Source organism: Chitinophaga rhizophila (assembly GCF_019492185.1).
In the GTDB taxonomy this organism is placed as follows: Bacteria; Bacteroidota; Bacteroidia; order Chitinophagales; family Chitinophagaceae; genus Chitinophaga; species Chitinophaga rhizophila.
The window spans coordinates 1,095,758-1,211,100 of record NZ_JAICCF010000002.1 but is presented as its reverse complement, the minus strand read 5'-3'; the positions used below and the strand labels follow the sequence as shown (position 1 = coordinate 1,211,100).

General features: G+C 45.4%; 91 protein-coding genes (2 of these 91 running past the window's edge). 59 read left to right on the top strand and 32 right to left on the bottom strand.

What is annotated here, in order from left to right; genetic code table 11:
• The 10 genes from recG to K1Y79_RS13815 all read left to right on the top strand — a co-directional run.
• Positions 1 to 617, top strand: the 3' portion of a protein-coding gene (gene recG / locus K1Y79_RS13860) for an ATP-dependent DNA helicase RecG (protein ID WP_220250679.1). Its footprint begins 1,495 nt before the window's first position; the window shows 617 of its 2,112 coding nt (coding positions 1,496-2,112); its start codon lies off the left edge, out of view; the stop codon is at positions 615 to 617.
• A 227-nt stretch (positions 618 to 844) separates the two neighbouring features.
• Complete coding sequence (locus K1Y79_RS13855; RefSeq protein ID WP_220250677.1) at positions 845 to 4,549, top strand: DUF7948 domain-containing protein; 3,705 nt, start codon at positions 845 to 847, stop codon at positions 4,547 to 4,549.
• 4 nt (positions 4,550 to 4,553) lie between these two features.
• Positions 4,554 to 5,576 (top strand): PorP/SprF family type IX secretion system membrane protein, encoded by a 1,023-nt coding sequence (locus tag K1Y79_RS13850; RefSeq protein ID WP_220250675.1) that lies wholly within the window; start codon positions 4,554 to 4,556, stop codon positions 5,574 to 5,576.
• A gap of 27 nt (positions 5,577 to 5,603) precedes the next feature.
• Positions 5,604 to 7,010 carry an FAD-binding oxidoreductase gene (locus K1Y79_RS13845; protein ID WP_220250674.1) on the top strand — a complete coding sequence of 469 codons (1,407 nt, stop codon included), beginning with the start codon at positions 5,604 to 5,606 and terminating at the stop codon, positions 7,008 to 7,010.
• 30 nt (positions 7,011 to 7,040) lie between these two features.
• Positions 7,041 to 7,622, top strand: coding sequence for a hypothetical protein (locus K1Y79_RS13840; RefSeq protein ID WP_220250673.1), 582 nt, complete (start codon positions 7,041 to 7,043; stop codon positions 7,620 to 7,622).
• 766 nt (positions 7,623 to 8,388) lie between these two features.
• The gene (locus K1Y79_RS13835; RefSeq protein WP_220250672.1) at positions 8,389 to 9,087 is read left to right on the top strand and encodes an LOG family protein; all 699 of its coding nucleotides are present in this window, start codon (positions 8,389 to 8,391) and stop codon (positions 9,085 to 9,087) included.
• A gap of 35 nt (positions 9,088 to 9,122) precedes the next feature.
• Positions 9,123 to 9,767 carry an O-methyltransferase gene (locus tag K1Y79_RS13830; protein WP_220250671.1) on the top strand — a complete coding sequence of 215 codons (645 nt, stop codon included), beginning with the start codon at positions 9,123 to 9,125 and terminating at the stop codon, positions 9,765 to 9,767.
• A 37-nt stretch (positions 9,768 to 9,804) separates the two neighbouring features.
• On the top strand, positions 9,805 to 11,556 hold the full coding sequence (locus K1Y79_RS13825; RefSeq protein WP_220250670.1) for a glucosaminidase domain-containing protein: 1,752 nt from the start codon (positions 9,805 to 9,807) through the stop codon (positions 11,554 to 11,556).
• A gap of 22 nt (positions 11,557 to 11,578) precedes the next feature.
• The gene (gene hpt / locus K1Y79_RS13820; protein WP_220250669.1) at positions 11,579 to 12,127 is read left to right on the top strand and encodes a hypoxanthine phosphoribosyltransferase; all 549 of its coding nucleotides are present in this window, start codon (positions 11,579 to 11,581) and stop codon (positions 12,125 to 12,127) included.
• Positions 12,128 to 12,643: 516 nt separating this feature from the next.
• Complete coding sequence (locus K1Y79_RS13815; RefSeq protein WP_220250668.1) at positions 12,644 to 14,419, top strand: YfbK domain-containing protein; 1,776 nt, start codon at positions 12,644 to 12,646, stop codon at positions 14,417 to 14,419.
• Positions 14,420 to 14,422: 3 nt separating this feature from the next.
• Here the strand turns inward: K1Y79_RS13815 and K1Y79_RS13810 are convergent, their stop codons facing one another.
• The 3 genes from K1Y79_RS13810 to K1Y79_RS13800 all read right to left on the bottom strand — a co-directional run bounded on the left by K1Y79_RS13810 (position 14,423) and on the right by K1Y79_RS13800 (position 17,292).
• On the bottom strand, positions 14,423 to 15,397 hold the full coding sequence (locus tag K1Y79_RS13810) for a class I SAM-dependent methyltransferase (RefSeq protein WP_236059595.1): 975 nt from the start codon (positions 15,395 to 15,397) through the stop codon (positions 14,423 to 14,425).
• 110 nt (positions 15,398 to 15,507) lie between these two features.
• Positions 15,508 to 16,668 carry a molecular chaperone DnaJ gene (dnaJ, locus tag K1Y79_RS13805; RefSeq protein ID WP_220250666.1) on the bottom strand — a complete coding sequence of 387 codons (1,161 nt, stop codon included), beginning with the start codon at positions 16,666 to 16,668 and terminating at the stop codon, positions 15,508 to 15,510.
• 66 nt (positions 16,669 to 16,734) lie between these two features.
• Positions 16,735 to 17,292, bottom strand: a complete 558-nt coding sequence (locus K1Y79_RS13800) for a nucleotide exchange factor GrpE (RefSeq protein WP_220250665.1) — start codon at positions 17,290 to 17,292, stop codon at positions 16,735 to 16,737.
• A gap of 167 nt (positions 17,293 to 17,459) precedes the next feature.
• Between K1Y79_RS13800 and K1Y79_RS13795 the strand changes: the two genes are divergently transcribed.
• Positions 17,460 to 18,632 carry a class I SAM-dependent rRNA methyltransferase gene (locus tag K1Y79_RS13795; protein WP_220250663.1) on the top strand — a complete coding sequence of 391 codons (1,173 nt, stop codon included), beginning with the start codon at positions 17,460 to 17,462 and terminating at the stop codon, positions 18,630 to 18,632.
• Positions 18,633 to 18,717: 85 nt separating this feature from the next.
• Here K1Y79_RS13795 and K1Y79_RS13790 read toward each other — a convergent pair whose 3' ends face one another.
• The 4 genes from K1Y79_RS13790 to K1Y79_RS13775 all read right to left on the bottom strand — a co-directional run bounded on the left by K1Y79_RS13790 (position 18,718) and on the right by K1Y79_RS13775 (position 25,707).
• Positions 18,718 to 19,068 (bottom strand): T9SS type A sorting domain-containing protein, encoded by a 351-nt coding sequence (locus K1Y79_RS13790; protein WP_220250662.1) that lies wholly within the window; start codon positions 19,066 to 19,068, stop codon positions 18,718 to 18,720.
• A gap of 139 nt (positions 19,069 to 19,207) precedes the next feature.
• The gene (locus K1Y79_RS13785) at positions 19,208 to 19,678 is read right to left on the bottom strand and encodes a redoxin domain-containing protein (RefSeq protein ID WP_220250661.1); all 471 of its coding nucleotides are present in this window, start codon (positions 19,676 to 19,678) and stop codon (positions 19,208 to 19,210) included.
• A gap of 66 nt (positions 19,679 to 19,744) precedes the next feature.
• Positions 19,745 to 20,776, bottom strand: a complete 1,032-nt coding sequence (locus tag K1Y79_RS13780; protein WP_220250659.1) for a PorP/SprF family type IX secretion system membrane protein — start codon at positions 20,774 to 20,776, stop codon at positions 19,745 to 19,747.
• Positions 20,777 to 20,835: 59 nt separating this feature from the next.
• The gene (locus K1Y79_RS13775; protein WP_220250658.1) at positions 20,836 to 25,707 is read right to left on the bottom strand and encodes a PKD domain-containing protein; all 4,872 of its coding nucleotides are present in this window, start codon (positions 25,705 to 25,707) and stop codon (positions 20,836 to 20,838) included.
• A 381-nt stretch (positions 25,708 to 26,088) separates the two neighbouring features.
• Here K1Y79_RS13775 and K1Y79_RS13770 point away from each other — a divergent pair, with 381 nt between their 5' ends.
• Positions 26,089 to 26,757, top strand: a complete 669-nt coding sequence (locus K1Y79_RS13770) for a rhodanese-like domain-containing protein (protein ID WP_220250657.1) — start codon at positions 26,089 to 26,091, stop codon at positions 26,755 to 26,757.
• On the opposite strand, the gene K1Y79_RS13765 is transcribed toward K1Y79_RS13770, so the two are convergent.
• The gene (locus K1Y79_RS13765) at positions 26,752 to 28,269 is read right to left on the bottom strand and encodes a carboxypeptidase M32 (protein WP_220250656.1); all 1,518 of its coding nucleotides are present in this window, start codon (positions 28,267 to 28,269) and stop codon (positions 26,752 to 26,754) included. The genes K1Y79_RS13770 and K1Y79_RS13765 overlap by 6 nt on opposite strands.
• A 43-nt stretch (positions 28,270 to 28,312) precedes the next feature.
• Between K1Y79_RS13765 and K1Y79_RS13760 the strand changes: the two genes are divergently transcribed.
• The 5 genes from K1Y79_RS13760 to K1Y79_RS13740 all read left to right on the top strand — a co-directional run bounded on the left by K1Y79_RS13760 (position 28,313) and on the right by K1Y79_RS13740 (position 34,436).
• Entirely contained in the window at positions 28,313 to 29,407 is a 1,095-nt protein-coding gene (locus tag K1Y79_RS13760) for a Nif3-like dinuclear metal center hexameric protein (protein ID WP_220250655.1), read from the top strand.
• Positions 29,408 to 29,415: 8 nt separating this feature from the next.
• On the top strand, positions 29,416 to 30,168 hold the full coding sequence (locus K1Y79_RS13755; RefSeq protein ID WP_220250654.1) for a zinc ribbon domain-containing protein: 753 nt from the start codon (positions 29,416 to 29,418) through the stop codon (positions 30,166 to 30,168).
• 148 nt (positions 30,169 to 30,316) lie between these two features.
• On the top strand, positions 30,317 to 31,804 hold the full coding sequence (locus tag K1Y79_RS13750) for a tetratricopeptide repeat protein (protein ID WP_220250653.1): 1,488 nt from the start codon (positions 30,317 to 30,319) through the stop codon (positions 31,802 to 31,804).
• Positions 31,805 to 31,892: 88 nt separating this feature from the next.
• Positions 31,893 to 33,542 (top strand): DNA repair protein RecN, encoded by a 1,650-nt coding sequence (gene recN, locus K1Y79_RS13745; protein WP_220250652.1) that lies wholly within the window; start codon positions 31,893 to 31,895, stop codon positions 33,540 to 33,542.
• Between the two features lie 81 nt (positions 33,543 to 33,623).
• Positions 33,624 to 34,436: an enoyl-ACP reductase FabI gene (locus K1Y79_RS13740; protein ID WP_220250651.1), complete on the top strand. Its 813-nt coding sequence runs from the start codon at positions 33,624 to 33,626 to the stop codon at positions 34,434 to 34,436.
• A gap of 411 nt (positions 34,437 to 34,847) precedes the next feature.
• On the opposite strand, the gene K1Y79_RS13735 is transcribed toward K1Y79_RS13740, so the two are convergent.
• On the bottom strand, positions 34,848 to 35,069 hold the full coding sequence (locus K1Y79_RS13735; protein ID WP_012794455.1) for a DUF2795 domain-containing protein: 222 nt from the start codon (positions 35,067 to 35,069) through the stop codon (positions 34,848 to 34,850).
• Positions 35,070 to 35,208: 139 nt separating this feature from the next.
• Here K1Y79_RS13735 and K1Y79_RS13730 point away from each other — a divergent pair, with 139 nt between their 5' ends.
• Positions 35,209 to 35,853 carry an ABC transporter ATP-binding protein gene (locus K1Y79_RS13730; RefSeq protein ID WP_236059594.1) on the top strand — a complete coding sequence of 215 codons (645 nt, stop codon included), beginning with the start codon at positions 35,209 to 35,211 and terminating at the stop codon, positions 35,851 to 35,853.
• An 8-nt stretch (positions 35,854 to 35,861) separates the two neighbouring features.
• Here the strand turns inward: K1Y79_RS13730 and K1Y79_RS13725 are convergent, their stop codons facing one another.
• Genes K1Y79_RS13725 through gatC form a run of 3 tightly spaced genes read right to left on the bottom strand, consistent with a single transcriptional unit; the run spans position 35,862 to position 37,470 of the window.
• Positions 35,862 to 36,425, bottom strand: a complete 564-nt coding sequence (locus tag K1Y79_RS13725; protein WP_220250650.1) for a cob(I)yrinic acid a,c-diamide adenosyltransferase — start codon at positions 36,423 to 36,425, stop codon at positions 35,862 to 35,864.
• Between the two features lie 10 nt (positions 36,426 to 36,435).
• Positions 36,436 to 37,155: an ABC transporter ATP-binding protein gene (locus K1Y79_RS13720; protein WP_220250649.1), complete on the bottom strand. Its 720-nt coding sequence runs from the start codon at positions 37,153 to 37,155 to the stop codon at positions 36,436 to 36,438.
• Positions 37,156 to 37,179: 24 nt separating this feature from the next.
• The gene (gene gatC / locus K1Y79_RS13715; RefSeq protein WP_220250648.1) at positions 37,180 to 37,470 is read right to left on the bottom strand and encodes an Asp-tRNA(Asn)/Glu-tRNA(Gln) amidotransferase subunit GatC; all 291 of its coding nucleotides are present in this window, start codon (positions 37,468 to 37,470) and stop codon (positions 37,180 to 37,182) included.
• A 108-nt stretch (positions 37,471 to 37,578) separates the two neighbouring features.
• Between gatC and trpS the strand changes: the two genes are divergently transcribed.
• From trpS to K1Y79_RS13660, 11 genes are all read left to right on the top strand, one after another.
• Positions 37,579 to 38,583, top strand: coding sequence for a tryptophan--tRNA ligase (trpS, locus tag K1Y79_RS13710; protein WP_220250647.1), 1,005 nt, complete (start codon positions 37,579 to 37,581; stop codon positions 38,581 to 38,583).
• Between the two features lie 141 nt (positions 38,584 to 38,724).
• Positions 38,725 to 39,360, top strand: a complete 636-nt coding sequence (locus tag K1Y79_RS13705; RefSeq protein WP_220250646.1) for a deoxynucleoside kinase — start codon at positions 38,725 to 38,727, stop codon at positions 39,358 to 39,360.
• Between the two features lie 149 nt (positions 39,361 to 39,509).
• Positions 39,510 to 40,331, top strand: a complete 822-nt coding sequence (locus K1Y79_RS13700; RefSeq protein ID WP_220250644.1) for a hypothetical protein — start codon at positions 39,510 to 39,512, stop codon at positions 40,329 to 40,331.
• Positions 40,332 to 40,344: 13 nt separating this feature from the next.
• Complete coding sequence (locus K1Y79_RS13695) at positions 40,345 to 42,354, top strand: ComEA family DNA-binding protein (RefSeq protein ID WP_220250642.1); 2,010 nt, start codon at positions 40,345 to 40,347, stop codon at positions 42,352 to 42,354.
• 503 nt (positions 42,355 to 42,857) lie between these two features.
• A complete protein-coding gene (locus K1Y79_RS13690; RefSeq protein ID WP_220250641.1) occupies positions 42,858 to 46,103 on the top strand; it encodes a SusC/RagA family TonB-linked outer membrane protein in 3,246 nt (1,081 codons plus the stop codon).
• An 18-nt stretch (positions 46,104 to 46,121) separates the two neighbouring features.
• The gene (locus K1Y79_RS13685) at positions 46,122 to 47,561 is read left to right on the top strand and encodes a SusD/RagB family nutrient-binding outer membrane lipoprotein (RefSeq protein ID WP_220250639.1); all 1,440 of its coding nucleotides are present in this window, start codon (positions 46,122 to 46,124) and stop codon (positions 47,559 to 47,561) included.
• Positions 47,562 to 47,864: 303 nt separating this feature from the next.
• Entirely contained in the window at positions 47,865 to 51,059 is a 3,195-nt protein-coding gene (locus K1Y79_RS13680; protein WP_220250637.1) for a SusC/RagA family TonB-linked outer membrane protein, read from the top strand.
• A 19-nt stretch (positions 51,060 to 51,078) separates the two neighbouring features.
• Complete coding sequence (locus K1Y79_RS13675) at positions 51,079 to 52,419, top strand: SusD/RagB family nutrient-binding outer membrane lipoprotein (RefSeq protein ID WP_220250636.1); 1,341 nt, start codon at positions 51,079 to 51,081, stop codon at positions 52,417 to 52,419.
• A gap of 90 nt (positions 52,420 to 52,509) precedes the next feature.
• Positions 52,510 to 52,824, top strand: coding sequence for a DUF3467 domain-containing protein (locus tag K1Y79_RS13670; protein WP_220250635.1), 315 nt, complete (start codon positions 52,510 to 52,512; stop codon positions 52,822 to 52,824).
• A gap of 56 nt (positions 52,825 to 52,880) precedes the next feature.
• Positions 52,881 to 53,954 (top strand): Ldh family oxidoreductase, encoded by a 1,074-nt coding sequence (locus K1Y79_RS13665; RefSeq protein WP_220250634.1) that lies wholly within the window; start codon positions 52,881 to 52,883, stop codon positions 53,952 to 53,954.
• Positions 53,955 to 54,031: 77 nt separating this feature from the next.
• Positions 54,032 to 55,354 carry an aspartate kinase gene (locus tag K1Y79_RS13660; RefSeq protein WP_220250633.1) on the top strand — a complete coding sequence of 441 codons (1,323 nt, stop codon included), beginning with the start codon at positions 54,032 to 54,034 and terminating at the stop codon, positions 55,352 to 55,354.
• A 60-nt stretch (positions 55,355 to 55,414) separates the two neighbouring features.
• Here the strand turns inward: K1Y79_RS13660 and K1Y79_RS13655 are convergent, their stop codons facing one another.
• Together K1Y79_RS13655 and dinB are read right to left on the bottom strand one after the other, a co-directional pair.
• Positions 55,415 to 58,372, bottom strand: a complete 2,958-nt coding sequence (locus K1Y79_RS13655) for a DNA polymerase III subunit alpha (protein ID WP_220250632.1) — start codon at positions 58,370 to 58,372, stop codon at positions 55,415 to 55,417.
• A 10-nt stretch (positions 58,373 to 58,382) separates the two neighbouring features.
• Entirely contained in the window at positions 58,383 to 59,567 is a 1,185-nt protein-coding gene (gene dinB / locus K1Y79_RS13650) for a DNA polymerase IV (protein ID WP_220250631.1), read from the bottom strand.
• A 170-nt stretch (positions 59,568 to 59,737) separates the two neighbouring features.
• Here dinB and K1Y79_RS13645 point away from each other — a divergent pair, with 170 nt between their 5' ends.
• Entirely contained in the window at positions 59,738 to 60,412 is a 675-nt protein-coding gene (locus K1Y79_RS13645) for an SdpI family protein (protein WP_220250630.1), read from the top strand.
• 102 nt (positions 60,413 to 60,514) lie between these two features.
• On the opposite strand, the gene K1Y79_RS13640 is transcribed toward K1Y79_RS13645, so the two are convergent.
• A complete protein-coding gene (locus tag K1Y79_RS13640) occupies positions 60,515 to 60,976 on the bottom strand; it encodes a hypothetical protein (protein WP_220250629.1) in 462 nt (153 codons plus the stop codon).
• 113 nt (positions 60,977 to 61,089) lie between these two features.
• Here K1Y79_RS13640 and K1Y79_RS13635 point away from each other — a divergent pair, with 113 nt between their 5' ends.
• On the top strand, positions 61,090 to 61,842 hold the full coding sequence (locus K1Y79_RS13635) for an XRE family transcriptional regulator (protein ID WP_220250628.1): 753 nt from the start codon (positions 61,090 to 61,092) through the stop codon (positions 61,840 to 61,842).
• 637 nt (positions 61,843 to 62,479) lie between these two features.
• On the opposite strand, the gene K1Y79_RS13630 is transcribed toward K1Y79_RS13635, so the two are convergent.
• The 4 genes from K1Y79_RS13630 to K1Y79_RS13615 form a co-directional block, all read right to left on the bottom strand.
• Positions 62,480 to 63,379 (bottom strand): histone deacetylase family protein, encoded by a 900-nt coding sequence (locus tag K1Y79_RS13630; RefSeq protein ID WP_220250627.1) that lies wholly within the window; start codon positions 63,377 to 63,379, stop codon positions 62,480 to 62,482.
• Positions 63,379 to 64,026, bottom strand: a complete 648-nt coding sequence (pdeM, locus tag K1Y79_RS13625; protein WP_220250625.1) for a ligase-associated DNA damage response endonuclease PdeM — start codon at positions 64,024 to 64,026, stop codon at positions 63,379 to 63,381. Before pdeM ends, K1Y79_RS13630 begins: the two co-directional genes overlap by 1 nt.
• Positions 64,027 to 64,058: 32 nt before the next feature.
• Positions 64,059 to 66,521 carry a ligase-associated DNA damage response DEXH box helicase gene (locus K1Y79_RS13620; protein ID WP_220250624.1) on the bottom strand — a complete coding sequence of 821 codons (2,463 nt, stop codon included), beginning with the start codon at positions 66,519 to 66,521 and terminating at the stop codon, positions 64,059 to 64,061.
• 77 nt (positions 66,522 to 66,598) lie between these two features.
• On the bottom strand, positions 66,599 to 67,645 hold the full coding sequence (locus tag K1Y79_RS13615) for a S66 peptidase family protein (RefSeq protein WP_220250623.1): 1,047 nt from the start codon (positions 67,643 to 67,645) through the stop codon (positions 66,599 to 66,601).
• A 73-nt stretch (positions 67,646 to 67,718) separates the two neighbouring features.
• On the opposite strand from K1Y79_RS13615, the gene K1Y79_RS13610 reads away from it, so the two are divergent.
• Positions 67,719 to 68,306, top strand: coding sequence for a hypothetical protein (locus K1Y79_RS13610; RefSeq protein ID WP_220250622.1), 588 nt, complete (start codon positions 67,719 to 67,721; stop codon positions 68,304 to 68,306).
• 5 nt (positions 68,307 to 68,311) lie between these two features.
• Here the strand turns inward: K1Y79_RS13610 and K1Y79_RS13605 are convergent, their stop codons facing one another.
• From K1Y79_RS13605 to guaA, 5 genes are all read right to left on the bottom strand, one after another.
• Entirely contained in the window at positions 68,312 to 68,815 is a 504-nt protein-coding gene (locus tag K1Y79_RS13605; RefSeq protein WP_220250621.1) for an Lrp/AsnC family transcriptional regulator, read from the bottom strand.
• Between the two features lie 81 nt (positions 68,816 to 68,896).
• Positions 68,897 to 70,489 (bottom strand): ATP-dependent DNA ligase, encoded by a 1,593-nt coding sequence (locus tag K1Y79_RS13600; RefSeq protein WP_220250620.1) that lies wholly within the window; start codon positions 70,487 to 70,489, stop codon positions 68,897 to 68,899.
• A 12-nt stretch (positions 70,490 to 70,501) separates the two neighbouring features.
• Positions 70,502 to 71,524: a ligase-associated DNA damage response exonuclease gene (locus K1Y79_RS13595; RefSeq protein WP_220250619.1), complete on the bottom strand. Its 1,023-nt coding sequence runs from the start codon at positions 71,522 to 71,524 to the stop codon at positions 70,502 to 70,504.
• A 168-nt stretch (positions 71,525 to 71,692) separates the two neighbouring features.
• Complete coding sequence (locus K1Y79_RS13590; RefSeq protein WP_220250617.1) at positions 71,693 to 73,015, bottom strand: ABC transporter substrate-binding protein; 1,323 nt, start codon at positions 73,013 to 73,015, stop codon at positions 71,693 to 71,695.
• Positions 73,016 to 73,131: 116 nt separating this feature from the next.
• Positions 73,132 to 74,670 (bottom strand): glutamine-hydrolyzing GMP synthase, encoded by a 1,539-nt coding sequence (guaA, locus tag K1Y79_RS13585; protein WP_220250615.1) that lies wholly within the window; start codon positions 74,668 to 74,670, stop codon positions 73,132 to 73,134.
• A 132-nt stretch (positions 74,671 to 74,802) separates the two neighbouring features.
• Between guaA and K1Y79_RS13580 the strand changes: the two genes are divergently transcribed.
• From K1Y79_RS13580 to K1Y79_RS13530, 11 genes are all read left to right on the top strand, one after another.
• On the top strand, positions 74,803 to 75,519 hold the full coding sequence (locus K1Y79_RS13580; RefSeq protein ID WP_220250614.1) for a head GIN domain-containing protein: 717 nt from the start codon (positions 74,803 to 74,805) through the stop codon (positions 75,517 to 75,519).
• Between the two features lie 114 nt (positions 75,520 to 75,633).
• Positions 75,634 to 76,302, top strand: a complete 669-nt coding sequence (locus tag K1Y79_RS13575) for a class I SAM-dependent methyltransferase (RefSeq protein WP_220250613.1) — start codon at positions 75,634 to 75,636, stop codon at positions 76,300 to 76,302.
• A gap of 387 nt (positions 76,303 to 76,689) precedes the next feature.
• A complete protein-coding gene (locus K1Y79_RS13570) occupies positions 76,690 to 77,610 on the top strand; it encodes a hypothetical protein (protein ID WP_220250612.1) in 921 nt (306 codons plus the stop codon).
• A 250-nt stretch (positions 77,611 to 77,860) separates the two neighbouring features.
• Complete coding sequence (locus tag K1Y79_RS13565) at positions 77,861 to 78,997, top strand: beta-ketoacyl-ACP synthase III (RefSeq protein WP_220250611.1); 1,137 nt, start codon at positions 77,861 to 77,863, stop codon at positions 78,995 to 78,997.
• A 182-nt stretch (positions 78,998 to 79,179) separates the two neighbouring features.
• Positions 79,180 to 79,578 carry a hypothetical protein gene (locus K1Y79_RS13560; RefSeq protein ID WP_220250610.1) on the top strand — a complete coding sequence of 133 codons (399 nt, stop codon included), beginning with the start codon at positions 79,180 to 79,182 and terminating at the stop codon, positions 79,576 to 79,578.
• A 45-nt stretch (positions 79,579 to 79,623) separates the two neighbouring features.
• A complete protein-coding gene (locus tag K1Y79_RS13555; RefSeq protein ID WP_220250609.1) occupies positions 79,624 to 80,649 on the top strand; it encodes a BtrH N-terminal domain-containing protein in 1,026 nt (341 codons plus the stop codon).
• The gene (locus K1Y79_RS13550; protein WP_236059593.1) at positions 80,649 to 81,395 is read left to right on the top strand and encodes an ABC transporter ATP-binding protein; all 747 of its coding nucleotides are present in this window, start codon (positions 80,649 to 80,651) and stop codon (positions 81,393 to 81,395) included. The genes K1Y79_RS13555 and K1Y79_RS13550 overlap by 1 nt, the downstream gene beginning before the upstream one ends.
• A 10-nt stretch (positions 81,396 to 81,405) precedes the next feature.
• Positions 81,406 to 82,692 carry an ABC transporter permease gene (locus K1Y79_RS13545; protein ID WP_220250608.1) on the top strand — a complete coding sequence of 429 codons (1,287 nt, stop codon included), beginning with the start codon at positions 81,406 to 81,408 and terminating at the stop codon, positions 82,690 to 82,692.
• 136 nt (positions 82,693 to 82,828) lie between these two features.
• Positions 82,829 to 83,086 carry a phosphopantetheine-binding protein gene (locus K1Y79_RS13540; RefSeq protein WP_220250606.1) on the top strand — a complete coding sequence of 86 codons (258 nt, stop codon included), beginning with the start codon at positions 82,829 to 82,831 and terminating at the stop codon, positions 83,084 to 83,086.
• 13 nt (positions 83,087 to 83,099) lie between these two features.
• On the top strand, positions 83,100 to 84,314 hold the full coding sequence (locus K1Y79_RS13535; protein WP_220250604.1) for a beta-ketoacyl-[acyl-carrier-protein] synthase family protein: 1,215 nt from the start codon (positions 83,100 to 83,102) through the stop codon (positions 84,312 to 84,314).
• A gap of 16 nt (positions 84,315 to 84,330) precedes the next feature.
• The gene (locus K1Y79_RS13530) at positions 84,331 to 85,368 is read left to right on the top strand and encodes a beta-ketoacyl synthase chain length factor (RefSeq protein WP_220250602.1); all 1,038 of its coding nucleotides are present in this window, start codon (positions 84,331 to 84,333) and stop codon (positions 85,366 to 85,368) included.
• A gap of 138 nt (positions 85,369 to 85,506) precedes the next feature.
• Here K1Y79_RS13530 and K1Y79_RS13525 read toward each other — a convergent pair whose 3' ends face one another.
• Both K1Y79_RS13525 and rpsT read right to left on the bottom strand, forming a co-directional pair.
• A complete protein-coding gene (locus K1Y79_RS13525; protein WP_220250601.1) occupies positions 85,507 to 87,237 on the bottom strand; it encodes a M14 family metallopeptidase in 1,731 nt (576 codons plus the stop codon).
• A gap of 454 nt (positions 87,238 to 87,691) precedes the next feature.
• On the bottom strand, positions 87,692 to 87,946 hold the full coding sequence (rpsT, locus tag K1Y79_RS13520) for a 30S ribosomal protein S20 (protein WP_220250600.1): 255 nt from the start codon (positions 87,944 to 87,946) through the stop codon (positions 87,692 to 87,694).
• Positions 87,947 to 88,214: 268 nt separating this feature from the next.
• On the opposite strand from rpsT, the gene K1Y79_RS13515 reads away from it, so the two are divergent.
• The 4 genes from K1Y79_RS13515 to K1Y79_RS13500 all read left to right on the top strand — a co-directional run bounded on the left by K1Y79_RS13515 (position 88,215) and on the right by K1Y79_RS13500 (position 94,735).
• Positions 88,215 to 90,965, top strand: coding sequence for a 2-oxoglutarate dehydrogenase E1 component (locus tag K1Y79_RS13515; RefSeq protein WP_220250599.1), 2,751 nt, complete (start codon positions 88,215 to 88,217; stop codon positions 90,963 to 90,965).
• Positions 90,966 to 91,024: 59 nt separating this feature from the next.
• Positions 91,025 to 92,593 carry a 2-oxoglutarate dehydrogenase complex dihydrolipoyllysine-residue succinyltransferase gene (gene odhB / locus K1Y79_RS13510; RefSeq protein WP_220250598.1) on the top strand — a complete coding sequence of 523 codons (1,569 nt, stop codon included), beginning with the start codon at positions 91,025 to 91,027 and terminating at the stop codon, positions 92,591 to 92,593.
• A gap of 109 nt (positions 92,594 to 92,702) precedes the next feature.
• Positions 92,703 to 93,863 (top strand): RsmB/NOP family class I SAM-dependent RNA methyltransferase, encoded by a 1,161-nt coding sequence (locus K1Y79_RS13505; RefSeq protein ID WP_220250597.1) that lies wholly within the window; start codon positions 92,703 to 92,705, stop codon positions 93,861 to 93,863.
• Positions 93,864 to 93,880: 17 nt separating this feature from the next.
• Positions 93,881 to 94,735: a hypothetical protein gene (locus K1Y79_RS13500; RefSeq protein WP_220250596.1), complete on the top strand. Its 855-nt coding sequence runs from the start codon at positions 93,881 to 93,883 to the stop codon at positions 94,733 to 94,735.
• A 111-nt stretch (positions 94,736 to 94,846) separates the two neighbouring features.
• Here K1Y79_RS13500 and mnmA read toward each other — a convergent pair whose 3' ends face one another.
• Positions 94,847 to 95,947 (bottom strand): tRNA 2-thiouridine(34) synthase MnmA, encoded by a 1,101-nt coding sequence (gene mnmA / locus K1Y79_RS13495; protein ID WP_220250595.1) that lies wholly within the window; start codon positions 95,945 to 95,947, stop codon positions 94,847 to 94,849.
• 179 nt (positions 95,948 to 96,126) lie between these two features.
• Here mnmA and K1Y79_RS13490 point away from each other — a divergent pair, with 179 nt between their 5' ends.
• From K1Y79_RS13490 to K1Y79_RS13470, 5 genes are all read left to right on the top strand, one after another.
• On the top strand, positions 96,127 to 97,632 hold the full coding sequence (locus K1Y79_RS13490) for a tagaturonate reductase (protein WP_220250594.1): 1,506 nt from the start codon (positions 96,127 to 96,129) through the stop codon (positions 97,630 to 97,632).
• Between the two features lie 15 nt (positions 97,633 to 97,647).
• Positions 97,648 to 99,042, top strand: a complete 1,395-nt coding sequence (gene uxaC / locus K1Y79_RS13485; protein ID WP_220250593.1) for a glucuronate isomerase — start codon at positions 97,648 to 97,650, stop codon at positions 99,040 to 99,042.
• Between the two features lie 15 nt (positions 99,043 to 99,057).
• Complete coding sequence (locus K1Y79_RS13480; RefSeq protein ID WP_220250592.1) at positions 99,058 to 100,056, top strand: sugar kinase; 999 nt, start codon at positions 99,058 to 99,060, stop codon at positions 100,054 to 100,056.
• A gap of 2 nt (positions 100,057 to 100,058) precedes the next feature.
• Positions 100,059 to 100,721 (top strand): beta/alpha barrel domain-containing protein, encoded by a 663-nt coding sequence (locus tag K1Y79_RS13475; protein WP_220250591.1) that lies wholly within the window; start codon positions 100,059 to 100,061, stop codon positions 100,719 to 100,721.
• Between the two features lie 164 nt (positions 100,722 to 100,885).
• Positions 100,886 to 102,241, top strand: a complete 1,356-nt coding sequence (locus K1Y79_RS13470) for an MFS transporter (RefSeq protein ID WP_236059592.1) — start codon at positions 100,886 to 100,888, stop codon at positions 102,239 to 102,241.
• Positions 102,242 to 102,385: 144 nt separating this feature from the next.
• Here the strand turns inward: K1Y79_RS13470 and K1Y79_RS13465 are convergent, their stop codons facing one another.
• Positions 102,386 to 104,032 (bottom strand): UxaA family hydrolase, encoded by a 1,647-nt coding sequence (locus K1Y79_RS13465; RefSeq protein WP_220250589.1) that lies wholly within the window; start codon positions 104,030 to 104,032, stop codon positions 102,386 to 102,388.
• A gap of 273 nt (positions 104,033 to 104,305) precedes the next feature.
• Between K1Y79_RS13465 and kduI the strand changes: the two genes are divergently transcribed.
• From kduI to K1Y79_RS13435, 6 genes are all read left to right on the top strand, one after another.
• A complete protein-coding gene (gene kduI / locus K1Y79_RS13460) occupies positions 104,306 to 105,142 on the top strand; it encodes a 5-dehydro-4-deoxy-D-glucuronate isomerase (protein ID WP_220250588.1) in 837 nt (278 codons plus the stop codon).
• A gap of 5 nt (positions 105,143 to 105,147) precedes the next feature.
• Positions 105,148 to 106,311, top strand: coding sequence for a DUF4861 family protein (locus K1Y79_RS13455; protein ID WP_220250587.1), 1,164 nt, complete (start codon positions 105,148 to 105,150; stop codon positions 106,309 to 106,311).
• Complete coding sequence (gene kduD / locus K1Y79_RS13450; RefSeq protein ID WP_317197487.1) at positions 106,311 to 107,075, top strand: 2-dehydro-3-deoxy-D-gluconate 5-dehydrogenase KduD; 765 nt, start codon at positions 106,311 to 106,313, stop codon at positions 107,073 to 107,075. Before K1Y79_RS13455 ends, kduD begins: the two co-directional genes overlap by 1 nt.
• A 22-nt stretch (positions 107,076 to 107,097) precedes the next feature.
• Positions 107,098 to 108,165 carry a LacI family DNA-binding transcriptional regulator gene (locus tag K1Y79_RS13445; RefSeq protein ID WP_220250584.1) on the top strand — a complete coding sequence of 356 codons (1,068 nt, stop codon included), beginning with the start codon at positions 107,098 to 107,100 and terminating at the stop codon, positions 108,163 to 108,165.
• A 121-nt stretch (positions 108,166 to 108,286) separates the two neighbouring features.
• On the top strand, positions 108,287 to 109,480 hold the full coding sequence (locus tag K1Y79_RS13440) for a glycoside hydrolase family 88 protein (protein WP_220250583.1): 1,194 nt from the start codon (positions 108,287 to 108,289) through the stop codon (positions 109,478 to 109,480).
• The gene (locus K1Y79_RS13435) at positions 109,480 to 110,736 is read left to right on the top strand and encodes a DUF2264 domain-containing protein (RefSeq protein ID WP_220250582.1); all 1,257 of its coding nucleotides are present in this window, start codon (positions 109,480 to 109,482) and stop codon (positions 110,734 to 110,736) included. The genes K1Y79_RS13440 and K1Y79_RS13435 overlap by 1 nt, the downstream gene beginning before the upstream one ends.
• Here K1Y79_RS13435 and K1Y79_RS13430 read toward each other — a convergent pair.
• Positions 110,733 to 111,410 (bottom strand): response regulator transcription factor, encoded by a 678-nt coding sequence (locus K1Y79_RS13430; protein WP_220250581.1) that lies wholly within the window; start codon positions 111,408 to 111,410, stop codon positions 110,733 to 110,735. The genes K1Y79_RS13435 and K1Y79_RS13430 overlap by 4 nt on opposite strands.
• The gene (locus K1Y79_RS13425; RefSeq protein ID WP_220250579.1) at positions 111,382 to 112,218 is read right to left on the bottom strand and encodes a sensor histidine kinase; all 837 of its coding nucleotides are present in this window, start codon (positions 112,216 to 112,218) and stop codon (positions 111,382 to 111,384) included. Before K1Y79_RS13425 ends, K1Y79_RS13430 begins: the two co-directional genes overlap by 29 nt.
• 626 nt (positions 112,219 to 112,844) lie before the next feature.
• On the opposite strand from K1Y79_RS13425, the gene K1Y79_RS13420 reads away from it, so the two are divergent.
• Positions 112,845 to 113,039 (top strand): hypothetical protein, encoded by a 195-nt coding sequence (locus K1Y79_RS13420; protein WP_220250578.1) that lies wholly within the window; start codon positions 112,845 to 112,847, stop codon positions 113,037 to 113,039.
• Positions 113,040 to 113,042: 3 nt separating this feature from the next.
• Here the strand turns inward: K1Y79_RS13420 and K1Y79_RS13415 are convergent, their stop codons facing one another.
• Both K1Y79_RS13415 and K1Y79_RS13410 read right to left on the bottom strand, forming a co-directional pair.
• Positions 113,043 to 113,504 carry a hypothetical protein gene (locus K1Y79_RS13415; RefSeq protein ID WP_220250576.1) on the bottom strand — a complete coding sequence of 154 codons (462 nt, stop codon included), beginning with the start codon at positions 113,502 to 113,504 and terminating at the stop codon, positions 113,043 to 113,045.
• A 1,362-nt stretch (positions 113,505 to 114,866) separates the two neighbouring features.
• On the bottom strand, positions 114,867 to 115,343 hold the final stretch of the coding sequence (locus tag K1Y79_RS13410; RefSeq protein WP_220250575.1) for a GH92 family glycosyl hydrolase. Its footprint extends 1,833 nt past the window's final position; 477 of the gene's 2,310 nt are visible here — the last part of the coding sequence; its start codon lies beyond the right edge, outside the window — the gene reads right to left on this strand; it ends in the stop codon at positions 114,867 to 114,869.

Below are 115,343 nucleotides of genomic sequence, written 5' to 3'. Positions count from 1 at the left end.
CGCTTGATTATGAAAACCTGATGAAAGGTTATGAGGAAGTGAAGGCTTTTTTCCCTGAACCTCAGTACTATATCAGTATGGTACATGGGAGACAGCCGGTAGATATGAAGGAAACAAATATGCAGCGTTTCGTTAATGGTGATACACAGATCATGGTAGCCACCACGGTGATAGAGGTAGGTGTAAATGTGCCTAATGCTTCTGTCATGGTCATCGAGAGCACCGAGCGCTTCGGTCTATCACAGTTGCACCAGCTGCGTGGACGTGTAGGCCGTGGTGCAGAACAGTCATTTTGTATTCTGATGACCGGCAATAAAGTCGGCGCTGATTCAAAAGAAAGAATCCAGGTAATGGTCCAGACAAATGATGGTTTTGTCATATCCGAAAAAGATATGGAATTGCGTGGTCCTGGAGATATTGAGGGTACCCGCCAGAGCGGGTTACTTGACCTGAAACTGGCAGACATTGTAGAGGACCGGCCCATTCTGGAAGCAGCCCGTGCCAGTGCGGAGAAATTACTACAGGAAGACCCGGACCTGTCAATGCCTGAGAATCAAGCCTTACAGCAGTTTCTGGCTGCTCAGCAAGGAAAATCTCAGTGGAGTAAAATTTCCTGAGCCACTTTTACGTTTATTATCTATATGCGCCCCGGCTAATCGGTATAAGGACTTTCATTAAACTCCGGCATGCTTCCGCCATCTTAATATTATTGCCGCCGGTGTTTTGGGGATGATACTACAAAGTGATTTGGCGCTGTTATTGCGGTAACAAATGTACCGTCGTCTGCGTTATTACAATACAATAGTGATAAAGAACTAGGAATAAACATTTTAAATCTACTCCGTTGAATTTTACTTTCCCTATAGGCTGCTTAGCTTTCCTTTTTTCGCTTTTCGCAAGCGTAACAGCTGGTGCACAGGCGCAGGTACAGGAATTTTACGATAATAAACCGCTGCAGTTCACAGAGAATAAAGGACAGTGGGACGGTGACTTCCTTTACAAAACAGATATGGGAGGAGGCGCTGCATTCCTCAAACGTACTGGTTTCAGATTTTTGCTGCAGGATAAAAAGCAACGTGACCAATTGGCAGAGAGGATTCATGGTCATTCCCATGGAGGTGGCGATACTACCTGGCATCCGGAACCAAATCCTGTTCGCAATAGTAACGTACGTACTACTGCGACAGCTACTACCAATACGTCTACCACTGATGGTAACAGCGATTTGCCCCTGCCGGTAGTACGCGGACATGCTTATGAAGTAACTTTTCTCAATGCCGGTAATCCGGTAATATCTGCAGAAAAGGCATCTGAAAGCTATGTTAATTACCTTGTTGGTAATGATCCTTCCAAATGGAAATCAAATATCAAATCCTATCAGCTGATAAACTATAAAGATCTGTACCCTGGTATAGATATGCAGGTGTATTCTGAAGCTTCAGTACTGAAATATGACCTGATCGTACAGCCAGGAGCTGATCCTGCTGTTGTTCAATTGGAATATACCGGCGCTGATAAACTGGAGATTAAAAAAGAACAGCTTTATATTACAACCTCCGTTGGTACTGTCATTGAACAAATGCCTTTTGCATACCAGTTTATTGACAACGAGCGTGTGCCCGTCAAAGTGTCTTATGCATTAAGTGGTAAGAAGCTGCGTTTTAAAGTATCCGGAAAATATGACAATGATTATCCGTTGATTATTGATCCTTCGTATATCTTTTCTACCGTTTCCGGTTCAGTTGCTGACAACTGGGGCTTTACTGCTACCTATGACGGAGCTGGTAATTTTTATGGTGGCGGCGTTGTTTTCAATGTTGGTTATCCGGTTACTCCAGGCGCTGTTCAAAGCACTTACGGCGATGGTGGTTTTGATATTGGTATTAGCAAATTTTCCTCTAATGGCCGTAACCTGATTTATGCTACTTACCTGGGTGGTGGCGGAAAAGAGCAGCCACATAGCCTGTTCGTAGATCCTAATGGTAATCTGGTAATTTCTGGTAGAACAAACTCGGGTAACTTCCCTGGTCCAAATAACGGACAGCCAACAGTTGTTGGCACCCGCGGCGGCTGGGATATCTCTGTAACTAAACTGAATGCCACGGGTACAGGTATTATTGGTTCCATGATTGTAGCCAGTCCGGGAGATGACGGTATGAATATCCGCGAAGACCGAACACTGGGACCTTCTGTATTACTGCGCAACTATGGTGATGATGCACGCAGCGAAGTAGTAATAGATGATGCAGGAAGTGTGTATGTAGCCAGTTGTACCCGGTCAGATAGATTTCCGGTTACTCCCGGAGTATTTCAGTCTTCATTTGGTGGTGTACAGGATGGTGTACTCCTAAAATTTAATAATGACTGTACTAATCTTCTATGGGCGAGTTACCTTGGCGGTAGCAGAGAAGATGCCGCCTATGTCCTTGCACTGAATGGTACTAACTCGTTATACGTTGCCGGCGGTACTGCCAGTAACAATTTCCCTATCAGAGGTAATGCACTATATAGCACCTATCGTGGTGGTATCTGTGACGGTTTCATTGCACATATCAGTACTGATGGTACCAGTATCCTGCAGAGTACTTATCTGGGCGCTAATACAGTAGCAGCAGATCAGGTATATGGTATACAGCTGGATGCGCGTGGCTTTGTGTATGTAATGGGTACCACTGAAGGCACCTGGCCTATTGTTCAACCTACAGGGACTTCAAATTTCTATAACGACAACTCTAAACAGTTCATTGCTAAGTTGCAGCCCGATCTGTCAGCATTTGTATATTCAACCACCTTTGGTAAATCAGCTTCTACGCCAAGTATTTCGCCGGTAGCGTTCCTGGTAGACCGTTGTGAGAACGTGTATGTTTCCGGATGGGGCGGTGGCATTGACGTGGAGCTGAATTATCCGAACTCTAATACGAACGGACTGCCGTTGAAAAGTCCCTTACAGCGTACGACAGACGGTCAGGACTTTTACTTCTTTGTATTACAGCGCGATGCAACTGACATACTATTTGGTAGTTATTTCGGTGGTAATGGTACCTACGAGCACGTTGACGGAGGTACCAGCCGTTTTGACCGTAATGGCGTAATCTATCAGGGTATTTGTGCATGGTGCCCTGTTGGAGGGCAGACCGGTGGTTTTAGACCTCGTTATCCTACTACTCCGGGTGCTTATGCTACCAGTGCTCCGCCAAATTGTAATCTGGGTGCCTTAAAGATTGCATTTAATCTTGACGGTGTAAGAGCAGGGATCAAAACATTGGAAAGAAGAACAAACTATTGCGTGCCGGCTACAATTACTTTCATTGATACTACCGGAACGCCTGCACAGACCTGGACCTGGAACTTTGGTGATGGTTCTGCTCCTGTAGTTGGAACGAACGATACTATTCAACACACTTACAGCGATCCTGGTAATTACAGGGTGAGATTGGTAAAATGCGATCCTGCCAGCTGTAATAGCTGCGATACTGCCGTAATGGATCTACGTATCCGTACAGACAGAGCTATATTCGATATGGAAGCAGTTCGTCAGCCGCCATGTGAAGCATTAACTTATCAGTTCTCATTCACAGCGCCTACACCTGCACGTCCATTTACAGATACATCTTTTGTACTGAACTTTGGGGATAATAGCCCGGCAGTAAGGGTAGGGCCTAATTCTTTCCCGATCTCACATCGGTACCAGGCTGAAGGTGTATATAATGCAACGCTGACATTGGTAGATAGCAACTATTGTAATGCACCTCAGGTTGATACTGTGCTATTACGTGTAGCTGCCAATGTAAGAGCATCGTTCGTTGCACCTGATAGTACCTGTGTACCTGCAACAATTGAGTTTCAGAATACAACCAGTGGTGGTGAAACTTTCACCTGGAACTTCGGAGATGGCAGCGCTGTTTCTACAGATGTAAATCCTGTGCATACTTACAACAATCCCGGAGTATATACTGTAACCATGCAAGCTGTGGATAATAACACCTGCAACAGAACGGATGATACTTCAATGGTGATCACTGTGTTCCCGCCGCCAACAGCTGACTTTGCCTACACGCCTAACACGCCAACTGAGAATACGCCAACAACGTTCAGTAATCAGTCTTCTCCTGACGCCATTAGTTTCTCATGGGAATTTGGTGATGGTCTGGGTTCAACAGAAGTAAATCCTGTGCATCAGTACAACAGGACAGGCGTATATGATGTATATCTGGTATCCACAAACAGTGCGGGTTGTACGGATACGGCCCACAAGCAGGTGAGTGCTATCGTAATACCGCTGTTTGATATTCCGTCCGCCTTCTCGCCAAACAGAGACGGAGTGAACGATGTATTCCTGGTAAGAGGGTTTGGTATTGCCAGGTTCAATATGAAGATTTATAACCGTTGGGGGCAGATGGTATTTGAAACAAATGATGCCTTAATAGGATGGGATGGTTCTTTCAAAGGTTCCATTCAACCTATGGATGCCTATGCATTTGTAATCAACGTAGAGTTTAGTGATGGTACTTCAGCAACTAAGAACGGAAGCGTAACCTTGTTAAGATGATGATATGAAGCATATTTTAAGACATATCGCCGGTTGTTTGATGTTGTTAACCGCAGCATTGGAAAGTCATGCGCAGGATCTGCATTTTTCGCAGTATTTCAATTCACCGCTGACAACCAACCCTGCCAATACCGGATTTATTCCTGACGGGAATTACCGTATTGGCGTCAATTATCGTAATCAGTGGGCAAGTATCCCCGTACCTTATAAAACTATGTCAGCATTTGGCGACTTCCAGTTGTTTCGTGACCGGCTGGAGTATGGTTGGTTAGGGGTAGGTGGGGTGATACTAAGAGACGTGGCAGGTAGCGGTAACCTCACCTCTACAAAGGTTTATGGTTCCATTGCTTATCACCAGCTATTGGGAAATAGTAGCTTGCTGTCACTCGGTTTTAATGTAGGATCTGCAAACAAGAGAGTAGATGTTGCCAAACTCACCTTCGGGGATCAGTGGAATGGGAAATTCTTTGATTCACAGGTGCCCACAGCCGAGCCATTCAGCCAGACCAGCATTTCCTATTTTGATATGCAGGTCGGTATGAACTATGCCTACTTTCCTACGGATGATATCTATATCAATGCAGGATTTTCTGCGCAACATGTTAATACGCCGAGGGAAACCTTCTATAATGGCAATAATCAGATACCTCGCCGCTATATCGCCTTCCTGAATGCCAGTTTGAAGCTTAGCGATATGGTAATTGTTAACCCTTCTGCTTATTACGGCAGGCAAGCAGGCGCTTCTGAGACAGTATTCGGTGGTAACCTGGCTTATAACCTGTCAGGGGATGGACAGACGCAATTATACGGAGGCGCATATTACCGTATGAGTGATGCTGCTATATTCCTGGTGGGCTATCAGCTGAAAGGCGCGAAGATCATGTTCAGTTACGATGTGACCACCTCTTCTATGGCACAGTTTAATAATCGCCGTGGTGCATATGAACTGGGTATTGTATTTACCGGTCTGTATCCTAACCGTAGTTTTTCAGGAGCCAGAAGATCAGTTATCTGCCCTTCTTTTTAACAGGGCGCTTTTTCCTATTTTTGTTACATGATCGAATTTGCGAAAGTCAATACCCGTCATCTCGAAGCATTTCGGGAGATTGTTGGGGCAACATACGTAGTAGCTGATACAGAAGGTCTGGATAGCTACGCACACGACGAAACAGAAGATTTACATTACCTTCCTGAGGTTGTGCTAAAGCCCGATACTACTGAACAGCTGAGCCGTATTATGCGGCTATGTCAGCAGGAAAAGCTGCCAGTCACACCCCGTGGCGGTGGTACCGGTCTAAGCGGTGGTGCCTTACCACAGTTCGGTGGTGTGCTCATATCAATGGAAAGGTTCAACAGAATACTTGACCTGGACGATAGAAATCTGCAGGTCACTACTGAACCAGGCGTTATCACAGAGGTACTCCAGGATGCTGTAAAAGAAAGAGGACTATTTTACCCACCCGACCCTAGTAGCCGGGGTTCCTGTTTTATCGGTGGTAATATCGCTGAAAACTCTGGCGGCCCTAAAGCTGTTAAGTATGGAGTGGTAAAAGATTACGTACTGAACCTGGAATTAGTACTGCCCTCTGGGGATGTTATCTGGACAGGTGCAAATGTGCTTAAAAACGCTACAGGCTACAATCTGACCCAACTTGTAGTGGGCAGCGAGGGTACACTAGGTATTGTTACTAAAATAGTGCTCCGCCTGATTCCCCTACCCAAATTCAATTTGCTTATGCTGGCTCCCTTTCAGTCAGCTGAAAATGCATGTGCGGCAGTAAGCGCTATCTTCCGGGCTGGTTTTACACCTTCAGCAATGGAGTTCATGGAAAGAGATGCGCTGGATTGGGTAAGCCGCTATGTAGATAGCAGTATCGTGAAGATCGAAGACGATGTGAAGGCGCATCTGCTCATAGAAGTAGATGGTAATTATCCGGAGGTATTGATGCAGGAGATGGAAGGAATAGCAGGCGTGGTTACGGAATTTGACTGCGGAGAGATCCTTTTCGCAGAAGATCATCAGCAAAAGGAAGAACTCTGGAAGCTACGTCGCCGTGTGGCTGAAGCAGTAAAAGCTAACTCGGTATATAAGGAGGAAGATACTGTAGTACCGAGAGCTGAACTGCCAATATTGCTAAAGGGCGTCAAAGATATCGGACGTAAATACGGATTTCATTCAGTGTGTTACGGGCATGCCGGCGACGGCAACCTGCATGTTAATATCATCCGGGGAGAACTGACAGAAGAACAATGGAACGGTACATTAAAGGAAGGTATCCGCGAAATCTTCCTGCTGGTGAAACAGTTAGGAGGTACTATCAGTGGAGAACATGGAATAGGCCTGGTACAGAAAAGCTATATGGATATTATATTCGATAATACCTCTATGCAGCTGATGCGGCAAATAAAACAGGTATTCGATCCAAACCATATACTGAACAGGGGAAAGATATTTGATTGATGATATAAACCATTTAAAAGGAACAGTACTATGAAACGTTTACTGCTTTGTTTTTTACTGTTATCTGCCGTGCAACTGACGCAGGCACAGTACTATAAAACAGACACCGTTCAGAGAAGAGGCTTTGATCCTTCCCGCCTGATTATAGGCGGTAACCTCGGACTAGCATTCGGAGATTTTACTAATATCAATATATCCCCAATGGTTGGGTACCGTATATCCCAACTGTTTGGCGCTGGTCTATCCATCAACGCCCAATATGGTTCGGAGCGTTTTCGTGATTTCTACGGTAATACCGGTCAGCGTAATCAGTATTCTATATTTGGCGGTGGGGTTTGGGGCCGTGTCTATCCTTTAGACTTTCTTTTTATTCATATTCAGCCTGAATATAATAAAGTAAGCCTGAAAAGCACTTATTACGATACTGATCCAAAGACAATTGTCAAAGATAACTATGGAGTTCCCAGTCTGCTGATGGGTGGTGGTTACACACAACCCGTTGGTGGCCGTGCGGCGTTCAGTGTCATGGCACTATACGATGTATTGCAGGATAACAGGTCTCCCTATCAAAATGGCTTAATCCTGCGCATGGGCGCTTCTCTGGGCTTCTAACACGAGGATTTTATTACTTCTAGGGACATGGGCGTACAACCACTGTTATCCAATATTCGTAGGTAGCATAACTTTTTACCGTTTACTTAGTTATTTTCTAAATCTTAGCATGGGACGTTCCAATTATAGGAATGCCCCATGCTTTTTTTGTTGCCTAAGGCTATCAGCAGGAATACAGGCAGATTTATCCAATAACGAATTACCAATTCTTTATTCCTAATCTCAAAGATTATCTGTATTTTAAGTAAAAATTCCCCCTTCCCTCCAATCAAAGGGGAGCTCGTTGTGAAAACTAAACCACGTTATATGAAAACACTGTACTGTGTAAAGTCCTGCTATTGCAGGCTACTAATATTACATCACTAAACTTGGAAGTAACAAAAGCATTAAACGTTATACGTTATGGCCAGCTATGGATAAAAATTATGTGGTATGTCAAACAACGGCAACTACATGTTCATAACGTGTTAAATGTTAAGCGGGTTTCTTTCAAGTTACCTGCTTCTTTTTAACTGTCACACTGAAAGTTTGAGGCAATGTATAGCCATTGCCAGCCTTCCTATGTTATTTAGTACGATGACGCCACACACAATGTTAACGTAAATATCGGTAAACTGGTACAGAAAAACACGGTCTCCTCCCTACGTCTCCATAGGTAATTTAGCCTTATTTACACGCTCCACTCATATAGTTATCTACCTCACCAGCATGTCGCTAGGCAGTTTTTCAGTATTTTAGCCCAATTAATGAACAAATACTCTCAGTAATGAACGATCGTTTAATGCATTTGAAAGAGAGAGACTGGACAGAAACCAAAGCCCACTCCAGTTGGCAGATATTTAAGATCATGGCCGAATTTGTAGATGGCTTTGAGTCTCTCGCTAAAATAGGCCCCTGCATCTCTATATTCGGATCAGCACGGACTAAGCCCGGCAGCAAATATTACGAACTGGCACATGATGTCGCAAAACGGCTGGCAGAAGAAGGCTTCGGTATTATCACAGGCGGTGGTCCCGGCGTTATGGAAGCTGCTAACAAAGGCGCTCAGGAAGCAAAGGGTAAGTCCGTTGGTGTGAATATCACACTGCCACATGAACAATACCCCAACCCCTATATTGACCACGATAAAAACATGCACTTCGACTATTTCTTTATCCGTAAAGTGATGTTTACCAAATATTCCCAAGGCTTTATCATGATGCCCGGCGGCTTTGGTACTATGGATGAGTTTTTCGAGGTCGCTACCCTGATACAGACCAAAAAGATGACCGAGACTCCAATGGTACTGGTAGGCCGCGAATACTGGAGCGGACTGCTGGAATGGATCCGCAGCACCATGATGGAAAAGGAAAGCAATATCTCCCCCGAAGATCTCGGCCTGCTCAAACTGTTTGATACTGTTGACGAAGTAGTCGAATACTTCAGGGTATTCTATACTACCAACAAGTTGCGCCCTAACTTCTAGGATTTATTGACATATTTTTGCAAAAATTATACAACATGGATATAATTCCTGCTGCTGTAGAAGCGTTTGCAGAAAGATATACTACTCCTGAGACGGGATTGCTTAAGCGCCTGAACCGGGAAACTAACCTGAAGGTGGACCAGCCACATATGCTGAGCGGACACCTTCAGGGACAGTTCCTGAGTCTGGTTAGTCATATGTTACAGCCACAACGCATACTCGAGCTGGGAACATATACTGGCTATTCTGCCATTTGTCTTGCGCAGGGACTTCGGGAAGGCGGTATACTGCATACCATCGACATCAACGAGGAAAGAGAAGACATGTGCCTGCGGTATTTTCAGGAAGCAGGACTATCGCAGAAAATCAAAATGCACATCGGCAAGGCTGCCGAGATTATCGACAGCCTCAATGACACCTTCGACCTGGTATTCATAGATGCAGATAAAGCAGGGTATGAACGATACTATGACCAGGTATGGAATAAAATAAGGCCAGGGGGATTTATACTTGCAGATAACGTACTCTTTCACGGAGAAACGCTTGCTGAACCATCTAAGCAAAGTAATAATGCTAAGGCAATGATCAGTTTTTGTGAAAAAGTAGCTGCTGATGGCAGGGCGGAACAGTTATTGCTAACGCTGAGAGACGGTTTGCTGATCATCAGAAAGATAAACTGATCACAGCAACTAACCACACCCATTAAACTCACCATTCATGCAACTAAGGAGATCCATTTTAGTGTGTAGCTTTTTGTTTGGCTCCATATCATTGCTGAAGGCACAGTCCCAGACACCGCAACAATATATTGCGAAGTTCAAGGATATTGCTATCAGCGAGATGCAACGTAGCGGAGTTCCCGCATCCATTAAGCTGGCGCAGGGCATCCTCGAAACACAGTCCGGCAATGGCTGGCTGGTACAAAACTCTAATAATCACTTCGGTATCAAATGTAAAAATAACTGGACGGGAGAAAGTGTACGCTATGACGACGATGCCCGCCAGGAATGCTTTCGCAAATACAATAGTGCTGCCGATTCCTACAAGGACCATTCTGACTTCCTCCGGAATAATCCAAGATATGCCTTCCTCTTTCAGTTTCAGGAAGAGGATTACAAGTCCTGGGCCTACGGATTGAAACAAGCTGGATATGCAACCAGCTCAACTTATCCACAACAGCTTATCAAACTTATTGAAGATTATAACCTCCAGCAATATACCCTTGAAGGCGAAGGTGTTGCTAAAACTGGTAGCAACGGTTCAAAGACCGGTGAGGAAATGGTAGGTTACAAACCTGTTAAACCAGCTACTCCTGCTCCGGTTACAACCAAGCCAGCCGGAATATCTGTAACAACAGCTCCTAAAGGTATCTTCCAGATCAATAACCGTAAGGTAATCGCTGTACCTGCTGGAACCTCCCTGATCCAGCTGGCGAATGAGCGTGATATCAAACTCAGAAACCTGGTACACTACAATGACCTGGACAACGATAACCCGCTTAGAAAAGACAGTTACATCTTCCTGCAAAAGAAAGCTAAATCAGGCAAGAATGATTATCATACAGTAGCGCCGGGTGAAACAATGTATGATATCGCCCAGGCAGAAGGTATTCAGCTTCGTTGGTTACGTCGCCGTAATAAAATGAAAGAAGGGCAGGAGCCTGAAGTAGGTGAACGACTCGCCCTGGCCGGCTATGCCAGTAAGGTACCCAGGCTGGCCAAGAATCCTCCACCGGAGGATCCGACAATTGGTGACCTTGATCCTGGAAAAATTATGGATGATGTAAGGGCAGAAATTGAAAGAGAGAGACAGGAAGAAATGGCAATGCAACAGGCTGATGAAGAACGCCGGCAGAAAGAAGCTGCTGCTAAAAGCAACCTGCCTGCTGGTATGATGGACGATCTGAAAAAACTAGGTGAAGTAAAGACTCAGGGAGGTACAACTCCAGCTACGCCTGTTGCCACTAAACCGGCAACAAGCCAGCCGGCTACTCCGGCGCCAACTACACAGCCGCCGGCACAGCCTGTATCTTCTGCCAGTCCACAGCCTACCGGTACTACACCTGCTGTTCCTTCTCAGACAACGCCTGCAACGTCACCTTCGCAGCCTGTTTATACCTCCCGTCCTGATAATACCACTTCCACGGGGGAAGAACCAGCCAGTCCGGTGACAACAAATCCTGCTCCTGCTGCTGGCACACCCGCTGCAGCACCTGCAAGACCTGTAACAACACCGGCACAACCAATAGCGTCCCAGCCGGGTTCGTCTACAGGTACTCCGGCAGATTCTCCCTCGAAAGCAGGACCGATCAGGGAAGGTAACTCACTGTATCACGAAGTGCAGACAAAAGAAACACTGTATAGCATTTCAAAGAAATATAATGTGTCCATTGAGCAGCTGCGTCAGTGGAACAACCTTGAAACATTTGATATTAAAATAGGACAACGGCTTTTAGTCGGTAAAATCTAAAACAATCGTAAATCGGAATCGCATGTCTGTAATCCAGGTACATGATAAACAGTTTGAACCATACATCACCGCTGAACAATTACAACAGCGCATACAGGAACTGGCTACTGCAATGAATAATGATCTGAAAGGTGAAAAGCCTTTATTCATTGCTATCCTTAACGGCTCGTTCATGTTTGCAGCAGATGTATTCAAGTATCTTACTATCGATGCAGAAATCTCTTTTATTAAACTGGCCTCCTATAAAGGAATGAAATCAACAGGTAATGTAGTACAGGCAATAGGACTTGATGAAGACCTGTATGGCCGTACAGTAGTTATCCTGGAAGATATTGTTGATACAGGTAAAACACTGAGTCAGTTCCTCCCGCAACTGGAACATCAGCAGCCTAAAAAGCTGATAGTGGCAGCCCTGCTCACTAAACCTGACGCCATGGTGCATCCTATCAAGATTGATTATCTCGGTTTTTCTGTACCTAATAAGTTTCTGTTAGGCTATGGATTGGATTACGATGGACTGGGAAGGAACTTGCCGGAAATATATAAACTGGTAGAGAATAATCAGGGATAAGTGATTAGTAATCAATAATAATACTTGCGGCACATACCAATATCTGGTAGTCGTTGCAACAGGTAGTATTAAATTGACCATAAGTATTAACATGAAAGGCGGCCTACTGGTCGCCTTTCATGCTTTTAGCTACCCGGATCTTCTCTTCGTCTGCTCAGGTCTTTGGCTGTTTTCAACAGGGTAGGCTGAATTATCGTTACGTCTTCGATGAGTGTCTTATTCCATCCCGTTACCAATAGGTCACCAAAAGGGCACTTCAATATCCCCCCGATATCGAAGTGCCCTTTTGGTGACCTATTAGTGTCGCAGCTGTATGAAGATGAAAGGGAAGATTGACCGAATCTGAAGCCATTTCCCGAACGGATTTCTCATAATGATCCATTAACAAAAATGGTCAGTTACTTCCCAGGTAAAGCCCTGTTTTCCGGAAGCGCGCTACTGCGTGCAGAAATCCTGATGGCTAATTCCCCATTCCTGATTCTTTTCCCTTAAATTTATATCACTGATACAATTACGATGAAAAGCCCCATCTTCATCCCCTGTCTGTTTATCCTTCTGCCGGTAACTGCGCAGAAGATATGGATTTCGGGTGCCGTAGAAGATAGCATTTCGCATAATCCGGTGGCAGGGGTAAGCATCGCCATCGCTAATGATACCACCAATTGTACTACCAATCAATATGGGCTATTCCGGATAGAAGTACCTTCTAAAGAAACTGTATTATGCTTCCGGCATGGTCAGTATAACCCTAAACAGATAGCTGCAGGCGCTTATAGCCGTATGCTCATTCAACTGAGTCCTCGTGAAGGAGCAGTAGATGATCCTGTTAAGAAGGCGAAAGCTATTGCCCGCGAGCGCTCTTCCAATGGTTCCAATCCCAATTACGGCAATGTGCTGATGGGTACCAGGGCTTTCTTCGATGAGACCTATGGTACGCTCTATGAGAATAAGTTCCTGCCCGCTGCAGACAGGTTGCCTTCCATGTTTGCTGTTGATGTAGATAGAGCAGCCTATAGTAACATCCGCCGGTTTGTAAAGTTGAAGGAACGCATCCCTGCCAATGCAGTGCGTATTGAAGAAATGGTCAATTACTTTCATTATCATTATCCACTGCCTCCCGCCGGACAAACACTTGCTATTTACAGCAACTACGCTACCTGCCCATGGGCAGAAGACCATCGTTTATTACAGATTGCGGTGAGAGGTACAGCGATGAACAATGACAGCCTGCCTCCCAGTAATCTTGTGTTCCTCATAGATGTTTCCGGTTCTATGGCTATGCCCAATAAACTACCGCTGTTACAGGCGGCTTTCCGCATCCTGGTCAATAACCTGAGAAGTACCGACCATGTTGCTATTGTAGCCTATGCAGGTGTACCAGGCGTCATCCTTCCCAGTACCCCCGGAAGTGAGAAAAACAAGATCATGAATGCCATAGATTATCTCAGCGCCGGCGGAGCTACAGCAGGTGAAGCCGGCATTAAACTGGCTTACCAGATAGCAGAGGAAAACTTTATAGAAGGAGGTAATAACCGGGTGATTATGGCTACGGATGGAGACTTCAACGTCGGACAAACCAGCGATCATGATATGGAGCAACTCATATTAGGAAAAAAGAAGAGTGGGGTGATGCTTACCTGTCTAGGATTTGGAATGGGAAATTATAAAGATTCCAAATTGGAGACCTTGTCCAGTAAAGGAAATGGCAATTTTGCCTATATAGATAATCTGGAGGAGGCCAACAAGATCTTTGCCCGGGAATTTGGCAGTACTTTGTTCACTATAGCAAGAGATGTTCAGGCGAATATCGTGTTCAACCCGCAGACAGTAAAATCCTATCGCCTGATAGGATATGAAAATAAAGTTATTAATGACAAAGACACTGTAGACAGCCGGATATCCGGTGGTATTATGGGGGCCGGACACTGTGCCGTTGCCTTATATGAGATTGAGCCACATGAAGGGGGACGGAGAGGTATGGAGGGAGAGGGCTTACTGGCAACCGTGCAGCTGACATACAGGGAGGCGGCCGATACTTCACTCAGGACGCTGACGCGTAATATTCCTGACAGGATGACGACTTTCCAGCATGCAAGTGATGATTTCCGGTTTTCCAGTGCTGTTGCCCTGACGGGCATGTTACTGCGGAAGTCGGCCTACAAGGGTACAGGCTCCTGTCACATGGTAATGGACATCGCTAAAAAAGCGTTAGGTGATGATCCCGGAGGATACCGCCGGGAGTTCATCACCTTATTAAAAGAGCTTAAAAAGTCAGGCAATCTGGCGCAATAGCCTTTACCGGACGATCCGGTAACACTTTCTGATCAGCTTCTGCTGAAAGTCAAACGGAATAGTCTGAGCAGTAATATCCTTGATGTCAGATGCCAGGATACGGTCTGCTTCCAGCGCAAAGCGGCGGTAGTTATTACTGAAGTATATTACACCGCCAGGTTTGGTGGCAGCCAATACCTTATTAAGTATCACGACATGATCCCGCTGGATATCCAGAAACTCTTTCATTCTCTTACTATTGGAGAATGTAGGAGGATCCAGTACTACGAGGTCGAACGTTTCTGCTGGCAGGGTATCGAGATATTGGAGCACATCGGCATGTACAAATTTATGCTTGCTGACGTCAAAGTTATTGATCCGCATATTCTCTTCTGCCCAGGCCAGGTAAGTTTTAGACAAGTCTACAGAAGTTACTTCTGCCGCGCCGCCTGCTGCCGCATAGACGGAGAAGGAGCCAGTATAACAGAAGAGATTCAGTATTTTTTTTCCGGCAGATTGTTCTCTGACCATACCTCGGGTAATACGGTGATCGAGGAAAAGGCCGGTATCCAGGTAGTCTGACAGGTTGACTTTGAAGTTCAGGCCAGCTTCCTGTACAATCATCTCGTGGCTCTCAAAAGATAGCTTTTCATACTGTTCCTGCCTGCTGGCTTTACGTTGGCGTTGCTTCACAAACACTTTCTCCAATGGAACTTCCAGTACTTTAGCGATTACTTCGAGGCAAAGGTCCAGCCATTCCTCATGTGCTTCTTCTTCCATACCATGTGCCCGGTGGTATTCTGCTACGTAGATATGATCTTCATACAGTTCTATACTGAAAGGAAATTCTGGAATATCATCATCGTATACCCGGAAGCAGGTAATATTCTGCCGGCGAGCTGTCTTGCGAAGATGTCGGAACACCTTTACCAGCCGGTTTTCTAGCATCTGTAATTTGGAAGGATCGAACATGTTACCTGTAAAAAGTAAAAAATGCAAAGGTAAGGTTAGCGGGGCAAAAGCGGGCAAACATCCGTATAAACTGATATAAAGTAAAAAGGCTGTTCCATACAGGATGGAACAGCCTTTTTAGCCAGATAGCTAATTGCTTAGCTGAAAATATCTCTAACCTTCTCAAAGAAGCCTTTTTCAGACTTCTCCGGATTAGGCTTGAAGTTGTCGGAAGACTGGATCTTCTCCAGGAATGCTTTCTCTTCGCTGTTTACCTGCTGTGGTGTCCATACGTTTACATGGATTAGCTGGTCACCTTTTTCGTAAGAGTTGACGGAAGGGAAGCCTTTACCTTTCAGGCGGAAGATCTTTCCGCTCTGGGTGCCTGCTGGTATTTTAATCTTTGCTTTACCGTCGATGGTAGGCACTTCCAGGGAGGTACCAAATACAGCATCCGGGAAGGAGATATACAGATCGTAGGCCACGTTCAGGCCATCACGCTGCAGTTCCGGATGTGGTTCTTCTTCGATAAGGATCAGCAGATCACCGGGAGCGCCGCCTCTTTCGCCGGCGTTACCCTTTCCACTCAGGCTCAGTTGCATACCTTCCTGTACGCCTGCCGGGATGTCGATGTTTACCATTTCCTCGCCATACATGCGGCCTTCACCTTTACAGTGACCACATTTGCTGGTAATGGTCTGGCCTTCTCCGTGACAGGTAGGACAGGTAGTTACTGTCTGCATCTGACCCAGGAAGGTCTGTGTTACTTTTCTTACCTGACCGGAACCTCCGCAAGTACCACATGTCTGGAAGGCGTTTTTATCTTTTGCACCAAGGCCACTGCAGTGGCTGCACGGTACATGCTTCTTAACCTTGATCTTTTTATTAGCGCCTTTCGCAATCTCTTCATAGGTCATTTTGATTTTCACCCGCAGGTTGGAACCTCGTGTACCTCTGCCACGTCTGCCTCCACCGCCACCGCCGCGGTTACCACCGAAGAAGCTACCGAAGATATCATCTCCGAAGATGTCCCCGAAGTTGGAGAAGATATCATCCATGTTCATGTTACCACCGCCGAAACCGCCACGGTTACCCATTCCTGCATGTCCGAATCTGTCGTACTGCGCACGCTTGTCTGTGTCGCTTAATACTTCATAGGCCTCAGCAGCCTCCTTGAATTTCTCTTCCGCCTCTTTGTTATCGGGGTTCCTGTCAGGATGGTACTGCATGGCTACCTTACGGTAAGCCTTTTTGATCTCATCCTGGGAAGCGGACTTGGCAACACCCAGTATTTCGTAGTAATCTCTTTTGGTAGACATATATCACACTAAAGCCGGCAATATGCCGGCATGGTTAATGAAAAGCAATTTCTGTCAGAACGTCACCTATTTCCCCACTATTACCTTGGCATGACGTATCAATTTGTCATTCAGGTAGTATCCTTTCTGCATATCATCAATTACCTTTCCTTTCAGTTCTTCAGAAGGTGCGGGTATTTCTGTAATGGCGTCATGGAGGTCGGGATTAAATTCGGTATGCAAACTTTCCATAGGTTTAAGGCCTTTCGCTTGCAGTGTCGATTTTAATTTATTGAAAACCAATGCAACACCATCTTTAACGGCATTTACATCAGCGGCATTTTCTATCTGTTTAGTAGCACGCTCACTGTCATCGAGCACGTCCAGTAAGGAGATGATCACTTCCTTATTGGCAGTCTGCATCAGCTCTATACGCTCTTTGGCTGTACGTTTCTTGAAGTTGTCAAATTCAGCCACCAGACGAAGGTATTTATCCCTCATTTCATTCAGCTCCTGCTGCTTCTTATCCAGTTCGCTTTCATCCGCCAAGGCATCGTTGAGGTGTGTGGTGCCGCTCATGTTCTCATCAGCATTAATATCCGGCATGCCTTTACCATTTTCGGTGTCCTGTCCGTTTGTCTGCATATCGTTTTTATTTTCTGTTATGAAGTAATATTGTCTGCAAAGGTACACCAGACAATTAACTTGCCAAGCCAGAAGAAAAGACAAATTGGCACAACTGTCCCCTGATTTGTAATTACATCCTTCGTAATTCTTAATTGTCCTACCTTTGCAGCCTGGAAAAAAATGTAATGACCAAAGTTTTTTTAAAGAAAAAGATACAAAACCGTGTGCTGCAAGGCCACCCATGGATATTCGGTAATGAAGTGGGACAAATAGAAGGACCTGTTACAGCCGGTGATACGGTCGATGTATTTACCCATCAGGGGTTCTTTGTCGGTAGAGGATATATCAATCCCCAGTCACAGATCCTGGTACGACTGCTGACCCGTGACAAAGACGAGCAGATCGACGCAGAGTTCTTTTACCGCCGCCTGCTGAAAGCATGGAAATACCGCCAGCAGCTGGGCTATGTTGAAAACTGCCGCCTCGTTTTTGGCGAAGCCGATGAAATGCCGGCCCTGGTGATCGATAAATTCAATGATCACTTTGTGCTGCAGACCCTTGCGCTCGGTATGGACCGATGGAAAGGCGCTATTGTAGATGCCCTCAACAGGATATTCTCCCCTAAAGGCATTTATGAGCGTAATGATGTGCCGGTACGCGAACTGGAAGGTCTTGAACAACAGAAAGGCTTCCTGAGCGCTCCGTTTGATACCAACGTGATTATCAATGAGAACGGTCTGAAGTTCCATGTCGATATCGAAAATGGCCAGAAAACAGGTTATTTCCTAGATCAACAGGATAACCGCCGTGCTATTCAGCATATAGTTAAAGGCGCTGATGTACTGGAAGCATTCTGCTATACTGGTACCTTCTCCTGTCATGCCGGTCACTATGGCGCTAAAAGTGTACTAGGTCTGGATATCTCTGAACATGCTGTCAATACCGCCCGTAGAAATGCAGAACTCAATAACCTGCAGGATATCTGTAAGTTCCAGGCTGTCAATGCATTTGACGTGCTGAAGCAATGGACCCGGGAAGAGAAGAAGTTTGATGTTGTAATCCTAGATCCTCCGGCTTTCACTAAAAGCCGCGAAAACATCCAAAAGGCAATTACAGGTTACAAAGAGATCAACCTCCGTGGTATGAAACTCCTGAAACCAGGTGGCTTCCTGGTAACGGCTTCCTGTACTAACCTGGTACCGCCGTCCCTGTTCCTGGAAATAATAGATATGGCCGCTAAAGATGCAAAGAAGAAACTGCGTCAGGTCACTTTCCAGACACAGGCACAGGATCACCCGATTCTATGGAATATAGAAAATACAACCTACCTGAAATTCCTTGTTGTAGAGGTGCAGTAGACAGGTTTAAGCGCATAAAGAAAGGACTCGCCATAAACGAGTCCTTTCTTTTTTTATATTCCTGAAGGAAAACTAATTAGTATCATTACTTGACGACATTGAACTTGCCAGACTCCACCAGATTACCCTGCCTGTCACGTAACTGAAAGATATATACACCACTATAATATTTATCCAGTTCAACTGTAGTACGTGCGTTCAGGTTTTTAATCTGATCAATTCTCTTTCCCAGAAAATTGAATACAATAAGATCGTAACCTTGGTCGTTATTGTTCTGTAATTCAAAATTGATCCTGCTAGTAGCCGGGTTGGGATATAACTTCACGATCTTACTACCTCCATCGGAAAATGGAGAAGTCTTCGTGTTCTGCGCTTTACCTACGAGGGAAAATAGGCAAATTAAGCAAGTAAATAAGAGTGTAGAGGTTTTCCACATACCCGTAAAGATAAAGATTTTTTCAAATATCAGATCAGTTTATTTCACAATATCGGTCTACGTAAAAATAACAAATGGCAAGCCAAAAAGAAAGGCTTGCCATCACTTTTTTAAAAAATTTAACGCTTTAGGCTAGTTTTTATTGCAGACCGTTAAGCGTATTCTTAACTGCTTCAAAATCAGGCAGATCTCCTGCTGACTCTAACACCTGCGCATATCTTACCACTCCTTCCTTGTCTACCACAAACGCCGCTCTCTTGGATACTCCCTTCAGATCCAGCACGAAATTCTCATAAAAAGCACCGTACGCCTGAGACGCTTCCTTGTTAAAATCTGACAACAGCGGGAAATTCAGGTTCTGCTCCGTACGGAACTTACCCAGCGTAAACGGAGAATCCACAGAAATACCAACAACGGCTGTATTCAGGTCATTATAAGTATTAATACTGTCCCTGATACTGCACAGTTCTGCTGTACATACACTTGTGAAAGCCAAAGGGAAAAATAAAATTACCAGGTTCTGTCCTTTATAATCTTCCAGGGAAACTTTCTGTTTTTCAGTGTTCAGCAGGGAAAATGAAGGAGCTTTAGCGCCTACAGTGATATCCATCTTTTATTCTTTATGAAGGTGATAATTTGTGATGTCCGGTGTAAAGATAACAATTGGTGCATAAGTTTAGAACCTCGGACAGTGAACGGCATCCAAGGTACTGTTACGCCCGTTCAGGAAACCTTTGAAAACAAGCGACAACTCAAATCCTCCTACACCATTTGTTGCTGTCTTCAGCCCTGAAATGTTCGCATCATAGGTAATACCTACCTCATACTTCTCCATATCCAGTCGGAAAGACGGTATGATGGCGTCCTGGTAGCGCATGTAAGCGCCTATGTAAAATGCCTTCGTACTTTCCAGACCGTCATCATACAGGCTGTACCCCAGTAACGCACCCCCCAGGTATTCTGAGTAGTTGCCCATATGTATCTGATTATACTGGGCAATCAGCTTCAGGCGCTCCTGTAAAGGGAATGTGATACCGGCATTGACGGTAAACTTAGGATCCAGCGCTACAGTACCATCCTTATAAAAGGACAACTTTGGCCGGTTGAAGTGGAAAATAGCCGCTCCCAGGTAATAGGTAATTTCCTCGTCTTCCCCCAGAGAGCTGTTAAAGCTGATACCTGCGCCGGCATCCATATAAGAATACCCACGTAATGCCAGCCTGCCTTCCTCTCCTGTAGGTGCAGTAGGATCGTACTGACCGCCGGTATACTGATTATTAAAGGTCATTTTCGTCTGGTCAAACTGACGCTGAACGATTCCGCCCGTAAAACCTACTGACAAAAACATACTCCTGTCCTGGCTCAGCGACTTATGATAGTTCACCGCTGGTAAAAACTGTACGGATTGCAGCCGGGCAGTTCCCGCTCTGTCATAAGTAAACTGAACCCCTGCGGTAACAAAGTCATCGCTCGATCCTACGGGGAACTTCAACTCTCCACTTAATGTGCCGGTCTGATAAGGAATAGTGACACTGTTCCACTGATTCCTGTATACCGCCTGCACCCGGTAGTCGCCATGGAATAACCCGATCAGTGCCGGATTACGTAATATCGGTGTCTCGTAAAACTGGGACAGGTGAATATCCTGTGCTATCAGGGTATGTGTGCAGCAAAGGCATAGCGCCACTAACAAATTTCTACAATTCATTCGCATGCTGGCAAGTTTTATGGTCATATGTTTCGGTGAGATGCTGACAGGTAATTACCTTACCTGATCAGCATTACGTTTCCTTTAATAGTGAAGTCTTCGTTTGAATCGCAGAGTAATTCTGCTACATATACAAATACGTCCGGGTTGGCGGCCAGACCATTCACGCGGCCATCCCAGCCAAATGAAGGGTCTTCGATGTTAAAGTTGGTCCTCTCAAATATCAGCTGTCCCCAGCGGTTATATATCTTGAAGGACTTAGCCTGTTTGATGCCCTTACCCCTGATATAGAAGAGATCATTCTGGCCGTCATTGTTAGGCGAGAACGTATTAGGCAGGAATACTGTTCCGGATGAACATACCAGGTTGATAGTTACATCGTCCATTGCAGTACAGCCATAAGCATTCCGGACAGTTACATGATAGGTAGTATTCTCTCTCGGTGTTGCCAGTGGCGACAAACAATCTGCACAGTTCAGGGAGTAAGCAGGGGTCCACTCAATAGCACTGATGTCGGTGCTGCCTGTTACCGGCAACTGTATGGTAGTACCTGTCGGTATTGTCATATCATCGCCTGCATTCACTGTCGGTGCATCATGTATAGTAACGGTCACAATGGCGGTGTCTGTAAAACAGTTATCATTGCCATAACCCACCACCTGGTATGTCATATTGGTCTCCGGTGTTGCCATCGGATTGCTGATATCTGTATTATTCAGTCCTGTAGCCGGCGACCACTTATAAGTGACTGCTCCTGTTGCATTTAACTGCACTGCTCCTCCGGTACATACATCTGCATTGTTTGCCTGCAACGAGAATGGCTGAGATACAGTAATCCGTACATCCCCTTCAGCGGCACAACCTGTTGCATTAACTGCTGTGACATGATAGGTGAAGTCCCGGTCGGGCGTTACTACCGGTGATGGACTGGTTGGATCTGAAATGTTATAATCTGTCCAGTTGATAGTCACTCCTGCTTCTGTACTCGCCTGCAGATTCACAGACTCGCCACGACAGATGCTCGCTGCTGCTGGTGTAAGATTCAAGGTCGGATATGGCGCTACCTGTACATCAATAGTTGCTGTATCCATACACCTGCCACTGGCACTGGTAATAATCAGCTGTACGGGATAAATACCAGGCTGTGTGTAAGTAATCAGGCCTGGCGTCTGCATCGGATACTGTATGCCATTACTGCTCCAGTTCCAGCTGGTATTAGCCAGATTCATGGTATCAATACCTGCCAGCTGTACTGGTGTGCCCAGACATACTGGTGCTACTGGTATGATTCCGGCCATCGGACTCTCTTCAATGATCAGCTGCATGGTTGTATCTGACACACAGCCATAACGGCTGGTTGCGGTAAGCCTTACTGTATAAGTACCCGGTGTGTCAAACAGGAAACTAGGGTTAGGCCCTGTGGCCACATCGTCTGTACGGTTAGGAATGCCAAAGTCCCACAGGAATGTTGCCGGACTACCATCCTCTATCGATACACCTCTTGTTGAATCAGAAAAGTATACAATACCTCCGTCGCACGCATGGGTGATGTCCATTCCGAAGGCTGCCGTGATCTTATCTACCACTACTTTAGGATTACCGGCTGCCGGTACGGTACAGCCTCTCTCATCTTCCAACAGTACTACCGGGAAATAAACGCCCTCTTTCAGATAGGTATAAGAAGGAGATGCCGGCGTAGTCGTACGTACGGTGTAACCATCACCGAAATCCCAGATGAACCGCTGCGCTGTAGGCGATACTGCTGTCATGGAGGTTGTCAGCGGTACACACCCTGCCTCTACTGAAACAGAGAAACTACCGTCCGGACCTGCTATGGAAATCTCTCTCGGACCCGCTACTGCGCTTGCACAACCACCTTCTGAATAGGCAATCAGTGTTACCGGGAACAGACCCGGTCTGATGTAGTTATGCACAGGGTTTTCCTCGTCTGACGAAGAACCGTCTCCAAATGACCAGGACAGCCTTTCATAGTCAGAGGAAAGGTTGGTAAACTGTACGTTTACCGGCGGACAAATATCCCCGGCTACTATAGGTGCTGAGAAGTCAGCAACCGGATTAGGTACCCGTACAAAGTCTACTGTCTCGGTACGTGCTGTACACCCTGTAGCATTCGTAACGTCCAGCGTCACGGTGTATCTGCCAGGCGCTGTATAAGTATGTCTTGGCGTTCTGTCTGTACTTATACCACCATCACCAAAAGACCATGCATAAGTCAGTGGTTCTGTGATGGATTCATTATTGAACTGGAATGGGGTATTCAGACAGGCAATATTTGTATTGGCACTGAAATTAGCGACAATATTAGCAATGCTGATGGTTTGCATAGCCGTGTCCACACAACCTGTATTATCAGTAACGGTTAAGATAACCTGGTAGTCATTAATGACGCTATAACTGTGGTTTACAGTAACCGGCTGTGTAGTAAATACCTGTGGAGGTGTTCCATCTCCGAAGTCATAGGTCCAGGATGTGATGGTATTACCGGTACGTACAGTAGATGCATCTGTGAATGTTATTGCTTCATTTCTGCATCGGCGTGCTGACGCGGTAAATCTTGCTGTTGCACCATTCACCTCAATGAACAACGTATCGGATACATGGCGACATCCGTAGATATCTATAGTAGCCAATGCCACAGGGTAACGGCCCGGTGTACTGTATGTATAACCAGGTCTTGGTGAACTGGTATTGAAACGGCCATCTCCATACGTCCAGCGGTAGGAAGCTACCGATCCCGCTACGATAGATGGTGTAGAGAAATTCACTCGTGTGCCCAGACAGATAGTATCCTGATCAACAGCAATCACAGGTTTCTCATTCAGCACCCTGACTGTTGTAGAGTAAGTAGAAGTACATACTGTATTGGATACTGTTAATACCACGGTGTAGGTGCCTTCACCCGGGAAGGTGTGTGACGGGTTAGGTGTATTGTCTGTTGTACCATCACCGAAATCCCATGTATAGGATCTTGGTAAAGTATCAGCGCCCCATTCACTGGCATCAGTGAAGCTGCGTACCAGCGGTGCATTACAATCTACCGTTCCTACTGTAAAGAATGCCACCGGCGGAAATACCTCAATATATGCCGGTCTGGTGGTAGTGCGTATACAGCCATTATTGTTAATAGTCAGTGATACATCATGTAGGCCATGAGAATTGAACACATAAGACGGGTTGCGCTGATTGGAAGTACCGTTAGCTCCCGTATTCTCATAGAATGTCCATTCCCAGCTCATGCCGGTTACCTGTGTAGATAAGTCTGTGAAATTGAAGATTGTCGGCTGACAACCACTCTGTCTATCCACCGTAAAATCAGGTATTACCGGACGGCCTACTCTTACTTCATAAGTAGCAGTTTGTGTACAGCCTCCTACGGTCACGATATCCAGGGTAACCACATATCTGTTCTGACGGGTGTAGGTATGTAAAGCCGTTGCGTCGGTAGAGGTAGTACCATCTCCGAAGCTCCAGTTGTAAGAAGCAATAGGGTCAGTGCCACTGACAGTTGCCGTGAAGCTGGCATTGAAAGGTACACAGCCTCTGTTATCACCAATAATGGTCAATGTCGGTTTCCTGATGGTGATTGGGTGAGTGACTGAGTCAACACAACCTGCTGCATTGGTAGCCACTGCTTTTATACTGTAATCTCCTTCTGCGGTATAGTTATGCAATGGGTTCTGGAGAGCAGATGTTCCGCCATCCCCGAAATCCCATGCCCAGGTATCAGCGCCAGTGCCTGAAGTAGTGAATTGTATATTCACCGGTATAGCGCAGGAACTAGTCGGATTCATGGTAAAGTCAATATCCGGAGGCGTTGAAATAGTGAAGTCTCTTGTTACAATGGCCTCGCAACCATCTTGTGTGATGGCGCGCATTGTTACAGAGTAGGTTCCTGCAGTGGTGAAGTTTTTCACTGCATCTATGGTATTTACCACCTGGCCGTCTGAAAATGTCCATGTGGCGGATACGGGCGCAGGTAGAGTAGTGTTGCGGAAGGTCACATCACCACCGGTACAGGGCCTGCTGGCAATGTTAAAATCTGCTGCCATAGTGGCAACCCTGATGTAGTTAGGGATGGTCACAGTGCGGGTGCAGCCATCGGCAGTAGTGGCAGTCAGGGATACGTTAAAGTTACCCGTGGTGGTGTAGTCATGGGATGGATGCATGTCTGTGCTAGTGGTGCCATCACCGAAATCCCAGGTATAGTTCACAGCCGGAAGTGGTCCGGCAGTATTAAGCGTCGTTGTATTAGTGAAATTGACGGTAGTCGGTGTGCGGCAACCTCCCTGGGTATTGCTGGTAAAGGCAACCTCCGGAGTAGGATTAGCCTGTATCACCTGCGAGCCGCTACCGGTACAGCCAAAGCTATTGGTAACGATAGAGGTAGCTACAAACCCGCCGCCCCTATTGTAGGTGTGACTGGCTGTTGAGCCGGTAGCGCCGTTACCGTCGCCAAAGTCCCAGCTGATATTTGAGATGGTGCCGTCTCCCGCGGTTGATTGGTCGCGGAAGTTCACAGTAAGCGGCGTACATCCTGTTGTCTGTGTCGATGAAAATTGTACGGTAGGCCGGGCGTATACATTGACAATATGCTGGGTACTGGCTGTTTGTCCGTTTGGAAAGGTTACTGTCAGTACTACATTAAAGGTACCCGGTCTGTTAAAAGTACGTGACGGATTCCATAATGTTGATCTTGCCCCGCCATCACCAAAGTCCCAGGAAGCAGTGCCGACGGGAGTGGATTGATTGACAAACTGAACGAAAACAGCGCCGCAACCTGTCCAGTTGTCGGCAGTAAATGCTACTGTATTTTGTGCCTGTGTCCTGGCACCGGAAAACAGAAATAACACAATAAAACATGCGACTGCACGTAATATGTGTTTAAGTTGGCGTAGGTAATGGTGTTTCATTTTTCGGATATGGCCTTAGTCATAATGACTTCAGCTCGGTGAAAAATAGGTAAATATGAAAAAAATTAATGTGTTATACTTGCTAATCTGTGTCCGGTGGTAAAAAAAGTTACTTGTTCGTCGCTTGGCCGTCGCTAGTTCGTCGCTTGGAGTAATCAAGTCCACCTTGTCTTCGTCCCTTGTTCGTTGCTTGTTCGCCTGCTGGTCGTATCTTGCCCCGGATATTTTCCGGGTCAGCGTAACTGCGAAGGCCATAAGTACAGTATGAATATGTTGCGTAATCAGTTCGGGGCTGTGTCCTAATCTCACAAAAGTTATTCCAGCTCAGCCATTAACGAACGATTTGCACAAAATCCAAACTCAACAATATATTGCAAAAATATGATTTATAAATGTTATGTATGTGTTGCCCTGGGAGGACTACTAACTTTAGTAGCCGGCGCTGTAAGGGGCCAGCAGGTGGAAGTGCCTGTGTTTCAGCAGTCTATTGAAAAAGAAAATGTACAGGTTTTTGATGTTCGTACAGCGGCCGAGTTTAGTACTGGCCATCTGCACAACGCGCTACAGGCAGATTACACGAATAAGGGCGAGTTCTTAGAGCGGGTTGGATACCTTGATAAAGAGCAGCCGGTATACGTTTATTGTCTCAGCGGAGGACGGAGTACAAAAGCTGCCGCCTGGATGCGCAACAATGGTTTTAAGAAAGTAGTGGAACTGAATGGTGGGATCAATGCCTGGAAGCAGGCCGGACAACCTGTGGAAGGTGTAGCCGACACGAAACAGCTGAGTGTGGAAGATTTCAGAACAGCTATCGGGAAAGGCGAGGTACTTGTAGATGTTGGTGCTGAATGGTGCCCTCCCTGCCGTAAAATGCAGCCTGTATTGGATGCTTATCTGAAAGCGAATAAGACAGTGCGTCTGGTAAAAGTAGACGGCGGACGCGATACACAGGTAATGGAGTCTATAAATGCGACTTCCCTGCCTACTTTCATTTTATACAAAGATGGCAGGGAAGTGTGGCGCAAAAAAGGTGTATCTGATAAATTATAATCCGTAGATATCACCGAACTTCTGCGTCGCATAGTCCAGGAAATATTTGAAATTCAATGGTTCTCCGGTTATTTTCTCACATAGCTCATTAGAGGTGAAGCAGCGGCCGTGACGGTGTACCTGTTCGCGCAGCCAGCTCAATAATGCACCATATTCACCCGTGGCAATCTGTCCGTCCAGTCCTGGCAGCTGTTGTTGTGCAGCTGTAAAGAACTGCGCAGCATAGAAACTTCCCAGGGAGTACGTGGGGAAATAACCGAAGCTACCATGTGACCAGTGGATATCCTGTAATATGCCTTGTGTATCGTTAGGTACGGTAACATGCAGGAAATCTTTGTAATAGCTGTTCCATACATCTCTCAGCTCGCGGGTGCGATAGGTTCCATCCAGTAATCCTTTCTCTATTTCATACCGTACCATTACATGGAAGTGGTAAGTCAGTTCATCGGCTTCAGTCCTGATGAGTGATGGCTGTACCAGGTTGATGGCTTTGTAAAAATCCCGCAGGCTTATATGCTTCAGGTTATCAGGAAATAACTGCTGTAATTGTGGATAATGATGCTGCCAGAACGTCTGACTCCGTCCTACATTGTTTTCCCACAGTCTGGATTGCGATTCATGAATACCGAGGCTGGTAGCTTCTCCGGATGGCAGGCCGTAAGAGGCAGGGTCCAGACCCTGTTCATATAGTGCGTGTCCGCCTTCATGGATGCAGCTCCAGGTCATGTTGCCGAAGTCGTTTTCGTCAATCCGGGTGGTGACTCTGACATCCTGCGGACTGAAGCTGGTTGTGAATGGATGTTCGGAGATGTCCTGTCTGCCGGCAGCCATATCATATCCCATGGCTTTCAGTAGCTGAATACCGAACTCCCATTGGCTATTGCGTTCATAGCGAAGATGCAGGAAGTCCTTATTTACCTGTGGTTGTTGTTCGATACTGCGCAGCAGGGGTGTCAGGGCTGATTTTACATCGTTGAAGATGGTATCCAGCATGGCGGTGTTAGCGCCTTTTTCATATTCATTGAGCAAGGCATTGTAGGGGTGCCCTTCATATCCCAGAATATCAGCTTCCTGTTTCTTCAGTTCTACCATCCGGGCCAGTACGGGCTCGAATACAGCATAGTTGCCTTCTTTCCTGGCATTGATCCACGCATGATAACATTCATTGGTAGTCTTTGACAGTTCAGCAACAAATGCGGCCGGGTATTTTGTGTTTTTGCGATAGTCCTCAAGGGAGAGGCTTACGTTTTTGGCAGCGATAGTGTCCAGTGTTTGCTTTTCATTGTCGAGCGATTCCAGCAACTCTCCCAGTTGAGCAGAAGTAAAGAGTTCATGCGCAATGGTGCTGAGAGAAGTGATCTGTTGTCCGCGAAATGCAGCCCCTTTCTCCGGGAGGTAGGTTTCCTGGTCCCAGCTAAGTACGGCAATCGCATTCCGGATGTCAGCGATCTGCTGCATCTTACCTTTGTAGGTTTCGTATCGTTTTGCTGCAGAAGAGGTAGTCTGTTCCATGCTGTTGATTTTGTGCAAAAGTAGGGGTAAATTACCGCTCAATATGAAGATCAGGGATATCACCAATGCCATTGCGGCATTTGCACCGTTACAATACCAGGAAAGTTACGACAATGCAGGACTGCTGTTTGGGCAGGCAGACTGGGAGCTGACGGGCGTTTTACTAACGCTGGATGCTACAGAAGCCGTTATAGATGAAGCTATTGAGAAAAAGTGTAATCTGGTGGTGGCGCATCATCCGATTGTTTTCGGCGGACTTAAAAAGATCAATGGGAACAATTACGTTGAGCGGGTGGTTATCAAAGCCATTAAGAATGATATTGCGATCTATGCAGCACATACTAACCTGGATAATGTACGGAGTGGTGTTTGCGATATGATGGCGCGCCGGCTGAATCTGCAGCAATGCAGTGTACTGGCTCCGAAGAGGGAGTTACTGCGCAAGCTGTACACCTTTGTACCACATGCAGAGGCAGAAAAAGTGAGGTCGGCCCTTTTTGCAGCAGGCGCGGGGCATATAGGCGCTTACAATGAGTGTAGTTATAGTGTGGAGGGGAATGGTACATTCAAAGCAGGGGAGGGTACTTCGCCGCATGTAGGAGTTATTGGTCAGCGACATATGGAGCCTGAAACAAAGGTGGAGGTAATTTTTCCCGTATATTTGGAGCATGCAGTGGTTAAAGCGCTGCTGGGCAGCCACCCTTATGAGGAGGTAGCCTATGATATTGTGAAGCTGGAGAATGCTTATGCACAGGTGGGTTCGGGGCTGATAGGTGAGCTGGATGCGCCAATGGAGGAAGCCGCTTTCCTGCAATGGGTGAAGCAGCAGTTCAATACGGGCTGCGTGCGGTATACCCCGCTAAGAGGCAGGCCAGTAAAGAAGGTAGCCTTGTGTGGAGGAGCTGGCAGCTTCCTGTTAAAGAAGGCAATAGCGGCAGGTGCAGATGCCTATATATCGGCTGATTTCAAATATCATGAATTTTTTGACGCTGAGAATCAAATTGTTATAGCGGATGTAGGTCATTTCGAGAGTGAGCAGTTTACGGTTGAATTATTTTATCATATATTGACCGAAAAATTCCCTAATTTTGCGCCTCTTAAATCTACAATTCGTACAAATCCGGTAAATTACTTATAAAAACATACATGGCTACTGTAAAAGAATACTCCGTAGAAGAAAAATTGGCGTCTGTACTTAGGCTACAGAAGATGGACTCCAGACTGGATGAAATCCAGGTGTTGAAGGGGGAGTTGCCGATGGAAGTTAAGGATCTGGAAGATGAGATTGAAGGTCTGAACACCCGTCTGTCTCATGTAGAGGATGAAATTCGTGGTATCCAGGACTTTATTACCAACAAGAAGAATGCAATCAAGGACTCAGAGGCCCTGATGAAGAAATACGAGAAGCAGCAGGATAATGTGAAGAATAACCGTGAATTCGAAGCTATCACTAAGGAGATTGAAATGCAGTCTCTGGAGATCAAACTGGCTGAGAAGCATATCAAAGACGCAAACGAAGAGGTAAAGGACAAGAGCCGTGCCCTGGAGTCTGCGAAAAGACTGATCGGTGATAAAGAATCTAACCTGAAGCATAAGAAAGGCGAACTGGAAAAGATTATTGCTGAAACTGAGAAAGAAGAGAATGGTTTCCGTAAACAGAGCGATGAAGCCCGTACGAAGGTAGAAGCTCGTCTGCTGGCTGCTTACGAAAAGATCCGTACAAACTATCGTAATGGTCTGGCAGTAGTAACCATCTCCCGTGATTCCTGCGGTGGTTGTTTTAACGCGATCCCTCCTCAACGTCAGGCAGAGATCCGTCAGCGTAAAAAGATCATCGTTTGTGAACATTGCGGTCGTATCCTGGTTGATAATGATCTGGATGCAACAGTGACTATCTAACAGCGCGTTGTAACGAACTTACTTTTAATAGTGCAGAAGTCCCGGCTTATATGCCGGGACTTTTACATTCCGGACAGCGTGTGAATGAAAGTTTGGTTTGGAATTTGGTAGATAGGCCCGGAGTTATTAATCAGATATATTTTTGTCCATGCGCATACTTTTCCTGCTGGGATTTTTGTTGAATATTACTATTTCTGTAACAGGCCGTCAAAAGGTCTATGATTTTAATACCCGATGCCAGCAGGCCTATGATGCTATTATGCAGCTACGACTTGATGCCGGCGCTGCATTACTGGAAGAAGAGAAAAAGGCCCATCCGGATAACCTCATGCCGTATTTCCTGGAGAATTATGCTGACTTTTTCACACTTTTCTTTAATGAAGACCCGGCGGAGTATGCGCAGAAGAAGGCATTAAGAGCAGCCCGTCTGTCCAGGATGGAAAGTGGACCTACTAATTCACCATATTACCTTTATACACAGGCAGCCATCCGTTTTCAGTGGGGAATGGTAAGGGTAAAGTTCAACGAAAAGTGGGATGCAGTATGGGAAATCCGTAAGGCATACCAGTTACTGAAAGAGAATCAGAAGAAATTTCCGCAATTCCTTCCTAACAATATGCTGGTCGGTTCCATGCAGACAGTATTTGGTACTATTCCCGAAGGCTATCGCTGGATATCGAATACGCTGGGTATGAAAGGTACGATCAAAGATGGGATGCAGATGGTGAAGCAGGTGATCGACAGTAATACCGAAGTGGCCCGTCCGTTCAAGGCCGAAGCCAGTTATTACTACTGCTACCTGAAGTTGTTTGTGGAGAATAAGCCGGAAGACGTCTGGACATTTATCCAGAAATACCAACTGGACACAAAAAATAATTACCTTTTTGCCCTGATGGTTGCCAACATTGCCATGAACAATCAGAAAGCGTCGCTGGGTATAAAAGTGCTGACTGAACGGAATGACAGCGTGCAATTCGAAGAGATTCCCTATGTTTATTATGTCTTAGGGCAATTGAAGCTTTGCAGGCAGGATGACGATGCGAACGTTTATTTGCAGAAATTCATAGACCGGTTCAAAGGCCGGTTTTATCTGAAAGAGGGATTGCAGCGGTTAAGCTGGTACTATTATCTCCGGGGAAATATGGATGCGGCTAATAAATACCGCAATATGATATTGACCAGGGGGAATACAGAGACAGATGCAGACAAGCAGGCCCTCAAAGACGCCAAGAGTGGCAGATGGCCTAACCAGTTATTGCTGAAGGCACGTTTGCTGAGCGACGGCGGTTTCTTCCAGGAAGCATTAAAGCTGCTGCAGCCTAAGCGGGCGGCAGACTTTCCGCTGATGGAAGAAAAGCTGGAATATGCCTATCGTCTGGGCCGTATTTATGATGAAATAGGGCAGGACGACAATGCAATCACGATGTACGAAGCTACTGTAAAAACAGGTGCTAACAGAACAGAACACTTCGCCGCCAGAGCAGCATTACAGATGGGATATATATACGAAAAGCGCAATGATAAAGCAAAAGCCAGGCAATATTACCAGTCCTGTCTGGACATGAAAGGGCACGATTATAAAAACTCGCTTGATCAGCGCGCGAAGGCCGGAATCCAAAGACTGAGCGGCGGTTGAGGCTGTCACTACGCAGATACACTTCGTACCGGTTGTATTAATTTGCGGAATAATCCGATGTGATATATTCGTATTTCCAATACTCCTTATGCTACAGAAACTAACTATCAAAAACTACGCGATCATTGATCATCTGGAAGTAGATTTCTCCGGCAACCTGAATGTAATAACAGGGGAAACAGGTGCCGGTAAGTCAATTGTGCTGGGTGCGTTGTCATTAATACTGGGGGAGAGGGCGGATCCGGGCATGCTGTTGAACAAGGAGTCCAAATGTGTGATAGAAGGACTGTTCAAAGTAAAAAAGTCTCAGGTAGCTGCTTTTTTCCAGGAGCATGAACTGGATATGGAAGATCAGCTGATCATTCGCCGGGAGATCAGTGCTGCAGGTAAGTCCCGCGCTTTTGTCAATGATACGCCGGTAAACCTGGGTCAGCTGACTGAACTAAGTCAGTACCTGGTGGATCTGCACCAGCAGTTTGATACGCATGAACTGGAAACCTCTGACTTCCAGCGTGAAGTACTGGATGCGCTGGCTAATCAGCCGGCAGTTATGCAGCAATACCAGCAGCACTATCAGCGTTACAGCCAGATCCAGCGGCAGCTGAAACAGTTACAGGACCAACGTGACAACGCCAATAAGGAGCTGGACTATAACAAGTTCCTCCTGGATGAATTGAGCGATGCTTCTTTTGCTGCCAATGAAATAGAAGACCTGGATGCTGAACTGAAGGTACTCAGCCATGCCGAAGAGATCCGTAATACACTCAGCAGGGTGTATTTTCAGCTTAAAGAAGATGAACAACCTATTCTGCAACAACTTAAACAAATCCAGTCCTCTGTGCAGGCACTGGCTTCCTATCATAAAGATGCGCCGGCTGTGGCGCAGCGCCTGCAGTCAGTATATGTGGATCTGCAGGACATTTCTTCTGAAATAGGTCATATGAATGACCAGGTACAGTTTGACGGCGCACGTATAGAGCATGTCAACGAAAGGCTGTCTGTCGGTTACAAACTGCTAAAGAAGCATGGTGTGCAGACCACTGCAGAATTACTGGTTATCCAGGACGGTCTTGCTGCCAGCATTGAAAGTGTACTGAATCTGGATGATACCCTGGCCGAACTGGAATCAGAGCTGGCTAAACTGAAAGAGATACTGCAAAAGCTGGCAGAAACTATTACCGCTGCCCGCCTGAAAGTAGCCGAGCCATTTGAGAAGAAGGTGAACGAATTGCTGGCACAGGTAGGTATGCCGAATGCCCGCCTGAAAGCTGCTATTGTACAAGGGGCACTCAACCCTTACGGGCAGGATACGATCGAATTTCTGTTTGATGCTAATAAAAGTGGCCAGTTCGCACCGATCCGCAAGGTTGCTTCCGGTGGTGAGTTAAGCAGGCTGATGTTATGCATCAAGTCGCTGGTAGCAAAGTCAGTAGCGCTGCCAACACTCATCTTCGACGAAATTGATACAGGTATCTCCGGCGAAGCTGCCAGACAGGTCAGCTTCATTATGGAAGACATGGCACGTGGCCATCAGATCATCTGTATCACTCACCAGCCGCAGATTGCCGGTAAGGCGGATGCACATTACTTTGTATTCAAAGATGCCAGAGAGGGTAAGGTGACGACGAACGTAAGACTACTCACAAGAGAAGAACGTATCAATAAAATAGCCCAGATGCTGAGTGGAGAGAAGCCTACAGCAGCAGCACTGGAAAATGCAAGGGAGCTGGTAAAATAGCTAATCCATTGAACGCTTTTCAATTAATCTTTTTTTTTCAACTATAACAGCTATTTTTGCCGAAATTAATTTTTGAACCCAATGGCTCATAACTTATTAAAAGGAAAGAAAGGTATCATATTTGGTGCATTGGACGAGAAGTCTATGGCTTGGAGCACAGCATTACGTTGTGTGGAAGAAGGCGCCGAAGTAGTGCTTACCAACGCTCCTATAGCGTTACGCATGGGAGAGATCAACAAACTGGCTGAACAGTGTAATGCTCCTGTTATACCCGCTGATGTTACCAATATGGATGATCTGAAAAACCTTTTCACTAAATCCATGGAGCATTTTGGTGGCAAAATAGATTTCGTACTGCACTCTGTGGGTATGAGTATCAATATGCGTAAGGGCAGATCTTACACCGACCTGGATTATGATTTCTCTCATAAAACATTTGACATTTCAGCAATGTCCCTGCACCGTGTATTGCAGACGGCTTATCAGCTGGATGCACTGAACGAGTGGGCTTCTGTTGTAGCGCTGACTTACATCGCTGCTCAGCGTGTATTCCCTGACTATAGCGAAATGGCAGATGCCAAATCCATGCTGGAGTCAGTAGCACGCAGCTTCGGTTACCACTACGGTTTCAAGAAGAAAGTTCGTGTGAACACTATATCTCAGTCTCCAACCAAAACTACTGCTGGTGGCGGTGTAAAGGGCTTTGATGGCTTCATCGGTTATGCTGAGAAAATGAGTCCGCTGGGTAACGCTACTGCACAACAGTGCGCTGACTACTGTGTGTCCATGTTCTCTGACCTGACCAGAATGGTCACTATGCAGAACCTGTTCCATGATGGTGGTTTCTCATTTACCGGCGTATCCGCTGAGGTAATTGCACAGATGGAAAAGTAATTCTCCACAGTAAATAATTAAACGCCATGAGCGAGGTACTATTACCTTACTCATGGCGTTTCTGTTTTCGCTTATCGGGCAGATAAGGCTGACTATCTTCCGCTTTAGTCTTTACCATCCTACGTTCATCTTACGTTCTGTAACGTAGGATGAACGTAGGATGGTGAAGATCAAAACAACTTAAAATACTGAAAAGTCCGGCGCAATAAAATCCTGCTATCAGACCATGCTATTCTTGATAAGTATAGGTATCTGAAATCAGTCCGGTTTACCGGGTAGTATATCCACCGGTCATCAGCGGATAACTGGCGACCGGGATATAAAAAAGCCGCTCCCCTCTATCAGAAGGAACGGCTAAATTTTTTAAGCATAGGCGAATTGCTGAGGCAACAATAATGGAAAATAGTCCGTCTAATACTCATCTTCATTGAAGAAAAAGTCGTCTTGCGACGGATAATCAGACCAAATATCTTCTATTCCCTCATAAATTTCCCCTTCGTCTTCCAGTTCCTGTAAGTTCTCAATCACTTCAATCGGTGCACCGGAGCGGATGGCGTAATCTATTAATTCGTCTTTCGTAGCTGGCCATGGAGCATCCTCCAGGTATGAAGCTAATTCTAAGGTCCAGTACATGTTATCGAAATTTTTACTTTCTGAATTTCCGCAAAAGTATTATTTAATTTGAAATAAACAACTATTACTATTTTAAAGGTTATTTTACTTTTCTTTGAGTATGCTAACCGCACGCAATGTAACCAAAAATTATTCCAACTTGCACGTACTGAAAGGTGTAAGTGTTTCGGTATCCAGAGGAGAGATCGTCACTATTGTAGGTTCTTCCGGAGCCGGAAAGAGTACCCTGTTGCATATACTGGGTACCCTGGATACGCCCAGTTCAGGCGAAGTATGGCTGGATGATGTGAATCTTGGCTTATTAAAGGGGAATGCACTGGCTGACTTCAGAAACAAGCATATGGGCTTTATTTTCCAGTTCCATCACCTGCTGCCCGAGTTCTCTGCCCTGGAAAATGTTTGTATACCTGGTTTTATTGCGGGTACCCGCAAAGCGGCAGTCAGGGAAAGGGCAGCTTACCTGCTGGAAGTACTTGGCCTTTCCGGCAGACTGGAGCATAAGCCGAACCAGTTATCCGGAGGAGAGCAGCAGCGAGTAGCGGTAGCCCGCGCACTGATAAATCAACCTGATATTGTCATGGCGGATGAACCTACTGGTAACCTGGACTCGAGAAATGCCAGGGAGCTGCATCAGCTGTTTATAGATCTGAGAGATAAGTTTCAGCAAACATTCATCATTGTCACACACAACGAAGAACTGGCACCTATGAGTAACAGGCAGCTGGTAATGAAGGACGGGGGAATAGTGGGAGAGATCACTGCTCCGCAGATAGATCAGTTGTAAAGTATGCCTCAGATTCGGGCTTTCCAGGGTATTTCTGCCACCTGGAAGGTATGTCCTATCCAACGGGCTAAAACGAACAGATAATCGCTTAAACGGTTCACATATTGCAACACCAGCGGTTCAATGAACTGTTGCTGTTCCTGCAAACCTACACAGAGGCGTTCCGCCCTTCTGCACACACAACGGGCAATATGGCATGTAGAGACTGCCACATGACCGCCAGGGATGATAAACGACTTCATCTCTGGCAGTATTTCGTTCATTTTATCCATCTGCTCTTCCAGCAGCGTAATATCAGCCGCATGCAGGTCAGGAATACGCATTTTGGTATCCTTGTCCGGATCGCAGGCCAATGAAGACCCTATAGTGAACAGGCGATCCTGTATCTCACGAAGTAAGGTAACGGTATCAGGATGGGCAGTCAGGTAATCACTCACCAGCCCGATATACGAGTTAAGTTCATCGATAGTGCCATAGGCATCAATGCGAAGGTCGCTTTTAGGTACTTTAGTACCGCCAATTAAGGCAGTCTTACCTTTATCGCCTGTTTTGGTGTAGATTTTAAAAGCCATGACCGGAGTTTCAGGATTTTACAGCCTCGGTGAGTGTTACTTCATTGAGCCTGTCAGACTCTATAAGACCATCGCGAAGGCGTACTACGCGGCGGGCATGTGCGGCAATGTCTTCTTCGTGGGTAACCAGCACCACTGTATTACCGGAGGAGTGGATTTTACCGAAGATATCCATGATTTCTATTGAAGTCTTGGTATCCAGGTTACCGGTTGGCTCATCTGCCAGTATCAGTGAAGGGTCGTTTACAAGTGCGCGGGCAATAGCCACACGTTGACACTGTCCGCCGGAGAGTTCATTCGGTTTATGTTTATACCGTTGACCAAGGCCTACTTTTTCAAGCATGAACCGGGCTTTATCTTCCCTGTCTTTTTTGTTGATACCTGCATAAATAAGTGGTACCGCTACATTCTCCAGTGCACTGAGACGAGGCATCAGGTTAAACTGCTGAAAAACAAAGCCTATTTCTTTGTTCCGCACCCTTGCAAGCGCATCATCTTCCATTTTACTTACGTCATGACCGCTTAATATGTAGCTGCCGCTGGTAGGCGTGTCAAGGCAGCCCAGCATATTCATGAGCGTAGATTTACCGGAACCTGAAGGTCCCATGAGCGCTACATATTCATTTTTCAAAATGTCCAGATTGATACCTTTCAGTACAGGCAGTTCATTTTTACCAATGAAATAGCTCTTACGGATCTGTTCTAAATGGATGACGGAATTTGGGTGCATAGATTATTGCGTTATAGGTTGATTCTACTTCCTGATAACTTTCGGTACTTTAAAGTACTGATCGTTGGCAGCAGGCGCGTTCTGTAATCCTTCTTCCCGGGTTATGGAAGGTACTACCACATCTTCTCTCAGCACGTTCCTGTCTGCAGTCATGTGTATTAATGGTTTTACGTTAGTGGTATCCAGCTCATTCAGCTTTTCCACGAAGGTGATCATACGTTGAAGATCTCCCTGAATTTCCGCTTTTTCCTGTTCGCTGAATTGGAGCCTTGCCAGGTCTGCCAGTTGCTGTACCAGCATCTCATTCACTTCCATAAATCAAATTAAATGAAAAATTAATAATTCTTGGACGAGGTCCGCGTTAAAGTTACCTTAAATAGTCGATAGTCCATAATGGGCAAATTCCTTATTTTGCACCCTATTATGGCTACATCAAAAGAAATAGTGGTAAGCGGGATCCGCTCTACCGGGTATTTACATTTAGGCAATTATTTTGGAGCTATCCGTAACTACATCAGGATGCAGGAAACTTTTAACTGTTATTTTTTTGTAGCTGACTGGCATTCCCTGACTACACATCCTGATCCTAAAGACCTGCGCGGCAATGTGTTCCGTGTACTGGCAGAAAATATTGCTTCCGGCCTTGATCCTGAAAAAGTGGCATTGTATGCACAGAGCGACGTGCCGGAGATTGCAGAATTATACCTGCTGCTGAACATGCTGGCGTATATGGGCGAACTGGAAAAGGTGCCTACATTCAAAGATAAAGTACGTTTACAGCCTGAGAACGTAAATGCAGGCCTGTTAACTTATCCTGTGCTGATGAGTGCTGACATTCTGATACACCGCGCTGTAAAAGTGCCGGTAGGTAAAGATCAGGAGCAGCATTTGGAAATGGCGCGTAATTATGCACAGCGTTTTAATAGCCGTTATGGTGAACTGTTCCCTGAACCGGTAGCATTTAACTTCGGTGATAACCTGGTAAAAATACCAAGCCTGGACGGTGCAGGAAAGATGAGTAAAAGTGAAAATCAGATGGCTACCCTGTATTTGTCTGATGATGATGAACTGATCCGCAAAAAAGTAAAGAAGGCAAAAACAGATAGCGGCCCGACCGAACCAGGTGCGCCTATGCCGGAAAGTATTGAAAATCTGTTCCTGTTGATGGAGCAGGTGTCTGCACCTGATGTGATCAAACATTTCAGAGATAGTTATGACAATCAGACTATCCGTTATGGTGATATGAAAACGCAGCTGGGAGAGGATATGGTGAAGTTTATTGCACCTATCAGGGAAAAAGCATTTGCATTGCAGAATGACCAGGCTTACCTGAATCGTATTATGAAAGAAGGTGCGGAAAAGGCAAGGGAAAGTGCGGCACAGACTTTGCAGAAAGCGAGAAAACTCATAGGCATTCACTACTATTAATAACTCGTTATAATACTACCTTTAGCGGTTGCAAGTTTTTCCGGTTGATAATCAAATAATTTGTAAATTTTAGGTTGTCAACTGATCACTTGCTGCCGCTAACTGGCTGCTAACGAATGATGAGTGACCCCTGATAACATCATGACAAAACAACACACGATCAAACATATAGCTATTGCCGGAAATATCGGCGCGGGAAAAACCACACTTACTGAGCTGCTGTCACGACATTATAAATGGGCTCCGCAGTTTGAAGACGTTGAGCATAATCCTTACCTGAACGATTTTTATGAAGACATGCCCCGCTGGTCTTTCAACCTGCAGATATACTTCCTGCACGGTCGTCTTAAACAGCTGCTGGATATTCAGAAAGGCAATCAGATCGTTATACAGGACCGAACCATCTATGAAGATGCACACATCTTTGCGCCTAACCTTTATGAGATGGGACTGATGACCAAAAGGGATTTTGATAATTACTTCAACTTCTTTGAGACGGTTAAGTCAATGGTAAAACCACCGGACCTGCTTATCTATCTCCGCGCATCTGTACCAACACTGGTCGCCCAGATACAGAAAAGAGGAAGAGAATATGAAGAGAATATCCGCCTGGACTATCTAAAGAGACTGAATGAATTTTATAATAACTGGATTGAGAAATATGCTGAAGGACCGTTGCTGATTATCGATATTGATAAAAACAAATTCCCTGAAAGCGAAGAAGATCTTGGTGAGATCATTTCAAAAATAGACTCTCAGTTACACGGATTATTCTGATCAGCATGAACTGATTTTTTTTAGTAAATATTTATTTCCTAATATTGTCTCCTCACGCAAGTGAGGAGATTTTTGTTTGTTACCAGTTGACCCGCATTACCACAGCATTTTTTTAGAGAAACCAACTAATCCATATCTATTACATGCAAATGAAGAAGATCATTGCAACCATTGTTTGCACGCTGTGTACATTTGTTATCTGTGCACAACTCGTCTGGCTTTCTGTTGATAAACAGCCTTTTGCAGGCACTTACAGCCGGAACTATCATCAACTGTTCACCACATGGCAGAATCAGGCAGCACTCGCGTATTTACCTGCACCCGCTGCAGGCGTATCTACTGAAAGAAGGTTTATGCTTGCAGCCATCAGTACGCATCGTGGTGCTGTAGCGATACCTGTCACTAATGGCGGCTTCGGATTACAGCTGGCACAATCCGGCTTCCCGGACTTCCGCAGGCAATCGCTCGGATTAGCTTACGGACGTAAGCTCGGAGAACGACTGAGTATGGGGTTGCAGATGAATTACATCTCACAGATGATCCCGGGTTACTTTAAGGTACATGCATTTGTTGCTGAATGGGGATGCTTATTCCATCTTACCAGGCAATTGCATGCAGGTTTACATGTGTTCAATCCTGCAGGCATGCGGCTGAAGTCATTATCCGATGAGCAGGTACCTGTTATTTACAGTGCAGGGATAGGCTATGAGATATCGCCTGTCTTTCTTTTAAGTGCTGCAGTCGTAAAAGAGACAGCGGCAGACCTGCTCACGAAGGTGATGTGTGAATACCGGATCATTCCGGCGCTTTCCCTGCAACTGGGCATATGCACAGTGCCACAGCTGAATACAGCCGCGTTAGGACTGACGGTAGGGCAATTGTATTTCCTGCTGACGGCTAGTCATCATCCGCAGTTAGGGGTTACGCCTTCTGGTACTGTAGTGTGGCATCTGAAGAAGCATTCACTGTAATACTGCGGCCATTATGAAAAAGAAATTGGTGTTCCTGCTTGCAGGATTATTGAATAGTCATGTGCATGCGCAAACAACACCAGCACTGACAGCAATAGAAGAAAGTCAGCTGGAAAGTTACACGGCACTGACTGCAGGTATGCCGGAAGATGATTCACACTGGCAGCAGCTGCAGACGTTTGCAAGAAGGAAAATTAATCTGAATACCGCCAGTGCTGCAGTGCTGAAATCACTGCATATACTATCTCCTTTACAACTACAGCAATTACTTGACTATCGCAGGCAGATGGGTGCATTACTTAGCGTGTATGAGTTACAGGCCATACCTGGCTTTGATGTGCAGGTGGTTGGTCGTTTGTTGCCTTATGTGCAGGCAGGTAAGGAGTTTGAACCGCATTATAGTTGTAGTGATTACTTTAGGAAAGGGGAACATAGCCTGTTACTGCGGTACGGTAGGAGACTGGAGAACGAACAGGAATACCAGCGTACAGATACTGTTGCAGCGCGTTACCTGGGTAGCCCGGATAAAGTGATGCTGCGCTACAGGTATCAGCTCACGCATTATATGAGCTGGGGAGTAGTCATGGAAAAAGATGCAGGAGAGCCATTGTTCAGAAAAGGAAATAAGCAAGGGTTTGACTTTTATAGTCTGCATATGTTTATCAGTCAGTATAAGTGTATAAAGGCGTTGGCAATAGGTGATTTTACTGTCAATATGGGGCAGGGATTACTGAACTGGCAATCACTGGCATTTGGCAAAGGCGCTGCAGTGATGCAGGTAAAACGGGAGGCTGCTTTACTGAAGGCATATGCATCAGCGGGAGAGCATAATTTTTACCGTGGCGCAGCAGTAACGTTGCAACATAAGCAGGTATCGGGAACAGGATTTATATCGTTACGCCAGCTGGATGGTAGCATTACTGCAGGTACCGGTTATCATCGTACGGAATCAGAGATAGCTAAGCGAGGTACGTTGTCGCTATTTACAACAGGAGGCAACATTACACTGGAAGGAGTGCAGCACAAATTAGGCGTGAACTTTATACAGCATTTATTGTCAGCGCCGGTACAGAAAGGAGAAAAACCTTATCAGCAATTTGCTTTTGCAGGAGACCGGTTGGCCGGCGTCAGTGCAGATTATGAAGTTACGATGAAGAACGTACATCTTTTTGGAGAATGGGCGATGAGTAATAACGGCAGGGTGGCAACAATTAATGGCGTGTTAATGGCTGCGGGCCGGCATGTTGATATCGTATTATTGTATCGCAATTACAATAAAGGCTATCATTCGTTGTATGCGGATGCCTGGGGAGAGTTTTATAAGCCTGTAAATGAGAAAGGAATATATACTGCGCTAAGTGTTACGATAAGGTCTGGTTTAAAGATGACCGCTTATGCAGATCATTTTACGTTTCCCTGGCTGCAATACAGGGCGGCAGCGCCGGGAAGAGGCAGTGATGTGATGTTCGCACTGACATATACGCCAGATAAACAGACAGAGTGTTTTATACGGTATAACAGGTTGGTGAAACAGGAAAACAGCGAGCGCACATATAGCTTCATTCCACCTTTGGTAAGCGTGGTGCGGGCAGGCTGGCGGGTACAGTGCCGTATGCAGGTGACGGCGGGTCTGACTATGAAAAGCCGGGTGGAAGTAAATAGTTATAATAAGGATGGCGACCGTGAGCAGGGTTTTATGGCATATCAGGAATGGGTGTATCAGGTAGAGCAGGTTGCGCTGCAATTGTATATGAGGTATACACGGTTTATGACAGGGGGGAGTAATAGTAGTCTTTATAGTACAACAGCAGGGATGTTATATGAATATGCGTTATCACGCTTAACAGGTGATGGACAACAGTTACAGGTGAGGATGAGGTTGAAGTTGGGAAAGAGATATACTATTTGGTGCAGATACGAGTCCACGATATATAATAATAAAAACGATATGGGAAATAGTGAGCAGATTTCCGATTATAAACGGGAAAGTGGACTACATTTTCAATTGCAGCACTTATTCTAGGGATATTATGGACAAAAATGAATGTTAAATTTTTCATTATATAATATTGAAGTGTATAAGCATACATATATGTTTTTTTAGTTCTCTTAAAAAAAGGTTAAATTTTTCTTGGTTGAGAGGAAAAAAATTATCTAAATTGTGGTCCTCAACCAAAATCTAAATCGTAATATGAAAGAGGCCGGAATCTCTTTATCCTGTGCTGTAACAGCTATTAATGCATGTATGTCAACCTTTTTAGGACGGTATAGTTATATTTCCGTCAATGGCATAGGTGTAAGGTATTCCGCTTCGACAGAAACAGCCATCCAGGGTCTTGCCGCCTTCATCCCGGATGGTTCTTTTAAGTACAGCAACGAACATTCAAGATTCAACAACAAAGTTATTAGTAAAAATACTGTGGTTTAAATCCTGGTAAGGGTTTTTGCAATATTGTTATGCCCAATGGTTGCAAGACAAACGGGACCTGTTTAAAAATTTTATTGTCAATTAAATCTAAATCGTTTATGAAGAAAAGAGCGTTACTCTTTTTCACCATGCTCATGGTGAGTGTAACCCTGACGTATGCACAACAGCGTCAGATTACGGGTAAGGTCACCGGCGCAGATGGGGCACCTATACCTTTTGCTACAGTACAAATTAAAGGGACAACCAACGGAACCACGACAGATCAGGAAGGAAATTTCAAACTATCGATAACAGGCGCAAGTCCGGTGCTGGTAATCAGGAGTGTTGGATATGCAACACAGGATTACACAGTAGGGGCTTCTTCAGCGTTCACTGTAAAGCTGCAGGAAGAAGACAAGAACTTACAGGAGGTTGTAGTAACAGCTCTTGGTATTACAAGAAAAAAGAATGAGCTGGCTTACTCCGCTCAGACTGTTCAGGCAGAAGAGCTGAACAGAACACGTGATCCGAACGTTGTAAACTCTCTGTCTGGTAAAGTAGCCGGTCTGGAGGTTAGAAGGAACAGCACCATGGGTGGTTCTACCAACATCGTTTTGCGTGGTAACAAATCATTCCAGAACTCAAACCAGGCATTATTCGTAGTAGATGGAGTACCTATTGATAACTCCGTTGCAAACACACCTGACCAGACTACTGGCCGTGGTGGTTTTGACTATGGTAATGCTGCATCTGATATCAACGCCGATGACGTTGCAAACGTAAGCGTACTGAAAGGTGCTGCTGCGACAGCGTTGTATGGTTCCCGTGCTGCTAACGGTGTGATCATGATCACTACCAAAAAAGGCAGACAGGGTATGGGCGTAACTATTAACACCGGTCTGACTGTAGGTACTATGGATAAGAGCACTTTCCCTAAGTATCAGAACCAGTACGGTGCAGGTTATTATGACGTTGAAGATAACACTTACCAGTCTCCTGACGGACAGTTCTGGTATGCTGATATCGATGGTGACGGTACAAGAGACCTGGTAGTGCCAATGAAAGAAGATGCTTCTTTTGGTGCTAAATTCGATCCAAACCTGATGGTGTTTAACTATCAGTCACTGGACCCTACTTCTCCTTATTACAGAAAGGCAAGACCTTGGGTAGCTGGTGCACACGGACCGTCTTACTTTTATAAAAACACGCTGACTACCAACAATAGCGTAATGGTAGATGGTGGTAACGATAAAGGAAGTTTCAAACTGGGATACACCAAAACAGTTGAAAACGGTATGATCCCTAACGCCCGTCTGGTAAAAGACATGGTGAACTTCGGAGCAACCTATAAGCTGTCCAGCAAACTGACTGCCAGCGCAAATGTGAACATGTCTAAAATTGATGGTAAAGGCCGTTATGGTACAGGTTATGACGAGTATAACGTGAACCAGCCTTTCCGTCAGTGGTGGCAGACTAACATCGACATGAAGGATCAGGAAGATGATTACAATAGAACTAAACAGAATAAGTCATGGAACCTGACCAGTCCAACTAATCCGGTGCCGACTTATACTGATAACTTCTACTTCATGCGATACGAAAACTTTGAGAGAGATGGTCGTATGCGTTACTTCGGTAATGTAACCCTGAATTATCAGATCAACAGCTGGTTATCAGTTCTGGGTAGAGCGAGCATGGATACCTATGATCAGTGGCAGGAAGAGCGTAATGCAGTGGGTAGTAAAAACCCTTCTTCTTACTCCAGATATGATGGTTCTTTCGCAGAAAATAACTATGACCTGATGTTGAATTTCGACAAGCAGGTAAGCACGGATTTCAAATTGTCAGGTTTAGTGGGTGGTAACATCAGACGTACACATGCTAAGTACATCCGCGCATCCACCAACGGTGGTCTGGTTGTACCAAACCTGTATGCACTGTCTAACTCAAGAAACCCTATCCTGGCTCCGGAAGAAGCGGATAGCTTATTGCAGGTAAATGGTGTATTTGCAAGTGCAACCATTGGCTATAAAAATATGTTGTTCCTGGATCTGGCAGCTCGTCGTGATGAGTCTTCCACACTGCCTAGCCAGAACGCAGGTTACTATTACCCATCAGCATCATTGGGCTTCACCTTCTCTGAAGTTGTAAAAGCACCATGGCTGAACTATGGTAAAGTACGTGTAAACTACGCTGAAGTAGGTAACAGTGCTCCGGCGCAGGCTTTGTATGATCCATATGATAAACCAACCGGTTTTGGTAGCACACCTATCTTCTCTGTTCCTGCTACAAAAAGGAACTCAGAGCTGAAACCAGAGCGTACAAAAGCATTTGAAACAGGTGCTGAAGTAGCATTGTTCGATAACCTGTTAACATTGGACGTAACTTACTATTCATCTAAATCAGTTGACCAGATCTTAAGACTCCCTGTTTCAAGAGCTACTGGTTACGATCAGATGTTTGTAAACGCTGGTACTATCTCTAACAAAGGTGTGGAAGTAAGTCTGGGTATTACACCAGTTAGACTGAAAGACTTCTCCTGGACATTGAACGCTAACTGGTCACTGAACAGAAGTAAAGTGCTGGATCTGCCACAGGGTGTTGACTTCATTCAGTTAGGTGCATTGCAGAGCGGTATTACTATCGGTCACGCAAGGAACCAGGCTTATGGCGCTATCCGTGGTAAAGACTTCGTATACGACAAGGCAACTGGTAAACCAATCGTAGAAGATCGTGAAGGTCAGGCAGTATTGCCAGGTTACTACCAGATCTCTGCTTCATCCAATGAAGTGATTGGTAACTTCACACCAGACTGGATCGGTGGTGTAACTAACACCCTTCGTTACAAAGGTCTGGCATTGAGCTTCCTGATTGATATCAAGAAAGGTGGCGATACTTACTCCCTCGACCAGGCATATGGCCAGTCAACTGGTATCTATGCTGAGAGTGTAAGACTGAATGATCAGGGTAAATCTATCAGAGACGACGTTGCACAGGGTGGTGGTATCATCTTCGACGGTGTAACACCTGATGGCAAACCTAATACACAGCGTGTACGTGTGAGTGGTACCCGTGGTCTGGGTGTGAATGGCTTCCCTAACAAAGCATTTATCTATGATGCAGGTTATGTAAAACTGCGTGAGGTGTCTCTGACTTACTCGCTGCCAGGTAGCCTGATCAACAATCTGAAAGCATTTAAAGGTATCGATATCAGCCTGCTGGGTCGTAACCTGTGGATTATCCACAAAAATGTTCCTTATGCTGATCCTGAAGAAAACCTCGCAGCAGGTAACATCCAGGGTTATCAGAGTGGTGTGTATCCTACTTACCGCAACTTTGGTTTTAACGTAAGATTCAGGTTCTAAAAAAAACGAAAAAACAACATGAAAAAGATATTTGCATATATATCAGCGCTGGTACTGGCCACTTCCTGTGCAGACCTGGACAGCCTGAATAATGATCCGAAAAAGGCGCTGGTAGTGCCTGGTGAGATGGTATTCTCTTCTGCTGAAAAGGCACTGTTTGATCTGATGGTTTCAAACAGTGTGAACCTGAACGTATTCAGATTGCTTTCCCAGCAACAATCTCAGGTAACCTATCTCGATGAGAGCCGTTATGACCTGGCTTCCCGTAACGTTCCACAGGCTTTCTGGCATTCCATGTACAGAGACGTACTGAAGGATCTGGAGCAGTCTAAGGTGCTGATCGAAGGCGTACCTGCTTTATCTGATATTGACCAGACTATCAAAGACAACAAGTTAGCCATTATAGACATCACCCAGGTTTACGCTTACTATGTACTCGTAACTGCTTTTGGTGATATTCCTTACACCAGCGCGTTCAATACGTCATCTCTGTCTCCGACCTATGATGATCAGAAAACAGTTTATCTGGACCTGCTGACGCGCCTGAAAGCTGACGTTGAGAAACTGAAAACTACTCAGGGTAGCTTTGGTACTCAGGACCTGGTATACGGTGGCGATGTTACCAAATGGATTAAATTTGGTAACTCCCTGAGACTGAAACTGGGTCTGAACGCACTGGATGAAACAACTACTGCTGCGGCAGCTACAACTGCTATCAACGAAGCAGCATCCAATGTAATCTCTTCCAACGCTGAAAACTTCCGTCTGCAGTACCTGCCAGCACAGCCAAACACTAACCCGATCTGGATTGATCTGGTACAGAGTAACCGTGCTGACTACGTACCTGCTAATACACTGGTAACACTAATGAACAACGTGAACGATCCAAGACGTGCTTTCTACTTCACAACAGTAGGTGGCGCATATGTGGGTGGCGTTTATGGTTCTGGTGCTGACTATGAGGCAACATCTCATATCAACTCAAAGATCACAGCAGCTGATTTTGAAGGACTCCTGCTGGATTATGCTGAAGTAGAGTTTGCGCTGGCCGAAGCTGCAGCCCGTGGAGGTCTGACAGTAACCGGTACTGCTGTTGAACACTACAATGCAGGTATCACTGCTTCCATCAGATACTGGGGTGGAACTGATGCACAGGTAGCTACTTACCTCGCTCAGCCAACCGTAGCTTATGCAACTGCTGCAGGTACCTGGCAACAAAAGATCGGTACACAGAAATATATTGCTCTGTATAACAGAGGTTACGACGCATGGACAGAATGGAGAAGACTGGATTATCCAATCTTCAACATTCCAACTGGCATGACCTATGCTAACATTCCGGTAAGACTGACTTACCCTGTAAGTGAGCAGAACCTGAACCAGTCTAACTACGAGAGCGCATCAAAAGCTATCGGTGGTGACTTACTGGCGACTAAACTGTTCTGGGATAAAAAATAACCCGGTACTGCTCTGGACAAGATTTAGAATTGATAACGGCGCCCTCCTCAATCCATGAGGAGGGTGCTTTTTTTTGTTAATGCCTGAACCCTGATTAGGTATTTTTGTTATAGCAGTAGAACCCCTTGTAAATCAATCAACAAAATAGAAGATTGGACTTGCTTGAAAATGTCAGTCTTTAAAACGGTAGCAAACGGATTTTCTCTGTGACTGTGATTCATTCATCGCACCATCCTGGTGTATAAATAAATCAGAACCGTTATGCAGAAACATTTACTGTGTTTGTTTTTTTCCCTTTGTTTTATGTCCGGGCTTTACGCACAACAGCGGGAAGTTACCGGTAAAGTTACAGGCAGCGATGGTGCCCCCATACCATTTGCAACTGTTCAGGTAAAGGGTACTACCAGAGGTACTACCGCCGACCAAAGTGGTAACTTCCGCGTGCAGGTAGATGGTAATGATGCCATCCTACAGTTCAGAAGCGTGGGATTTACGCTTAAAGAAATTACGGTTGGTGGAGAGTCAACCGTTAACGCCTCCCTTACCCCCGACAATAAAAATCTTCAGGAGGTAGTAGTTACCGGTATCGGTATCAAACGTGAAAAGAAAGCTTTGGGTTATGCCGTGCAGGATGTCAAAGGAGACGACCTGGTAAAAGCCAGTCAGGGCGATGCACTCAGAGCCATGTCAGGAAAAGTGGCCGGTATGCAGGTGATAGGTTCCGGAGGTACTCCCGGAGCTGCGACCTTTGTTAAACTGAGGGGCACGAACTCCCTGACCGGAAACAATCAGCCCCTCTTTGTAATAGATGGTATTCCGGTGGATAACTCACAGAACTACTCCGGCGATCCAGCTGATGCAGCCAACAACCTGCTGCAGGGTGCGACCAATACTAACCGTGGCGCAGATATCAATCCTGATGACATTGAAAGCATTGCAGTATTAAAGGGCCCTGCCGCAGCAGCAATTTATGGTATTGATGCCGCTAATGGTGCTATCATTATCACTACTAAAAAAGGAAAAGCTGGTAAAATATCCGTTGATTTCAGCACAGGCGTTTCATTTGACAGGGTGAACAGACTTCCCAAAATCCAGAAACAGTTTGTGAAGGGGTCTAACAATTTACTGGCACCTTTTACTTCCAGTAACAGGTATTCATGGGGGCCGAATGTTGACACCTTATATTGGAATGGTATCCCCAATGAGTATGATATTCATGGCGATATTGTCGGCGTTTCCAACCCTGCCAGAAAGGAAAAGTTTGTGCCGTATGATAATACAGGCGACTTCTGGAGAACCGGCGCAACGTTTAATAACTCCCTGGCATTTACCGGAGGTACAGAAGCAGCCACTTACCGTATGTCTGTTTCTCATAACTATCAGAACTCTATCGTACCACTTCAGTATAATCAGCGTACTGCTATAGCACTGGCAGGCCAGTTGAAGGTCTCTGATAAAGTAAGGGTGTCAGGTAATATGAACTTTAACGTCTCCAACGGTAGCATGCCACAGAATGGTAGTAACCTGTCAGGCATTATGCTGGGTCTGACCAGAACTCCTATTTCGTTTGACAACTCCAACGGAGGCCTGGATGCAGATGATCCGCGTACCTATCTATTCTCAAACGGCCTGCAGCGTTCTTACCGTAATGGTATATATGATAACCCTTACTGGACGATCAATAAAAATCCATATACCACAGCGGTGAACCGCTTGATCGGTAGTTTACAGTTTGACTGGGATTTCATAAAAGACTTTACGCTGACTTACCGTATAGGAACGGATGTGTACAGCGATAACCGTCATCAGTATTATGAGATACAGTCCGGTGCATTTAATGGTGGCCGCTTGTTTGACGACAGGTATACTTATAAGAGTGTAAACTCTGATGCGATTATTACCTGGGCGAAACAGTTGTCAAAAGACTTCCGCATGGATGTTAAAGTGGGTAACAACCTTTACTCCCGCAGGATGGACGAACTGTATGTACAAGGTGATGGCCTGACTTCTCCGGGTTACGACAACATCAGTAATGCCACCGTACAGAAGTCCTACAACTATGTTACGCCTTATAGAAGGATCTCTGGCTATTTTGATATCAACCTGGATCTGAAGTCCATGTTGTTCCTGGAGATTACCGGGCGTAATGACTGGAGTTCCAGTTTGCCACCTGAAGGCAATAGTTTCTTCTATCCATCCGCTAGCCTTGGATTTGTGTTTACAGAATTGGGTGGCATGAGAGACGGCTCAATACTTAATTTTGGTAAGATTAGGCTATCAGTCGCCCAGGTAGGTAAAGACCCTGGTCCGTTCCTGACCAAGTCATTTTCTGTACCAACTACTTATCCTGATGGTTATACTACAGGCGTGTCTTTCCCTTATGACGGAAAGGGTAGTTTCTCCTTAAATAACGTACTCGGTAACCCTGACCTGAAACCGGAGAAGACGCTTTCTTATGAAGCAGGGTTACAGTTACAGTTCCTGGACAACAGAATTGGCCTGGATGCGACCTTCTATCATACAAAAGGTAAAGACCTGCTGGTACGTTCTCCGATAGCAGGTTCCGCGGGTTACCAGTATGTAACGCTGAATGCGGCATCTATCCGCAACAACGGCCTGGAAATGACACTGAGCGCCAAGCCGATTACAGATAAAGCCTTTACCTGGGATCTGTTTGTGAATTATAGTATGAACCGTAGTAAAGTGCTGGCGCTTGCGCCTGGTATTAATCAGATTACTGTGAATGGATTTACCGGTACCGTAGTAGCACATCTGCCTAATGAACCGGCTGGAATTATCTATGCCTATGGCTGGCAGCGCGATGCGCAGGGCAGAATCGTGATCAGTGATAATAGTGGGGATTTTGGTTATCCCGTTGTATCTAATGTACAGACACGAGTAGGTAACCCCAATCCGGTATTTCTGATGGGGATTGGCAATACGCTGGCTTACAAAGGGTTCTCCCTTTACTTCCTCGTAGACTGGAAGCATAAAGGTGATCTCTGGAATGGTACCCGCGGTTCATTACAGGCGATGGGCACTTCTTATTATACCATTGACAGAGGAAAAATGCAGGTATTTGAAGGTGTGATGGGCCACCTGAATGACGCAGGTGAGGTAGTGCATAATGAAGGAGGAGCAGAAAAACCTGGTTCCGGTCCAACCAATACAACATCTGTACCGTTGGATGAAGCCTGGTATCTGGGTAATGGAGGCGGTTTTGGTGCGCAGACCGAGACATTCATTGATGATGCCTCCTTCGTAAAGCTACGTGAAGTGACTTTATCATATGATTTCCCTTCCGGTAAATTCCAGAATAGCAGATTTATAAAGGGCATTAACGTGAATTTATTTGCCCGCAATATCATCATATGGACACCGTACAGGGGTATAGATCCTGAAACAAGTCTTACGGGAGCTACCAATGCCCAGGGTATTGACTATTTCAATATGCCGGGTACCTCCAGCTATGGCCTGAACTTCAAGTTTAAATTCTAACCCTTTAAAACGAATGACCATGTTACGGATAAATAAATACATATTCCCTTTATTATTCCTGCTGGTAATATCGCAGGGCTGCCGGAAAGACTGGTTTTACAACGGCATTAACGATGACCCTTCACAGCTGAAGAATCCCACGGCATCTTCTTTATTGCCAGGTGTTATCCTGCAAAGCGCTTATACCTGGGGCGGCGACGCATCACGCTTCCCGGCTATTTTTATGCAGCAGGTGACAGGAGACGCTAACCAGTCTGCCAGCGCTAATATTTACAATATTACCCCCGATGATGTGGATAACATGTGGTATGCAGGTTTCTATGGATCGATTATGACCAATATAGATACATTGATAGCAGTAGCCACATCAGCGGGTCAGCTTCATTATGCAGCAGTAGGTAAGGTGCTGTTGGCAAATGACCTGGCCCAGGTGACAGATTTCTGGGGAGATGTGCCATTTACTGATGCATTCCAAGGTTTGGGTAATACACAGCCCCGGTATGATAACCAGCAGGCAATCTATGCCCGGTTGCACACTTTGTTGGATGAGGCCATTACCGAACTGGGTAAGGATGATGGTAGTGAGTTTCAGCCTAATAGCAATGACGACCTGTTATTTGAGGGCGATCTTGAGCTTTGGCTGAAGTTTGCACACGCCCTGAAAGCCAAATTATACCTCCATACAGTCAAAGTTGATGCAACATCACGGGAAAAAGCGCTTGCGCAGCTGGCAGATGGCTTTGAAGACGGAGAAGCAGCTTTTGTAAAGTTTGTAGGAAGCAGTGCTACCACTACCCAGGCACCCTGGTATCAGTTTAACACACAGCGTGCAGATATCATTTTTAGCGGTTACCTCAACGACCTGATGAGCGACGCAGGAGATCCAAGGTATGCTGTGTATTTCGATCCTGCTGACCCCAGCGCGCTGGGATCGCTATATGGCTCGCCCAACTCCCCGGTTTACTTCCTCTCCTATGATGAGCAGAAGTTTATTGAGGCAGAACTACAGTTCAGAGGAGGTAACACAACTGAAGCAGCAGCAGCCTACAATGAAGCAGTAAGGGCAAACCTGCAAAGGACAATAGGAGATGCCTCCTACCTGCCGAGTGTTGCAAAGACACCTGCCAATATCACTTTGAGAGATATCATCGTACAGAAATATATTGCCCTGTTCCTGAGTCCGGAGGTATGGACTGACTGGCGCAGAACAGGCTTCCCGCAGCTGACAGCCCCTGACGGCAATGTTTTGGGAGGGGCCTTGCCACGCTCCTTGTTCTATCCGAGCAGTGAAGTAAGGTATAATACCAATACGCCTGCTAACACCAGGCTAACCCGCCGAGTATGGTGGGATGTACAATAACATAGACAGTACCCCTGTACCATCTTTAAAAAAGAGACCTTTCATTTTAAGGTCTCTTTTTTACATTTGTACCGCAAAAGAGAAAAAATTATGGAAAATCAGCAGGAAGAACAGAATCAGCTGAATATTGAGTTGAGCGAAGAAATAGCAGAAGGGGTATACGCCAATCTTGCCATTATTACTCATTCCAATGCGGAATTTGTAGTGGATTTCGTGAATGTAATGCCTGGACTACCAAAAGCAAAGGTGAAATCACGTATTATCCTGACTCCTCAGCATGCCAAACGTTTTATGAAAGCGATGGTGGACAATATCAAGAAGTATGAAGCTGTGCATGGTACTATCCAGGACCAGGATCCGGTGACCATGCCCTTGAATTTCGGCGGACCTACAGCACAGGCCTAATCATAATCATTGACCAAGCTGTAAGGAAACATACAGGAAACACGACTAAGTTAATCATGAGTCAGACATTCTCCTATCCGCATTTACGGGAATTTACAAGATCAGTTTTTATAAAAATGGGGTGCCCTCCTCAGGACGCTGAATTAGCCAGCGAGGTATTGCTATCTGCTGACCTGAGGGGTATTGACTCTCATGGCGTAGCCCGTCTAAGCGGTTATATCCGCCTGTGGGAAGCCGGCAGGATCAATGCTACGCCAAATATTCGCGTAGTGCATGAGACGCCCAGCACAGCTGTAGTAGATGGCGACGCCGGTCTGGGACTGGTGGTGGCACCATTTGCCATGAAAGTGGCCATAGAGAAGGCAGCAGCTGTAGGCAGCGGCTGGGTAAGCGTAAAGAACTCCAATCACTTTGGTATAGCTGGACAGCATGCGATGATGGCCCTTGAAAAGGATATGATCGGGATGGCCATGACAAATGCCAGTCCGCTGGTGGCACCGACATTTGCTACTGAGCGGATGCTGGGTACTAATCCTATCGCTGTAGCTATCCCGGCAAAAGAACAACCACCTTTCGTAGCTGACTTTGCTACAACGACGGCAGCAAACGGTAAACTGGAGATTCTTCAGCGTAAAAGCGAAGAAGCGCCGGTTGGTTGGATACAGGATAAAGACGGTCATTCCAGCACTAATCCTCATGAGCTGAAGTCAGGGGGCGCATTATTGCCACTGGGTGGCGATCGTGATCATGGCAGTCATAAGGGGTATTGTCTGGGTGCAATAGTAGACATATTCTCGGCTGTACTGTCAGGCGCCAATTATGGTCCCTGGGCACCGCCATTTGTAAGTTTCCTGCCATTGGCTCCTGATCCGGTAGGAGAGGGACTGGGGCATTTCCTGGGAGCGATGCGGGTAGACGCCTTCCGTCCGGCAGATGAATTTAAAGCGCATATGGATAAATGGATCAGCCGTTTCCGCGAAGCTACGCCGGTAGCAGGTGAGCAAGTGCTGATACCAGGCGATCCGGAACGTGAAATGGAGCAGGAGAGGAGAACATCCGGTATTCCGTTACTGGACCCTGTAGTGAAAGATCTGCGGGAAGTAGCAGGAAAATTTAAATTGGATTTTTAAAGTCGATATAAAGGCCCGAACTTGCGGCTTCTTAAGTTCAATCTTGTACCAGTCAAACATATAACAATTCAACAGTAATGAAGATCTTAAAATTTGGTGGCACTTCCGTAGGTAAACCGGAACGTATGCATGCCGTGGCCAGTCTGGTAACAGCCGATACCGCGCCCAAGATCGTGGTATTATCCGCATTATCCGGTACTACCAACGCATTGGTGGAAATCGGACAATCCCTTTCCGAGGGTAAGAAGGAACAGGCAAAAGGCCAGATAGACAAGCTGGAAGCACATTACAGGACTTTTTGCGAAGCCCTTGTCAAGCAGGACGCTGCACGTGCGAAGGCAACTGCTGTTGTTGACGAGCATTTCGAGTTCCTGAACATTATTCTTAAGATATCTTTCAACGAAGCGTTGAATAAAGATATACTCGCACAGGGTGAATTATTGTCAACCCGCCTGTTCAGCGTATATCTGGAGGAAGCAGGTGTTAAATCCGTACTGCTTTCTGCCCTGGATTTCATGAGCATCGATGAGTATGAGGAGCCTGAAATTCCAAAGATCAAGATCAAGCTGGGCAACCTGCTGGAAAAACATAAAGGGGACACCGTTTTCGTTACACAGGGTTACATCTGCCGTAACGCAAGAGGTGAGATCGATAACCTGAAACGTGGAGGTAGCGATTATTCTGCTTCTCTGATCGGTGCAGCTATCCAGGCAAGTGAAGTACAGATCTGGACAGATATCGACGGTATGCACAACAACGACCCAAGAGTTGTGAAAAAGACCTTCCCGATTGAGCAGCTGTCATTTGATGAAGCAGCAGAACTGGCTTATTTTGGCGCTAAGATCCTGCATCCGGCGTCTATCTGGCCTGCACAGCACTTCAATATTCCCGTAAAGCTGTTGAACACCATGCAGCCGGAAGCAAAAGGTACAATCATTACCGAATTGCCAAACGGCGACGGTGTAAAAGCTATTGCTGCTAAAGACGGTATCATTGCTATTAAGATCAAATCCAGCCGTATGCTGCTGGCTTACGGCTTCCTCCGTAAGATCTTTGAAGTATTCGAGAAATACCGTACGCCTATTGACATGATCACTACTTCCGAAGTAGCAGTGTCACTGACAATAGAAAATACCTCTAACCTGGATCAGCTGCTGAAGGAACTACAGCCATTTGGGTCTGTGGAACTGGATCATCACCAGACAATCGTTTCCATAGTAGGTAATGAAGTAGCAGCAACACCTTCTATCCTGAAGAAAATATTTGACGCGCTGAATGAAGTACCATTGCGTATGATCTCCTACGGAGGCAGCCGTCATAACATTTCTATCCTGGTAGGCGGACAGCACAAAGAGAAAACATTACAGCTGCTGAACAAAGGTCTGTTCAACCTGGCCTAAGCACAGTAATACGTATATAAAAGCAGAAAGGGTGTATCAGCTGATACACCCTTTCTGCTTTTATATACGCTGCTTGTCTTCAAAGTAGCCAATCTTGCGCATATAACTGATTTCTATAGTAAAGACACTATACTCCTCTGTCACCTTTCCCTGTAATATATAAAACCCGCCTTTCTGAAAGGGGTATTTACGAAGTATCTCCGGAAAGTGTACAGTATCAATGTAGTCGCCATTAGCATCCATAAAGGTGCCAAAGCTCATCGGAATGCCTTTGCTGGTATGAATACCTTTGGTGCATACCAGGTACCCCAATGTAGTAACTGTTTTACCTACATGTTGCCTGAAATCTGCTGCGGGTATATACTGGCTTTGGTCATGCTGCAGGATGGTGAAAGGAGAACATAGCGGAAAGCCTAACAGCGCAATTTCTTCAAAAGCATTTTCATGCGCTGTGTATGACAACATTGGCAGCTGACAATCCGGTAGTTCTTCATGAAACAGGGTTTGTGCATGTTCGGTCTGCGGAGCTTTCGCCCTCAGTAACAGACTGCTTTTCCACAATAACTCTTTCTTGGTATAGTTATCAAAATTAAACGCGCCTATCCTTATCAGGATGTCCAGTTGCTCTGGTGGTGGTGCAATACGTGTAGTGAAGTCTTCCAGGCTGGCATAAGGGCCGTACTGCCGGCGTTCTTCCAATACCTGTTCTATCCATTTGACTTCCAGCCCTTCTATGTGAATAAAACCAGTATATACAATATTACCAGCAATGCGGGTATAGTAGCTGCTGTTGTTCATGCAGGGAGCTTTGATTTCAGCCCCTGTTTTCTGTAGTTCCCGGAAATACAGTTCTCTGTTATAGAAACCACCGAAGTTGTTGATTACAGCTACCATAAATTCGGCCGGATAGTAAGTTTTCAGGAACAGGCTCTGGTAGCTTTCCACAGCAAAACTGGCAGAGTGTGCTTTTGAAAAGGAGAAGCCCGAGAAACTGGCTATTTGTCTCCAGAGTTCTGTTGTTACGTCATCCGGCCTGCCAAGCCTTTTACAATTGGCGAAGAACTGCTGTTCTATCTTCCGGAAATCTCCCTGACCACGGTATTTACCTGCCATCGCTCTGCGTAATATATCAGCATCTGCGAGGTCCATTTCCGCATATCTGCTCACAATCTTGATCACATCTTCCTGGTATACCATGATGCCGAAAGTTTCACTCAGCACTTCCTTAACAATTCCATGCAGGTATACTACCTTATGCTGATTACGATAGTTATGCACATATTGACGCATCATACCTGATTGAGCCACACCGGGACGGATTACCGAACTGGCAGCTACCAGTGTGAGGTAATCACGGCATTCCAGTTTTTGCAGCAGCTGACGCATGGCAGGGGATTCAATGTAAAAGCAGCCGATAGTATTTACATTTTGTAAGGCATGCCTAACACGTTCATCCCGCATGAAGGCTTTGACATTATGGATATCGATATCAACGCCCCTGTTCTCTTTGATGATACTGATAGCATCGCGTATGTGTCCAAGTCCCCGCTGACTAAGTATATCAAACTTGAATAATCCGATGGCTTCTGCCTGGTGCATATCCAGTTGTGCTGTACTGAATCCTTTGGGAGGAAGATAGGTACTGCAATGCTGGTGAATGGGAGCTTCACTGATCAGTATACCACCGGCATGAATACTCAGGTGATTAGGAAAGGCCTTGTTATCATTACACATTAATTTGCTGTAGCGAAGTATTGTTTGCTGGATACTATCTCCTGACAGATCAGGGGTGAATGGCGTATCCAGTATCTTGTCAATTTCGTGTTTGGGCAGGCCGTATACCTTACCCAGCTCGCGGATGGTCGCATTTTGCTGGAAGGTTGTCACTGTACCCAGAAGAGCAGTATAAGTCTCTCCATATTTCTTGAATACATAGTCAATGATCTCGTCCCGGTCTTTCCAGGAGAAGTCGATATCAAAGTCAGGCGGAGAGCTTCGATAAGGATTCAGGAACCGCTCAAAGTAGAGATTCAGTTCTATCGGGTCTACATCTGTTATTCTCAGGCAATATGCCAGAATAGAGTTAGCGCCGCTACCCCGTCCGACGTAGAAAAAGCCTCGTTCCTGTGCATAGCGTATAATATCCCAGGTGATAAGAAAATAGCCATTAAAATGCTGTCCCTGTACAACATTCAACTCCTTTTCTATACGCTCTTTTGCTTCTGCGTTGTCAGGACCATACCGTTGCAGCATGCCGTCATATGCGAGCTGGCGTAGCAGCGCATGGTCTTCTTCTTCGCTACAGGTAAAGTACTTTTTATTGCGGGGTGTCTTAAAGTTGAAGTTAATGTTGCAGGCGTCCATAATACGCACTGTATTGCTGATAATATCAGGGTATTGTTCAAAGCTGTCAAATAATTCACCGGGTGCCATGAATATTTCATCCTGACTTGCGGTAGTATGGTCCTGCAACTGACTGATAAGCAGGTTCTGATCTACTGCACGCAGAATCCGATGCAGCTGATAGTGATCTGCATCCTGAAACGTAACTGGTTGCAGGATCACCAATTTGTCTTTAAAGGCAGTGATATCTACACGAAACAGCTTATTTATTTCCCGTTTACGGAGACCTACCAGTTCGTGTGGATGAAGATCCTGCAGCGGAACGCTGTTCCAAGTATAAATAGCAAATACCCCTGGAAATGCAGGTGCACGATCGGGGAATGGTAACGCCTTATGTAAGTGATCTGAGAGGAATCTGTTGATGTGCAGCCAGCCATCCATATCGCGGGCGAGCAATACATATTTCAGGCTGTGTTCATTCCGGCACTCTAGTCCGATGATAGGCCGGATACCATTTTCCTGGCATTCTTTCACGAAATTCCAGGTATCCGAAGTGATATTGATGTTAGTAAGGGCAAGTGATGTAATACCAGATTCTTTTGCCATCTGCACCAGATCTTTTGTATCTATCGTGCCATAGCGCAGGCTGAAGAATGTTTTGCAATTAAGGTACATAAGCGTCGGTTTATCTCATTTTATTGTCCTTTTTTGCATGAGAACCAGCATTGGTACCCCGCATCAGGTATTGCCATCCGAAGCGGTTTTTAATATTATCTATCGCCTGGTAAAGGGATATCATCTCTTGTGTATCATCGAAGAGGCTGATCTGGTGATTACCATGTACAAGATGGCTGAATCGCACACCTATCAGGCGGATCAGTAGTCTGCGGTCATACAGCTTGCTGAACAGCTCTTTGACCTTTTCGAGCAGTACATGATCGCTGCTGGAGTAGGGGATAGTCATTTGTTTGGTGACGGTTTCAAAGTCGGAATAACGGATTTTGACGGTGACGCAACCGGTAAGTTTATCCTGCTGTCTCAGTTCAAAAGCAATCTTTTCTGTCATACGCACCAGTTCAGCATGAATAAATTGCATATCTATTGTATCGGTATGGAAGGTGTTTTCTGTGGAGATAGACTTCTGTTCATGGTAGGGTACAACTGGCGACTCATCGATACCATTTGCTTTATTCCACAGGGAAATACCGTTTTTACCCAGCCATGCTTCCAGGAGGGAAACAGGTATTTCACTGAGTGTTCTAACCGTTTCCACGCCTCTGCGGCGCAGCTGGCTGGCTGTTTCTTTGCCTACCATGGGGAGCTTTTCAACAGGCATTGGTGCCAGGAATGACTTCTCTTCTCCGAAGCAGATTTCCATTTGTCCATTAGGTTTGGCTTCGTTGGTCGCAACTTTGGAGATCATTTTATTGGAGGCAAGTCCGAAGGAAACGGGCAGATGTGTTTCTTTCATGATATGCTGACGTAGTTCAATGGTCCATTTCATGGAACCAAAGAATTTGTCCATACCGGTCAGGTCCAGGTAAAATTCGTCGATAGAGGACTTCTCATAGACTGGTGCTTTATCTGCAATGAGTCCGGTCACTTCTCTGGAGATCAGGCTGTACTTTTCCATATCTCCGCGTCTGATGATGGCGTGAGGGCAGAGTTTCAAGGCCATTTTCATGGGCATAGCGGAATGTATACCATAGCGGCGGGCTTCATAGCTGCATGCGGCTACTACACCGCGGTCGCTCATGCCACCTACGAGTAGGGGTTTGCCTTTAAGGCTATTATCGTCCCTGCATTCGACGGATACAAAGAAGCTGTCCATGTCAAAGTGAGCGATGGATCTGTGTTGCAAAGCAATCATACCATATAAGCTATCATAGCTACAAACTTACTAATTATTTTAGTCTATACTAATAAAATTAGTAAGTATAACCAATCAATAACAAATTGGTGGGGATAATGGTTATTAGTTGTATGCTCCACAAGCGGGTATGTTATTTGTCAACAATCTATCAAACAAAACACATTCTCATGAAAAAGCCTGATATTGGCCAGGAGCTGCTGTTATTGTTATTATTGCTACTGCCCATGATTTATCTGGGAATTATCTGGCCTTCCCTGCCGGACGTTATGCCGACTAACTTCAGTGTTAATGGTGTGGCGGATCGTGTTGGCAGCAAAAGTGACTTCCTTTTACTAATGACCTTTTTATTCCTCACCAATCTGTTGTTATACTTTCTATTCAGGTACATTCCGCATGTGGATGAGCCGGATGCAGATCCGAATGAGATGGTAATCTTTCATCGTAAGTATTATCAGATCAGGTTTATGATTCATATTTACCTGGCCATCTTTACTGCAGCCATCATCTTTATGGCAAGTCAGGGGCATCCGTTTGTAATAGAACGGTGGGTATTTACGGGTACGGGCTTACTCATCGGTGCAATCGGTCTTTTTTTGCGGCGGGTGGAGCCAAACTACTTCGTGGGGGTACGTACACCCTGGACATTAAAAAGTGAGGATATCTGGCGGGAAACGCATGCATTTGCAGGTAACCTGTGGGTGTGTACGGGTGCAGCTACTATTATAGCAGGTTTTTTCCTGCCGGTAGTGACAGGAACCTTCCTGCTGATATTTATAGGCGGTATACTGGCAGCATTGCCGTATATCTATTCTTACCGGTTATTTAATACTGATAAAGGATAACGCAGCTCACCAGTGGTCTACTAATATAAAAACGGAAGCCGGCTCCATTGATTTGGAGCCGGCTTCTATTTTTATAGCTTTTAATTGCCTGGGTAGTTTTAGTTAAAACCATCCCCTGCCAGCGCCTGCCGCAGTAAACGGCCACGGGATGCGTGAAGCCAGGAGGATCAGTGCAATTGCAAAGAATATCAGGGATGTCTTATGTCTCTGTGCATCAGATGTAGCTTTTTTCACCTTAGCACGGCCAATGTGAACCAGCGCGATGGCAATAATAGCGATCAGTGCATGTTCTACTGCAAAGTAACGCAGCAGGCCATCTTTCATTACAGCGCCGCCACTAGCCTGGAATGCCTTCATAGCCAGCGGACTAACAAAATACAGTACCAGACCCACCAGTAACTGGATATCCAGAGAAATCATAAAGAAAAGGCCAGCTTTTTTGTCAGTCGCAGTGTAAGCTGTATTGCCGCTTACGCCTTTCAACGCGCGAACGATTGCCCATATACCCGTGAGCACGATTGCCCATCTTAACAGGGAGTGAATAGTTAATAAGGTGTCATTCATAATATTGAGTTGGATTTTACCGGGCAAAAATAAGTCAAGGAGACCGGAATATATTTGGTTATTATAAAAATTATATGCTAATTTTGTTAGTAATGTACTAAATTATTTAGATTATGTCCATAGTATGCCGCAATTTGAAGTTTCTGCGTAAGCAGAAGGGCTGGACGCAGCAGGAATTTGCTGATAAATTAGGTATCAAACGTTCCCTGCTCGGCGCCTACGAAGAAGAACGCGCAGAACCCCGCACTGAAGTACTGGAACTGATCAGTGACATGTTCCGTATATCCATTGATGACTTACTACGTCGTGATGTAGGCTCCCAGAAAGAAAGCTTCCTGGAAAAGCGCAGGCAGCAGAAAATGGCTACCGACCGTCAGATGATTGAGTTTGTGCCTGTAAAGGCTGCGGCAGGTTACCTGGCTGGTTATAATGATGATGAATTTATTGAAGAACTGAACACCTTTACCCTCCCTATGATGGGTGCAGGCAGTTACCGGGCCTTCGAAATAGCGGGAGATTCTATGTTGCCAACCCCTTCCGGTTCTGTGATTGTTTGTCATAAAGTTGATGGTTGGGAAGAAATCCGTAATAACGAGGCTTATATCGTCGTGACCAATCGGGAGGGTATCGTTTACAAACGAATACTCAAGAATAACCGTAGCAAGAACAAGATCACCCTGGTGTCAGATAATCCGCAATATGAGCCTTATGCTGTAGGTATGGAGGAAGTACTGGAACTCTGGCAGTCTGACGCGGTAATTAGTAAGACAGGTCAACAGAGCCGTCTGAGCGTTAACCACCTTGCCGATATGGTCAGCCACCTGCAAGACCAGGTAAGTATGCTGAAGAAACGAATTAAAGATTGAGCAAGTTCACCGCTTGTTCGTCGCTTGGCCGTCGCTTGGCCGTCGCTTGGAGTAATCAAGTCCACGTCTAGTTCGCCGCTAGTTTGAGGCTAGTTCGCTTCGCCATCGCGGTCTATTTGAAGCTAGTTCACCTCTTGTTCGTCGCTTGGCCGTCGCTAGTTCGTCGCTTGGAGTAATCAAGTCCACGTCTAGTTCGCCGCTAGTTTAAGGCTAGTTCGTTTCGCCATCCCGGTTAATTTGAAGCTAGTTCACCGCTAGTTCGTCGCTTGGAGCAATCAAGTCCACGTCTAGTTCGTCGCTAGTTCGTCGCTTGGAGTAATCAAGTCCACGTCTAGTTCGTCGCTAGTTCGAGGCTAGTTCGTCCTGACTTCATCGCTTGTTCGTTCCAAACGGAAACCCCAGCAGCTTGTGAAATGATTCACTCAAAATATTAACAGCGCATGATCATTTGATTACAAATGGTCATGCGCTGTGTTATTTTATATAGACCTATATCAGGCCTTTATGCCAGCTATGAGGTGTATGCTTATGGCAGGATCTGCGAATACCCTGCTGAACGCATGTATATAACTTGGATAGGCGACAGCAATAATAGTGAAGCTGCTACATCATCAAACACTGCATTACATCAGTTATATTATCCCCATATTTCAGCGGCTGCTTTAAAGGTGTTACAATGTGCATTGACGATGTCACGTACGTGCGTTGAGTAACCACCTCCCATTGATACTGCACAAGGAATACCCTCCTTATATAAAGCGCTGAATACCATCTCATCCCGCTGACGGCACCCCCGAGGCGTAACTTTCAGCTTTCCATAACGGTCTGATTCCAGTATATCTACTCCTGCCAGGTAAAACACAATGTCGGGCTTTACTTTGCTAATCAGTTCAGGCAGGCACTCGCTTAGCGTTCCCAGGTAAGCATCATCATTCATACCGTCAGGCAGGGGTACATCCCAGTCTGATACTTCCTTGTGAAAGGGATAGTTATGCGCGCCGTGCATACTGAATGTATATACGGCAGGATTGCCGGCAAATAGTGCAGCAGTGCCATTACCCTGATGTACATCCAGGTCAATGATCAATACCTGTCTGACCAGTTGCTGGTGCAGCAGATAATTGGAGGCCATGGCAAAGTCGTTGAGCAGGCAGAAGCCTTCTCCGCGGTCGGCAAAGGCATGATGCGTGCCACCTGCCACGTTAAGCGCCACCCCATGCTCCATAGCATGTAAGGCGCAGTCGATACTACCCTGACCAATTACGATTTCACGTAATGTCAGCGCTTTCGATTGTGGTAGTCCGATGCGACGCTGTTCTTTGTCAGATAACGTCTGGTGTTGCAGTTGATGCCAGTAGCCTGCTGTATGTGTGAGCAGGATAGTAGCTTCGTCCATGGGAGCCGGTGCATGCAGCTGGCTATCCGTAATCACACCCTCCCGCAACAGCTGCGCAGGTATCAGTTCATATTTGACCATCGGAAAGCGGTGGCCTTCCGGAAGTGGATGTGCATATATGGGATCGTAGGCGACCAGCATTAGTTGACTTTTAAGACGCTATTTTCAGCAATAACAAACACTGCCTCATCAAGTGCAGGCTCGAGGGTTGCGAGGCCGGTAAAGCGCCCGAAAGCGGGCAATATGCTACAATGCTTTCCAAAGTAGAAGCAAGGCAGCCGAAGCCGTTGCCTGCCAGCTCCTGCTACTACTACGCCGGGATGCAGATGGCCTGAAAACGTATAACCTTGCGCATCAGATTCATCGCAGGGTTCATGCATAAAGTGAATATCACGGATGCAGAGTGTATCCGATACTTCAACATTCAATGACTCATATACCGCAGCAGGTAATATATCATGATTTCCCTTAACGAGTTTAAAGCGAATGTTGGCGAATTGCTGACGCCAGAGTTTAAAATAGGCTACGTCATTGTTCTCCCGGCTATGGAACATATCCCCGACAATGATGATCTGTAAAGGATTGTATATAGTAATCAGCACTTGCAGTCGATACAGGTCATTCTGCCCGATATTCGCCGGTACTGCAATTCCTGCTTTTCTGAAATGCGTCCCTTTTCCCAGGTGCAGATCAGAAACGATCAACGCCTGTTCTTCCTGCCAGAATATAGCCTTGTGCGGCGATAAATGCCAGGTCTGGTCCTGGTGTCTGTAAATCACTTCCTCCATATCTTCGGTAAAACTACATCATCCCCGCAAAACTAAAACTGGGGACGCATTTTTTTGATCCTGTCTTCCAGTTTTTCACTGGTCAGGTTTTCTCTCAAACTATCCACTTTTATAGGGAAACAGAAAGGTGTGAGGCTTTCTGGTGTGGTAATAATAATATCGCTGTTGTAAATACGGTCAAGGCTTTCCCGCAGACGTGCTTCCTCCATCTGATAGAAGAAGGCTTCGTTATATGCCTGCCGTAATAACAGGTTTTGCGGATCATAATCTTTAAAAACATTAAACAGCAAAGAGGCAGATGATTGCAGGTGTCTGTTTGCTTTATGTTTCCCGGGGTATCCCTGGAAAATTAATCCGGCAATCACTGCAATGTCCCTGAATTTCCTGCGAGCCATTTCGGTTGAATTAACGCTTGCCTGCAGGTCTGTGGTCAGATTATCCGGCGAAAACAAGTCATGAACATCACCTTCACTGACAGGTATCGGCTGGTCAGAAAGCAGCTCAAATCCGTAGTCATTCATGGCCATAGAAAAAGTGATGGGTTGCCGCTTACTGATCCGGTAGGCCAGCAGTGCAGCCATTACCTCATGTACCAGTCTGCCTTCAAATGGATAGACAAACATATGGTAACCATCACGGGTATTGATCATTTCGATCAGCAGTTCATTATCTTTTGGTATATGCGACAGTTCTTCCTGCAAGTCAAATAGCGGTTGCAAGATCTTGATTTCCGGCATGTCTGATTTACCCGAAAGCGCCTCGTTGTAGGTACGACGTAATACTTTACCCAGATTAGCCGAAAGAGGCAAACGTCCGCCCATCCAGCTAGGTACAATGGCTCGTTTGGCATTAGACTTCCGCACCAGCACTGTCATATCTTTGATCATGGCAAATTCCAGTGTACGGCCTCCCAGGCTGAAGGCATCGCCAGGCTGTAATCTGGCAATGAACCATTCTTCGATCATACCAATATAGCCTCCGCTGATGAACTTCACTTTCAGCATTGCATCGCTGACGATGGTACCGATATGTAAGCGGTGCCTCATAGCTAGCATACGGCTACGGCAAATGAAGAAATCGCCTTCACGTTCCAGCTTTCTGAACTCATCATAGCTGTATAGCGCGTCTCCGCCGGTACTGAGAAAAGAGAGCATCCATGCCCATTCATCTTCGGTAATATCGCGAAAGCAGAATGTACCTGTTACCTCTTCAAATATCTCAGCCGAATGAAACCCGTCAGAAATACCCAGTGTCATCAGGTATTGTATCAGTACATCAAAAGCGAGTACTATGGGAACGCGGCTTTCAATCAGCTGTTCATCCATTGCTGCCTTCAGTGCGGCCGCTTCTACCAGTTCCAGGCTGTGTGTAGGAAGAAACCATATCTTACTGGTAGCCCCCGGCTGGTGACCGCTTCGTCCTGCTCTTTGCAGGAAGCGCGCTACACCTTTCGGACTGCCCACCTGTATCACCGTATCCACAGGTCGGAAATCTACTCCCAGGTCAAGGCTTGACGTGCAGACCACTGCTTTCAGTACGCCCGTGTGCAGCGCTTCTTCTACCCACACACGCAATTCCATATCAATAGAGCCGTGATGCAAAGCGATTGCTCCGGCCAGTTCTGGACATTGCCTCAATATCTCCTGGTACCAGATCTCTGTCTGTGAGCGTACATTGGTAAATATCAATGTTGTCTGGCTACTCATAATGACCGGTAACGCCTTATAAAGCAGCTTGGTACCCAGGTGTCCTGCCCAGGGGAACTTCTCTATTTCATCAGGTAAAATGCTCTGTAACTCGATCTTTTTATCAATCTTGGCGCGCACAATAACAGCTTCCGGATCAGGCTGTCCGAGTAAGACGTCCAACGCTTCCTCCAGATTTCCGATAGTGGCTGATATACCCCAGACTTTTAATGGCGGACGACCCGCTTTTTTCGCCAGTCCACGTAATCTGCTAAGCCCAAGCTCTACCATTACCCCGCGTTTACTGCCCAGCAGTTCATGCCATTCATCTGCCACTACAGTGGTCAGGTTATTAAAGACCTTTGGATATTCTTTTTGTCCCATCAGCAGATGCAGACTCTCAGGTGTGATGATCAGGATCTCCGGCATCTGCTTCTTTTGCTGCTGCCGGGTGGATACGGGCGTATCTCCGCTGCGGATACCTACCTGCCAGGGCATATTAAGTTCCTGCAACACCTGGTCCATTGCACGGGAGATATCTTTGGCCAATGCTCTTAGCGGAGTGATCCAGAGCATGCGTAAGCCATTTTTCGTTTTTTGCTGATAATCTTCCGGGTGTTGATTGATCCAATCAATGACTACTGCCAGAAAGAGGGAGAAGGTTTTACCGTAACCGGTAGGAGCATTAACAAGGCCAGATTTACCTTGCAGGAAGTATTTCCAGGCGTCTTCCTGGAATTTAAAAGGCTTTCTGTCATTGGCAGCCAGCCATTCTGTTATCACCTGCCATCCACGCGCTTTGTTTTTCATTGGGTAATGAAATTAGGGAAAAAGAAGTAAAGTACGCACGTGTTTATTTGAATATGAATTTGGATAATCGATGCGCGTCACCCCCTCATCTCATCCAGCCTTACCACATCTTTCCCGACATGCAGTTGATGCATGATCCCGCATTTTAATGCATAATTATCTTTCTGATGACCTACGGGAAAGCTGAAACAAACCGGGTATTTGAATGCCTGTACTTTTTCCATTACGATATCATAAACAGTACGGCCAAATTCATCACCCGGATCATCGGGTTTGATGCGGTTAAATCCGCCAATGATCAGGCCTGACAGGTGATCCAGTTTATGAGCCCGTTGCAGGCTATTTAGCATGCGGTCAAGGCTATATAGGTATTCCCCGACTTCTTCCAGGAAGAGGATCTTTCCGATGGTATCTGGTTCTGAGTTGGTGCCCAGCACACTTTGTATCATAGAAAGGTTTCCGCCAACAAGTATGCCTTTAGCAATACCGGTACGATTCCGTGCGTCGGAGAAAGTAGTGTAATGGAGTTGTTGACCAATCAATGCGTCTCTGATGGATGAGATGGTTTGTTGCACAATGGGTTCAGCTTTACTGTAGTCATCGGGGAAGCTATTGCACATTTTTGAGTGCAGGGTAGCAATACCATACAGCCGGTTAATGTGACAATGTAATACCGTGATATCGCTAAAACCAATTAGCCATTTAGGACGTTGTATGAAACCGGAGAAGTCCAGCTGATCTACAATGCGTGCGCTTCCATAGCCGCCGCGCCCGCACATGATGGCTTTGATGGCAGGATCGTCCAGCATTGACTGCATGTCCTGTTGCCGCTCTGTGTCAGTGCCCCCGAAACTGAAGTCTGTTTTATTAACGGTTGTCCCTACACGTATGCTGAATCCCCAGCTTTCCATAAGCCTGATGGCAGGCTTAATCTCTTCGAGTGTAATGTGTCCGGCGGGACAGGTAATACCGATCACATCACCTGGTTTAAGGTAGGGAGGAATCAGCATTCTTTCTTCGGAAAGCGGGATGTTGGCAGCTGCCTGTTGTAAGCGTATAAGTGAGGGAAATGTAGTAAGGCCGGCTGTAGTAGCCAGTGCTGACAGGAAGTGTTTGCGATTCATACCAGTAAAATAAGCATTATTCAGATAAGTGATATGGCCTGTTTTTTGTCCGACTTCGTACAAAATCAGTACAATGAAACACCTTTACCTGATTGTCATGTTATGCTGGATTACGACGTTGCCGGCATGGGCACAGAATGCCTGGAGGATTGAACCGGGAGAATCAATTGGTAATACCAAACTGGGAATGACTGTTGATGCTATCGCGCAGGAGCTGGGTAGTGCAGATGGGGGAGATGCTGCAATGGGAAAAGCCTGGAGCTTCTGGTATAGTCGTCATCAGGATAAAAGCCTGGATTCTTCAAGGTTCCTTGCCATATATGCCGTAAGAGAGGAAACAAATGGGACGGAGGCGATGGTAGTGAAACAGGTACGTGTGAATACGCCATCCTTTACAACAGCCAGAGGGTTGAAGGTGGGTAGTGCTTATATTGAGATCAAAAAGTTGCATCCTGCTATTAAGGTGGTAGCCCAATATGAAGACAGGGTAAGAGGAAAGAAGATCACCGTGTACGATGTGCGGAGTGCAGGTATTGCTTTTGAGATGACGACAGAGAAAGGTCGCAGAGAGGTGTGTTCTGCCATCACCGTACACCCCAGGGGAGAAAATGTGAATGCATATATTCTCTTCCCCGGGTATGAAGGCCTCAGAAAATTATAATCTGATTAATATACAACCCTGTGGGTGGCTTTAATAACAGACATCACAAATACACTTTCCATATGACGGATGTTATCCAGCTCGCCTAGTTTGTTTACGTTAAACTCGTGATAGGCGAGCATGTCTTTCACCTGCACTTTCAGCATAAAGTCAAACTGACCTGAAATATTCAGGCATTCCATTACTTCAGGGAATGATGTGATCTCTTTTATAAATTTAGTACCTGCTTTCTTGCCATGTTCCTTCAGGGAAATATAGCAGAGTACAGTCAGTGCTTTATCGATCTTGCTGGGATCAACAATAGCAGCATACTGCCTGATCACCCCTGCCTGCTCCATTTTGCGTATACGCTCATATACAGGCGTTGCACTCAGATTTAGCTTCGCTGCCAGGTCACGGATGGTCATCTTTGCATCTTCTTCCAACAATTGCAGGATCGCTATGTCCTTTTCATCGAGAGCAATGTTGTCGGCTGCATTATCTTTTTTGGTATTGCCCAGGTTGTTCATATCAGTATAGAATAATGTTCCAAATCAAATGCGAAAATAAGTACAATATACTAATTTGATTCAATAATCCTTTTCTTTTTCTCATTGTTTGTGCATTTGCAATAATTGCTGCAAATCTTCGAGCGTATTGATCTCAGCAAGGGGTTTGTCTTTACGCCAGCGTAGAATACGTGGAAAACGCAGCGCTACACCTGATTTATGTCGGTTGGAAGCAGCAATACCTTCAAATCCGATTTCAAATACCAGTTCTGGTTTGACTGTCCTTACCGGACCAAATTTCTCTATCGAGTTACGCTTTACCCAGTTGTCCACTTCATTAATTTCTTTATCTGTCAGTCCGGAATAAGCCTTTGTAAAAGACACCAGCTGCTCTCCGTCTCTGACTGCGAAAGTGTAATCAGTATACAGGTTAGAGCGCCGGCCATGTCCTTTTTGGGCATATATCATAACGGCATCAATGGTCAGCGGATCAATTTTCCATTTCCACCAGTCTCCCCTTTTACGGCCTACCTGATAGGTAGAGTCCAGTTTTTTCAGCATCAGTCCTTCGCTACCTTTTTCCCTTGCCTGTAAACGGAAGGCGGCAAGGTCATCCCAACTATGAAAAGTGATGGCAGGAGAAAGGCGGAGGGTAGGATGATTGATCTGTTCCACTAACTGCTCCAAAAGTACGCGGCGTTCCTGCAATGCAGTTGTTCGCAGGTCTTGTCCATTCCATTCCAATAGGTCATAGCTAAGGAATGCAACTGGCGCTTCCTGTAACTGTTTGCGGGTAACATTCTTTCTCCCGATGCGTGTCTGCAGGGTCTGAAAGGGCAGAGGGAATCCATCTGCGAATGTTAATATCTCTCCATCCAGCACAGTACCCTCGGGTAAAAGGTCGAGTAATGGCTGGTATTCGGGAAACTTCTCGGTGATGAGTTCTTCTCCGCGTGACCAGACAAATAGTTGTCCGTTACGTTTGATGATTTGTCCGCGGATGCCATCCCATTTCCATTCTGCCTGCCATTGTTCCGGTACGCCCAGTACTGAAGGATCTGTTTCGAGGGCATAAGCCAGGTAGAAAGGGAAGGGTTTGGAGGCGTCAGCTTCTGTGATATTTTCATTAAGCAGGGCTTCAATGGTAGTTTGCTGCGGGTCCCAATTACCGCTGATCATGTGAGAGATGGTAGCGGCTGGAATATCATAAGTAGCTGCCAGCGCATTGACCATCATTTTCTGGGATACGCCTATGCGGAATCCGCCTGTAATGAGTTTATTGAATACAAACCGTTCACTGGTATCCAGTTCTTCCCACGCATTGAGTATGAAGGTCTGTTTGGTCGCTTCGTCTGCTTTTTCCAGCTGTATCAGCTGGTTAATCCAGTAATGAAGAGGATGAACAGAGATATTTTTACCCGGCGGCAGTAACAGGGCAATTGTCTCGCCCAGGTCGCCTACGGTATGGTAACATTCTTCATACAACCAGGCAGGCAATCCGGTCATCTGCAGGCACCAGGTACTTAACTGGGTGGCATTGACAGTACGTTTAGGCCGGCGGCCGGTGAACAGTGCCAGCACCCACAATCTATCTGTAGGATCGGCGGTGGCCATATACCGGCTTAACGCATCCAGTTTCTCGTTGGTTTTTGTACTGGCGCTCAGTATTCTGATCAATGCTGCAAATTCTTTCATAACCTGGTATATTTATGACTCGCTGGTAGCGGTTTCCGATAAATTGAGTTCTTCGTCGGTATCTCCGTATTCTGTTTTTACTTCCTGTGCAGGGATACCGTTTTCTGTCAGGTAACGGGCGAATACACTACTGAAGCCATGGGTAGTATACACTTTCTCTGCGCCTGTTGCCTTCACCGCCTGGAGTAGTCCGGCCCAGTCTGCATGGTCTGACAGCACAAATCCTGCGTCTGCATTCCTCCGGCGCATGTTTCCACGTACCTGCATCCATCCGCTGCATACGCCAAGGGCGTAAGGATTAAAGCGGCGCATCCAAGAGGTATCCGCAGCTGACGGCGGACCGATTATCAGGTTGTTCTTATAGGCAGATGCCGGCGTATCCGGCGTGATGCGATGTATTTCCGGCAGGTCCCAGCCTTTCTCCCGCAGTAGCTGGTGGGGAATATATATGGCCCCATGGGCCCAGATCTGGTCTGTTACCCCCTTCAGATTGTATAATAACCTTTGGGCTTTACCCAGACTGTACCCCAGTAATACACTGTTTTTTCCGGCGGCCTGGTTATCCTGTATCCATTGCCTGATACCACTGAAAATCATTGCCTGCGGCTGCCAGTTGTATATGGGTAATCCGAAAGTACATTCGGTGATAAATGTCTGACAGGGCACTGGCTCAAACTGTCCGGAGATACCGTCATTTTCCACCTTATAATCACCGCTGAACACCCATATATCACTGCCTTGCTGTACACGTACCTGTGCAGATCCGATGATATGACCGGCAGGATGCAGGGATATAGTGACGCCCTTGTAACGGATCGTTTCACCAAAAGCTACACCTTGTACGCTGATATCCTGCCCTAATCTGAGCTGTAAAAGTGCTACACTATCGTGGTGACAGAGATAATGTTTGCTGCCATACCGGGCATGATCTGAATGCGCATGGGTGATGATTGCCCGCTCTACAGGCCGCCAGGGATCGATATAGAAGTCGCCGGCAGGACAGTAGATGCCTTTGTCTGTGAATTGGAGTAACATAGGAGTTAAAGAGCAATTTTCATGCAAACTGAAAAACAGGCATTTAGGAAGGAGGAGTGAAGAATCAGGAAAGACGAACCGGTGTATAACGAAGGTAGTGTGGGGTAGGGTAAATAAAAAAAGTGCGCCTCTTCGGGGCGCACTTTCTTCAATATGATTGAACGGTACTTACTGGAAATTCATCCGCACGTCAGCACTGTCATTTTTCTGAATAATGTTGATGTTTTTGTTCTCAAAATAGTCAGGGATGTTATTACCTTCTTTCAGGTATACCGGCTGATAGTTTAAGTTGTTGAACACCTTTTTGGAAGGATCATTGATACTACCGTTGAAATATACACCATTGTCAGTCAACTGTTTTACGAAGTACCAGGTCAGCTCAAATCCTTTGAACGCCATGTCTGACGGACGGGATTTGTAGATGCGTTTGAAGTAATCGGTAATATAGCGGCTGTAGGCATCCGTTTTATCGTTGAAATACGGAGAGGTGTAGTAGATCTGCAGGTCTTTAAATTCAGGCTCTTTAAACTTCATGATATCCCAGGTAGGCATACCATAGATCTGAATCGGATAGTTTGCACTCTGTGTGCTGAGTTTACGCAGGATGGCTTTTGCATTGGTTTCATCCAGGGCGGTAACAACACAGAGGTTAGGACGATCGGTGAGCAGGTATTGAGACAGTTCTCCGTCGGTCATAGCGTCACTCCAGATCACTTCTCTGATGCGTGATTTCTTGTTGTTCTGCATTTTGTCATAGTCGGCTTTGAAATCAGCAGCGATGCGTTTTTCAAAGGAGCCATTACGATGGAACAGCAGGATGTTTTTATTGGCAAATGTCTCCTGCAGGTAGCGGTGTAATACTTCTCCGTGTGTTCTGAGCATGCTATTGGTGATCAGCAGAAACGGATTTTCGGTTACGCCGCCATCGTTAGGATAGGTAGCAGATACCAGGTTAATTTGCTTGTCTTTGGCAATATTGCTCAGTTCCTGGATTTCAGGAGAGCTTACCGCAGCAATAATCAGGTCTGTATTGTCGAATGCCTTGTTTTTAGTCAGGGATTCGATGCTGTGCGCCCTGGATTTGCTGTCGTAAACGAACACATTGAGTTTCACACCCTGTTGTTGCAGGCTATCCAGCGCAAGCTGTGCACCTTCGTAGAAATCAAGTCCTGACAGTACATAGCGTGGCAGTGTACGGCCTGGTATTTCAGTGCCATTGGTGAATACGGAATCAAGATAGAGGGGGGCGAAGAGTGCAATGTTATACACATCTTTCTTTACTTCACGGCCGAATGCAGCTACGTTGAAAGGAGCTGATTTTTCTTCCTTCTTTTTCTCTTCCTTCTTCTTCTCTTCCTCTTTAGGTTTTGTGACAGTTGTTGGCGGGGCAGTAGGGCTGCTGGTGCTTCCTTTAAACAGCGAGCAGGCAGACAGCAGCATGGTCAGTGCACAGGCAGTGACCATCATACTGCATATTTTGGATTTACTCATAGCGATCATTAATTACAAAAATCGTTCCTATAGACTGAATAAGAAACGCTTAACGCTAAGACCAACATGTGTAAGTGTCTCAGCATTAAGCGTTTCTTCAGTTCAGTGTGTAGGATTTATTCCCATTCGATAGTAGCCGGTGGTTTGGAACTGATATCGTATACCACACGGTTAATTCCTTTCACTTTATTGATAATATCGTTAGACATTTTTGCCAGGAACTCATATGGCAGATGTGCCCAGTCAGCGGTCATACCGTCAACGGAAGTTACAGCGCGCAGTGCTACTGTAAATTCATAGGTTCTTTCATCTCCCATTACCCCAACGCTTTGTACCGGTAACAGGATAGTACCTGCCTGCCATACTTTATCGTAGAGTTCTGCTTCACGGAGTCCGTCGATATATACGGCATCTGCTTCCTGCAGCATGGCTACTTTCTCAGGTGTAATTTCACCCAGGATACGGATAGCCAGACCAGGACCCGGGAAAGGATGGCGACCTAAGAATATCTCGCTGATACCGATCTCGCGGCCTACGCGTCTTACTTCATCTTTGAAGAGGAAGCGCAGTGGCTCAACCAGTCCCATATTCATTTTCTCCGGCAAGCCACCCACGTTGTGGTGAGACTTGATAGTAACGGAAGGGCCATTTACAGAAACAGATTCGATCACATCAGGATAGATAGTACCCTGACCCAGGAAGGAGATGTCTTGCAGCTGGGTAGCTTCCTGCTGGAATACTTCGATGAACAGGCGACCGATGATTTTACGTTTTTTCTCTGGATCGCTGACGCCTTTCAGTTCTCCATAGAAGAGATCTTTTGCGTTTACGCCCTTGACGTTCAGACCCATATGTTTATAGGAATCCAATACGGTCTCAAATTCGTTCTTACGGAGCAGGCCATTGTCAACAAATACGCAATAAAGATTGCTACCTATTGCTTTATGTATCAGTTCGGCTGCTACGGTAGAGTCAACACCGCCGCTCAATGCCATCACCACTTTCTTGTCTCCTACCTGTGCTTTGATCTTTTCGATCGTTTCCTGTACAAATGCTGCCGGTGTCCAGTCCTGTGTACATCCGCAGATGTGTACCAGGAAGTTGCGGAGCAACTGTTTACCTTCCAAGGAGTGAGTAACTTCCGGGTGGAACTGCAAGCCCATGATAGGGTGTTTGGCAACCGTTTCGGATTTGAATGCTGCAACCGGAATGTGGTCGGTATGAGCAATAATTTCAAAACCCTCTGGCATCTTAACGATGGTATCAGAATGGCTCATCCATACCTGGCTACGGGAAGAGATATCATACAGGAGCTTATCTTCCTTGCTTTTATGTTCCATGAAAGCACGGCCATACTCGCGGATGGAGCTCTTTGCTACCTCGCCGCCAAACACTTTGGCTGTTAGCTGTGCACCATAGCATACTCCCAGGACAGGAACTTTCGCCGCCATAGCAGCTATGTCAACAGTCGGAGCACCGGCATCGTTCACGGAAAACGGACTACCGGAAAGAATAATGCCTTTTACCGTATCATCCCACTGGATCGGAGCGAGACAAGGCTTGATTTCACAATAAATGTTCAACTCCCTGATACTGCGGGCTATCAGCTGCGTATATTGGGAACCAAAGTCGAGTATTAATATCTTTTCTGTCATGGTGGTGCAAAGATAACGGCCAAATACGAAATCCCAAGTTTGAAAATGCAATAGCTGTAACTGTTTGTTCTTATATTCGTGTAACACATGTGTATTAATCGCCATTTTAAAACTCAACAAAATATCAACCACATGAAAAGAATCGTCTATGGTTCGGCTGTAGCCCTGTTGCTGGTAACCCTATACAGTTGCGGCGGACGCCGTGTTAAAGGCAGCGGCAACGTATCTACGGAAACGCGTTCTCTCGGAAATTATCATAAAGTTGTGCTCAAAGGCAGTATGGACATTGAATTTACCCAGGGGCCTGCCCAGGAGGCCGTGATTGAAGCCGATGACAATCTCTTAAAGTATATTCAGCTGCAAGTGCATGATGATGAACTGGTTGTAGATCTGAAAGATCATGTTTCTGTAAGATCCAGCGACGGAATCAAAATTAAACTGACGGCTCCGGATGTTTACCAGTTATCTCTTGCTGGTAGCGGTAATATAAAAGTGACAAATGCGCTTGAAAATGACGAGCCTGTAAGATTTAAGCTGGCTGGTTCCGGTAATCTTGAAGGCGCAGTTAACAGTCCGAAGGTAATTGCCTCTTCTGCCGGGGCCGGTGATATCAAATTAGCCGGTGAAACTAAAGACCTGGAGGTTAGTATGGCAGGTAGCGGTAACTTCGATGGCGGAGAGCTGCATACAGAAAATACAAAAGTGACTATTGCCGGTAGCGGTAATGCAGACGTACATGCCAGTGTGAAGCTGAATGCGAAAATTGTGGGATCGGGCGATGTGAGTTACAAGGGTAGTCCGGAAGTATCTTCCAGTATTGCCGGTTCAGGGTCTGTACACAAAAACTAGTAAACAGTCAGGAATCGGGTATCAGCAATCGGGTATTGACCATGATCATTTCCGGTATACAATTACTCCCGGAGGCTGAAACTTGATTCCTGATGTATGAAAAAAGCTGTTTTTATGGAGAAACCAACAATAAGTCCAAAGGATCTGGCCCGACAGCTGCGGCAGCCGCAGGGAGAGGATGGTCTGCGGATAGGTCAGGCAATGAATAAGTCTAATGCCGCAATATATGACATGGTACTTGACTTTCTGGGGTTAAAGCCACGAGACAGGGTACTGGAAATAGGGTTCGGAAATGGTCACTTTATTCCGGCGCTGTTTCAGAAGCAAGCAGGCATTCAGTATACAGGGCTAGATATATCGGACATTATGGTAGAAGAGGCGCGTAAGGAAAACAGTGCGCGGGTAGCTGACGGCAGTGTACAGCTGCATCTTGGTAAAACAGAGGAGATGACCTTTGCAGCAGGCGCTTTCACAAAAGTATTTGCTGCCAATGTGCTATACTTCTGGGACAAACCGGATGTTGCTTTAAGTGCTATCCACCAGGTGCTGGAGAAAGGAGGGGAACTGATACTGGCTATCAGGTCGGCAGAATCAATGCGGCAGTTACCGTTCAGTGAACATGGCTTTACATTATATGATGTGGAGGCTGCGGAAGCATTATTGGAGAAAAATAGTTTTGCAGTCGCTGAAGTCATAACAGCAGTAGAAGACGTAAAAACCCCACAGGGCGGAGGTTCTACCGTGCAGTTAGAAAATATTTGTTTACGCGGAATCAAAATTTAAGCTCTCTTTAACACTTAAGTGCAAATACAAACATCATCTTTGTACCTGTTTAACAACTTATTAAGTCCTTTGGCCACGGTATTGCTGTAAACAATTTGCAGAGGATATGGCAGTACCTGGCTAAGGCACAAGAGATGCCTGACTGGAGTATATTCAAGATTTTTCATATTTACAGCGCCTGCCGCAGAGTGTTCACACATTCCGGCAGGCGTTTTATTTTTGTACGCCGGTAACCGGATGTTCTGGTGTCTGGAAAGCTGAATATCTGCACGCTACGAAGCCAAGCAGGTAGGAACGATCACTATTCATATAACAAAAAAATATCTTTTACCTACAGTTGTTTTTCGTAAGTTTACGGCTTCAATTGTTGAACCTCCTATTCCTTTTATGACTGAACGACCTAAGATCCTGGTTGTATATTATTCGCAAACAGGACAATTAAAGAGAATCGTCGATACGGTATTAGGCCCTTTACAGGACAAGGCAACTATCGTATACGAAGAACTGAAACCAGTGCAGCCATTTGTGTTCCCATGGAAAAAGCAGGTTTTTTACGATACAATGCCCGAAACGGTGTTAGGTCGTCCCAGAGCAATTGCTCCGCTGAAAGTGAATCCTGATGAGCACTTTGATCTTGTTATCCTTGCTTATCAACCCTGGTTCCTATCCCCATCCCAGCCAACGGCTGCTTTCTTACAAAGTGAATCAGCAGCGCGGCTGCTGAAAGGAAAGCCTGTCATCACCCTGATGGGTTGCCGTAATATGTGGCTGAATGCGCAGGAACGGGTTAAGGAATACCTGCAACGGGCAGGCGCTCACCTGGTAGGCAACATCGTATTGGTTGATAAATCGCCTAACTTGGTGGCACTGATCACCGTATTGAGGTGGCAGTTTAAAGGAAAGAAAGAAGCTACTGTCCTGTTACCGCCTGCCGGCGTACAGGAGAAAGATATTCAGGAATCTGTGCGTTTTGCCGCGCCGATTGCCAAAGTACTGCAGGACAGACAATGGGATGCCCTGCAACCACAGCTGATAGAACTAGGCGCTGTCGATCTGTTGCCTAACCTTATACTACTGGAAGACAGAGGCATCAGGGCATTCCGCTACTGGTCAAAATTCATTAGTGCAAAAGGTGGCCCGGGTGCCCCTGAACGTCAGGGCCGGGTAAGTATGTACAGAGGGTTGCTGCTGATCGGAATTTTTGTCCTGTCACCGCTTGCCAAGATAACATCTGTACTGAAACTCGCGTTAAATAAACGTAAGCTGCTGGAAGAAGTTAAGTACTATAAAGGAATACACCTTCGCTAAGCTGTAAAAGGTGGGTCATGGAATATTTCTCATACCATTCATTATAGGGGACAACCACTCAAACGACCGTTTTACGGTTATATCCGTAGAGTATTCTATATTTACGGGCGTTTGTGTGTGCTAAAAGGCATTGACAAGGGGCAAACCGGACAATACACCAGCAACAAGAAAACATAAAGGACTAATAATCAATAGCCAGTCTTTAATAGAGGATAGGCATCAACTTATAACAAACAGGAATCTATTTCAAATGAAGGAAGTTTATATTACAAGGCTATCTAAGTTTTTGCCGAATGAGCCTGTAGGAAATGACGAGATGGAAAGCATTCTGGGATTGGTAGACGGAAAGCCTTCCCGTGCAAGATTGAGAATTTTGGGAAATAATAAGATCAAAACCCGTTATTATTCTCTGGATAAGGATGGAAAATCTACTCACTCGAATGCTGAAATGACAGCCACAGCTGTAAACAATCTCTTTGACGATAAATTCCCCCTCAGTCAGCTGCAACTGCTGGCTTGTGGAACCACTTCTCCTGATCAGATGCTGCCTAACCATGCTGCCATGGTACATGGCCTGCTGAAATGCCAGCCGGTAGAACTGATCGCGGCAACAGGTGCATGCGCCGCAGGTATGCAGGCATTCAAATATGCCTGGATGTCTATCAAGTGCGGTAACACCCGTAACGCTGTCAGCTCAGGTTCTGAAAAGTTCTCCAGCTGGATGCTGGCTGAAAAGTTTGAGCCTGAAACTGAAAACCTGAAGCAACTGGAAGATAATCCAATCATTGCCTTTGAAAAAGACTTCCTTCGCTGGATGCTCTCCGATGGTGCCAGTGCCGCCCTTTTCCAGGATAAGCCTAATGAAGAAGGACTGTCCCTGCGTGTAGACTGGGTGGAAATAGCATCCTATGCACACGAACTGGAAACCTGTATGTATGCAGGCTCCATCAAAAATGAAGACGGCAGCACCAAAGGCTGGATCGATATGACACCGGATGAATGGGCGCAGCACAGCGTGTTCTCCTTCAAACAAGATACCCGCCTGCTGGGTAAAAACATTGTTCCTTCCGGTGCGAAAATGTGGAAAGAACTGGTAGAACGTTACAATATAGACCTGGATAAGCTGGATTATTTCCTGCCTCACCTGTCTTCAGAATTTTTCCGCTTTAAGATAGATGAAGAGATCACCCGCCTGGGTGTACCTATCCCTCAGGAGAAATGGTTTACCAACCTGACCAAGGTAGGTAACGTAGGTACTGCATCTCCCTACCTTATGCTGGAAGAACTGCTGAATAATGATATGCTCAAAAAAGGGCAGACTATCGTGATGATGGTACCGGAAAGTGCCAGGTTCTCCTATGCATATGCACATATCACTGTTGTATAATAAATACTGAAATTAGGAATCAGGAATTAGGAATCAGGAATTGATCGGGCAAGTCCCTACTTCAACTAAATAACTTTTCGTTTTATCCGTCAGTGTTCGGGTGATGAACACTAAAAGTTATGGCAGACCAACTCAATTCTTCATTTCTAATACCTGGTTCCTATTTTTTTTAATAGTTATATATGAAGAAAGACGACGTACCCCAGGATGGTAATAACATGCACGACGGACAGTTCCGTCAGCTGTTCTATGCTACTGACAACACAGGTCAGTACGTGCAGGTCAACAGCGTAGGCTGGGAACCTGAAAATGTAGCGATGCAACAGGCATGGGAGGAAATCAATGCACGTGTGGAAAAAGCCCGTGCACAGGTAGTCGCCGGTGAAATAAGCCCTGTAGCATATTACATGGAAAAGAACATCATGGACCTGCCCCTGCTGGCAAGTTATGTAGGGAAATTCCAATGGCAGGTGAAACGCCATATGAAAACATCCGTATTTAACAGGCTGAGTGATAAAATGTTGCGACGCTATGCGGCAGCATTTAAGATTACGGTACAGGAATTGAAAAATATTAAATAAGCAGTTTCCGGTTATCGCCGGACTATCAATAAATTATTATCCAAAATGGACGAGGTTCTGGAAGTTATGAGTGATACACAGTTTCACCATGTGCAGACGGCTCACTGCGAAAGTGGGGTTATCTCCAATATATTCCGTCATTACGGATTGCAGATCAGTGAACCAATGGCTTTTGGTATAGGTGCCGGTATATTCTTTGGTCACCTGCCCTTCGTAAAGGTGAACGGAGTACCAGGTACCACCTATCGTGTGGTGCCAGGCGCTATCTTCAAAAGAGTAGCCAAACGCCTGGGGGTGAAAATAGCGTCACAGTCATTTTCCAGTCCGGAGAAAGGTATGCAGGCATTGGACCGGGTACTGGAACAAGGCAGGCCAGTAGGGTTGCTGTCCAGTGTATATTACCTGCCTTACTTCCCGCCGGCATACCGGTTCCATTTTAATGCCCACAACCTCGTAGCGTATGGAAAGGATGGGGATAACTATCTGATCAGCGATCCCATTATGGAGCAGGTAACAGAGATAGATCCGAAAAGCCTGGCAGAAGCCCGTTTCGCTAAAGGCTTTCCCGCTCCTAAAGGCAAGATGTACTATCCGGTAGAAATGCCCAAAACAATCTCCCTCGAGCAACCTATCCGCGACGGTATCAAACAGGCATGCAGCGATATGCTCAATATTCCGCTGCCCATGTTTGGTGTGAAAGGAATCCGTTTCCTGGCCAAACGCTTAAAGCACTATCCAGAGAAAGTTGGAGACAGAAAAGCAGTCCTATACCTAGGTAATATTATCCGCATGCAGGAAGAAATCGGTACCGGTGGAGCCGGCTTCCGCTTCATGTATGCCGCCTTCCTCCAGGAAGCTGCAGGTATCCTCAAAAGAGATGAACTGTCTGCACTTTCCGCTGAACTGACCAGTATCGGAGATACCTGGCGCAACTTTGCCTTCAATGCCGGCAGAGTATGTAAAAGCAGAACGGCAAACAACATATCTTACGCAGAACTCAGCGAAATGCTGATGCAATGCGCTGCCGAGGAAGAAGTACTATTCCGGAAATTGTCGAAAGTGAAATTATAATGACCAGCATGCTGGTGCAGGATTTGCACAAAACATACAAAGGAGCGCTCGAACCCTCTCTTAAAGGTCTCTCATTCAGCTTCCCGGAACGCAGTATCGTAGGATTACTCGGCCCTAACGGCGCAGGTAAAACCACTACTATCTCCATCCTGTGCGGATTGGTGAAAGCTGATGCCGGACAAGTACAACTATTTGATCTGACACAGAATGCCGCCAACCGCGAAGCTATCAAACAGCTGATTGGTGTCGTGCCACAACAGATCGCCTTATTTCCTCACCTTACAGCCATAGAAAACCTCGAATACTTCGGTAATCTCTACGGACTGAAAGGCAAGCCCCTGCGCAACCTGATTGACCAGTACCTGCAGGAATTTGGACTGGAAAAAGCCGGTAATAAACAAATACGCCATTTCTCAGGCGGAATGAAACGCCGCACCAATATCATCGCATCTATCTTACACCACCCGAAACTACTTATACTGGACGAGCCTACCGCTGGTGTAGACGTACAGTCCAGGACCATGATCCTGCAGTTCCTGCGCAATTATAATCAGCAGGGCGTCAGTATTGTATATACTTCTCACCTCCTGGATGAAGCACAAACCATCTGCAGTGAAGTGGTAATCATAGACGAAGGAAGAGCCGTCGTGCAAGGCGGTACAGAAGAACTGATTCAAAGGCATGCCGAATGCCGTAACCTGGAAGACGTGTTTCTGCATTACACAGGACACGCATTAAGAGATTAACATTAACCGGATGCTACGATTACTGGCTACAATACGAAAAGAATGGTTGTTACTGCTGCGTGACAGAACAGGGTTAACCCTGCTGTTTGTAATGCCGGTTGTACTGATCACCGTCATGGCATTAATAGAAGACGCGCCTTTCCGCGATTACCAGGAACTGAAATTCGATATCCTCACCGTGGATAATGATCAAGGGAGACTGGGAAAATACATCAGAGAAGGCCTCGGACAAACCGGCCAGTTCCGCGTAGTAGACACTGTTAATGGAAACACCGTCACAGAACAACAGGCCAGAGCAATGGTAAATGAAGGCCATTACCAGATATGTATTATCATCCCTAAGGGCGCTACCGGCGCTATTGTCAGTAACGCTAATAAGATTGTCAATGATATCTCCCGCAGAATGGGCATGCCCGATGTACTGCCTGTAAGCAACCGGAAAGACTCATTACATGTCACCGTATACTTCGATCCTGCATCAAAAAAAGCATTCAAAAGCGCCATCCACCAGGCATTGGATAACTTCCTGACCCAGGTAGAGACAGACCTGCTGCTGGAAAGGATCAAAAAACAACTGAAAAAGAAAGACGTTCCGGAGAATGATTCCATGCATATAGAACTGAAGGCAGTAGGACTGAAAGAACAACTTACCGGACCATCCCAGGAGCTGGATGTCATATCCAACTCAGTACAACATAATGTGCCCGCCTGGAGCATCTTCGCCATGTTCTTCATTGTAATACCTATAGCGGGTAATATGATCCGGGAAAGAGAAGACGGCAGCCTGCTGCGCATGAAACTAATACCTGGTTCTTACCTCGCAATCCTGACGGGCAAAATGTTATTCTTTGTGGCAGTATGTGTTGTACAGTTCTACCTGATGATGCAGGTAGGTATTTACCTGCTGCCACTACTCGGATTGCCCCGACTTATGCTGGGACAAAGCTTTCTGGCAGCTTTCATCGTTGCAACCGGTATCGGACTGGCAGCTACCTCATATGGTATACTGGTAGGAACCGTATTTAAAACGCCTAACCAGGCATTGAACTTTGGCGCTATTTCCATTGTAATACTGTCTGCTATCGGCGGTATATGGATTCCGCTGGAAATAATGCCTTCACATATGCAATTTATCGGGCACCTTTCTCCATTAAGCTGGGGACTGGATGCGATTAATAATATTTATCTGAGAAATGTAGGGGTGAGTCACATATGGGTCGATATGGGTAAGCTCGTTATGTTTGCAGCAGTGCTGTTATGCATAGCAGCAGCCATAGAGAAAAGAAGACTGAGCTAATGAAACCTTGTGTAGGCAAGCCATGCATTGACTATTGACGGTAAAACTGTATTTTTACGGCTGCCCTGGCAAAAAAATTGCTGATGGAGCCGGGGCTTCCTGAAAAGGAAAGGAAGTATAAACCTGCAACAAAACTATGGAAGATTTAAAACAGAAACTGAAAGTTCAGATTATTGAAGCGTTGAACCTGCAGGATACCCGTCCTGAAGATATTGATGATAATGCACCGCTGTTTGGAGAAGGTCTCGGATTAGATAGCATCGACTCTCTGGAATTGATGGTATTACTGGAAAGAAATTATCAGATTAAAGTGGAAGATCCCCGCGAAGGAAGAAAGATATTACAGTCTGTTCAATCAATGGCAGAATTTATTCAATCTAAACAACCTGCGTAAGCAATAACCAGGCATGGCGGAACGCGTGTTTATAACAGGGGTGGGCATGATCACCGCCATTGGTGACGACGTAGCAGGCAATCTTCAAAGCCTGCGCGCGCAACAGAGTGGTCTGGACTATACCAGGCTACTGACTACTATCTACAAAGATGTACTACCAGTTGCAGAAGTAAAGCATACTACAGCGGAACTCAGCCAGATGGCCGGCGTATCCGGGCAGGAAGGCTATACCCGCACTACATTGCTTGGCCTCATCGCCATGCAGGAAGCCATCCGGCATGCCGGCATCACCGCCTTACAGGATGAACAGACCGGATTCATAAATGCTTCCACCGTTGGTGGCATGTGTGATACAGAGAATGTTTATTTTGATATTGCCGACCCTGAAAAGGACGGCGACTTTGTAAGATTTATCGATACACTGGACTGTGCTGATTGTACGCAGCGTATAGCAGATGCTGTCGGTATCAACGGATATATTACCACCATCAGTACTGCCTGTTCCTCTTCTGCCAACGCATTGATGTATGGCGCAAGGCTGATAAAGGCTGGTCTGGCCAGACGTGTTATCTGCGGAGGCACAGAAGCCCTGACCCGCTTTACCCTTAACGGTTTCAACTCACTTAAAAATATTGATAAGCGCCCATGTATGCCCTTTGATAAAGATCGTAATGGCCTTAATCTCGGGGAAGGTGCTGCTTATCTCGTACTGGAAAGCGAATCGCTTGTAAGAGAACGAAATGCACCTGTACTGGCGGTATTTAATGGCTACGCCAATACCAACGAAGCCTTCCACCCTACAGCGCCTTCCCCGGATGGAGATGGTGCTTATGCTGCCATGAAAGGTGCTATGGAAATGGGCGGTTGCTTACCTGCAGATATCCAGTATGTAAATGTTCATGGTACTGCTACACTCAGCAATGATGTAGCTGAAGGTATGGCACTTCAAAGGTTGTTTGGTGAGCAGACGCCTAAATTCAGCAGTACCAAACCTTTTACCGGTCACGCACTTGCAGCTGCCGGTGGCATAGAAGCTATCTACGCGGTACTGGCTATCCAGCACCAGTTAATATTTCCTAATCTCCATTTCAAAGAACAAATGGAGGAATTGTACATCACGCCGGAAACCAGTTTACTGGAAGCATACCCGGTACGTCATGTATTATCCAACTCATTCGGTTTCGGAGGCAATAACGCTTCCCTGCTGCTAAGCAAATATGAAGGGTAACTGCTACATACAAGGAATGGCTGCCATTTCTCCTCAACACACTTTCGATGGAGATCTGCTTACTCAGCCCATGATCGTGACCCAGGGAAACAGACTTTCCTGTGTGGAACCGGATTATCGTGCATTTATAGCTCCTAACAGCCTGCGTCGCATGACCAGAGTGCTGAAAATGGGGCTGGCTGCATCCCTGAAATGCCTGCAGGACGGCGGTATTCATGTTCCCGGAGCCATTGTGACGGGTACCGGAAAAGGCAGTCTGCAGGACACAGAACGTTTCATCAAAGAAATACGCGACTTTGAAGAGCGTGCCCTCAATCCGACGCCTTTTATCCAGTCTACCTACAATGCTGTGAACGGACTGATAGCCCTGCAGCAGAAATGTACGCAGTACAACAACACTTTTGTACACCGGGGCTTCTCCTTTGAACATGCCCTCCTGGATAGTCTGCTGCTACTGTCAGAAGGTACACCTAACGTACTGGCCGGCGCATTCGACGAAATCACCCCTGAACACTTCTTTATCAAAGGACGTATCGGTCACTGGAAACGGGAAACTATCTCCAATGATCAGCTATATGCGCATGTGTCTCCCGGAACAATCTCCGGAGAAGGAGCGGCCTTTTTTCTGCTGACGAATACGCCAGGTGAACAGACTTATGCACAGATTGGAGGCCTTCAGTTATTATACAAGCCAACTCCGGCACATCTTGGTACTGCATTGTCCCAGTTCCTGGCACAACGTAATATGCAACCGGAGGATATAGATCTTATACTGACCGGCGCTAATGCTGACAGTAATCACCTGCATTATTATCAACTGCTGGATAGTTATCCACAACGTACTCAGTTGCCATTCAAACATCTCTGTGGAGACTATGAAACCGCTGGTGCATTTGCCTTATGGCTGGCAGCCACTATCCTGAAAGAGCAGCAGATCCCGAAGGCATGGTTTCCGATGGTAACCCATCAGCCGGAAAGGCTGAAGAATGTGCTGATATATAATCACTTCTTCGGAGAGCAACATGTTTTTATGCTGTTACACAGTAAAGATTAACCAGTAATCAGAAAAGATTGATCAGGAATGGGTGTCTCTTTCCTGAAAATATAAAGAGCAGCGGTCCGGAGTAACTCTCCCGGACCGCTGCTCTTTTACGCATTATGCGTGATGTGGCGGATTGGTGCTTACGGATAATTACTTCCTGATTCTGAACACCGGATATCTCAGATAGCCTGGTTCTGAATAGGGTGAGTGCTCATACACATACCGCAATTGTGCATCCCCGCTTTTGGCAAAACTGCTATCAGACGCTTGTTTCTTTTTCAGTTCCTGCTGCAAAGCAGGGTTGGATTGCAGGTAAGCGGCTGCGATATCTTCAAACACATAGTGTGAATAACCTTCTTTACGGGCCAGTATAGGATCAAAGAAATTCCATGCAAAGAAAGAATCTCCGCCGGTAGGTTCCAGTGTTTCCATCAGGTAGCGGTTGGCTACCTGGTTCATAGGAATGTAGTAATCTCCTTTTCTGAACCGGAGCGTATCAGTTGAAGTAGTCACTTTCACATTGCTATGGAGGTAGTGACCTTCGTAAGGACGCTGTGCAGTTTTGTAGTCGGCTATATGGTAAATCTCTACCTGAATGGTCGTATCCTGTGACAATCGTCGCATTTGTACGTTATTATTTCTCAGCAGATCGAGCACATTCCACCAGCCTTGCGGGATGATATAGGCCACTGGCTTTTCCACAAAGTTGCCGGCTACGACATTGTCATAAAACTTCACCTTTTTCTCAAATGGCTTCGTTCTGTCGTAAAAGAGACGAGGCTGTCCTGAGATGTCGCTGGGTTTATACACAGACCCATATCCTTTGAAATTGATATAGCTGAAGTGGGTGGTATCCACATTCCATTCCAGTGGGAACGAAGCCTGAGTTTTCTCTTTCTCTTTTGTTTGTGTACGCAGGGAGCTGATCTCGTCACTGTGCTGACTTACAAAACTGATGAAAGATTCCATGAGTGCGTAGGTGGCCTGTACCCGCTGTGGATAAGGCTTCAGCATATGCGTTTCTGGTACAAATCCGAAGGTATGGAATAAGGTAGTGTATCCACTGGAATACCTTGGACCGTCAGCATAGGTGATCCAGCCGTTTTCCGGTGTTTCACCAAAATGGTTTACGTAGGGAACCAGATCGTAGCCTTTTTCTTTCATCAGGCGATAGATGCCGGGTTCAAATTCTTTATGCAGGAAGTTGCCCATGGCACCGCCCATTTTATTATGCTCTGTAGATAACAGGGTCATAATGTGCTGATAGTCAGCACCGTTACTGACATGGTTATCTATAAACACGTCAGGATCAGTCAGTTGATAAATTTGCTGGAAGGAGCGGGCATTGCGGGAATCTGCTTTGATGAAGTCACGGTTCAGGTCATAGTTCCGGGCATTTCCACGGGAGCCAAATGCGTCCGGACCGTTCTGGTCTACGCGGTATTCAGTACTACGGTTCAGTGCGCCGCCGATATTATATACAGGAATTACGGCCAGGACGATATTATCTGGCAGTTTATTTTTCCCGAGGGCCAGATCGCGCAGCAGTAGCATAGAAGCGTCGATACCATCTGGTTCACCGGAGTGTATACCGTTGTTAATCAGTATGATCCGTTTGTTCTTTTTACGCAGGCTGGCATAATTAAAATCGCCCGAGGGGGAGTAGGTGACAAGATGGAGTGGGAAACCGGCATCTGTGGTACCCATTTCCTTCATGGCTATCTGTGGAAAGCGTTTGTCAAGTTGTTTATAATAGGCGATACATTCCGCATAGGTAGCGGTTTCTTTTCCCTGGGTTTTTTCATACCGGGTGGTCAGGTCCTGGGCGGCAGCTGTACGGCACAGCACCAGTAAGATGGCTAGATGTAAGAGTTGCTTCATGAAAATGGTTACAATGAACGGGTAAAGATATCTTTTACGGGCGAGGAATGAAAGGGGCAGTCGTTCATGATAAGCATTCACGGGGGTATGGTTTGTTATTGGTCAGGTATTCATATTATCCTGCTACCAAAAGGTCACCATAAGGGCACTTGGATATCCCCCCGATATTGAGGTGCCCTTATGGTGATCTTTTGGTGAGGGGATGGTATGAAGATTTAAGCGAAGCCAGAGCACGCATTTTTCGTTAAATGACATCGGATATACTGTTGCGGATTGGAAAAACGAGGGATGATAAAGGAATAATTGGTGTGGACCGGTTTGTGGGAGATAGAATAGGAAAGGGGAGCAGGGTAGGATGACAGGCGGGGCTATTATGGAGGTGTATTAATACAAAAAGCCCTTCCTGTTTACAGGAAGAGCTTTTTGTATTAATTATTTTCAGACAAAGCTGCGCTTACGCGATAGCGTTTACTTTCTTAGAAAGTTTGCTTTTCAGGTTGGCTGCTTTATTTTTATGAATAACATTACGTTTAGCCAACTTGTCGATCATAGAGATCACATCAGACAACTTTTCGTCAGCAGCCGCCTTTTCAGTCAATTTCTTCAGATCACGGATAGCATTACGGGTAGTTTTACCGTAGTAACGGTTACGCTCATTCCGTTTTTTGCTCTGACGTACGTCTTTTTTCGTTGCTTTATGGTTTGCCATTGTTTTAATTTCAAGTTTCGGACGGCAAAGGTAGGAATTACTTTCTTAGAAAACAAATAAAATGGAATTTCCCCGGAATATTTAAGCCGGCCCTTTGCTAAAGAGGTGCAAGATAGGAAAAGTGATCAAAATCAGCAGCTTTATCAATTCACTATTTTTCCGTTTTTCTTTCCCAAAAAAGCAACGATATTTGCAATCCCATATATTATATAAGGGGCATTCAACAGAATAGCAATTTGAATCGAAGCTTTAGCAAAACTCGTTGTAAATGAAGGACTTCTCATTTGTTACCAACTCACATCCTGCCTACATTGAATCTTTATACCAGGATTACCGTAAAGACCCTGGCGCAGTAGACCCGGAATGGAGCAAGTTTTTTGAAGGATTTGACTTTGCGGTAAATAACGTTAATGGAAAAGCAGGAGCGCCGGGAGCGGCGGCTGCCGGTTTACCGGTTAGCAGTGATCAGTTAACAAAGGAACTCAATGTTTACAGACTGATACAGGCCTACCGTAAAAAGGGGCACCTTATTTCCAAAACGAATCCTATTCGTGAGAGGAAAGACAGACAAGCCAACCTGGACATTTCTTTTTACGGCCTGGGTGAAGCAGATCTGAAAACAGAATTTCATGCAGGTCAGGTGCTGGGACTGGGTAAAACCAGCCTGGAGAATATCGTGAACCGTCTGAAGCAGGTATATGCTGCTGCAGTGGGTCTGGAATTTACATATATCAACGACGCTAAGAAAGTCGAGTGGTTACAGCGCGAAATGGAGGGTACCTTCCAGCAGCCTACTACTCTGGACAAGAAAAAACGCATCCTGCTGAAATTGAATCAGGGTGTAATGTTTGAAAGATTCCTTCATACAAAATATATTGGTCAGAAACGTTTCGGTCTGGAAGGTGGTGAAAACACCATTCCTGCGCTGGACGCTATTATCAACACTGCTGCTGACGCAGGCGTACAGGAAGCAGTGATCGGTATGGCGCACCGCGGCCGTCTGAACGTACTGGCAAACATTCTGGGTAAAACGTATGAGCAGATCTTCAATGAATTTGAAGGTCATGCAGTACCGGACCTGACAATGGGTAGTGGCGACGTGAAATACCACCTGGGTTTCCGTTCTATCGTTGAAACACCTACAGGTAAGAAAGTAAATCTGCAGCTGTTGCCTAACCCTTCCCACCTGGAAGTGGTAGACCCACTGGTAACAGGCTTCGCCCGCAGCAAAGCTGACGTTATCTACAGCAGCGACTACGACAAAATACTGCCTATCCTGATCCACGGCGATGCCGCAGTAGCAGGACAGGGTGTAATATATGAGCTGATCCAGATGAGCAACCTGAAAGGGTACTACACTGGCGGTACCATGCATCTGGTAATCAATAACCAGATTGGTTTCACGACTGATTTTGACGATGCACGTTCATCCGACTATTGTACAAGTATTGCTTCTACTGTACAGGCACCTGTATTCCATGTGAATGGCGACGATGCGGAAGCGGTGGTAAAAGTAGCTGAGATTGCAGCACGTTACAGACAGGAATTTAACTCAGACATATTCATTGACTTACTGTGCTACCGTAAGCATGGCCACAACGAAGGTGACGAACCTAAGTTTACTCAGCCAAGCCTGTATGCACTGATTGATAAACATCCTAATCCGCGCGAAGTGTACACTCAGCAGCTGCTGAAAGCAGGTGAAGTGGAAGTACAGGAACTGGCGAAGGAAATGGAGAAAAGCTTCTGGGCTGACCTGCAGGAGCGCCTGGATGAAGTAAGACAGAACCCACTACCTTACCACTATCAGGAGCCTGAAGAATGGTGGGCAGCCCTACGCAAGTCTACACCTGAAGATTTTGAGAAATCTCCGGTAACGGCTATCAAAGAAGAGGAAGTAAGACGCCTGTTCGGTAAACTGATGGAATGGCCGAAAGAGTTCGTGCCTTTACGTAAAGTAGAGAAACTGTTGCAGGATAAAATAAAGTTATTCGAGGCAGAAGGAAAGATTGACTGGGCTACCGGCGAACTGCTGGCATATGCAAGTCTGCTGGCAGAAGGCAAAGACGTGCGTATGAGCGGTGAAGACGTGAAGAGAGGTACTTTCTCTCACCGTCACGCTATCCTGTTTGACGAAAATACCAATGCTACTTATAACAGACTGGGTTCATTACAGGAAAAACAGGGTCAGTTCCGTATCTATAACTCCCTGCTGAGTGAGTTTGCAGTACTTGGTTTTGAATATGGTTACGCTATGGCGAATCCTAATTCACTGGTACTGTGGGAAGCGCAGTATGGAGACTTTGTGAACGGTGCTCAGACAGTGATTGACCAGTATGTGAGCAGTGCAGAACAGAAATGGACTACGCAGAATGGTCTGGTAATGTTATTGCCACATGGTTACGAAGGTGGTGGTCCAGACCACTCCAATGCCCGTCCGGAAAGATTCCTGCAGGCATGTGCTGAATACAATATGATCATTACAAATATCACAACCTCTGCTAACTTCTTCCACGCGCTGCGCCGTCAGCTGACATGGGAGTTCCGTAAACCACTGGTTAACTTCGCGCCGAAAGCCAACTTAAGGCACGCAGGTTCTTATTCACCTGTATCTGCATTCACGCAGGGTGGATTCCAGGAGGTACTGGATGATGAATTTGTTGATGATCCGTCTAAAGTGAAGAAAGTATTGCTGTGTACTGGTAAGATGTACTTTGATCTGAGTGAAAAACAGCAGAAAGAAAACAGGAAAGATGTGGCGATCGTAAGACTGGAACAACTGTATCCGCTGCCGGTAACGCAGCTGGAAGCGTTGAACCAGAAGTACAAAGCTGCTACATGGTTCTGGGTGCAGGAAGAACCATTGAATATGGGTGCTGCATCTTACCTGCAAATGAATCTGAAACAGATCAACTACGGTGTGATCAGCCGCAACCCAAGCGCTGCTACAGCAACTGGTTTTGCGAAAGTACACGCAAGAGAGCAGCTTGAAATTATTGAGACTGCATTTAACATTTAGACGATTCGGTGAAACAAGTTTTCACTTTTAAACATTGATTGCACACAGAAATTAGAAATATGGCTATCGAAATCAAAGTTCCTACGGTAGGAGAATCTATTAGCGAGGTAACAATTGCAAAGTGGTTGAAGAAAGACGGAGATTATGTACAGCAGGATGAGGTGATCTGTGAAATGGAATCTGAAAAAGCCACCTTTGAACTGAATGCAGAAAAAGCAGGGGTATTGAAAATCCTGGCTGACGAAGGCGCTACTTTAAAAGTAGGCGATGTAGCTTGTTCAATTGATACGGATGCTGCAGCTCCGTCCGGATCTGATTCGGCTCCTGCAGCTGCACCGGAAGCGGCAGCGCCTGCACCGGCTCCGGCAGAAGAAGCTCCTGCTGCACCAGCGGTGAATAAAGGGACTATTGAAATGAAAGTGCCTACTGTGGGCGAATCCATTAGCGAAGTGACATTGATCAAATGGCTGAAGAAAGAAGGCGAATATGTAGAACGCGATGAAGTGATCTGCGAGCTGGAATCTGAGAAAGCTACTTTTGAACTGAATGCAGAAGAAGCTGGCGCGTTACAGACTTTAGGTAAAGAAGGCGATGTATTAAAGATAGGCGATCCTATCGCTAAAATAGATACCAGTGTAGGCCGTCCTGCAGGTAAGTCAGCTCCTGCGGCATCTGCTGCTCCTGCTGCTACCCCACAGGCTGCACCACAGGCACAGCAGGCACCTGTAACAGCTATCCCGAACGATGTGAAAACTACGCCGGTAGCCGCTGCAGTAATTGCTGACAAACACGTTGATCCGTCCTCTATCAAGGGTACAGGTGCACATGGCAAAATCAAGAAAGATGATGTCTTTGCTGCGCTGCAGAATCCGGGTGTGTCTCTGGGTCAGGAAATGTTCACCCGCGCTGAACGCCGCGAGAAAATGAGCAACCTGCGTAAGACAGTATCCCGCCGCCTGGTAGAAGCAAAAAACACAACCGCGATGCTGACTACCTTCAACGAGGTAGATATGACCGCGATCATGGAACTGCGTGCTAAGTACAAGGAAGTATTCAAGAAACAACATGAGGTGAACCTGGGCTTTATGAGCTTCTTCACCAAAGCATGTTGCTTTGCATTAAAAGAGTTCCCTTCTGTTAATGCATATATCGATGGCGAAGAACTGGTATTCCACGACTATTGCGATGTATCTATCGCAGTCTCTGCACCGAAAGGTCTGGTAGTACCGGTTATCCGCAATGCTGAAAGCCTGGATATGGCACAGATCGAGAAAAAAGTTGTTGAACTGGCCACTAAAGCGCGTGACAACAAACTCACTATGGACGAGATGACCGGCGGTACCTTCACTATCACTAACGGTGGTGTATTCGGTTCCCTGATGAGTACACCAATCATCAACATCCCTCAGTCTGCCATCCTGGGTATGCACAAAATACAGGAACGCCCGATGGCAGTAAACGGACAGGTAGTAATCCGTCCGATGATGTACATCGCGCTCAGCTATGACCACCGTATCATCGATGGTCGTGAGTCTGTGAGCTTCCTGGTACGTGTAAAAGAAATGCTGGAAAGTCCTGAGCAGTTACTGTTTGGTAAAGATCCACTGAAAGCATTACTGAAACTCTAATTAACGCTTAACGCGGAACGCATAATGCGAAACGCTTAACGCCTGATTGCCTTTGTTGCCAATCGCGTTAAGCGTTTCGCTTTTTTGATAAATAACGCATCTGTACATTATGACCCGCTGGGAGAATTATATCACTGCTGCAGAAAAGATCATTGTGAGTTATGATGGTAAGCTGCCGTTACATCATTTTCTGAAAGGATTTTTTAAACAACATCCTTACATGGGAAGCCGTGACCGCCGGCAGGTATCGCAACTGGTATATCATTATTACCGGCTGGGCCAACTCTGGCAGCAAGAGAAGAGCGTGCAGGAAAGAATATTGCTGGGCACCTTTCTGTGTGAAAAACAAGGCAGTGACCTGTTGCAGTTCTTCCGTCCCGATCTGCAGGAGCAGTCTGCATTATCACTGGATGAAAAACTGGCTTTTGTAGGCGTGACAGATGTACCAGCCATATTCCCATTTACGGCAGCGCTGTCTCCGGCTATTGACAGGAAGGCATTCAACCGTTCATTCTTTATACAGCCAGATCTGTTTATCAGAACGCGTCATAACAAACAATCCGCAATAGTCAGTCTGCTGGACAAAGCAGGTATTGCGTACGAAGTTATTGGTGCAGATACGATAGCTCTGCCAAACAGCACAAAAATCGATACTGTTATTACAGACAAGAGCTGGTATGAAATACAGGATGTATCTTCTCAACAAGTGGGCACATTATTCACACCGGCAGCAGGAGAACAATGGTGGGACAGTTGTGCTGCCAGTGGAGGAAAGTCAATCCTATTGGTGGATAAACAACCAGGCGTAAAACTGCTCGTAAGCGATGTGCGGAATACTATCATTCAGAATCTGCATCAGCGCTTTAAAGAGGCTGGAATCAGGCAATATGAGAGTATTGTGATGGATCTGACAGCACCGGTCATGTCATCAACCCTGAAAGACCGCCGTTTTGATCATATTATACTGGATGCACCATGTTCAGGTTCAGGTACCTGGGGACGTACGCCAGAGAGTATGTCTTTTTTTACAGAGAAGCAGATTACTGAGTATCAGCAATTGCAGCAGAAAATAGCTGCGAATGTTGTACAATTGCTGAAACCGGGCGGATCACTGATCTATATTACCTGCTCCGTATTTGCAAAAGAGAATGAAGAAGTGGTTGCTTTCCTTGAAACAGAAAGTGGACTTCAGCAGCAGGAAGGCGGCGTAATAGCCGGTTATGAAAAAAGGGCGGACTGCATGTTTGCCGTGAAGCTGATAAAGCAATAAAACGCTTAAATTACCCTATGAGAAGATTGTTATGGCTCATGCTGTTACTTGCAGCATGTACCTCATCAACCAGGTCTGAAAAAGAAGAAAAAGACAGGATAGGTACTATTACCAGCCGGATATTAAGTGAAATGAACATGTTTGCATTTCGTCCGTTACAGCTGGAAGGCGATATCAGGCAGATATCTGAAATAACCAGCATAGCAACAGCAGTTGATAATCATACCCGCAGAGACACTATTCGCAGAGAATATATATTCAGAGAGGGCATGCTGCATCAGGTAGCTACTGCCTCCCGCAGGATGCAGGCAGATACACTTACTATCAGGTACGATGCTACAGGTAGAATCAGTGCGCTGATTCATTCAGATAACGCCCAGACGTATAGTACAGAAACATACAGGTATGATACTGCTGGCAGATATGTGGAAAAGGCAGACCGGATTTATAGCGAGGCTTCAAAAAGCACGTATCGTTACAGCCAGGCAAGAGATACAATATGGATTGCCCGGTATCCGGAAGGGAAACAATACCGGTTGTTAGTGCAACAGCGGGGCGATACTATTACGACTGTACAGGATGAATTACCACAGACAGCTGAATCAATAAAGATTATTGAGCAGTACGATCTCAGTAATCAGCCTGTAATAACTGCATTGTACCTGGGCGGTGTGCAGCAGTATAAAACGCTGAAGCAATATGATAAGTACGGAAACATGATTGTAGCAACCCGGTATGCAGGCGATCAGGTGAGAAGCCGTGATACAACCAGTTATGTTTATGATAAAAAAGGTAACTGGACCAGTAAAACAGTGAAGGAGCAATATAAGCGGCAGACTACGGTTATCACGCGGAAGATTGTGTACCGGTAATATGTGGTGGGTAAGGTATAATACATCTGCTTTCTGCTTACGAGAAGATCATATAAAGGGGAAGGGCTGATCAATATGATCAGCCCTTCCCCTTTATATGATGAAGCATTGTTACTGCAATACGCTTCGTTGAATAATGCCCCCTGCAATTACATCATCGCCTTCATAGAAAACGGCTGATTGTCCGGGAGCAATTCCTTTTACATGTTCGTAAAAGTTCACTTTTACCTGTCCGTTTCCATTATACAGGTTGCTCAGTGCACCTTTATCTTTGTAACGGATTTTGGTAATGGCTTCCATACCTTCAGGGATGTGATCGTATTTGATAAGGTTGATACCACCTACAGTCATCTCATTCCTGTTCAGTTCATCTTCGTTACCTAATACAACGGTGTTTGTTTCGGGGATGATTTCCGTAACAAATACCGGGCGGCCTAAGGCAATGTCCAGTCCTTTACGTTGTCCGATAGTATAGAAAGGATAGCCTTTATGATGACCAACGATAGTGCCGTCTCTCAGGACGAAATTACCGCCATTGACCTGTTCTTCCAGGCCATCGACTTTACGCTTAAGGAAACCGCGGTAGTCATTGTCAGGTACGAAGCAGATTTCATAGCTTTCTGCTTTCTTTGCCAGTTCGGGATATCCGAAATCGAATGCCATCTGGCGGATTTCAGTTTTGCGGTATTTACCCAGGGGCAGCAGGGTACGTGCAAGCACATCCTGTTGTAAGCCCCATAAAACGTAGCTTTGATCTTTCAGTTCATCAATACCTTTGCTGAGTACATGACGGTCGTCCTGTTGCCTGATCTGTGCGTAGTGTCCTGTTGCAATAAAGGCACAATCCATGGCATCAGCACGCTTCATCAGCGCACGCCATTTTATATGGGTATTGCACAGAACGCAAGGATTAGGTGTGCGACCTGCTATATATTCGTCAACAAAGTTATTAATAACAAAATCCCCGAACTCGTCTCTTATATCAAGCACGAAGTGAGGAAAACCGTGATGTACGGCAGCTGCACGGGCATCATTAAAGGAATCCAGGTTGCAGCACCCGGTTTCTTTTTTGCTGGAGCCGGCAGATGCATAGTCCCAGGTTTTCATGGTGATACCCACCACTTCATACCCCTGTTCATGGAGCATCAGTGCGGTAACGGTACTATCAATACCGCCGCTCATTGCTACCAGAACTTTGCCATGTCTGCTCATTGTTAAAATATTAAGAGTGCAAAATTACTGATTTTAGTCGAGACACCTCCCCCGGGGGAATATTATGACACGAATGGGAAAGATTAAAACTTTTCGATGGATAGGATAAGGGCTATGGACTATCAGGGATTCGTTTTATATTTAATGTTCAGAGTTCTGCGTTTATTAAAAACACTAATATGTTACCTATTTTAAATAAGGCTCATGTATTGCAGCATCCGGAACTGGGAGTGTCTGAGAGCTATTTTAATTATCCTGAGCGAATCTTACAGTTTGGAACTGGTGTATTATTGAGAGGACTGGTTGATTATCTGGTAGATAAAGCAAATAAGCAAGGTATTTACCAGGGAAGAATTGTGGTGGTAAAATCTACCGGCGGAGATACAACAGAATTTGGCAGTCAGGATAATCTGTTCACAACCAATATAAAGGGTATTGCCCAGGGAGAACTGGTGAATCAGGTGCTGGTGAATGCTGCTATTAGCAGGGTTCTGCAATCGAATGCAGAATGGGATAACATATTAAAGGCAGTAAGGCAGCCAACGTTGCAGACAATTGTATCAAATACGACCGAAGTAGGTATCCAGTATGTAGAAGAGGGGATAGACGGTGTGCCGGTATCATTTCCTGGAAAGCTGCTGGCCATACTGTGGGAGCGTTTCCAGTATTTCAAGGGAGCATCTCATACAGGTTTTGTGATTGTACCTACAGAGTTGGTGGTGAACAACGGGCAGCTGTTGAAAGAGATTGTGCTGAAACTGGCAGCATATAATAAATTGCCGGCAAACTTTGTACAGTGGTTAGAGAATGACAATCATTTTTGTAGTTCGCTGGTAGACAGGATTGTGCCTGGTAAACCGAAAGATCTGTCAACATTGCAGGAGAAAGCTGGTTATACAGATGGGCTGTGGATAGACACAGAACCTTATTTATTATGGGCGATAGAAGGAGATGAGCGAGTAAAGGATAAATTAGGTTTTCATCAGGCAGATAACCGGATGTTGATTGCCCCGGATATAACACCGTTCCGCGAACAGAAGCTGCGTATTCTGAATGGTAGTCATACGATATCTGTGCCGCTGGGCTATCTGAGTGGTATGAATACAGTAGTAGAATGTATGGAAGACAGTTATATGCGGTCCTTCTTTCGTACTGTTATCATTGAAGAAATATTACCAACGATAAAGGATATTTGTCCGCATGCGCCTGCATTCGCAGAAGATGTACTAGATCGTTTTTCCAATCCGAATATAGCGCATAAGTTACTGAGCATCACCTTTCAGGAGAGCATGAAGATGAATGCCCGGAACGTACGTACTATTGTGCGTTATTATGAGCAATTTGAAGCATTGCCAGCCAGTATGTGTCTGGGCTTCGCAGCGATGTTATTGTTCCTGCGGCCACAAAAGGTGGAGAACGGTCAATATGCGGGTCAGCGTGAGCAGGAGAGCTATACTATTACCGATGATAATATAGGCATATTTGCCACTTACTGGACGGAAGTCACCGGCAGAGGAGGGGCAGCGGTAGCAGACATGGTACAGGCAGTGTGTGCAGACCGCCGTTTATGGGAAGCAGATCTTTCACAGATACCAGGTTTTGCAGAAGCAGTAGCGGCCCATCTGCAGGGGATGTTACAGGAAGGAGTGAAAGCATATGCAGACAGCTATAGTAAAGTATTATAAGGAACCAGCACGTTTATGAAACAATTCTTAGATGCTGACTTTCTGTTACAGACAGAGACAGCCAGACAATTATTCCACGATTATGCAAAAGAGATGCCCGTCATCGATTATCATAATCACCTGCCTCCTGATGAAATTGCAGCTAACCGTCAGTTTGAAAACCTGACAGCGATGTGGCTGAAGGGCGATCATTACAAGTGGCGTGCAATGCGGGCAAACGGGATATCGGAAGATGATATTACCGGCAGTGCAGATGACTATACTAAATTCAGACGCTGGGCGGAAACGGTACCTTATACGATGCGTAATCCATTATACCATTGGACGCATATGGAACTGCTGAATCCATTCGGCGTAAAGCAGTTACTGGATGGCGATAGTGCCGAATGGATCTATCAGCATTGTAATGAACAGTTGCAGCAATGGACTACCCAGGCATTGTTGAAACATTTTAAAGTAGACACCTTGTGTACAACAGATGATCCCTGTGATTCACTAGAACATCATAGCGCCATTCTGCAAGCAGGTTTTAATGTACGCGTACTACCGACATTCAGGCCTGATAAAGCTGTAGGAGTAGAGGATGTGGCAGGCTTCAATGCCTATGCAGATAAGCTGGGCGCAGCAGCAGGTACAAACACGGATACTTATAGTCAGTTTATTGCCGCCTTACGTAGCCGGCATGATTACTTTCATGAGAATGGCTGTCGGCTTGCAGATCATGGATTAAGCACATTTTACGCAGGCAATTTTACCGAAGAGGGGTTAGCTGCGGCATATACAAAACTACGCAAAGGACAGCCGCTTACGCCGGAAGAAGCAGATGCATTTAAGGCAGGTACCTTACATTTCATCTGTGAATGGCATCATGAACGGGGCTGGGCACAGCAGTTTCACATTGGAGCGATACGTAACAATAACAGCCGGTTGCTGGGACGTATCGGAGCAGACGCAGGAGTAGACTCTATCGGCGACTGGCAGGTAGCGCAGGCAATGTCTGTATTCTTTGACAGGCTTGATAAAAAGGATAAACTGGCGAAGACAGTGGTATACAATCTGAATCCAGCCTATAATGAGGTATTTGCAACGATGATTGGCAACTTCCAGGATGGCACAGTACCAGGCAAGATGCAGTTTGGTTCTGGTTGGTGGTTCCTGGATCAGAAAGATGGGATGGAGAAGCAGATGAATGCCCTCAGCAATATGGGATTACTGAGCAGATTTGTAGGTATGCTCACAGATTCGAGAAGTTTTCTTTCCTACTCCCGGCATGAGTATTTTCGCCGTATTTTGTGTAACCTCATTGGTAATGATGTCGAGAATGGAGAACTGCCGGCAGATATAAAATGGCTGGGGAAAATGGTGCAGGACATCAGTTATAATAACGCCAGATCGTATTTCGGATTTTAGACCCTAACAAACATCATGAAGCCAGTTAAAGTAATTTCATTTGGAGAAATATTATTGCGCTTATCACCGGAATGGAATAATCACAGCGCAGCATTATATGTAGGCGGTGCAGAAGCTAATGTAGCAGCAGCGCTGGCACGCTGGGGTACGCCGGTAGCCTATATCAGCAAAGCGCCGGATAATGGTCTCGCCACACAGGTGCTGGAGCAACTGGAAGCGCTGGGTATATCGACAGACCGGATGCTGAAAGGAGGAGACCGCATCGGGATCTATTACCTGGAGCAAGGAACAGATCTGAAAAATGCAGGAGTAGTATACGATAGGAAATATTCTTCATTTAGTCAGCTGCAACCTGGTACAGTAGACTGGGATAGTCTGTTAGGAGATGCCGAATGGTTCCATTGGAGCGCGCTTACACCAGCATTGAATGAGGATACTGCCATCATTTGTAAAGAGGTGCTGGAAGCGGCCTCCAGGAAAGGATTAAAGATATCGACAGACCTGAACTATCGTAGTAAATTGTGGCAGTATGGTAAACAGCCATTTGCAGTAATGCCTGAACTGGTGCAGTATTGTGATGTGGTGATGGGAAATATATGGGCAGCGCATCAGATGCTGGACACCAGCCTGAATACAGTAGCGCTTGAGACAGCCACTAAAGAAACTTATCTGGCAGAGGCAGCAGCCGTTTCAAAAGAGATCACGGAGAAGTTTCCCCGTTGTAAACAGGTAGCATTTACCTTCAGGTTCTCTAATGCATTTACCCATAATCTATACTATGCTACATGGTATGAAGGGGGAGCGATGAAGGTATCAAAGCAGTATGAAACAAATGAAGTGGTTGACCGTGTTGGTAGCGGAGATAGCTTCATGGCAGGGCTGATACATGCACAGGTAAGCGGAATGGACGCGCAGCAGACTATATCATTTGCAGCAGCCGCAGCTTGGTCCAAGTTGTTCCTGAAAGGAGATTTTAATTTAACAGATAAAGCAGACATTTTAAAACTGATTTAGATATGGCAGTACCAGCAGCAGAGATCATTGCAGCATTTGAGCGTAGTAAAGCAATACCTGTATTTTACCATGATGATGCCGAAGTGTGTATACAGGTATTACAGGCCTGCTATGATGCAGGTATCAGAGTGTTTGAGTTCACAAACCGTGGTGCAAATGCGAAGCGTAATTTTTCAGCAATGCGTGCGCATAAGTTGTCAGCAATGCCAGACATGTACCTGGGTATAGGTACGATTAAAGTGGCAGAAGATGTGACGGTATTTGCAGGCGAAGGTGCTGATTTTATAGTTAGTCCGATTATTGATACCGCTGTGGCAGAGCGCTGCAGTGAAAAGAACATTGTTTGGATACCAGGATGTATGACGCCATCTGAAATAGCAGTGGCAGAAAGATATGAAGCGCCGTTGACGAAGTTGTTTCCAGGCAATGTGCTGGGGCCAGGTTTTGTAAAGGCGATCAAGCCATTATTTCCTAAGATGAAATTTATGCCTACAGGAGGCGTAGAGCCTACTAAAGAAAGTATCAAATCGTGGCTGGATGCCGGCGTGGTATGTGTCGGTATGGGCTCCAACCTGCTGAATAAGGAGTTGATAGACAGGAAGGATTGGGCAGCATTGAAGACACAGTTAACCAGTCTGGTTAAGCTGATTCAGGAAGTATCCTGAACAGGGTTATATATGACGTCCTGATTTCTAATAGGTTTCAAAAACATTTATGATATAGATTACATATGCAGGCAGTATAAGCAATAGTATTATATGCAAACGTTTGCATAATTCATCAGAGTGTTGTAAATTGATAACACTTTATAAATTCCAAAATGAAAGGCATGGATTCCACTACAATTGGCAAATATCGCTGGCGCATTTGTGCATTGCTCTTTTTTGCAACGACTATTAACTATATAGACCGTCAGGTCATTGGTTTGCTGAAGCCTATATTATCAGATCAATTTGAATGGACAGAGAAGGATTTTGGTGGCATGATGTCAGCATTCGCAGCTGCATATGCAATAGGATTGTTATTATTTGGCAGATTGGTAGATAAGATTGGTACGAAGATGGGCTATATATGGTCCATTGTAGTATGGAGTATAGCAGCGATGGGACATGCATTAGCGAAGACAACCTTCGGTTTTGGAGTTGCGCGTGTATTTCTGGGACTGGGTGAATCCGGTAACTTTCCTGTAGCGATAAAATCAGTAGCAGAATGGTTTCCTAAAAAGGAACGTGCCCTGGCAACAGGTATATTCAATTCAGGTGCTAATATAGGGGCCGTAATTGCCCCGATAGTAGTGCCATGGCTGGCAGGTAACTATGGATGGGAACACGCCTTTATATGGACCGGTATAGTGGGTTTTGTATGGCTGGTATTTTGGATCGTTATGTACGAGATTCCTGCGCGCCATAAGAAGTTGACACAGGCAGAATATGATTATATCCATAGCGATGAAGAACAGCCGGTGCGTCCTGCAGGAGAGTTGCCCGATGGAATTAAGCCGGTAACAGCAGCGGCGGTAGCTTCAGCCAATACTCCACCTGAAAAGAAGAGCGTAAGCTGGAAGAAACTGTTAGGCGTAAAACAGACCTGGGCTTTTGTATTTGGTAAGATGCTGACAGATCCAATCTGGTGGTTCTTCCTCTTCTGGTTGCCTTCTTACTTTGCCACTACTTTCAATCTTGATTTCAAGAAGCCTAATCTGCAGTTATTTGTGATTTATACAGCGACTACAATTGGTAGTATCGGAGGTGGATATCTTTCCTCCTGGCTGATTAAAAAAGGCTGGCCGGTATTTAAAGCACGTAAGGCATCGATGTTATTATTTGCTATTTGTGTAGTACCGATCATGTTTGCGAAAAGCACAAATAATATATGGATAGTTGTAGCATTGATCAGTTTAGCAGCAGCTGCGCATCAGGCATGGTCAGCTAATATCTTTACGACAGCTTCAGATATGTTCCCTAAATACGCAGTCAGTTCTGTAGTTGGTATTGGTGGTATGGCAGGTTCTATCGGCGGAAGTCTGTTCCCTATCTTTGCCGGCTATCTGCTGGATTATTATAAAGAGCAGGGTAACATTGGTACAGGCTATAATATACTATTCCTGATCAGTGGATCCATGTACCTGCTGGCATGGCTGATTATGCACCTTTTTGCGCCTAAAATGGAGCAGGTGAAACTATAAATCACAGCTCAATAACCAGATTGTAATTACAAAATTAAATAGAGACGTGTACAAAAGGAGCGGTCCTGATCTATTGATCAGGACCGCTCCTTTTGTTGGTTTCAGACTTTACAGATTTAATTCTTTATTCCTGGTTCCAATTGGTTACAGGCTTACACCTCTTTTCCAAGGGATAAAGTCGTCCTGATTCAATAACTCAGCTTTGGTCTTTACTTCTCCACTGGCAGTTTGTATTACATATTCCAGTATTTCTTCGCCCATTTGTTCGATAGACTTTTCACCGCTGATAATAGTACCAGTATTAATATCGATGATATCCGGCATACGGGTTGCCAGTTTTGTATTAGTAGCGAGTTTTACTACAGGAGCGATCGGGTTGCCGGTTGGGGTACCTAAGCCTGTAGTAAAGAGTACAACGTTAGCGCCAGAGCCAACCTCAGCAGAAGTAGATTCAACGTCGTTACCAGGTGTGCAGAGCAGATTAAGGCCTGGTTTGGTAACATATTCAGTATAATCGAGCACGTCTACAACCGGAGAGATACCGCCTTTTTTAGCTGCACCGGCAGACTTAATGGCATCAGTAATAAGGCCGTCCTTGATGTTTCCCGGAGAAGGATTCATATAGAAACCTGAGCCTACGGATTCAGCCTGACTTTCATATGCCCGCATGATACGGATAAACTTGTCGGAAGTATTAGTTTCCACACAACGGTTGATCAGTTCCTGCTCCACACCGCAAAGTTCAGGAAACTCAGACAGTATAGAAGCGCCGCCCAAAGCCACAATAAGGTCGGAGGTATGTCCGACAGCCGGGTTGGCAGAAATGCCGGAGAAACCATCAGAACCACCGCATTCCAGACCAATGACAAGTTTGGATAGTGGACTAGGCTGGCGGTTTTGTTTGTCGGCTTCTACGAGTGCCAGGAAGGTATCCCTGATAGCGTCAGACAGCATGTCAAATTCAGAACTACTTTTCTGCTGTTCAAATACTAATACAGGTTTATCGAAGTCAGGGTTCAGCTTCTTCAAGGCATCTTTCAGGATGGATACCTGTGCGTGCTGACAACCGAGACTTAACACGGTAGCACCTGCTACGTTCGGATGATGTATGTAACCAGCCAGCAGGGCACACAGGGCGTCTGAGTCCTGACGGGTACCACCGCAACCACCTTCATGCATGAGGAATTTAACACCGTCTATGTTGGAGAATACGGTATTACGTTTGTCGCTGGCTGTTACAGCAGCAGCCTTGTAAGTCTTGATAGCGTCAAGGTTACCGCTTTTATATAGAGCAACGAGGTCCTGGACCTGTTCATTGTATACTTCAGTGGGAGCAAATCCGAGCCCTTTTTCAAAGGCAGTTTTGATGACGCTGACGTTACGGTTTTCACAGAAAACCATGGGAATAACCAGCCAGTAGTTACGGGTACCTACCTGACCATCTTTACGGGGATAACCCATGAAGGTGCGGTCTTTCCATTTGCTGACGTCAGGTTTTTGCCATTCGATGTTACCTTCTTTTTCGTGGAAGGCGTTTGCATCATGTATCACATTGGTGGTGGTGATAAGCTCACCTTTGTGAATAGGCGCATTAGCTTTACCGACCAGTACACCATACATAGTAATAGGATCGCCGGTTTGTATGTCGGTGATCATGAATTTATGTTTAGCGGGAACGTCTTTGAGTAAAGTAATTGTGGAACCATTAAACCCGATTTCTGTACCCTGCTGCAGGTCCTGCAGGGCAACCAGTACATTATCGCCGGGATGTATTTGTAGAAAAGTGTTCATAATAAGCTAAAGTATGAAATAACACTACCACCTGTTAATACTAAAATATTAATCCATGATAAGATTTTGCCTTTGAAATGGTCAGGATAGTATCATCGTTTTGCTAAAACATTTTAGCGGCAGAAGTTTAGCAGATCCGGGTTTCCTGCTATTTTATGCAAACGTTTGCAATTTTCGGCATTATGCGTTATCTTTCATGCAGGTTATGAAAAAGATGCACTGATACAGCATCCCCATAATTTATTATCAATTCCAAAATTAATATGTCGTAATATGACTGCAGAAACCAGGTATGCTTCCAGCCCGGCAGAGGTACTCAGCTGGAATACAGCACAGACCAGAAAGGAACTTTTGATAGAACAATTGTTTGTACAGGACGAGATTAAACTGGTATACAGTCATTATGACCGTTTTGTAACAGGTGGAATATTCCCGGTGAATAAAGCGTTGCAACTTACACCGCCTGACCAGTTCAAAGCGGCTTATTTTCTGGAGCGGAGAGAATTGGGCATAATTAACGTAGGAGGCGCTGGCGTAGTTACTGTTGATGGTGAGGCCTTTGAGGTAGATTTTAAAGAAGCGTTATATGTAGGTAAAGGAAAGAAAGAGGTTTCTTTTGCCAGTAAGGACAGCGCAGCGCCCGCAAAGTTTTATCTTAATTCAACACCAGCACATCATGAGTTTCCAACCCGACATGTAACCCGGAAAGATGCAGAAGTAGTAACCCTGGGAGCAATGGAGACGTCAAATCACCGAACTATTAATAAGCTGCTTGTCAGCACAGTACTTCCTACCTGTCAGCTACAGATGGGTATGACAGAACTAAAGCCCGGCAGTGTATGGAATACAATGCCTGCCCACACGCATGACAGGCGTATGGAAGTCTATTTTTACTTTGAGGTACCGCAAGGGCAGTCGGTTTGTCATTTCTGGGGCCAGCCGCAGGAAACGAGACATATCTGGATGCAGAATGAACAGGCGGTTATATCTCCGCCTTGGTCTATTCACTCCGGTGCCGGTACGAGTAACTATACATTTATTTGGGGTATGGCAGGAGAAAACCTGGATTACGGAGATATGGACGTATGTGCGATACCTGATCTTAAATAAGTAATATGAAGCGGATATTATTATTGTTGATGGCGGCTGGGGTATGGCATACTGCCCTGGCAGGTGATACAGCAGCTGTTACAAAGGCGGCTGGGGTTACCATTTCAATCAGGAATACCTCTGCTATCGTTAGGAATGAAGAGATTGTCGAAATACCATATGTGCAACTACGGGGATTAACCGGTGCTTTTAAACTCATCAATAAACAGACGGGTAAGGAAGTGCCTTATCAGTTAGCCTACGAAGGTGCTCCAACTCCGCAGCACCTGCTTGTACAGGTTACTATTCCTGCACGCGCCAGTATTGTTGTTACTGCTATTGCCGGAAAGCCGGCAGTAGTAAAGCCGCGTACTTATGCACGTTATGTGCCTGAACGAAAAGATGATTTCGCGTGGGAGAACGACCGGGTAGCCTTCCGCATGTATGGAGCTGCATTGGAAAACTTTCCGGCAGAGAACGCACTTGGTATAGACGTATGGACAAAACGGACGTCTGAACTTGTTATCAACAGCTGGTATCAGAAGAACGATTACCATCATGATAATGGTCAGGGACTTGACTATTATTCAGTGGGTATGACGCTAGGAGGTGGAGACATTGCACCCTTTCTGAACGATTCAATCTATTTCCCGAAAAACTACCGGATACACAAAGTGTTGGATAGTGGTCCGCTACGCTGCACTTTTCAGTTGGGCTACGAACCATGGCAGGTAGGCAATATAACTGTTTCCGTACTAAAGACTATTTCGCTGGATGCAGGTTCTCAGCTAAACAGGATGAGTGTATCATATACGCTGCAGCAGGGTGATAGTTTACCGGTAGCTGCGGGTATTGTAAAGCGTGCAGCTCCAGGCACAATCCTGCTGGATGAGAAGACGGGAGTTGCTGGTTATTGGGAGCCTGAATATGGCGCTGACGGTATCACCGGGTTGGGGCTGGTAGTGCCTGTCCAAAACGGGCATATGAAGGTTACAGACAAGCATCTGCTGGCGACAGCTACAGCCAGTGGGAAAGCCCCTTATGTATACTATTTCGGCGCTGCATGGAACAAGGCAGGGAGGTATACCAGTGCATCAGAATGGTTTGCCTATCTGCAGACCTTCGCAGCTAAACAGGCCGCTCCATTGGAATTAACATCAATTAGTAACAAGCGTATTCTTAGTATATGATTTTACAGTCTTTTGATCTGACAGGTAAGACAGCCCTTGTGACGGGTTGTAAAAGAGGAATCGGTATGGGAATGGCCGTAGCGCTGGCAGAAGCAGGCGCTGATGTAATAGGTGTTTCTGCGTCCCTGGAGAAAGATGGCAGCGAGGTTGAAAAGGCCGTGAAGGCTATGGGCCGAAAATTCTTCGGTTACCAATGTGACCTGGGTAAGCGTGAAACGCTGTATGCATTTATAAAGGAAGTAACCGCCGCACATCCGGTGATTGACATACTAGTCAACAATGCCGGGTCTATTCTTAGAAAGCCTGCCGCAGAACATCCGGATGAATACTGGGATGAGGTAATTAATATCAATCTTAACGCGCAGTTCATACTGACCCGTGAAATTGGCAAGGGAATGATCGCACAAGGCAGTGGAAAGATTATCTTTACAGCATCGTTACTTACCTTCCAGGGTGGTATCAATGTACCTGGATACGCCGCAAGCAAAGGAGCAGTAGGTTCATTGGTGAAAGCTTTTGCCAATGAATGGGCAGGCAAGGGTATCAATGTGAATGCAATCGCACCAGGATATATCGCAACAGACAATACTGCCGCATTGCGTGCAGACGAGAAGCGTAGTGCTTCTATACTGGAGCGCATACCTGCAGGCAGGTGGGGAGAACCGGCAGATTTTAAAGGGCCGGTAGTATTCCTAGCTTCCGCAGCATCTGACTATGTTCATGGTACTATACTTACTGTTGACGGAGGATGGATGGGACGATAAAAGCGTACCTATATACTGATTTATGAGCAAAAGAACAGAAAAGACAATTGTTGATATTGCGGAAGAGCTGAAACTTTCTATATCCACCGTGTCCCGCGCACTGAACAATCATCCAAACATCAGTGCCAAAACAAAGGAGAAGGTGAAAAAAATGGCCAATAAGCTCGGGTACCGTCCGAATGCTATGGCAGCAGGCCTGCGTAACAGCAGGAGCCGCACTATTGGACTGGTTGTTCCTCGAATCTCGATGTTCTTTCCTGCTACAATCAGTACTGTTATTCAGAATAAGCTGCATGAACATGGCTATCATGTGTTGATATGTCAGTCCAACGATTCCCTGGAGCAGGAAATAGCATTAGCAGAGACGCTGTATTCCACCAGGATTGACGCACTTGCTGTATCAAGTACTTTGTATACGACTGACTTTTCACACTTCGATATTTTTAAGGATAATAACATTCCACTTGTATTTTTTGACCGAGTACCTAAAGACTATCAGGTCAAGGTGGTGAAAGGCGATGATTATCTGGGAGGTTTTACGGTTACAGAACATTTGATAGAGAAAGGATGTAAGGATATTGTACATATTTCTGGTCCGCTGACCTGCAATCTTTATGTAGATCGTGTAGCTGGGTATAAGCATGCATTAAAGAAACATAAGCTGGCGTTTAAAAAATCGAGGATCTTTTATCAGGAGTTGACAAGAGAAAATGCGTTGCAGGTATGTGAGCAGATCTTTGCCAAGCAACCCTGGCCTGATGGTATTTTTGCCGCTAATGATACGACAGCAATTACTATAATGGAGTATTGCCGTAAACTGAATTTGCGTGTACCGGAAGATATTAAGATTGTGGGCTACTCAAATGATCCGAGAGCTGAGATTATCACGCCTTCTATTACATCTGTGGATCAGTTTCCTGCATTAATGGGAGAACGTGTGGCAGCTGCCTTACTTGAATTGATGCAACAGCCAGTAACAATTCCCCAGCGTTACTCGGAAGAAATTGTACCTATTCAGCTGATTGAACGTGTGTCTTCTGCAGCAATAGTTGCAACGCGTAAAGCAGGCGTAAGAAAGAAACTAAAATAAGGCAGGTGGTTGCTCTCGGGCAGCCCTGCCTTATTCTTTATACATAAGTGCAAACGATTGCGTAAAAATAATTGGTTAGTAACTGCACAATTTGTAGTGCGGGTAAATAAAATTACACGAGATGAAAAAATTATCACTTCTTTTCTGTGCCCTATTAGTATCGGGCAGTGCTGCCTACGCTCAGCAAAGCAGTAAAAAGCAGCAAATTATATCTATGGCAAACAAGACGTTGGATCTTGCTGTGCGTCAGTATAAGCTGATGATGCAGCATGTTCCTGACAGTGTGTTGCCACGTACAACCAATAGTAAGGATGGTAGTTTTGTAACTGCTAAAACTGATTGGTGGACAGCGGGATTCTATCCGGGTACATTGTGGTATTTGTATGAGTACTCGAAGGATAATGTCTTGAAGCAGGAGGCGATTAAACGTACTGCACAGGTCGAAGTAGAAAAGAATAACAAAGGTACACATGATCTTGGGTTTATGTTATACTGTAGTGCAGGTAATGCATACCGTATTACAAAAGACCCGAAATATAAGGAAGTGCTGCTTACCAGTGCCCGTTCATTATCTACCAGGTTTAATCCAAAAGTAGGCTGTATTAAGTCATGGGATCACGGCAGATGGCAGTTCCCGGTGATCATTGATAACATGATGAACCTTGAATTATTGACATGGGCTACCCGCACAAGTAAGGATCCATCATTTGATCGTATTGCACGTACGCATGCCAATACAACAATGAAACATCATTTCAGAAAAGATTACAGCTCCTTTCATGTTATAGGATATGATTCTACCAATGGAGCTGTATTAGCCAGAAATACAGCGCAGGGAGCAAATGATACCTCGGCTTGGTCTCGGGGTCAGGCGTGGGGACTATATGGCTACACTCTAATGTACCGGGATACAAAGGATAAATCTTATTTGGCACAGGCGCAACATATTGCAGATTATATATTGAACCATCCGCGTATGCCGGAAGACCTTATTCCTTACTGGGACTATGATGCGCCGGGTATCCCAAATGCTCCGAGAGATGCGTCTGCAGGAGCAGTAGCAGCATCTGCTCTGTTGGAGCTAAGCCGGTACACCAGAGGAGAAACGTCCGCCCGTTACTGGAATGCTGCGGAAAAGATGTTGGAGAGTTTGAGTAGTCCGGCATATCTCGCAAAAGAAGGAGAAAATAACAACTTCATCCTTATGCACAGCGTAGGTTCTATTCCACATAACTCCGAAGTGGACGTCCCGCTCACATATGCAGACTATTACTTTGTGGAAGCATTATTACGGTACAAACAATGGGCTAAATAATGCACAGACGTCATTTTATAAAGGCAGTTCCTTTGGCCGGAATGGCGGGGGCTATACAACCAGGCCACTTCCTGCAGGCAATAGATTTGCCAGCAGGAAGTATTACTGTACAAGGCGACAGGGAATACTGGGCGGAGTTACTGTCAAGAATAGCAGAACCCGTAATGAAAAACTTAGCCCTTGGACAGTTGCGTCAACATATGCCACTTGAGACAGCTCCTGGGTATAATAAGCCAGTGGACAAAGTTACTTATCTCGAAGCTTTTGGACGTACAATGGCAGGGATTGCCCCGTGGCTGGAACTAGGCGCTGACGGAACGGCTGAAGGCAAAATAAGGGCGCGTTTCATTGATTATGCGTTGAAAGGAACAAGTCAGGCAGTACAACCCGGCGGACCAGACTATATGAACTTCACCGGGCAATATGATGGACAGCCATTAGTTGATGGAGCTTTTCTTGCACATGCATTTATCCGGGCACCCAAACAATTATGGCAGCCACTTCCTGAGGCTGTCAAGCAGCAGGTTGTTGCAGGATTTAAGCGTCTGCGTAGTATTAGACCAGGGTATAGCAACTGGTTGTTGTTTGCAGGTATTATTGAAGCCGCATTATTGCTTTTTGGCGAGGAATGGGATGGTATGCGGATAGATTATGCAGTCAGGAAACACCAGGAATGGTATAAAGGAGATGGGATGTATGGGGATGGACCGGAATTTCATTTTGACTATTATAATGGCTTTGTTATCCAGCCGATGTTGACTGACATTCTGAAAGTATTGGCAGATAATGGCAAAGGCAGTAAAAAGGAATATGATCAGGCTATTGATAGGATGCAGCGTTACGGTGAGATCCAGGAGCGCTTGATATCTCCTGAAGGGACATTTCCCGTGGTAGGAAGGTCTATGACTTACCGTAATGCCGTTTTTCAACCGCTGGTGCAATTGGCCTTACATGAGCAATTACCTGCAACATTGCCTCCTGCCCAGGTGAGGGCAGCATTAACAGCTGTGAACAAAAGAATTTTCGAGGCTCCTGGGACCTTTGATAACAAAGGCTGGTTGCAATTAGGTTTTTGTGGTCATCAACCCGAAATAGCAGATGTTTATACATCCACTGGCAGCTTATACCTGTGTACAACAGGGTTTCTGGCATTAGGTCTGCCAGCTGAAAATGCTTTCTGGAGTGCTCCTGCCCAGGAGTGGACGTCGCAGAAAGCGTGGGCGGGCAAAACAGTGAAGAAAGACCATGCGCTTTAGTCGGTATTGATGTCTATAAGACCATATCTTATACCGAAGATAACAAGCCCTACGCGGGTCTTTACCTTCAGTTTATCACAAAGGCTGCTTTTATAGTCATCAATTGTACGGGGGCTCACAAACATTTTCTGCGCAATTTCTTTGTAAGATAATTCTGTACAGAGAAATTGCAGGAATGTCTTTTCTTTAGGCGTCAATTCTATCTTCTCACTAAGAGACAATACATCTTTTTGCAATCCTGAGATCACTTTTCCGGATATGTAATCGGGCAGGTAAAAGTCTTTTTTTATAATTGAGTCGAAAGCTTCTTTCAGATCATCCGGCTCTACATTTTTCATGATGTAACCTTTCGCCCCAGATTTCAGCATTTTTATAATTACAGACTCGTCATTGAGCATAGATAAAGCGAGTACTTTAATCTGAGGGAAGTGGTTATTGATCCAGGCAGCGGTTTCATAACCGTTCATGCCAGGCATGTTTACATCGAGAATGAGTATATCGGGTAATTGTAATTCGCGGTTATTGATGATTTTAATGACTTCTTCTCCATTACTGGCTTCAAAAAGAATGAAGTAATCAGTAAAGGTATTGATCAACCTGCCAAGTGCTTTTCTAACCAGCACATGGTCATCTGCAATTGCAACACTATATTTCGCTTTCCTGGTTGTGCTCATGTAATGACTCTTTGTTTATGGGTATAGTGATACGAATGGCAGTTCCGCTATTTTTCGCACTATTGATATGGAATGTTCCCCCTATGAGGGAAGCTCTTTTTTGAATGTTCATTAATCCCAAACCTTTGGTTTTTTCCTGTCGGGCAAACAGCGCTTCAGAATCAAAGCCGACACCATTGTCTTTTATTTCAAGTACGATGATATCTGTTTTATGGGAAAGACGAACTTCCACCTTACTGGCCTTGGCATGTTTAACAATGTTATTAAGCATTTCCTGAACGATACGGAAAAGTATGATTTCTGTCTGATGGTCCAGCAGGTTCCTGATGTCCGCAAAATTAAAAGAAGTTTCGTACAAATTGGTCCTTTTCAGTCGTTCGAGTTCAAAGTCGATTGAGTTGGCAAGGCCTATTTCTGTAACACGATCTGTATGCAGACTGCGTGAAAGATCTCTTAATTCTGTAATGGCTTTCTGCAGAGCTTTTCTGCTCTCTTCTATGTATTCATGCGCCTCACTGTTGTTCTCTACCGGTACTGTTAATAATGACAGTGCTACAAAGGTGAGCGACTGTCCTATATTGTCGTGTATCTCCTGCGATAAATGGCCGAATACATTCTCCTGAATCTCCAGCTGGGACCTCAATAATTCCTGCTCATACCTTTCTTTCATTAGTCTGAGTTCCTGCGCCTGTGCCTGTCTTCCCTTCTGGTTAAGTATCAACATAATAACTATGAAACCTACCAGTAGGACCAGCAGGAAGAGGGACGTAAAGATGACTAGGAATACCTCCTGAAAATCAGATTGCATATAAAAGAAATGCTGAACAATAAATATAGGATAATATTAATCATAAGATTCAGGAAATAAAGGGTTTTATAGTTATAAAATGGCATAATAGATATGGCATTCAGGACGCCTGTTAAAGGCGGACTGCACGTATAAAAAAAGAGTAGCCCTGTTGATACCCAGAATGTCGGGTCTTTCAGCAGACTGTCTGGACCAGGATGCTTGATCCGTTCATAGAAATAACAGATGCTGGCTGTTACAACAATAATACATCCGGAAAGGAAGGTGTATGTATTAAATACATTATTCATTCCCTGGATTAAAAAAAGGTTGATGAACGATAATATTGGATATACTACCAGAATTATCCCTAGAGCAGTCAATGTTTTAGTATTAGTCATAAACGAACGCAACAGGAAGATCAGGTAGGTAAAATTTACGATGGCGTAGAAATTATAAAATACGAGATTACGTTTGTTATGTATACTGTACCACCAACCTAGTACCTCAACAGTGATAGTAAGCAGAATATAAATAATAAAGGTATTAAGGTACCGGGGAGGTTCCTTTTGTAGTTTTGCCAGCAATGCTATAATGAAACAGATAATGATTATCAGTACATGCATAGGTAATCTGTAAACAGATGTATGGGAAAACATAAGCATATATGTATGTATGCAGGACATAAGATATTGATGGCAGGTAATGTTTTAACAGTTAGTAATGATGTCGGTGCGGCCGGTAAATTAGTAAAAGTGGAGATAAATAATTTTCCTCTCGACAAAAAAGCTGCCGGACATGACATCCGGCAGCTTAAAAGAAGTGATTTATATGGAGGATGAAACTTACTTGGTTATAATTTGAAGAGATTCCTTTTGTGCCCTAATAATGCTGCTTTGATCGCCTACACAGGCCGGTGGACAAGGCAATCCGAAGTTAAATGCCATTATCTCTGGACCTTTAGGTGTGGAAACATACAGATCTTTATTTTCGGTTTTACCGGTTTCGCTTATTTTCTGTTGTGTACCCACAAATACAATAGTCTGTCTATCCTGAAGTAATATGTTTTCAGGGAATACAGATGGATAGACGCCGAAATAAACCCTAATACCATCTGCGCCTGCTGCTTCCGCCGTTTCAATATATTGTTTCAGTTCGTCCAGGCTGTACCATACGCTCAGTGAATCAGGTTTACCCAGACGCTCAGAATTAGCTCTCCACCTGTTCTCCATGTAATTTTCGCGGAGCATAGAAACGTGCTTTTTATCTACAAACTGACCTGCTTTCATGATTTTTGCGGCTGACATAAGATATTTATTTTAGGTTTATTGAATCTCGTTAACAACCTAAAACTAGGCTTAAAAGCATAGTGGAATCAATGTAAGTTTATGATTATCATAACATTACAAACATGAGAAATTCATAATTACTATCTAATCAGATCGTATATAATTTTATGTAATATAAAATCCGGGTATTTGGTCTCCTTTTTCGTGTAAATATGAATTTAAAACTGCGTGAATATCGGTACAAAATTACCGTATAGTATCGGTAGAGAAAAAAAATTACATGTATTCCTGGCTTTTTTTGAACGGTTTCATCCCAAATCCTTCCCTTATTATATAACATCATAAAAAGGGCTGTTTTCATACCGTGAAACATCGGTCATAGGGGATCAGTGATTTACGCAATGGTTATCTGCATGATTATACATTTCCTTTTGATCTATTGCCGGTTTTTTATCCCTGCTAATCTGTATAAGATTGACTGTTTATCAGGTATTTATCGCGCTGAAATCTGCTATTAGCATGAATCACAGCCATTTTGATATACCGGTGTTTATTTGCGCGTTATAACGGGTAATTGAAGGTTAGGGATCGCATTTTGCTCATACGTTCTTCATGACGGTCAGATCAACTTAATTTTCTCTAATATTGAGAAGGCAATTAAGCCTGAATGCTGATTTAAAATATTGTACCCTTTGAAAACCCTAATTGTATTGTCCCCCCCAAAGTACCATAACTGGCCTGCTTTTTAGCAGGCCTTTTCTTTTTTATAGAAACTCCTACATCTACTGTTATCAACGCTATATTTCTTTAGTAACAGCAGGTCATACATAAATCCTGAAGAGATGATCTTATCAGCGTTTTGCTTATCCAAAGTATACAATAAAACAATCTTCATTTAACATTAAGTTATCCATGCTATCTAAACACGGGAGGACATTTCTCAGGTAAATCTCACGGTATGTAACTCGCTCAATCGCCATGCCAGTTGTTGCCATCGAAGTTATCTGTACTAAAATATCCGGGTGATAAACTTACTCTTACTAATTCCTGAACAACAGTACCTCCCGCCTATATTCATACTATGGCGTTTGATGGTAGCTTTTATCAGTCTTGTAAAAGCATGATAATGACCGTGATGTATAAGAATAAGGAAAACGTTATTACCACTGTAAGAAACCAAAGGTAGAATGTCTCGAATTTATTCAGGCTTTGTTACAGGGTTACTGCTACCAATACCCAGGATGTGGAAAGAGGGTTTTTTGGGAGGTAGTAAGACCTTCACATGTATGTGGTGGTACGGATTGAATTATACAAAAAGTAAAAGGGACAGACCAGAGTACTATTCTCGTATCTGTCCCTTTATTTATCAATTGAAAGTGACTATTTCTTTGCTTTAGATCCCATTTGGAATACCAGGCGGCCCCCGTTCATGATATCATGATGGCTGATGGCATTGTTCAGTACCGGTTTTCCATTAAGTGTTACTTTCTGTACATATACGTTTTTATCACTCTGATTCAGGGCTTCCACCGTAAATGTTTTACCATTTTCCAACTGAATGGTAGCTTCTTTCACTGCCGGGCTACCTAGTATATACTGATCCGATCCAGGACACACAGGATAGAAACCCATTGATGTGAAAATATACCATGCACTCATCTGGCCACAATCGTCATTGCCGCCCAGGCCGTCCGATCCGGGGTGATACATCTTTTTAAGGATCATGCGCACGCGCTCTTGCGTCTTCCATGGTTCTCCTGTCCAATTATACAGATAGGCCACGTGATGCGATGGCTCATTACCATGTACATAGTTACCAATAATACCGTCTCGCGTAATGTCTTCTGTTTCTGCAAA

Bases quoted from the DNA above. Each gene is read 5' to 3' on its own strand.
- K1Y79_RS13850 (WP_220250675.1), top strand. From the start codon at position 4,554: ATGAAGCATATTTTAAGACATATCGCCGGTTGTTTGATGTTGTTAACC.
- K1Y79_RS13845 (WP_220250674.1), top strand. From the start codon at position 5,604: ATGATCGAATTTGCGAAAGTCAATACCCGTCATCTCGAAGCATTTCGG.
- K1Y79_RS13840 (WP_220250673.1), top strand. From the start codon at position 7,041: ATGAAACGTTTACTGCTTTGTTTTTTACTGTTATCTGCCGTGCAACTG.
- K1Y79_RS13835 (WP_220250672.1), top strand. From the start codon at position 8,389: ATGAACGATCGTTTAATGCATTTGAAAGAGAGAGACTGGACAGAAACC.
- K1Y79_RS13830 (WP_220250671.1), top strand. From the start codon at position 9,123: ATGGATATAATTCCTGCTGCTGTAGAAGCGTTTGCAGAAAGATATACT.
- K1Y79_RS13825 (WP_220250670.1), top strand. From the start codon at position 9,805: ATGCAACTAAGGAGATCCATTTTAGTGTGTAGCTTTTTGTTTGGCTCC.
- hpt (WP_220250669.1), top strand. From the start codon at position 11,579: ATGTCTGTAATCCAGGTACATGATAAACAGTTTGAACCATACATCACC.
- K1Y79_RS13815 (WP_220250668.1), top strand. From the start codon at position 12,644: ATGAAAAGCCCCATCTTCATCCCCTGTCTGTTTATCCTTCTGCCGGTA.
- dnaJ (WP_220250666.1), bottom strand. From the start codon at position 16,668: ATGTCTACCAAAAGAGATTACTACGAAATACTGGGTGTTGCCAAGTCC.
- K1Y79_RS13800 (WP_220250665.1), bottom strand. From the start codon at position 17,292: ATGCAGACAAACGGACAGGACACCGAAAATGGTAAAGGCATGCCGGAT.
- K1Y79_RS13795 (WP_220250663.1), top strand. From the start codon at position 17,460: ATGACCAAAGTTTTTTTAAAGAAAAAGATACAAAACCGTGTGCTGCAA.
- K1Y79_RS13790 (WP_220250662.1), bottom strand. From the start codon at position 19,068: ATGTGGAAAACCTCTACACTCTTATTTACTTGCTTAATTTGCCTATTT.
- K1Y79_RS13785 (WP_220250661.1), bottom strand. From the start codon at position 19,678: ATGGATATCACTGTAGGCGCTAAAGCTCCTTCATTTTCCCTGCTGAAC.
- K1Y79_RS13780 (WP_220250659.1), bottom strand. From the start codon at position 20,776: ATGAATTGTAGAAATTTGTTAGTGGCGCTATGCCTTTGCTGCACACAT.
- K1Y79_RS13775 (WP_220250658.1), bottom strand. From the start codon at position 25,707: ATGAAACACCATTACCTACGCCAACTTAAACACATATTACGTGCAGTC.
- K1Y79_RS13770 (WP_220250657.1), top strand. From the start codon at position 26,089: ATGATTTATAAATGTTATGTATGTGTTGCCCTGGGAGGACTACTAACT.
- K1Y79_RS13765 (WP_220250656.1), bottom strand. From the start codon at position 28,269: ATGGAACAGACTACCTCTTCTGCAGCAAAACGATACGAAACCTACAAA.
- K1Y79_RS13760 (WP_220250655.1), top strand. From the start codon at position 28,313: ATGAAGATCAGGGATATCACCAATGCCATTGCGGCATTTGCACCGTTA.
- K1Y79_RS13755 (WP_220250654.1), top strand. From the start codon at position 29,416: ATGGCTACTGTAAAAGAATACTCCGTAGAAGAAAAATTGGCGTCTGTA.
- K1Y79_RS13750 (WP_220250653.1), top strand. From the start codon at position 30,317: ATGCGCATACTTTTCCTGCTGGGATTTTTGTTGAATATTACTATTTCT.
- recN (WP_220250652.1), top strand. From the start codon at position 31,893: ATGCTACAGAAACTAACTATCAAAAACTACGCGATCATTGATCATCTG.
- K1Y79_RS13740 (WP_220250651.1), top strand. From the start codon at position 33,624: ATGGCTCATAACTTATTAAAAGGAAAGAAAGGTATCATATTTGGTGCA.
- K1Y79_RS13735 (WP_012794455.1), bottom strand. From the start codon at position 35,069: ATGTACTGGACCTTAGAATTAGCTTCATACCTGGAGGATGCTCCATGG.
- K1Y79_RS13725 (WP_220250650.1), bottom strand. From the start codon at position 36,425: ATGGCTTTTAAAATCTACACCAAAACAGGCGATAAAGGTAAGACTGCC.
- K1Y79_RS13720 (WP_220250649.1), bottom strand. From the start codon at position 37,155: ATGCACCCAAATTCCGTCATCCATTTAGAACAGATCCGTAAGAGCTAT.
- gatC (WP_220250648.1), bottom strand. From the start codon at position 37,470: ATGGAAGTGAATGAGATGCTGGTACAGCAACTGGCAGACCTGGCAAGG.
- trpS (WP_220250647.1), top strand. From the start codon at position 37,579: ATGGCTACATCAAAAGAAATAGTGGTAAGCGGGATCCGCTCTACCGGG.
- K1Y79_RS13705 (WP_220250646.1), top strand. From the start codon at position 38,725: ATGACAAAACAACACACGATCAAACATATAGCTATTGCCGGAAATATC.
- K1Y79_RS13700 (WP_220250644.1), top strand. From the start codon at position 39,510: ATGAAGAAGATCATTGCAACCATTGTTTGCACGCTGTGTACATTTGTT.
- K1Y79_RS13695 (WP_220250642.1), top strand. From the start codon at position 40,345: ATGAAAAAGAAATTGGTGTTCCTGCTTGCAGGATTATTGAATAGTCAT.
- K1Y79_RS13690 (WP_220250641.1), top strand. From the start codon at position 42,858: ATGAAGAAAAGAGCGTTACTCTTTTTCACCATGCTCATGGTGAGTGTA.
- K1Y79_RS13685 (WP_220250639.1), top strand. From the start codon at position 46,122: ATGAAAAAGATATTTGCATATATATCAGCGCTGGTACTGGCCACTTCC.
- K1Y79_RS13680 (WP_220250637.1), top strand. From the start codon at position 47,865: ATGTCCGGGCTTTACGCACAACAGCGGGAAGTTACCGGTAAAGTTACA.
- K1Y79_RS13675 (WP_220250636.1), top strand. From the start codon at position 51,079: ATGTTACGGATAAATAAATACATATTCCCTTTATTATTCCTGCTGGTA.
- K1Y79_RS13670 (WP_220250635.1), top strand. From the start codon at position 52,510: ATGGAAAATCAGCAGGAAGAACAGAATCAGCTGAATATTGAGTTGAGC.
- K1Y79_RS13665 (WP_220250634.1), top strand. From the start codon at position 52,881: ATGAGTCAGACATTCTCCTATCCGCATTTACGGGAATTTACAAGATCA.
- K1Y79_RS13660 (WP_220250633.1), top strand. From the start codon at position 54,032: ATGAAGATCTTAAAATTTGGTGGCACTTCCGTAGGTAAACCGGAACGT.
- K1Y79_RS13655 (WP_220250632.1), bottom strand. From the start codon at position 58,372: ATGTACCTTAATTGCAAAACATTCTTCAGCCTGCGCTATGGCACGATA.
- dinB (WP_220250631.1), bottom strand. From the start codon at position 59,567: ATGATTGCTTTGCAACACAGATCCATCGCTCACTTTGACATGGACAGC.
- K1Y79_RS13645 (WP_220250630.1), top strand. From the start codon at position 59,738: ATGAAAAAGCCTGATATTGGCCAGGAGCTGCTGTTATTGTTATTATTG.
- K1Y79_RS13640 (WP_220250629.1), bottom strand. From the start codon at position 60,976: ATGAATGACACCTTATTAACTATTCACTCCCTGTTAAGATGGGCAATC.
- K1Y79_RS13635 (WP_220250628.1), top strand. From the start codon at position 61,090: ATGTCCATAGTATGCCGCAATTTGAAGTTTCTGCGTAAGCAGAAGGGC.
- K1Y79_RS13630 (WP_220250627.1), bottom strand. From the start codon at position 63,379: ATGCTGGTCGCCTACGATCCCATATATGCACATCCACTTCCGGAAGGC.
- pdeM (WP_220250625.1), bottom strand. From the start codon at position 64,026: ATGGAGGAAGTGATTTACAGACACCAGGACCAGACCTGGCATTTATCG.
- K1Y79_RS13620 (WP_220250624.1), bottom strand. From the start codon at position 66,521: ATGAAAAACAAAGCGCGTGGATGGCAGGTGATAACAGAATGGCTGGCT.
- K1Y79_RS13615 (WP_220250623.1), bottom strand. From the start codon at position 67,645: ATGAATCGCAAACACTTCCTGTCAGCACTGGCTACTACAGCCGGCCTT.
- K1Y79_RS13610 (WP_220250622.1), top strand. From the start codon at position 67,719: ATGAAACACCTTTACCTGATTGTCATGTTATGCTGGATTACGACGTTG.
- K1Y79_RS13605 (WP_220250621.1), bottom strand. From the start codon at position 68,815: ATGAACAACCTGGGCAATACCAAAAAAGATAATGCAGCCGACAACATT.
- K1Y79_RS13600 (WP_220250620.1), bottom strand. From the start codon at position 70,489: ATGAAAGAATTTGCAGCATTGATCAGAATACTGAGCGCCAGTACAAAA.
- K1Y79_RS13595 (WP_220250619.1), bottom strand. From the start codon at position 71,524: ATGTTACTCCAATTCACAGACAAAGGCATCTACTGTCCTGCCGGCGAC.
- K1Y79_RS13590 (WP_220250617.1), bottom strand. From the start codon at position 73,015: ATGAGTAAATCCAAAATATGCAGTATGATGGTCACTGCCTGTGCACTG.
- guaA (WP_220250615.1), bottom strand. From the start codon at position 74,670: ATGACAGAAAAGATATTAATACTCGACTTTGGTTCCCAATATACGCAG.
- K1Y79_RS13580 (WP_220250614.1), top strand. From the start codon at position 74,803: ATGAAAAGAATCGTCTATGGTTCGGCTGTAGCCCTGTTGCTGGTAACC.
- K1Y79_RS13575 (WP_220250613.1), top strand. From the start codon at position 75,634: ATGGAGAAACCAACAATAAGTCCAAAGGATCTGGCCCGACAGCTGCGG.
- K1Y79_RS13570 (WP_220250612.1), top strand. From the start codon at position 76,690: ATGACTGAACGACCTAAGATCCTGGTTGTATATTATTCGCAAACAGGA.
- K1Y79_RS13565 (WP_220250611.1), top strand. From the start codon at position 77,861: ATGAAGGAAGTTTATATTACAAGGCTATCTAAGTTTTTGCCGAATGAG.
- K1Y79_RS13560 (WP_220250610.1), top strand. From the start codon at position 79,180: ATGAAGAAAGACGACGTACCCCAGGATGGTAATAACATGCACGACGGA.
- K1Y79_RS13555 (WP_220250609.1), top strand. From the start codon at position 79,624: ATGGACGAGGTTCTGGAAGTTATGAGTGATACACAGTTTCACCATGTG.
- K1Y79_RS13550 (WP_236059593.1), top strand. From the start codon at position 80,649: ATGACCAGCATGCTGGTGCAGGATTTGCACAAAACATACAAAGGAGCG.
- K1Y79_RS13545 (WP_220250608.1), top strand. From the start codon at position 81,406: ATGCTACGATTACTGGCTACAATACGAAAAGAATGGTTGTTACTGCTG.
- K1Y79_RS13540 (WP_220250606.1), top strand. From the start codon at position 82,829: ATGGAAGATTTAAAACAGAAACTGAAAGTTCAGATTATTGAAGCGTTG.
- K1Y79_RS13535 (WP_220250604.1), top strand. From the start codon at position 83,100: ATGGCGGAACGCGTGTTTATAACAGGGGTGGGCATGATCACCGCCATT.
- K1Y79_RS13530 (WP_220250602.1), top strand. From the start codon at position 84,331: ATGGCTGCCATTTCTCCTCAACACACTTTCGATGGAGATCTGCTTACT.
- K1Y79_RS13525 (WP_220250601.1), bottom strand. From the start codon at position 87,237: ATGAAGCAACTCTTACATCTAGCCATCTTACTGGTGCTGTGCCGTACA.
- rpsT (WP_220250600.1), bottom strand. From the start codon at position 87,946: ATGGCAAACCATAAAGCAACGAAAAAAGACGTACGTCAGAGCAAAAAA.
- K1Y79_RS13515 (WP_220250599.1), top strand. From the start codon at position 88,215: ATGAAGGACTTCTCATTTGTTACCAACTCACATCCTGCCTACATTGAA.
- odhB (WP_220250598.1), top strand. From the start codon at position 91,025: ATGGCTATCGAAATCAAAGTTCCTACGGTAGGAGAATCTATTAGCGAG.
- K1Y79_RS13505 (WP_220250597.1), top strand. From the start codon at position 92,703: ATGACCCGCTGGGAGAATTATATCACTGCTGCAGAAAAGATCATTGTG.
- K1Y79_RS13500 (WP_220250596.1), top strand. From the start codon at position 93,881: ATGAGAAGATTGTTATGGCTCATGCTGTTACTTGCAGCATGTACCTCA.
- mnmA (WP_220250595.1), bottom strand. From the start codon at position 95,947: ATGAGCAGACATGGCAAAGTTCTGGTAGCAATGAGCGGCGGTATTGAT.
- K1Y79_RS13490 (WP_220250594.1), top strand. From the start codon at position 96,127: ATGTTACCTATTTTAAATAAGGCTCATGTATTGCAGCATCCGGAACTG.
- uxaC (WP_220250593.1), top strand. From the start codon at position 97,648: ATGAAACAATTCTTAGATGCTGACTTTCTGTTACAGACAGAGACAGCC.
- K1Y79_RS13480 (WP_220250592.1), top strand. From the start codon at position 99,058: ATGAAGCCAGTTAAAGTAATTTCATTTGGAGAAATATTATTGCGCTTA.
- K1Y79_RS13475 (WP_220250591.1), top strand. From the start codon at position 100,059: ATGGCAGTACCAGCAGCAGAGATCATTGCAGCATTTGAGCGTAGTAAA.
- K1Y79_RS13470 (WP_236059592.1), top strand. From the start codon at position 100,886: ATGGATTCCACTACAATTGGCAAATATCGCTGGCGCATTTGTGCATTG.
- K1Y79_RS13465 (WP_220250589.1), bottom strand. From the start codon at position 104,032: ATGAACACTTTTCTACAAATACATCCCGGCGATAATGTACTGGTTGCC.
- kduI (WP_220250588.1), top strand. From the start codon at position 104,306: ATGACTGCAGAAACCAGGTATGCTTCCAGCCCGGCAGAGGTACTCAGC.
- K1Y79_RS13455 (WP_220250587.1), top strand. From the start codon at position 105,148: ATGAAGCGGATATTATTATTGTTGATGGCGGCTGGGGTATGGCATACT.
- K1Y79_RS13445 (WP_220250584.1), top strand. From the start codon at position 107,098: ATGAGCAAAAGAACAGAAAAGACAATTGTTGATATTGCGGAAGAGCTG.
- K1Y79_RS13440 (WP_220250583.1), top strand. From the start codon at position 108,287: ATGAAAAAATTATCACTTCTTTTCTGTGCCCTATTAGTATCGGGCAGT.
- K1Y79_RS13435 (WP_220250582.1), top strand. From the start codon at position 109,480: ATGCACAGACGTCATTTTATAAAGGCAGTTCCTTTGGCCGGAATGGCG.
- K1Y79_RS13430 (WP_220250581.1), bottom strand. From the start codon at position 111,410: ATGAGCACAACCAGGAAAGCGAAATATAGTGTTGCAATTGCAGATGAC.
- K1Y79_RS13425 (WP_220250579.1), bottom strand. From the start codon at position 112,218: ATGCAATCTGATTTTCAGGAGGTATTCCTAGTCATCTTTACGTCCCTC.
- K1Y79_RS13420 (WP_220250578.1), top strand. From the start codon at position 112,845: ATGGGAAAACATAAGCATATATGTATGTATGCAGGACATAAGATATTG.
- K1Y79_RS13415 (WP_220250576.1), bottom strand. From the start codon at position 113,504: ATGTCAGCCGCAAAAATCATGAAAGCAGGTCAGTTTGTAGATAAAAAG.